The organism is Chelativorans multitrophicus, from assembly GCF_011317445.1.
Lineage (GTDB): Bacteria > Pseudomonadota > Alphaproteobacteria > Rhizobiales > Rhizobiaceae > Chelativorans > Chelativorans multitrophicus.
The window spans coordinates 1,125,855-1,239,612 of sequence record NZ_JAAAPL010000001.1 but is presented as its reverse complement, the minus strand read 5'-3'; the positions used below and the strand labels follow the sequence as shown (position 1 = coordinate 1,239,612).

The 113,758-nt window shown below is 61.5% G+C and carries 108 protein-coding genes and 1 tRNA gene (2 of these 109 only partly in view); 44 read left to right on the top strand and 65 right to left on the bottom strand.

The window, feature by feature from the left end:
* Positions 1-73 carry the final stretch of a threonine ammonia-lyase gene (locus GNP00_RS06015; protein WP_011579656.1) on the top strand. The gene continues 902 nt to the left of window position 1, outside the view, so the window shows 73 of its 975 coding nt (coding positions 903-975); its start codon lies beyond the left edge, outside the window; its stop codon occupies positions 71-73.
* Between the two features lie 3 nt (positions 74-76).
* On the opposite strand, the gene GNP00_RS06010 is transcribed toward GNP00_RS06015, so the two are convergent.
* Positions 77-1,498 (bottom strand): helix-turn-helix domain-containing protein, encoded by a 1,422-nt coding sequence (locus tag GNP00_RS06010; protein WP_041545009.1) that lies wholly within the window; start codon positions 1,496-1,498, stop codon positions 77-79.
* Between the two features lie 244 nt (positions 1,499-1,742).
* Here GNP00_RS06010 and aceA point away from each other — a divergent pair, with 244 nt between their 5' ends.
* Positions 1,743-3,032: an isocitrate lyase gene (gene aceA / locus GNP00_RS06005; protein ID WP_011579658.1), complete on the top strand. Its 1,290-nt coding sequence runs from the start codon at positions 1,743-1,745 to the stop codon at positions 3,030-3,032.
* Between the two features lie 20 nt (positions 3,033-3,052).
* Positions 3,053-3,292, top strand: coding sequence for an SMc00767 family acetate metabolism repressor (locus GNP00_RS06000; protein WP_011579659.1), 240 nt, complete (start codon positions 3,053-3,055; stop codon positions 3,290-3,292).
* Between the two features lie 92 nt (positions 3,293-3,384).
* Here GNP00_RS06000 and GNP00_RS23565 read toward each other — a convergent pair whose 3' ends face one another.
* The 4 genes from GNP00_RS23565 to GNP00_RS05985 form a co-directional block, all read right to left on the bottom strand.
* Positions 3,385-3,510, bottom strand: coding sequence for a hypothetical protein (locus GNP00_RS23565; RefSeq protein WP_281352102.1), 126 nt, complete (start codon positions 3,508-3,510; stop codon positions 3,385-3,387).
* Positions 3,511-3,560: 50 nt separating this feature from the next.
* Positions 3,561-5,960, bottom strand: a complete 2,400-nt coding sequence (locus GNP00_RS05995) for an aldehyde dehydrogenase family protein (protein ID WP_041544422.1) — start codon at positions 5,958-5,960, stop codon at positions 3,561-3,563.
* 11 nt (positions 5,961-5,971) lie between these two features.
* Positions 5,972-6,973, bottom strand: a complete 1,002-nt coding sequence (gene deoC, locus GNP00_RS05990; protein WP_011579661.1) for a deoxyribose-phosphate aldolase — start codon at positions 6,971-6,973, stop codon at positions 5,972-5,974.
* A 96-nt stretch (positions 6,974-7,069) separates the two neighbouring features.
* Positions 7,070-7,981, bottom strand: a complete 912-nt coding sequence (locus tag GNP00_RS05985) for a DMT family transporter (RefSeq protein ID WP_049764613.1) — start codon at positions 7,979-7,981, stop codon at positions 7,070-7,072.
* Between the two features lie 253 nt (positions 7,982-8,234).
* Between GNP00_RS05985 and GNP00_RS05980 the strand changes: the two genes are divergently transcribed.
* Complete coding sequence (locus GNP00_RS05980; protein WP_157038158.1) at positions 8,235-8,729, top strand: gluconokinase; 495 nt, start codon at positions 8,235-8,237, stop codon at positions 8,727-8,729.
* Positions 8,730-8,786: 57 nt separating this feature from the next.
* On the opposite strand, the gene GNP00_RS05975 is transcribed toward GNP00_RS05980, so the two are convergent.
* On the bottom strand, positions 8,787-11,105 hold the full coding sequence (locus GNP00_RS05975) for a Tex family protein (protein WP_011579664.1): 2,319 nt from the start codon (positions 11,103-11,105) through the stop codon (positions 8,787-8,789).
* Between the two features lie 141 nt (positions 11,106-11,246).
* Positions 11,247-12,215, bottom strand: coding sequence for a YihY/virulence factor BrkB family protein (locus GNP00_RS05970; RefSeq protein ID WP_011579665.1), 969 nt, complete (start codon positions 12,213-12,215; stop codon positions 11,247-11,249).
* Positions 12,216-12,442: 227 nt separating this feature from the next.
* Here GNP00_RS05970 and minC point away from each other — a divergent pair, with 227 nt between their 5' ends.
* The 3 genes from minC to minE are packed head-to-tail and all read left to right on the top strand — an operon-like array spanning position 12,443 to position 14,288.
* A complete protein-coding gene (minC, locus tag GNP00_RS05965) occupies positions 12,443-13,177 on the top strand; it encodes a septum site-determining protein MinC (RefSeq protein WP_041545011.1) in 735 nt (244 codons plus the stop codon).
* A 35-nt stretch (positions 13,178-13,212) separates the two neighbouring features.
* Positions 13,213-14,028, top strand: coding sequence for a septum site-determining protein MinD (gene minD, locus GNP00_RS05960; RefSeq protein WP_011579667.1), 816 nt, complete (start codon positions 13,213-13,215; stop codon positions 14,026-14,028).
* Entirely contained in the window at positions 14,025-14,288 is a 264-nt protein-coding gene (minE, locus tag GNP00_RS05955) for a cell division topological specificity factor MinE (RefSeq protein WP_011579668.1), read from the top strand. The genes minD and minE overlap by 4 nt, the downstream gene beginning before the upstream one ends.
* Before the next feature lie 155 nt (positions 14,289-14,443).
* On the opposite strand, the gene yghU is transcribed toward minE, so the two are convergent.
* The 5 genes from yghU to GNP00_RS05930 form a co-directional block, all read right to left on the bottom strand.
* Positions 14,444-15,319, bottom strand: coding sequence for a glutathione-dependent disulfide-bond oxidoreductase (gene yghU / locus GNP00_RS05950; protein ID WP_011579669.1), 876 nt, complete (start codon positions 15,317-15,319; stop codon positions 14,444-14,446).
* Positions 15,320-15,483: 164 nt separating this feature from the next.
* Positions 15,484-16,548 carry an ACR3 family arsenite efflux transporter gene (arsB, locus tag GNP00_RS05945; protein WP_011579670.1) on the bottom strand — a complete coding sequence of 355 codons (1,065 nt, stop codon included), beginning with the start codon at positions 16,546-16,548 and terminating at the stop codon, positions 15,484-15,486.
* 9 nt (positions 16,549-16,557) lie between these two features.
* A complete protein-coding gene (gene arsC, locus GNP00_RS05940) occupies positions 16,558-16,983 on the bottom strand; it encodes an arsenate reductase (glutaredoxin) (protein ID WP_011579671.1) in 426 nt (141 codons plus the stop codon).
* 7 nt (positions 16,984-16,990) lie between these two features.
* Entirely contained in the window at positions 16,991-17,518 is a 528-nt protein-coding gene (locus GNP00_RS05935; RefSeq protein ID WP_011579672.1) for an arsenate reductase ArsC, read from the bottom strand.
* Positions 17,511-17,882, bottom strand: coding sequence for an ArsR/SmtB family transcription factor (locus GNP00_RS05930; RefSeq protein ID WP_011579673.1), 372 nt, complete (start codon positions 17,880-17,882; stop codon positions 17,511-17,513). Before GNP00_RS05930 ends, GNP00_RS05935 begins: the two co-directional genes overlap by 8 nt.
* Before the next feature lie 113 nt (positions 17,883-17,995).
* On the opposite strand from GNP00_RS05930, the gene GNP00_RS05925 reads away from it, so the two are divergent.
* Positions 17,996-19,018 carry an LLM class flavin-dependent oxidoreductase gene (locus tag GNP00_RS05925; RefSeq protein WP_041545012.1) on the top strand — a complete coding sequence of 341 codons (1,023 nt, stop codon included), beginning with the start codon at positions 17,996-17,998 and terminating at the stop codon, positions 19,016-19,018.
* 37 nt (positions 19,019-19,055) lie between these two features.
* On the opposite strand, the gene metH is transcribed toward GNP00_RS05925, so the two are convergent.
* Both metH and GNP00_RS05915 read right to left on the bottom strand, forming a co-directional pair.
* Positions 19,056-22,850: a methionine synthase gene (gene metH / locus GNP00_RS05920; protein ID WP_166015773.1), complete on the bottom strand. Its 3,795-nt coding sequence runs from the start codon at positions 22,848-22,850 to the stop codon at positions 19,056-19,058.
* A gap of 250 nt (positions 22,851-23,100) precedes the next feature.
* Positions 23,101-23,430 carry a hypothetical protein gene (locus GNP00_RS05915; protein ID WP_041544425.1) on the bottom strand — a complete coding sequence of 110 codons (330 nt, stop codon included), beginning with the start codon at positions 23,428-23,430 and terminating at the stop codon, positions 23,101-23,103.
* Positions 23,431-23,606: 176 nt separating this feature from the next.
* Here GNP00_RS05915 and GNP00_RS05910 point away from each other — a divergent pair, with 176 nt between their 5' ends.
* Positions 23,607-24,116 (top strand): ferritin-like domain-containing protein, encoded by a 510-nt coding sequence (locus tag GNP00_RS05910; RefSeq protein WP_011579677.1) that lies wholly within the window; start codon positions 23,607-23,609, stop codon positions 24,114-24,116.
* Between the two features lie 52 nt (positions 24,117-24,168).
* Entirely contained in the window at positions 24,169-24,552 is a 384-nt protein-coding gene (locus GNP00_RS05905; RefSeq protein WP_011579678.1) for an SPW repeat domain-containing protein, read from the top strand.
* Between the two features lie 40 nt (positions 24,553-24,592).
* Here the strand turns inward: GNP00_RS05905 and GNP00_RS05900 are convergent, their stop codons facing one another.
* The gene (locus tag GNP00_RS05900; RefSeq protein ID WP_011579679.1) at positions 24,593-25,309 is read right to left on the bottom strand and encodes an aspartate/glutamate racemase family protein; all 717 of its coding nucleotides are present in this window, start codon (positions 25,307-25,309) and stop codon (positions 24,593-24,595) included.
* 71 nt (positions 25,310-25,380) lie between these two features.
* Positions 25,381-26,736, bottom strand: coding sequence for an NCS1 family transporter (locus GNP00_RS05895; RefSeq protein WP_011579680.1), 1,356 nt, complete (start codon positions 26,734-26,736; stop codon positions 25,381-25,383).
* Between the two features lie 214 nt (positions 26,737-26,950).
* Here GNP00_RS05895 and GNP00_RS05890 point away from each other — a divergent pair, with 214 nt between their 5' ends.
* On the top strand, positions 26,951-27,637 hold the full coding sequence (locus tag GNP00_RS05890) for a GntR family transcriptional regulator (protein WP_011579681.1): 687 nt from the start codon (positions 26,951-26,953) through the stop codon (positions 27,635-27,637).
* 212 nt (positions 27,638-27,849) lie between these two features.
* Positions 27,850-29,301, top strand: coding sequence for an NCS1 family nucleobase:cation symporter-1 (locus tag GNP00_RS05885; RefSeq protein ID WP_011579682.1), 1,452 nt, complete (start codon positions 27,850-27,852; stop codon positions 29,299-29,301).
* Between the two features lie 134 nt (positions 29,302-29,435).
* Here the strand turns inward: GNP00_RS05885 and GNP00_RS05880 are convergent, their stop codons facing one another.
* From GNP00_RS05880 to GNP00_RS05865, 4 genes are all read right to left on the bottom strand, one after another.
* A complete protein-coding gene (locus GNP00_RS05880; protein WP_166015771.1) occupies positions 29,436-30,521 on the bottom strand; it encodes a siderophore-interacting protein in 1,086 nt (361 codons plus the stop codon).
* On the bottom strand, positions 30,518-31,774 hold the full coding sequence (locus GNP00_RS05875) for an MFS transporter (RefSeq protein ID WP_011579684.1): 1,257 nt from the start codon (positions 31,772-31,774) through the stop codon (positions 30,518-30,520). The genes GNP00_RS05880 and GNP00_RS05875 overlap by 4 nt, the downstream gene beginning before the upstream one ends.
* A 4-nt stretch (positions 31,775-31,778) precedes the next feature.
* The gene (locus GNP00_RS05870; RefSeq protein ID WP_011579685.1) at positions 31,779-33,896 is read right to left on the bottom strand and encodes a TonB-dependent siderophore receptor; all 2,118 of its coding nucleotides are present in this window, start codon (positions 33,894-33,896) and stop codon (positions 31,779-31,781) included.
* A 319-nt stretch (positions 33,897-34,215) separates the two neighbouring features.
* Entirely contained in the window at positions 34,216-35,160 is a 945-nt protein-coding gene (locus GNP00_RS05865; protein WP_049764616.1) for a TRAP transporter substrate-binding protein, read from the bottom strand.
* A 209-nt stretch (positions 35,161-35,369) separates the two neighbouring features.
* Here GNP00_RS05865 and GNP00_RS05860 point away from each other — a divergent pair, with 209 nt between their 5' ends.
* Entirely contained in the window at positions 35,370-37,820 is a 2,451-nt protein-coding gene (locus GNP00_RS05860; protein WP_011579687.1) for an ATP-binding protein, read from the top strand.
* A gap of 18 nt (positions 37,821-37,838) precedes the next feature.
* On the opposite strand, the gene GNP00_RS05855 is transcribed toward GNP00_RS05860, so the two are convergent.
* A complete protein-coding gene (locus GNP00_RS05855) occupies positions 37,839-38,489 on the bottom strand; it encodes a response regulator (protein WP_011579688.1) in 651 nt (216 codons plus the stop codon).
* 207 nt (positions 38,490-38,696) lie between these two features.
* On the opposite strand from GNP00_RS05855, the gene GNP00_RS05850 reads away from it, so the two are divergent.
* Entirely contained in the window at positions 38,697-39,182 is a 486-nt protein-coding gene (locus tag GNP00_RS05850) for a DUF6647 family protein (protein ID WP_343034308.1), read from the top strand.
* A gap of 34 nt (positions 39,183-39,216) precedes the next feature.
* Here the strand turns inward: GNP00_RS05850 and GNP00_RS05845 are convergent, their stop codons facing one another.
* The 7 genes from GNP00_RS05845 to GNP00_RS05815 form a co-directional block, all read right to left on the bottom strand.
* Positions 39,217-39,378 (bottom strand): hypothetical protein, encoded by a 162-nt coding sequence (locus GNP00_RS05845; RefSeq protein ID WP_157038006.1) that lies wholly within the window; start codon positions 39,376-39,378, stop codon positions 39,217-39,219.
* Positions 39,375-40,727, bottom strand: coding sequence for an amidase (locus GNP00_RS05840; RefSeq protein ID WP_011579690.1), 1,353 nt, complete (start codon positions 40,725-40,727; stop codon positions 39,375-39,377). Before GNP00_RS05840 ends, GNP00_RS05845 begins: the two co-directional genes overlap by 4 nt.
* The gene (locus GNP00_RS05835; RefSeq protein WP_011579691.1) at positions 40,717-42,138 is read right to left on the bottom strand and encodes a TRAP transporter large permease; all 1,422 of its coding nucleotides are present in this window, start codon (positions 42,136-42,138) and stop codon (positions 40,717-40,719) included. The genes GNP00_RS05840 and GNP00_RS05835 overlap by 11 nt, the downstream gene beginning before the upstream one ends.
* Positions 42,135-42,749, bottom strand: coding sequence for a TRAP transporter small permease subunit (locus GNP00_RS05830; RefSeq protein WP_011579692.1), 615 nt, complete (start codon positions 42,747-42,749; stop codon positions 42,135-42,137). Before GNP00_RS05830 ends, GNP00_RS05835 begins: the two co-directional genes overlap by 4 nt.
* Positions 42,750-42,899: 150 nt before the next feature.
* Positions 42,900-44,042, bottom strand: coding sequence for a TRAP transporter substrate-binding protein (locus GNP00_RS05825; protein ID WP_011579693.1), 1,143 nt, complete (start codon positions 44,040-44,042; stop codon positions 42,900-42,902).
* Positions 44,043-44,412: 370 nt separating this feature from the next.
* Positions 44,413-45,792, bottom strand: a complete 1,380-nt coding sequence (locus GNP00_RS05820; protein ID WP_011579694.1) for an FAD-binding oxidoreductase — start codon at positions 45,790-45,792, stop codon at positions 44,413-44,415.
* Positions 45,793-45,831: 39 nt separating this feature from the next.
* On the bottom strand, positions 45,832-46,512 hold the full coding sequence (locus GNP00_RS05815; RefSeq protein WP_011579695.1) for a hypothetical protein: 681 nt from the start codon (positions 46,510-46,512) through the stop codon (positions 45,832-45,834).
* A 210-nt stretch (positions 46,513-46,722) separates the two neighbouring features.
* On the opposite strand from GNP00_RS05815, the gene GNP00_RS23560 reads away from it, so the two are divergent.
* From GNP00_RS23560 to GNP00_RS05805, 3 genes are read left to right on the top strand one after another with little or no spacing between them, the layout of a single operon-like run.
* Positions 46,723-46,854, top strand: a complete 132-nt coding sequence (locus tag GNP00_RS23560; RefSeq protein WP_281354944.1) for a hypothetical protein — start codon at positions 46,723-46,725, stop codon at positions 46,852-46,854.
* Positions 46,851-47,273, top strand: a complete 423-nt coding sequence (locus GNP00_RS05810; protein ID WP_166015769.1) for a hypothetical protein — start codon at positions 46,851-46,853, stop codon at positions 47,271-47,273. The genes GNP00_RS23560 and GNP00_RS05810 overlap by 4 nt, the downstream gene beginning before the upstream one ends.
* The gene (locus GNP00_RS05805; RefSeq protein WP_011579697.1) at positions 47,270-48,601 is read left to right on the top strand and encodes a GAF domain-containing protein; all 1,332 of its coding nucleotides are present in this window, start codon (positions 47,270-47,272) and stop codon (positions 48,599-48,601) included. The genes GNP00_RS05810 and GNP00_RS05805 overlap by 4 nt, the downstream gene beginning before the upstream one ends.
* Positions 48,602-48,869: 268 nt before the next feature.
* On the opposite strand, the gene GNP00_RS05800 is transcribed toward GNP00_RS05805, so the two are convergent.
* The 10 genes from GNP00_RS05800 to GNP00_RS05755 form a co-directional block, all read right to left on the bottom strand.
* Positions 48,870-48,946 (bottom strand) — tRNA-Arg (locus GNP00_RS05800).
* 214 nt (positions 48,947-49,160) lie between these two features.
* On the bottom strand, positions 49,161-50,687 hold the full coding sequence (locus GNP00_RS05795) for an ATP-binding protein (RefSeq protein ID WP_011579698.1): 1,527 nt from the start codon (positions 50,685-50,687) through the stop codon (positions 49,161-49,163).
* Positions 50,688-50,736: 49 nt separating this feature from the next.
* A complete protein-coding gene (locus GNP00_RS05790) occupies positions 50,737-52,164 on the bottom strand; it encodes a dihydrolipoyl dehydrogenase family protein (protein WP_011579699.1) in 1,428 nt (475 codons plus the stop codon).
* The gene (locus GNP00_RS05785) at positions 52,142-52,897 is read right to left on the bottom strand and encodes a TVP38/TMEM64 family protein (RefSeq protein WP_011579700.1); all 756 of its coding nucleotides are present in this window, start codon (positions 52,895-52,897) and stop codon (positions 52,142-52,144) included. The genes GNP00_RS05790 and GNP00_RS05785 overlap by 23 nt, the downstream gene beginning before the upstream one ends.
* A 221-nt stretch (positions 52,898-53,118) precedes the next feature.
* Entirely contained in the window at positions 53,119-53,502 is a 384-nt protein-coding gene (locus GNP00_RS05780; protein WP_011579701.1) for a DoxX family protein, read from the bottom strand.
* A 115-nt stretch (positions 53,503-53,617) separates the two neighbouring features.
* Positions 53,618-55,009, bottom strand: coding sequence for a class II fumarate hydratase (fumC, locus tag GNP00_RS05775; RefSeq protein ID WP_011579702.1), 1,392 nt, complete (start codon positions 55,007-55,009; stop codon positions 53,618-53,620).
* A gap of 118 nt (positions 55,010-55,127) precedes the next feature.
* Positions 55,128-55,904 (bottom strand): sulfite exporter TauE/SafE family protein, encoded by a 777-nt coding sequence (locus GNP00_RS05770; RefSeq protein ID WP_011579703.1) that lies wholly within the window; start codon positions 55,902-55,904, stop codon positions 55,128-55,130.
* A 221-nt stretch (positions 55,905-56,125) separates the two neighbouring features.
* Positions 56,126-57,760, bottom strand: a complete 1,635-nt coding sequence (gene groL, locus GNP00_RS05765) for a chaperonin GroEL (RefSeq protein ID WP_011579704.1) — start codon at positions 57,758-57,760, stop codon at positions 56,126-56,128.
* A 59-nt stretch (positions 57,761-57,819) separates the two neighbouring features.
* Complete coding sequence (gene groES / locus GNP00_RS05760; RefSeq protein ID WP_011579705.1) at positions 57,820-58,116, bottom strand: co-chaperone GroES; 297 nt, start codon at positions 58,114-58,116, stop codon at positions 57,820-57,822.
* Positions 58,117-58,314: 198 nt separating this feature from the next.
* On the bottom strand, positions 58,315-58,953 hold the full coding sequence (locus tag GNP00_RS05755; protein ID WP_011579706.1) for a DNA-3-methyladenine glycosylase I: 639 nt from the start codon (positions 58,951-58,953) through the stop codon (positions 58,315-58,317).
* Between the two features lie 237 nt (positions 58,954-59,190).
* On the opposite strand from GNP00_RS05755, the gene GNP00_RS05750 reads away from it, so the two are divergent.
* Positions 59,191-59,991 carry a L,D-transpeptidase gene (locus GNP00_RS05750; RefSeq protein ID WP_011579707.1) on the top strand — a complete coding sequence of 267 codons (801 nt, stop codon included), beginning with the start codon at positions 59,191-59,193 and terminating at the stop codon, positions 59,989-59,991.
* A gap of 89 nt (positions 59,992-60,080) precedes the next feature.
* Here the strand turns inward: GNP00_RS05750 and glcF are convergent, their stop codons facing one another.
* From glcF to GNP00_RS05725, 5 genes are all read right to left on the bottom strand, one after another.
* Positions 60,081-61,412 carry a glycolate oxidase subunit GlcF gene (gene glcF, locus GNP00_RS05745; protein ID WP_011579708.1) on the bottom strand — a complete coding sequence of 444 codons (1,332 nt, stop codon included), beginning with the start codon at positions 61,410-61,412 and terminating at the stop codon, positions 60,081-60,083.
* 7 nt (positions 61,413-61,419) lie between these two features.
* Positions 61,420-61,797, bottom strand: a complete 378-nt coding sequence (locus GNP00_RS05740; RefSeq protein ID WP_011579709.1) for a DUF4870 family protein — start codon at positions 61,795-61,797, stop codon at positions 61,420-61,422.
* A gap of 40 nt (positions 61,798-61,837) precedes the next feature.
* On the bottom strand, positions 61,838-63,046 hold the full coding sequence (locus tag GNP00_RS05735; RefSeq protein WP_011579710.1) for an FAD-binding protein: 1,209 nt from the start codon (positions 63,044-63,046) through the stop codon (positions 61,838-61,840).
* 2 nt (positions 63,047-63,048) lie between these two features.
* On the bottom strand, positions 63,049-64,545 hold the full coding sequence (locus tag GNP00_RS05730; RefSeq protein WP_011579711.1) for an FAD-linked oxidase C-terminal domain-containing protein: 1,497 nt from the start codon (positions 64,543-64,545) through the stop codon (positions 63,049-63,051).
* A 117-nt stretch (positions 64,546-64,662) separates the two neighbouring features.
* Positions 64,663-66,018, bottom strand: coding sequence for a DUF3422 family protein (locus GNP00_RS05725; RefSeq protein WP_011579712.1), 1,356 nt, complete (start codon positions 66,016-66,018; stop codon positions 64,663-64,665).
* Between the two features lie 170 nt (positions 66,019-66,188).
* On the opposite strand from GNP00_RS05725, the gene GNP00_RS05720 reads away from it, so the two are divergent.
* From GNP00_RS05720 to GNP00_RS05700, 5 genes are read left to right on the top strand one after another with little or no spacing between them, the layout of a single operon-like run.
* Positions 66,189-67,037, top strand: coding sequence for an FCD domain-containing protein (locus GNP00_RS05720; RefSeq protein WP_041545021.1), 849 nt, complete (start codon positions 66,189-66,191; stop codon positions 67,035-67,037).
* A 4-nt stretch (positions 67,038-67,041) separates the two neighbouring features.
* Positions 67,042-67,821: a (Fe-S)-binding protein gene (locus GNP00_RS05715; RefSeq protein ID WP_011579714.1), complete on the top strand. Its 780-nt coding sequence runs from the start codon at positions 67,042-67,044 to the stop codon at positions 67,819-67,821.
* A complete protein-coding gene (locus GNP00_RS05710) occupies positions 67,821-69,257 on the top strand; it encodes a LutB/LldF family L-lactate oxidation iron-sulfur protein (RefSeq protein ID WP_011579715.1) in 1,437 nt (478 codons plus the stop codon). The genes GNP00_RS05715 and GNP00_RS05710 overlap by 1 nt, the downstream gene beginning before the upstream one ends.
* A complete protein-coding gene (locus tag GNP00_RS05705; protein WP_011579716.1) occupies positions 69,254-69,931 on the top strand; it encodes a LutC/YkgG family protein in 678 nt (225 codons plus the stop codon). The genes GNP00_RS05710 and GNP00_RS05705 overlap by 4 nt, the downstream gene beginning before the upstream one ends.
* A complete protein-coding gene (locus GNP00_RS05700; RefSeq protein WP_011579717.1) occupies positions 69,921-70,664 on the top strand; it encodes a metallophosphoesterase family protein in 744 nt (247 codons plus the stop codon). The genes GNP00_RS05705 and GNP00_RS05700 overlap by 11 nt, the downstream gene beginning before the upstream one ends.
* A 72-nt stretch (positions 70,665-70,736) precedes the next feature.
* On the opposite strand, the gene GNP00_RS23555 is transcribed toward GNP00_RS05700, so the two are convergent.
* Entirely contained in the window at positions 70,737-70,868 is a 132-nt protein-coding gene (locus tag GNP00_RS23555; RefSeq protein WP_281352104.1) for a hypothetical protein, read from the bottom strand.
* Positions 70,869-71,129: 261 nt separating this feature from the next.
* Here GNP00_RS23555 and GNP00_RS05695 point away from each other — a divergent pair, with 261 nt between their 5' ends.
* From GNP00_RS05695 to yihA, 8 genes are all read left to right on the top strand, one after another.
* Entirely contained in the window at positions 71,130-71,771 is a 642-nt protein-coding gene (locus GNP00_RS05695; protein WP_011579718.1) for a hypothetical protein, read from the top strand.
* Positions 71,772-71,803: 32 nt separating this feature from the next.
* Positions 71,804-72,550, top strand: coding sequence for a 16S rRNA (uracil(1498)-N(3))-methyltransferase (locus GNP00_RS05690; protein WP_011579719.1), 747 nt, complete (start codon positions 71,804-71,806; stop codon positions 72,548-72,550).
* An 83-nt stretch (positions 72,551-72,633) separates the two neighbouring features.
* Positions 72,634-74,007 carry a glutamate--cysteine ligase gene (locus GNP00_RS05685; RefSeq protein WP_011579720.1) on the top strand — a complete coding sequence of 458 codons (1,374 nt, stop codon included), beginning with the start codon at positions 72,634-72,636 and terminating at the stop codon, positions 74,005-74,007.
* Positions 74,008-74,248: 241 nt separating this feature from the next.
* Positions 74,249-74,383, top strand: coding sequence for a 50S ribosomal protein L34 (rpmH, locus tag GNP00_RS05680; RefSeq protein WP_011579721.1), 135 nt, complete (start codon positions 74,249-74,251; stop codon positions 74,381-74,383).
* Between the two features lie 21 nt (positions 74,384-74,404).
* Entirely contained in the window at positions 74,405-74,767 is a 363-nt protein-coding gene (rnpA, locus tag GNP00_RS05675) for a ribonuclease P protein component (RefSeq protein ID WP_011579722.1), read from the top strand.
* An 8-nt stretch (positions 74,768-74,775) separates the two neighbouring features.
* Complete coding sequence (gene yidC, locus GNP00_RS05670) at positions 74,776-76,605, top strand: membrane protein insertase YidC (protein WP_011579723.1); 1,830 nt, start codon at positions 74,776-74,778, stop codon at positions 76,603-76,605.
* A gap of 239 nt (positions 76,606-76,844) precedes the next feature.
* Positions 76,845-77,483: a CatB-related O-acetyltransferase gene (locus GNP00_RS05665; RefSeq protein ID WP_011579724.1), complete on the top strand. Its 639-nt coding sequence runs from the start codon at positions 76,845-76,847 to the stop codon at positions 77,481-77,483.
* Complete coding sequence (yihA, locus tag GNP00_RS05660) at positions 77,480-78,157, top strand: ribosome biogenesis GTP-binding protein YihA/YsxC (RefSeq protein ID WP_011579725.1); 678 nt, start codon at positions 77,480-77,482, stop codon at positions 78,155-78,157. Before GNP00_RS05665 ends, yihA begins: the two co-directional genes overlap by 4 nt.
* 22 nt (positions 78,158-78,179) lie before the next feature.
* Here the strand turns inward: yihA and msrB are convergent, their stop codons facing one another.
* A complete protein-coding gene (gene msrB, locus GNP00_RS05655; RefSeq protein ID WP_011579726.1) occupies positions 78,180-78,689 on the bottom strand; it encodes a peptide-methionine (R)-S-oxide reductase MsrB in 510 nt (169 codons plus the stop codon).
* 149 nt (positions 78,690-78,838) lie between these two features.
* On the opposite strand from msrB, the gene argB reads away from it, so the two are divergent.
* Positions 78,839-79,732 carry an acetylglutamate kinase gene (gene argB, locus GNP00_RS05650; RefSeq protein ID WP_041544434.1) on the top strand — a complete coding sequence of 298 codons (894 nt, stop codon included), beginning with the start codon at positions 78,839-78,841 and terminating at the stop codon, positions 79,730-79,732.
* A gap of 13 nt (positions 79,733-79,745) precedes the next feature.
* Here the strand turns inward: argB and GNP00_RS05645 are convergent, their stop codons facing one another.
* Positions 79,746-80,501 carry a GGDEF domain-containing protein gene (locus tag GNP00_RS05645; RefSeq protein ID WP_011579728.1) on the bottom strand — a complete coding sequence of 252 codons (756 nt, stop codon included), beginning with the start codon at positions 80,499-80,501 and terminating at the stop codon, positions 79,746-79,748.
* A 93-nt stretch (positions 80,502-80,594) separates the two neighbouring features.
* Here GNP00_RS05645 and GNP00_RS05640 point away from each other — a divergent pair, with 93 nt between their 5' ends.
* Positions 80,595-81,293 (top strand): pyrimidine 5'-nucleotidase, encoded by a 699-nt coding sequence (locus tag GNP00_RS05640; protein WP_011579729.1) that lies wholly within the window; start codon positions 80,595-80,597, stop codon positions 81,291-81,293.
* Here the strand turns inward: GNP00_RS05640 and GNP00_RS05635 are convergent.
* The 4 genes from GNP00_RS05635 to GNP00_RS05620 all read right to left on the bottom strand — a co-directional run bounded on the left by GNP00_RS05635 (position 81,245) and on the right by GNP00_RS05620 (position 84,028).
* Positions 81,245-81,505 (bottom strand): hypothetical protein, encoded by a 261-nt coding sequence (locus tag GNP00_RS05635; protein WP_157038007.1) that lies wholly within the window; start codon positions 81,503-81,505, stop codon positions 81,245-81,247. The two genes, GNP00_RS05640 and GNP00_RS05635, sit on opposite strands and share 49 nt — an antisense overlap.
* 89 nt (positions 81,506-81,594) lie before the next feature.
* Positions 81,595-82,557 (bottom strand): copper chaperone PCu(A)C domain-containing protein, encoded by a 963-nt coding sequence (locus GNP00_RS05630; protein ID WP_011579731.1) that lies wholly within the window; start codon positions 82,555-82,557, stop codon positions 81,595-81,597.
* A 50-nt stretch (positions 82,558-82,607) separates the two neighbouring features.
* Positions 82,608-83,000 (bottom strand): hypothetical protein, encoded by a 393-nt coding sequence (locus GNP00_RS05625; protein ID WP_011579732.1) that lies wholly within the window; start codon positions 82,998-83,000, stop codon positions 82,608-82,610.
* Positions 83,001-83,176: 176 nt separating this feature from the next.
* Entirely contained in the window at positions 83,177-84,028 is an 852-nt protein-coding gene (locus tag GNP00_RS05620; RefSeq protein WP_011579733.1) for an LOG family protein, read from the bottom strand.
* Positions 84,029-84,190: 162 nt separating this feature from the next.
* On the opposite strand from GNP00_RS05620, the gene dapD reads away from it, so the two are divergent.
* Genes dapD through GNP00_RS05600 form a run of 4 tightly spaced genes read left to right on the top strand, consistent with a single transcriptional unit; the run spans position 84,191 to position 87,263 of the window.
* Positions 84,191-85,045 carry a 2,3,4,5-tetrahydropyridine-2,6-dicarboxylate N-succinyltransferase gene (gene dapD, locus GNP00_RS05615; RefSeq protein WP_011579734.1) on the top strand — a complete coding sequence of 285 codons (855 nt, stop codon included), beginning with the start codon at positions 84,191-84,193 and terminating at the stop codon, positions 85,043-85,045.
* An 8-nt stretch (positions 85,046-85,053) separates the two neighbouring features.
* The gene (locus GNP00_RS05610; RefSeq protein ID WP_011579735.1) at positions 85,054-85,422 is read left to right on the top strand and encodes a DUF805 domain-containing protein; all 369 of its coding nucleotides are present in this window, start codon (positions 85,054-85,056) and stop codon (positions 85,420-85,422) included.
* Between the two features lie 51 nt (positions 85,423-85,473).
* Positions 85,474-86,661, top strand: a complete 1,188-nt coding sequence (dapE, locus tag GNP00_RS05605; protein WP_011579736.1) for a succinyl-diaminopimelate desuccinylase — start codon at positions 85,474-85,476, stop codon at positions 86,659-86,661.
* 47 nt (positions 86,662-86,708) lie between these two features.
* Positions 86,709-87,263, top strand: coding sequence for a hypothetical protein (locus tag GNP00_RS05600; RefSeq protein ID WP_011579737.1), 555 nt, complete (start codon positions 86,709-86,711; stop codon positions 87,261-87,263).
* Positions 87,264-87,300: 37 nt separating this feature from the next.
* On the opposite strand, the gene truA is transcribed toward GNP00_RS05600, so the two are convergent.
* From truA to GNP00_RS05535, 13 genes are all read right to left on the bottom strand, one after another.
* Entirely contained in the window at positions 87,301-88,044 is a 744-nt protein-coding gene (truA, locus tag GNP00_RS05595) for a tRNA pseudouridine(38-40) synthase TruA (RefSeq protein ID WP_166015767.1), read from the bottom strand.
* A gap of 2 nt (positions 88,045-88,046) precedes the next feature.
* On the bottom strand, positions 88,047-88,553 hold the full coding sequence (locus GNP00_RS05590; RefSeq protein ID WP_011579739.1) for a GNAT family N-acetyltransferase: 507 nt from the start codon (positions 88,551-88,553) through the stop codon (positions 88,047-88,049).
* Positions 88,550-89,485 (bottom strand): methionyl-tRNA formyltransferase, encoded by a 936-nt coding sequence (gene fmt, locus GNP00_RS05585; RefSeq protein ID WP_011579740.1) that lies wholly within the window; start codon positions 89,483-89,485, stop codon positions 88,550-88,552. Before fmt ends, GNP00_RS05590 begins: the two co-directional genes overlap by 4 nt.
* Positions 89,486-89,512: 27 nt before the next feature.
* A complete protein-coding gene (def, locus tag GNP00_RS05580; RefSeq protein WP_011579741.1) occupies positions 89,513-90,046 on the bottom strand; it encodes a peptide deformylase in 534 nt (177 codons plus the stop codon).
* Between the two features lie 200 nt (positions 90,047-90,246).
* Positions 90,247-91,512 (bottom strand): NAD(P)/FAD-dependent oxidoreductase, encoded by a 1,266-nt coding sequence (locus tag GNP00_RS05575; protein WP_011579742.1) that lies wholly within the window; start codon positions 91,510-91,512, stop codon positions 90,247-90,249.
* 10 nt (positions 91,513-91,522) lie between these two features.
* A complete protein-coding gene (gene alr, locus GNP00_RS05570) occupies positions 91,523-92,680 on the bottom strand; it encodes an alanine racemase (protein WP_011579743.1) in 1,158 nt (385 codons plus the stop codon).
* Positions 92,681-92,813: 133 nt separating this feature from the next.
* Positions 92,814-94,313: a M81 family metallopeptidase gene (locus GNP00_RS05565; RefSeq protein WP_011579744.1), complete on the bottom strand. Its 1,500-nt coding sequence runs from the start codon at positions 94,311-94,313 to the stop codon at positions 92,814-92,816.
* Positions 94,310-98,125: a hydantoinase B/oxoprolinase family protein gene (locus GNP00_RS05560; RefSeq protein ID WP_246263704.1), complete on the bottom strand. Its 3,816-nt coding sequence runs from the start codon at positions 98,123-98,125 to the stop codon at positions 94,310-94,312. The genes GNP00_RS05565 and GNP00_RS05560 overlap by 4 nt, the downstream gene beginning before the upstream one ends.
* A gap of 29 nt (positions 98,126-98,154) precedes the next feature.
* On the bottom strand, positions 98,155-99,138 hold the full coding sequence (locus tag GNP00_RS05555) for an ABC transporter ATP-binding protein (protein WP_011579746.1): 984 nt from the start codon (positions 99,136-99,138) through the stop codon (positions 98,155-98,157).
* The gene (locus GNP00_RS05550) at positions 99,135-100,103 is read right to left on the bottom strand and encodes an oligopeptide/dipeptide ABC transporter ATP-binding protein (RefSeq protein ID WP_011579747.1); all 969 of its coding nucleotides are present in this window, start codon (positions 100,101-100,103) and stop codon (positions 99,135-99,137) included. The genes GNP00_RS05555 and GNP00_RS05550 overlap by 4 nt, the downstream gene beginning before the upstream one ends.
* 1 nt (position 100,104) lies before the next feature.
* Positions 100,105-100,956, bottom strand: coding sequence for an ABC transporter permease (locus tag GNP00_RS05545; protein ID WP_011579748.1), 852 nt, complete (start codon positions 100,954-100,956; stop codon positions 100,105-100,107).
* Entirely contained in the window at positions 100,953-101,987 is a 1,035-nt protein-coding gene (locus GNP00_RS05540; protein WP_011579749.1) for an ABC transporter permease, read from the bottom strand. Before GNP00_RS05540 ends, GNP00_RS05545 begins: the two co-directional genes overlap by 4 nt.
* 76 nt (positions 101,988-102,063) lie before the next feature.
* Complete coding sequence (locus GNP00_RS05535) at positions 102,064-103,743, bottom strand: ABC transporter substrate-binding protein (protein ID WP_011579750.1); 1,680 nt, start codon at positions 103,741-103,743, stop codon at positions 102,064-102,066.
* Positions 103,744-103,948: 205 nt separating this feature from the next.
* Here GNP00_RS05535 and GNP00_RS05530 point away from each other — a divergent pair, with 205 nt between their 5' ends.
* From GNP00_RS05530 to GNP00_RS05515, 4 genes are all read left to right on the top strand, one after another.
* On the top strand, positions 103,949-104,842 hold the full coding sequence (locus tag GNP00_RS05530; RefSeq protein ID WP_041544439.1) for a LysR family transcriptional regulator: 894 nt from the start codon (positions 103,949-103,951) through the stop codon (positions 104,840-104,842).
* Positions 104,843-105,163: 321 nt separating this feature from the next.
* Entirely contained in the window at positions 105,164-106,018 is an 855-nt protein-coding gene (sseA, locus tag GNP00_RS05525) for a 3-mercaptopyruvate sulfurtransferase (protein ID WP_011579752.1), read from the top strand.
* A 47-nt stretch (positions 106,019-106,065) separates the two neighbouring features.
* The gene (locus GNP00_RS05520) at positions 106,066-108,921 is read left to right on the top strand and encodes an FAD-binding and (Fe-S)-binding domain-containing protein (RefSeq protein ID WP_011579753.1); all 2,856 of its coding nucleotides are present in this window, start codon (positions 106,066-106,068) and stop codon (positions 108,919-108,921) included.
* Positions 108,922-108,962: 41 nt separating this feature from the next.
* Entirely contained in the window at positions 108,963-110,021 is a 1,059-nt protein-coding gene (locus GNP00_RS05515) for a serine hydrolase domain-containing protein (RefSeq protein ID WP_246259194.1), read from the top strand.
* Here the strand turns inward: GNP00_RS05515 and GNP00_RS05510 are convergent.
* Together GNP00_RS05510 and GNP00_RS05505 are read right to left on the bottom strand one after the other, a co-directional pair.
* On the bottom strand, positions 110,008-110,763 hold the full coding sequence (locus tag GNP00_RS05510; protein ID WP_011579755.1) for an IclR family transcriptional regulator: 756 nt from the start codon (positions 110,761-110,763) through the stop codon (positions 110,008-110,010). The two genes, GNP00_RS05515 and GNP00_RS05510, sit on opposite strands and share 14 nt — an antisense overlap.
* A gap of 92 nt (positions 110,764-110,855) precedes the next feature.
* The gene (locus tag GNP00_RS05505; RefSeq protein WP_011579756.1) at positions 110,856-111,794 is read right to left on the bottom strand and encodes a D-isomer specific 2-hydroxyacid dehydrogenase family protein; all 939 of its coding nucleotides are present in this window, start codon (positions 111,792-111,794) and stop codon (positions 110,856-110,858) included.
* A gap of 241 nt (positions 111,795-112,035) precedes the next feature.
* Here GNP00_RS05505 and GNP00_RS05500 point away from each other — a divergent pair, with 241 nt between their 5' ends.
* The 3 genes in view from GNP00_RS05500 to GNP00_RS05490 are tightly spaced (at most 30 nt apart) and all read left to right on the top strand, a layout consistent with a single transcriptional unit that may run on beyond the window.
* Positions 112,036-112,893 carry a sugar phosphate isomerase/epimerase family protein gene (locus tag GNP00_RS05500; RefSeq protein ID WP_011579757.1) on the top strand — a complete coding sequence of 286 codons (858 nt, stop codon included), beginning with the start codon at positions 112,036-112,038 and terminating at the stop codon, positions 112,891-112,893.
* 30 nt (positions 112,894-112,923) lie between these two features.
* Positions 112,924-113,667, top strand: coding sequence for an SDR family NAD(P)-dependent oxidoreductase (locus GNP00_RS05495; RefSeq protein WP_011579758.1), 744 nt, complete (start codon positions 112,924-112,926; stop codon positions 113,665-113,667).
* Positions 113,668-113,688: 21 nt separating this feature from the next.
* On the top strand, positions 113,689-113,758 hold the 5' portion of the coding sequence (locus tag GNP00_RS05490; RefSeq protein ID WP_011579759.1) for a carboxymuconolactone decarboxylase family protein. 269 nt of this gene lie beyond the right edge of the window; only the first 70 of its 339 coding nucleotides appear in the window; its start codon is at positions 113,689-113,691; its stop codon lies beyond the right edge, outside the window.

Genomic DNA, 113,758 nt, shown 5'->3' with positions numbered 1-113,758 from the left:
GGTTATCGCGGTTGCCTCCGGCGGCAATGTGGATGCCGCCTTGTTTCGGCAGGCTCTGGAACGGTTTGCTTAGATCCTACTGGAAATCATAGACACTGAATCCAGTCACCATCTCATCCAGGCCAAGTGGTCGGGTGAGGGGCGGTTCGGCGCGCGCAAGACAGCCTTGCCGCTCGCAAACCCGGCAGGCGGGGCCAATGAGCGTGGCCATGTTCGGATTCCCCGAAAAGCTCGCCCCATAGATGATGCGGTCTTTGTGCACGGCCTCGCAGCCGAGAAGCAGGGCCGTGCGGCGCGGCCGCTCGTGATATGCGGCCTGAGGCCCGTCCACCGTACGGGCGATCGTGAGGAAGGCATCGCCATTCGGCATCGCCACCGCATCGGTCAGTATTTGGCCCGGCTGGGCGAAAGCGGCGTGAATGGCAAGCTTCGGGCAGCCACCGCCGAAACGGCTCTGAGGAAACCCTTGCGCGCCGGCGCGCCGCAGCCTGTTGCCTGCCGCGTCAACCTCCAGCAGGAAAAACGGGACGCCTGCCGCGCCCTCGCGCCCGAGCGTCGTCAGGCGATTGGCCGCTTGCTCGAACGAGACCTGGAATCGCGCCGCCAAGACGCTGATGTCGTAACGTGATTTTTCAGCCGCCGCGAGAAAGGGCTCATACGGCATCATGAGCGCATGGGCGGCATAGCGCCCGAGCTCGAAGCGGGCGAGACGTTTCGCCTCGTCCGAATGCAGTTTGAGCGCGTCGATCTCGATGGCTATCGCGGCGCGCATGCGGATGAGCGAGGCTTCGATGGCGATCTCGCGCAGCTGATCGGCCGGGGAAAGGCGCTCGGAGATGAAGAGCCGCTGCGAATGGCGGTCATAGCGCCGGCGCCAGGTCGGCATCGTCGCCGCTGGCAGGACACGCACGCTGATGCCGTGCTCGCGCACGAACCATGCCTTGAGCACGCCGAGCAAATCACCTCCGGAAGCGAGTAGGCGGTGGAAGGCTTCTGCTTCCTCTTCAAGTGCCGGAAAATGGTTGGACCGGCATTCGAAAACCTCGCGCACCTCGTCCACGGGCAGGCGAGCGGACGAGATGGCAGCCGTTCGGCCTTCCCTGGAAAGCATGTCCGAAAGGTCGGTGAGCCTGCCTGCCTGCTCGCGATAGGCTCGGTAGAGCTTTATCAGCGCCGCTGCTGCATTGGGTGCTGCATCCGCAAAATCCAGAAGCTCGCTCTCGCCGGGCAGTTCGCCCGACAGAAGCGGATCGGAGAAAACCTCCCTGAGATTTGCAAGCGAAGCACCGGCATCCGTCTGCAACTCGTCAGGGTCGACCTTGTAGACCGAAACCAGCTTCAGGATGAGCTGCGCCGTCAGCGGGCGCTGGTTGCGCTCGATGAGGTTGAGATAGGATGGCGAAATGCCCAGGCCCTCCGCCATCCCGGTCTGGGTGAGGCCCTTGGAATGCCGGATGCGCCTGACGCGGGCGCCGGCAAAAACCTTTTGAACGTTCAGCAAGCCCAGTCTCCTTTACAGCAATTTACAAGGCTGTGTTTCATCCCGATAGCTCTTTTACATTTTTTACAATTTTACCGTCTCCGTTGTAACAGGCGAAGACAGCTTCACTCGAAATCCTATAGAACCGCACGACAATTACGTGTCTTTCTAGCCCTTCTGACGTAAATCCCTGTCATAGCAAATGCCGATATGGCTCGTGCAGCCTTCTATTGCACGAATGCAAACCTCTGATGGAGATACTATGACAGATTTTTACACTCTTGTCCCCTCAGCTCCCGCGAGCCGCTTCGATGGCATCGAGCGAACCTATTCGGCTGAGGACGTGCGTCGGCTGCGTGGTTCCGTGACGATCCGGCATACGCTTGCCGAGCAAGGTGCCAACCAGCTTTGGAAGCTGTTGCACGAAGAGAACTTCGTGAACGCGCTGGGTGCGCTTTCCGGCAACCAAGCGATGCAGATGGTGCGCGCAGGGCTGAAGGCGATTTATCTTTCCGGCTGGCAGGTGGCGGCGGATGCCAACACCGCCTCGGCGATGTACCCCGACCAGTCGCTCTACCCGGCCAATGCCGGGCCGGAGCTTGCACGCCGCATCAACCGCACGCTTCAGCGAGCCGATCAGATCGAGGTGGCGGAAGGGAAGGGGCTCTCGGTCGAGACCTGGTTCGCGCCCATCGTGGCCGACGCCGAGGCGGGCTTTGGCGGGCCGCTCAACGCGTTCGAGATCATGAAGGCATATATCGAGGCGGGTGCAGCCGGCGTCCATTTCGAGGATCAGCTTGCCTCGGAAAAGAAGTGCGGCCACCTCGGCGGAAAGGTGCTGATCCCCACCGCGGCTCATATCCGCAACTTGACCGCCGCGCGGCTCGCGGCGGATATCATGGGCGTGCCTTCGCTTATCGTCTGCCGCACGGATGCGGAGGCTGCCAAGCTCATCACCTCCGATATAGACGAGCGCGACCAGCCCTTTGTGGATTATGAGGCGGGGCGCACCGTCGAGGGCTTCTATCAGGTGAAGAACGGGCTAGAGCCCTGCATCGCGCGCGCCGTGGCTTATGCACCCTACAGCGACCTCATCTGGTGCGAGACCTCGAAGCCGGATCTTGAGCAGGCGCGCAAATTCGCCGAGGGCGTGCACAAGCACCATCCGGGCAAGATGCTGGCCTATAACTGCTCCCCGTCGTTTAACTGGAAGAAGAACCTGGACGACGCGACCATCGCGAAATTCCAGCGCGAGTTGGGCGCCATGGGCTACAAATTCCAGTTCATCACACTCGCCGGCTTCCACCAGCTCAATTACGGCATGTTCGAGCTGGCGCGCGGATACCGCGACCGGCAGATGGCCGCCTATGCCGAATTGCAGGAGGCCGAGTTCGCCGCCGAGGCGCGCGGCTACACGGCCACGAAGCATCAGCGCGAGGTGGGCACGGGCTATTTCGATGCCGTGTCCCTGGCGATCACGGGGGGCCAGTCCTCGACGACCGCCATGCACGGCTCCACCGAGCATGATCAATTCACTCAGGCCGCCGAATAGCGGAAGGAATGGAGGCAGGCATGAAGATCTCTGTCAAGGAACGCGTCGAGGCCCAGGCGACTTCGATGGACGATGCCCAGCAGGTGGCGATGCGCCGGGTGGCGAACGACCTTCATCGCCTCAATCAGGCGGTTGTCGAGGCGGTGCAGTCCGGCCTGTCGGTCGAGCTCATCCGCACCGCCCGTCACCACGGCGGCAGCGGCAACTGGGGTGACCTGCTGACGCCGATTATCGTGAGGAATGTGGGCGCGGCCGAGTAGCCACGCCTATGGCGAGGAGACCGCCTCCCGCCCTGCGGGAGGCGAAACTTATTGCCAATAGCTTTGCCTAGACCGCTGCGCCTTTGGACCGTTCAGGCATGGATCCTCGGGTCAAGCCCGAGGATGACGATTGCAGGTGTGTAGCCGCCAATCGCCATGCTGGTGATATGCGGAAACCTCTCCTCCTCGTCATCCTCGGGCTTGACCCGAGGATCCATGCCTGAACATGTCCGCACCACCAGCGGTCAGATATGTGTGCCCGTAGGGTTCACTCCCCGTAGGGCACCCAGATGTTTTTCACCTGCGTTGCCCGGCGCAGGAACTCGCGGCCCTTCGCCTGACGGTCGTCGAGCCAGTCGCGCACCTTGCCGCCGCTCACCCAGGTGGCCTTGAGGTTTCCGCAGGAGGTGCGTTCGATCATGGCGCTGCCTTCCTTGGAGCCGAAATACCACATGGCCGCGACCTCATCATGCTCTGCGAGCGTCTTTGCAAGCACGTCCTTCTCGCCGGTAACGATGTTCACCACACCGCCTGGCACGTCCGACGTATCGAGCACTTGGTAGAGGTTTGTGGCAATTAGCGGGTGGCGCGTGGATGGGATTGCCACCACGCGGTTGCCCATGGCGATTGCCGGCAGCACAAGCGAGATAAAGGCAGCAAGCGGCGCTTCCTCGGGCGCCACTATGCCCATCACGCCCCACGGCTCGTTCATGGCAAGCGTCACATGGCGAGATTTGGTGGCATGCACCGCGCCGTCATATTTGTCGGCCTGGGCGGCGTAGTAGAAGATGCGCCTCAATGCTACGTCGAACTCTGCCGCCGCCGCCTTACCGTTCCGACCGGTGCTTTCAGAGAGAAGTTTGACGAACTCCTCCCGCCGCGCTTCGAGATTTTCCCCGACATAGTAGAGCACCTGCGCGCGGTTATGCGCGGTCACGCCGCCCCACGAGGCGGCCTTTACCGCCGCCTCCACGGCGTTGCGGATGTCCTTGCGGTTGCCGAGCGGCGCCTGGCCGATCACGGCTTCCCCTTTGCCCAGCACGTCATAGGAATAGCCGCCGTCCGGCCGCGCCTGCTTCCCGCCGATATACATTTTCGCCGTGCGGTCGATCCCGGCAATGCTCGCGAAGCGCCGCTTCGCCTCCGCAGCACCGCGCGGCTTCAAAGGCGCGGGTTCTTTCCCGGGCTTCAGCGCCTTTTCGACATCGCTGACGAGATATTCATAGAGCCCTTCGCGAGCGCCCTCGCGGCCGAAACCGCTTTCGCGATAGCCGCCGAAGCCCGCGCCGGCATCCAGCATATTGGTGCAGTTCACCCACACAACGCCAGCTTTTACCTTTGCCGCCGCGTCGAGCGCGACATTGATGTTTTCCGACCAGATGGAGGCGGCGAGCCCGTAACGCGTGTTGTTTGCAAGCGCCACCGCTTCGGCTGGGGTGCGGAATGTCATGGCCACGGCGACAGGCCCGAAGATCTCCACGCCGCAAACCGTCGAAGCTGGGTCCACATCCGTGAAGAAGGCAGGCGGGAAGTAATAGCCCTTTTCCGGCAGCTGCCCCTTTGCCCGCCAGAGCGTGCCGCCCTCCTCCTCGCCCTTTTTCACGAGAGCGGTGATCCGCTGCAATTGCTCTGCCGAGACAATGGCGCCCACATCGATGCCTTTATCGAGGGGGGAGCCGACGCGCAGCGTCTCCATGCGCCGGCGCAGCTTGTCGTAAAAGCGCTCGGCAATCCCTTCCTGCACGATCAGGCGTGAGCCGGCGCAACAGACCTGGCCCTGGTTGAACCAGATGGCGTCCACCACGCCCTCCACCGCGCCGTCGAGGTCGGCGTCCTCGAAGACGATGAAGGGCGATTTGCCGCCAAGCTCCAGCGACAGCTTCTTGCCCGAGCCCGCCGTCCGCTCGCGGATGATGCGGCCGACCTCGGTAGAGCCGGTGAAAGCGATCTTGTCGATGCCTTCATGATCGCAAATGGCAGCGCCCGTGCTCCCGTCACCATGGACAATGTTGACCACGCCCGCGGGCAGGCCGACCTCCAGGCAGATTTCCGCAAAGGCAGCGGCCGTGAGCGGCGTCAACTCTGCGGGCTTGAGCACGACCGTATTTCCCGCGGCGAGCGCCGGGGCGATTTTCCAGGCGAGCATCAGCAGAGGGAAGTTCCACGGGATGATCTGGCCACACACGCCTACCGGGGAAAAGCCCTCGAACTCGCTTTCCACCATCTCCGCCCAGCCGGCATGATGATAGAAGTGGCGGGTGACGAGCGGAATGTCGATGTCGCGCGTTTCGCGGATCGGTTTGCCATTGTCCGTGCTTTCAAGCACGGAGAAGAAGCGCTCGCGCTTCTGTATGTGCCGCGCGATCGCGTAGAGATATCGCGCCCGCTCATGACCTGAAAGCGCCGACCATTTGGGAAAAGCCGCGCGCGCGGCCTTCACCGCCGCGTCCACATCGGCGGCGGTGCCTTGCGCCACGCGAGCAAGCTCGGCTTCGGTCGCGGGATTGATGGAGACGAAGCTTTCCGCGCCTTTCGGGAAGGTAAATTTCCCGCCGATGAAATGGCCGATGCCGGAAGCGCGGGCCTTCAGCCAGGCGACCACGTCCTCATTCGCCTCCGGGGCTGGCCCGTATTCCATCCTGCGCATGATGTCCCTGATCTGTTCCATGGCGTGCTGCCTCAAGCGAGGGGATGCCGATAGGACGCCGAGTAGCGCCCGGTGGCGAAATGTTCGAGTTGCCTTTCGATGTCGCCCAGCATGGAGCTGGCGCCGAGGCGGAAGCGGTCCGGCATGGTCCAGTGCGTGTCCAGTTCCTCCTTCATGAGGATCAGCCAAGCGAGTGCATCCTTGGCGGTGCGCATGCCGCCGGCCGGTTTGAAGCCCACGGTCTCACCGGAAAACGCCTGATAGTCGCGTATGGCGCGCACCATGGTGAGCCCCACGGGCAGAATGGCGTTCACCTCTTCCTTGCCGGTAGAGGTCTTGATGAAGTCGGCGCCAGCCTGCATGGCAACCATCGACGCGCGGTAGACATTCCTGAGCGTGGCAAGGTCGCCGGTGGCGAGAATGGTCTTCAGATGCGCATGGCCGCAGGCCTCGCGCATGGCGCGCACCTCATCATAGAGTGCGGGCCAGTTCTGCGTCAGAACGTGCTCGCGGGTGATTACGATGTCGATCTCGTCAGCACCTTCCTCGACCGCATAGCGGATTTCCGCAAGGCGCTGCGGCAAGGGCGTTAGGCCCGCCGGGAAACCAGTGGCGACGGAGGCGACAGGAATGCCCGAGCCCTGCAATGCCTTCACCGCATGCGGCACCATGGTTGGGTAAACGCAGACCGCGCCCACGGTGATGCGCTCCTCCGAAAGCCCGAGCGCCGCCTGCAATTCATCGGAAAGCGGCTTCTTCGCCTTTGCGCAGAGCCGGCGCACGCGGCCAGCCGTATCATCGCCGGAAAGCGTGGTGAGGTCGATGCAGGTGATGGCCCGCACGAGCCAGGCAGCCTGCCATTCCTTCTTAACCGTGCGGCGCGTCGTCAGGGTCGCTGCGCGCCGTTCGGCGGCGGACAGGTTCACCGCCGCGTCCTCGAACCATTCGGGCTTGAGTGCGGTGCCCCGGTTTCGGCCCTCATGTCCGGCTGTGGGCACTGCTTTGATGGTCGGGTGCTTTTCCGGCAGGACCATGCACGATCCTCCAATGTCGAGCGGTTGCGCAGAACGGTCGTCGCAATGATACGGCCGCTCATCGGGTTTGGATAGACGATGTGAGAGGTTAGGGGCTTAATGCTCCATCACGATAGGCGGCTTGATCTTGCGCTCGCGGAAGAAGATGAACAGGCCACTCGCCACAATGATGCATCCGCCGATAAGGACGGAGGAGCGGGGGATATCGCCGAAAAAGGCCCAGCCGAACACCACTGCCCAGGGCAGCAGCGTGTATTCGAACGGCACGACGACCGTGGCGTCCGCCAGTTTCATGGCGCGGCTGACGCCCATATGGCCCAGCATCGATATCACTCCGAGAAGTCCGAGCAGGAGAAAATCGAGACCGCTCGGCGTCACCCAGCCGAATGGCGCGGTGAAAAGCCCTAAAAGCCCGGCTGCCAGGATCTGCCAAAAAACCAGGGTCGTGTCGGCTGTGCCGCGCAATGCGCGTGATGAAAGCATCATGAAGGCGAAGGCAAAGCTGCCCAGGATTGAGATCACGGCGGGTGGGGTAAGGGCGGCTGCCGAGGGATCAAGTGCGACCACCACGCCGACAAACCCAATGAAAATAGCAGTCCATCTCCGCCAGCCCACCTTCTCTCCCAGGAGCAGAGGCGAAAGCGCTGCCACGTAAATCGGCGCTGCCAACCAGTAGGTCATGACATCCGCCAGCGGAAGATATGCGACTGCGAAGTAGAAGCTGAAAACCTCCCCGGCGGCGAACAGAACGCGAAGGAACTGTAGCCCCGGCCGCTCCAGTTGAATGAGGGGGCGCAAGCCGCCTTTCCAGAGAAAGGGTGCAAGCACGATGAGAGCGACCACGCTGCGCAACAGGAGCACCTGTCCAACCGTATAGGTGGCCACCAGCCACTTTCCCAACGCGTCATTGAGGGAAAAAAGGAGCATGGCCGCAAGCATGACGAAGATGCCGAGCCGCGTCGTGTCATGCTGTTCCGCCAGTGGCCCGGTGCTGGATTGGGTAGTCATGCTGGGGTCTTCCGAATTGCGGGGGGAGCGTTGTAGGCTTTCTTCCATGCCTCTATACGGTCGCCGGCAGGACTGAGAAGGGCGCTGCGAGAAGGATCACTTGGGCCAGTCCGGCCGCCCGGCGGAAAAGCTCGATCCGGTGCACCTTCCGATAGGTTGGAGAAGGCTCCTGCGTTCTCTATGATGCGAATCTAACTCTCTCGGGAGGAGGAGCGGAGGAGCTTTGGAAAACTCGACGCCCCCGGCGGTGATTATGGGTGTGGCAGGAAGCGGGAAAACTGTCATCGGTTCCGCACTCGCCGAAGCGCTTGGTGTTGCCTTTATAGAGGGGGATGACCTTCATCCACCGGAAAATGTCGCCAAGATGGCCAGTGGACAGCCGCTGACCGACGAGGACCGGATAGGCTGGCTTGACGCCGTCGGCCGCGCCATTGCCGAAAACCGCCGCCCGGCGGGCGGCGCGGTTACCGCCTGCTCCGCTCTCAAGCGTTCCTACCGCGACCAGTTGCGGCGCCTTAATCCCTCTCTCGTTTTCATTTACCTGGCGATCAACCCGGATACGGCGCGCATTCGCGTTACGAATCGCAAGGGGCACTTCATGCCGCCGACGCTCGTCGCAAGCCAGTTCGCTGCCCTGGAGCAGCCCGGCGATGATGAGGCCGCCTTCACGCTGAACGGATTGAGCCCCATAGATGAACTGGTCGAGGCGGCCGCTGAGCTTTTAAGAAAGCAAAGTGGCGCAAGCTGAGTGCGCCATTTGCCGCTGGCAGAGGTTGCGCGCGAAAGCCTCCAGCCACGAGAAACGTCACCTGCGCTTGAACGCTTCCGCGAGTGCCGCGCCGAGAGCGCCCTGAGCCGGCCCGCTTTGCCCGCGCGTTCCGCCGCGGTCGTTGCCCGGTTGGGAATTGCGGAGGGGCTTGCCGCTCTCGCGCGGCTGTTGCGGCCTGGAACCTGCATCCCCGTCGCTGCGCATGGAAAGGCTGATGCGGTTGCGCTTGATGTCGACCTCAAGGACGCGGACCTTCACCACATCACCCGCCTTCACCACCTCATGCGCGTCCTTAACAAAGCGGTTTGCGAGCTGCGAAACATGCACCAGCCCGTCCTGATGCACGCCGATATCGACAAAAGCGCCGAAGGCCGCAACATTCGTAACGGTGCCTTCCAGCATCATGCCGGGCTTGAGATCCTTGATGTCGTCGATGCCGTCGGCGAAGGTCGCGGTGCGGAAGGCCGGCCGCGGGTCGCGGCCGGGCTTTTCCAGCTCTGCGATGATGTCGCGGACGGTAGGAAGCCCGAAGCGCTCGTCTGCGAAAACGCGCGGATCGAGTGCTTTCAATGCGCCGCTATCGCCCATGAGTGAACGCACGTCCCGGCCGCAGGCGGCAACGATCCTGCGCGCCAGATGATAAGCCTCCGGGTGCACGGCGGAAGCGTCCAGCGGTTCGGTTCCATTGGTGATGCGCAGGAAGCCCGCGCATTGCTCGAAGGTGCGTTGTCCAAGTCGCGCCACCTTGAGCAGATCCTGGCGGCTTGCATACGGGCCGTTGATGTTGCGGTGCGCGACGATGGCTTCTGCGAGGGAAGCGCCAAGGCCCGAGACGCGGGCAAGCAGGGACGCAGAGGCTGTGTTGAGGTCGACGCCAACGGCATTCACCGCATCCTCCACCACCGCGTCGAGCGAGCGTGCCAGCCGGTATTGGTCGACATCGTGCTGGTATTGCCCGACACCGATCGATTTCGGCTCGATCTTGACGAGTTCGGCGAGGGGATCCTGTAATCGGCGGGCGATCGATACGGCGCCGCGCAGTGACACGTCGAGCTCCGGGAATTCCGCCGCGGCGGTCTCGGAAGCGGAATAGACGGAAGCGCCCGCTTCGGAGACCACCACCTTGATGGGCTTGGGCGGCGGCATGTCGGAGAGCATGTCCGCAACCAGCTTGTCCGTTTCCCGGCTGGCGGTGCCGTTGCCGATGGCAATGAGTTCGACCTGATGCTTGCGAATGAGGGCGGCGAGTTCGGTTTGCGCGCCCCGCACATCATTGCGGGGCGGGAACGGGTAGACGGTCGTGGTCGCCACCAGCTTTCCCGTACCGTCAACGACGGCGACCTTGACACCCGTGCGGATACCCGGATCGAGCCCCATGGTCGGACGCGAGCCTGCGGGCGCAGCAAGCAGCAGGTCTTTCAGATTGCGAGCGAAGACGTGAATTGCCTCTTCTTCCGACCTCTCCCGCAGGTCCCGCATGAGGTCGAGCGACAGATGCAATGAAAGCTTCACGCGCCAGGTCCAGCCCGCGACTTCCATAAGCCACCGGTCGCCCGGAAGCGCGTCGCCGATCCGGTAGGCAGCGGCGACCATGCGAACGACCGGCTTTACCGGCGAGGGGTCGTCGGCGTCGACTTCGATATCGAGCGAAAGCACATCCTCGTTTCGCCCGCGAAGCATGGCCAGTGCCCGGTGGCTGGGCACGCCCGCCCAGCGCTCCACATGGTCGAAATAGTCGGAGAATTTCGCGCCGGCCTCTTCCTTGCCCTCCACCACGCGTGAGCGCAGGAAGGCTTTCTCCTTCATATATGTACGAAGCCGGCCGACAAGGTCGGCGTTCTCCGAAAACTGCTCTGCAAGGATATCGCGCGCGCCTTCAACGGCTGCCTTCACATCCGGCACCTCATCCGTGACGTAGGCTTGCGCCAATTCTCGTGGCACAGCGGCTCGATCCGCCAGGATCGCTTCGGCAAGCGGCCCAAGCCCGCGCTCCCGCGCGATTTCCGCCTTGGTGCGGCGCTTGGGCTTGTAGGGAAGATAAATGTCCTCCAGTTCGGCCTTGGTGCTGGCGGCCGCGATCTTTGCTTCCAGTTCGGGCGTAAGCTTGCCTTGCTCCCGAATCGAGGAGAGGATCGCCTCGCGCCGCTGGTCAAACTCGCGCAGATAGGTCAGGCGCTCGGACAGCAGGCGCAACTGGGTATCGTCCAGCCCCCCGGTCACTTCCTTACGGTAGCGCGCGATGAAGGGAACGGTCGCCCCCTCGTCCAGCAATGCAATCGCCGCCTGGGCCTGCTCGGCCCTGGCCACGATCTCGGCTGCGATGAGGGAAGCGATACGATTGATGTCTGTAGCCATGCCAGTTCCAGAATCGATGAACGGGTCGGGAACATAGTGATATTCCGTTGACCGGGCCAGCGATGCTTATCCACAAATCAGCACCGCACCTCCCGCGACCGCTCAAACATCTAGCGCGTCGTCTTTTGATCGTGAAAGCTTCTAGTCGACGGGATCGCCTACCGTATCGGCGACGACTGCCCCTCGGCGCCCCATCGGTTCTGGTGGTCCGGTCGTGGTGTCGCGGGCGGTCTGATGTTCGATTTCTGCATCGATCTCCGCGCCGACGATAAGCACGACGACGGAAATCCACGTCCACATCATCAGACCGATAATGGCGCCCAGCGAGCCATAGGTGGCGTCATAATCGGCAAAATTCTGCAGATAATAGGAAAACGCGACCGAGGCGGCGAGCCAAACCAATGTCGCAATCACCGCGCCCCAGCTAAGCCATCGCCATTTCGGGCGTTCCCTGCTCGGCCCGAAGCGGTAAAGCATCAGGATGCCGAACATGCTCACCAGCAAAAGAGTGGGCCAACGCGCGAAAGCGATCAGCGTCTCCGCCCACGGCGAAAGCCCCAGAATGGCAAGAACCGCCGGCACGACGCCGACGGCGATGATGAGCATTATCCCAAGGACAAGCGTTGCGAGCGTGAAACTGAGCGAGAGCAGGTTGAGCTTTATGAAGCCCCGCTTCTCCGTCTCGTCATAGGCAACATTCATCGCCTCGAAGAGTGCCTTGATCCCGTTATTGGCGCTCCAGAGGGCAATGGCCAGACCGATCAGAAAGCCGAGCCCGAGCGATTGGCTCCGCTCGCTGACAAGCGCCTGCAATTGTTGCTGCACGATTTCTATGGCGGTGGGAGGCAGCAGGCCCCCGAGATAGGCAATGTGGTCGGCAACGGTGACCGGGTCTGAAACAAGCCCGTACAGGGAAACGAAAGCTGCGAGCGCGGGAAAAAGCGCCAGAAGCAGGTAGAATGTAACGCCTGCCGCGATCAGCGTGATGCGGTCTTCCCCGATCTCGCGAAAGACGCGCCAGCCGATATCCTTCCAGCCGGTTGCCGGGATTTCTGACGGGCTTCGGGCGTCACGTCCCCGGTCAACCTCTTGATTCGTTGCACCTGTCATTGGGCGTCTCGATGTAAACTCTACCCCAATCGAGCCGGGTCGAAATCGTTCCTGCGGGCTGATCCCGGTTAGCGAGGCCAGCTGCCTCGCCGGGCGGCGCGATTTGCCGGTGCCGTCCACAAGAAATCGCGCTTTTTCAGCTCGGATCTTCCGCAATGGGATGCGAGCGCATTAACCATTCGTTAACCTGGGATAGCATAGACCCGAGCAACCAAAAATTAACCAAGATCACCAAAGTGCTAACCGATTCCCGACCGATCCGTCTCAAGGGGCGTTCCTTTCTTGCGCTCACTCTCACGCCTGAGCTGCCGCTGGAGGGGTGGCTGGCGCGGCTGGATGATCTCGCCTCGCGATCTGCCGGCTTTTTCCTGCGCAAGCCCGTCGTGCTTGATGTCGAGGGACTGGAGATAGATCGGGCGCGGCTGAAGGAACTCATCGACGAGCTTGGAAGGCGCGGCGTCCGGATTATGGGACTGGAAGGTGCGCGTGCGTCTCAGTTAGGTGCCGATATGCCGCCTCCAATGGCGGGAGGCCGGCCCGGCCCAGATTTCGAAGCACCGCTTTCGGATCCGGGAGCCAATCCGGAAAAGCCCTTAGCTTCCGTTTCGCCGCCCGAACCGCAACCCGTGAGGACACCTTCCATCATTGTCAATCGGCCCGTGCGCTCCGGGCAATCGGTGATTTTCACGGAAGGGGATGTGACCGTCATCGGATCAGTCGCATCCGGTGCGGAGATCGTGGCGGGCGGTTCGATCCATATCTACGGAGCTTTGCGGGGTCGGGCGCTGGCAGGTTCCATGGGCGATAGCTCTGCTCGCATCTTTTGCCGCAAGCTCGAAGCAGAGCTCCTCGCAATCGATGGTCTCTACAAGACGGCCGATGATATCGAGCCGCAATTCCACGGGCGAGCGGTTCAGCTCTGGCTCGAAGGTGATTCAATCATGGCGGAGGCGCTCGTCTGAGCCGGTTCACCCGGCCAGGAGACCAGGAGAGGGAAATGGGTAAAGTCATTGTTGTTACTTCAGGCAAGGGCGGCGTCGGCAAGACGACGTCGACAGCCGCACTCGGCGCCGCCCTGGCACTCAGGAAGGAGAAGGTCGTCGTTGTGGATTTCGACGTCGGCCTTCGTAACCTCGACCTTGTATTGGGCGCTGAGCGCAGGGTCGTCTACGATTTTGTCAATGTGATTCAGGGCGACGCCAAGCTTGCGCAGGCATTGATCCGGGACAAAAGGCTGGAAACGCTCTTTCTTCTGCCGGCATCCCAGACGCGAGACAAGGACGCCCTCACTGCTGATGGTGTGGAGCGGGTGATCGGCGCGTTGAAGAAGTCCTTTGACTGGATCATCTGCGACAGCCCCGCCGGGATTGAAAGGGGAGCCACACTGGCAATGCGGCACGCCGACATTGCCGTCGTGGTGACGAACCCGGAAGTCTCCTCCGTTCGCGATTCGGATCGCATCATCGGCCTGCTCGATGCAAAGACTGCCAAGGCAGAGCGTGGGGAGCGCATGGAGAAGCATCTCCTTCTCACCCGTTACGATTCCGGCAGAGCCGACCGCGGCGATATGCTCAAAGTTGAAGATGTGCTGGAGATCCTCTCCATCCCCCTGTTGGGCATTATCCCTGAGAGCACGGATGTCCTGAAGGCTTCGAACCTCGGCACGCCTGTCACAATTGCAGACAGCCGCAGTGGCCCGGCGCTGGCGTATCTGGATGCCGCGCGCCGTCTTGCCGGTGAATCTGTGCCTGTCACCGTTCCCGGCGAAAAGCGCGGCTTCTTCGGCAAACTGCTTGGATGGAGGGCAGCATGAAAATCTTCGGTTTCTTCGGCAAGAGGGCTTCGGCCCCGATGGCACGTGAGCGACTTCAGGTTTTGCTCGCCCACGAACGAGCGTCGCTAGGCAAGTCGGATCTGGTGGCCATCCTGCGTGAGGAGATCATCGCCGTTATCGCCAAGCACATCCAGGTGGACAGTGAAAAGGTCAACGTGAAGATGGACCGGGACGAGAAGGTCTCGACCCTGGAAATCGATGTCGAGATCCCGCTCCAGGCCGGGGGGCGAGCAGCGTAGGTGGCGCTGTTCGAGGGCTTTCCCGGCCTCCGTCCTTAACATCGCGTCCGGCCGTCTCCAGATGGAGCAGGCCGAGGCGCTGAATGCCGCAGTGGGGCCTCACGGTTGAGTGATGGTGCGTCGGCCACCCGCCATATCGGGTTTGGGATGCGCAGCTAGCTGGTGAGCTTCAGCTTGTCCTGTGTCTTGGTTTCGAAGTCACTGGCGTCATGGCGTTCGTGAAGCTGAGTGGAAAGCTCTCCACTGATGCGATTGACCATTCGACCGCGCTGGACGGCAGGGCGGCTGAAAATATCGTCCGCCCAGCGCTGCACGTGACTGTATTCGTGAACCGAGAGAAAATCGGCCGCCTCATAGAGCCATCCCTTCACGAGCCCGCCATACCATGGAAAAGCCGCCATATCGGCAATGGTATATTCTTCCCCCGCGAGGAACTTGTTTTCGGCAAAATGCCTGTTGAGCACGTCCAGCAGGCGTTTTGCCTCCATCGTAAACCGGTCGATCGCATATTCGATCTTGGTGGGCGCGTAGACGTAGAAGTGGCCGAAACCGCCCCCGATATAGGGAGCGCTTCCCATCTGCCAGAAGAGCCAGGACAGGCACTCGGCGCGTCTGGCCGGGTCTTGAGGCAGGAAGGCGCCGAATTTCTCGGCCAGGTAAAGCAGGATTGCGCCTGATTCGAAGACGCGTACCGGTTCCGGGCCGGAACGGTCCATCAGGGCAGGGATCTTAGAATTCGGGTTGACGTTTACAAAGCCGCTCCCGAACTGGTCTCCATCACCGATTCTGATCAGCCAGGCGTCATATTCGGCGCCCCTGTGGCCGAGTGCGAGCAGTTCCTCAAGCAGGATGGTGACTTTTTGCCCGTTTGGTGTTGCCTGCGAGTAGAGTTGGAGCGGATGACGGCCGACAGGCAATTCCTTTTCATGGGTTGGTCCGGCGACCGGTCGATTGATATTCGCGAACCGGCCCCCACTTGGCTGATTCCAAACCCAGACCTTCGGCGGCGTATATGTGGGTGAATCCGTCATCGTGTGTTCCAAACTCCTGATCAATGAAGTTCCGGCCGAATGGGCGCGAGCTGATTGCGTATGCCGTCTCGTGGCGATTGCCTCAGGCAATTGCACGGAGCCTTCTTTTGAACGTCTCAGGATAGATACGCAACCCCGGTATGTTGGCCAGCGGAGGGGTCTGATCAATCTCCGGCGCGCGCGTTTTCGGCAATTGGAGCGGCGGACAGGCTGTTCTCATACCAGCCCTTTGAGCGGTTTACGATCCACACCACCGAAAGCATCACCGGAACCTCAATGAGCACGCCGACGACGGTCGCAAGTGCCGCGCCAGACTGGAAGCCGAACAGGCTGATGGCGGCGGCAACCGCAAGCTCGAAGAAATTGGAAGCGCCGATCAGGGCCGAGGGGGCGGCCACGCAATGCTGCTCGCCGGAGATGCGGTTGAGCAGATAAGCCAGGCCGGCATTGAAATAGACCTGGATCAGGATCGGCACGGCAAGAAGGGCGATGACCAGCGGCTGTGCGAGGATCTGACCGCCCTGGAAGCCGAATAGCAGGACGAGTGTGGCGAGAAGCGCGACCAGCGACAATGGCTGAAGCCGGTCGAGGAAACGCTTCAAGGCAGCCTCGCCGCTCGAGGCGAGCAGGCGCCGGCGCATGAGCTGCGCGGCGATCACCGGCACGACGATGTAAAGCGCCACCGAAAGAACGAGCGTATCCCACGGCACCGTGATTGCGGAAAGGCCAAGGAGCAGGCCCACAATCGGCGCGAAGGCGAAGACCATGATCGTGTCGTTGAGGGCCACCTGGCTGAGCGTGAAATGCGGCTCTCCCTTGGTCAGGTTAGACCATACGAAAACCATGGCCGTGCAAGGCGCAGCCGCAAGGATGATGAGCCCCGCGATGTAGCTGTCGATCTGGTCGGCCTGCAGGTAAGGCCGGAAGAGATAGCCGATGAAGAACCAGCCGAGCGCTGCCATCGAGAACGGCTTCACCGCCCAGTTGACGAAGAGTGTCACGCCGATGCCGCGCCAGTGCTCCTTCACCTGGCCGAGCGCGGCGAAGTCTATCTTGACCAGCATGGGCACGATCATCAGCCAGACCAGCGCGGCGACGGGGAGGTTCACCTTGGCGATCTCCGCTGCACCTATCGCCTCGAAAACGCCGGGCATGCCGTGGCCCAGCGCAATGCCCGCGACGATGCACAAGGCGACCCAGAGGGTCAGATAACGTTCGAAGGTGGACATGCGGTTTCCTTATGCAGTCGCGATGCGGCGGCCGTGCTCGTCCACCACGCGCTCGCCGTCTTCCTTGACGAATTCGCCCCGCTGCGGTGGGAGCAGGGCGAGCACTTCTTCCGACGGACGGCAGAGCCGCACGCCCTTGGGGCTCACGACGATCGGCCGGTTGATCAGGACCGGATGGGCCATCATGGCATCGAGCAGTTGTTCGTCCGTCAGGCTTGCATCGCCCAGCCCGAGTTCGGCATAGGGCGTGCCTTTCTGCCGGAGGAGCGCGCGAACCGGGATGCCCATGCGCGCAATCAGCGTCTCGAGCATGACGCGCGAAGGCGGTGTTTTCAGATACTCGACAATATGCGGCTCCACGCCTGCGTTCCTGATCATTGCCAGCGTATTGCGCGAGGTGCCGCAACCGGGATTGTGATAGATGATAATGTCCATCTTCGCCTCAAGCCGCGCTCGGACGCGGCTTCGTTGCGCCCTGCAATTGCCCGATCTCGACAAGCCTGGTGCCGAGCGCCAACTTGTCGATGCTGCCGATAGGCAATGCCGTAAAGATGGAGATCCGGTTCTTGAGGTGGCGGAAAGCGGTGACGAAGGCGGCTTCCTTTTGAATGTCCGGGCCTTCGGCGGCCGCCGGATCCTCTATCCCCCAATGCGCCGTCATCGGCTGGCCGGGCCATACGGGGCAGGCCTCGCCGGCGGCATTGTCGCAGACGGTGAACACGAAATCCATCAACGGGGCGTCGGGCGCGGCGAACTCCTCCCAGTTTTTCGACCTGAAGCCCTCAGCTGGATAGTCGAAGCTCCTGAGCACCTTCAGCGCAAAGGGATTGACGGCTCCCTTGGGACGGCTGCCGGCGGAGAAAGCGCGAAAGCGCCCGCGGCCATCTTTCGTAAGGATGCTCTCTGCCAGGATCGAGCGGGCGGAATTTCCGGTGCAGAGAAACAGGACATTGTAGACGCGTTCAATCATGGGCAGCCTCCTTGGCTGCAGTCATGGCAGGTGGACAACAAGGTGAAAGTTCGGCGATCAGCGGCGCGCATATCTCGGGCCGCCCGCCGCAGCAATCCTTCACCAGGAAGGCAGCGAGCGCTCGCGCGGCGCCAAGCCTTGCGCGGTAGATGATTGACCGGCTTTGGCGTTCGGCACCGATTAGCCCGGCACGCGTCATTACCGCCAGATGCGAGGACATGGTGTTGTGAGGCACCGCCATACGCCGCGCGATCTCGCCAGCCGGCAGGCCATGGGGCTCATGCTCCATCAACAGCCTGAACACGTCCAGGCGCGTCGGTTGCGCAAGCGCGGAGAGAGCGAGAATGGCTTCTTCCGATTCCATATGTCGAGACTAATCGAAATATTGAGCGCGGTCAATCCCGCACGGAGCCCTTTCATCAATAAGCAAACGCCCCGCATTGAATCGTGGCGCTTCCGTGCTACATGCTTTCCGCTATGAAGAAGATTGGCTTTTTGTCCTTCGGACACTGGACACCATCAGCCGGTTCGCAGACTCGGTCGGCGTCCGATGCACTCCTCCAGTCCATCGATCTGGCTGTCGCCGCCGAAGAACTCGGCGCGGATGGAGCATATTTTCGCGTGCACCATTTCGCCCGGCAGCTTGCCTCGCCATTCCCGCTTTTGGCGGCTGTCGGCGCCAGGACCAGCCGTATCGAGATCGGCACCGCGGTCATCGACATGCGGTACGAGAACCCGATGTATATGGCCGAGGATGCTGGGGCTGCCGATCTCATTGCGGGTGGCCGTTTGCAGCTTGGCATCAGCCGTGGATCACCCGAGCAGGTGATCGATGGGTGGAAATATTTCGGTTACGCTCCGCCGGAAGGAAAGAACGATGCCGATATGGCTCGGCGCCACGCGGAGATTTTTCTTGAACTTCTCCGCGGCGAAGGCTTTGCGCAGCCGCACCCGCGCCCGATGTTTCCCAACCCGCCGGGCCTGTTGCGGCTTGAACCGCATTCGGAGGGCCTGCGCGACCGGATCTGGTGGGGTGCTGCCACCAATGCCACCGCTGAATGGGCGGCGCAATTGGGCATGAACCTTCAAAGCTCCACTCTCAAATTCGACGAGACCGGGCAGCCCTTCCACATCCAGCAGGCCGACCAGATTCGAGCTTTCCGCGCCGCCTGGAAAACGGCGGGCCACCAGCGCGAACCGCGGGTCTCCGTCAGCCGCAGCATCTTCGCCTTGATGGACGATCGCGATCGGGCCTATTTCGGGCGCGGAAATCAAGGCGACGATCAGATCGGCTTCATCGACGAGAATACGCGCGCGATTTTCGGGCGGAGCTATGCCGCCGAGCCCGATGTCCTCGTCGAGCAATTATCGAAGGACGAAGCCATCGCCGAGGCCGATACCCTGCTCTTGACGGTCCCCAACCAATTGGGCGTCGAATACAACGCCCATGTGATAGAGGCCATCCTTAAGCACGTCGCCCCAGCCCTGGGTTGGCGCTAACCACCGCAATGATGGACCATGAAAGCTGCGGAATTGACTATTCCGCAGCTTCCGCAAAAGGCGCGGCGGTATAGTTGAGGACGGGGCCGAGCCAGCGCTCCACCTCGGCCGTCTCCATGCCCTTGCGCCGGGCATAGTCCTCGACCTGGTCACGCTCCACCTTGGCAACGCCGAAATAATAGCTCTCCGGGTGCGCCAGATAGAGGCCCGAGACGGACGATCCCGGCCACATGGCGTAGCTTTCCGTAAGCGTCACGCCTGTGTTCTTCTCAGCATCGAGCAAGGCGAAAAGCGTCGTCTTTTCGGTGTGATCGGGCTGGGCGGGGTAGCCGGGGGCAGGGCGTATGCCCTTATAGGGTTCGCCGATCAGCTCCTCTGGCGTGAAGGCTTCGTCCGACGCATAGCCCCAGAACTCCTTGCGCACCCGCTCGTGCATACGTTCGGCGAACGCTTCCGCGAAACGATCGGCCAGCGCCTTGACGAGGATGGAGGAGTAATCGTCATTCGCCCGCTCGAAGCGCTCAGCGATAGCCACTTCCTCGATCCCCGCGGTCACGACGAAGCCGCCGAGATAATCCGGCTTGCCGATACCCTCTGGTGCGATGAAATCCGCAAGGGCCAAATTCGCCTTGCCGTCACGCTTGGTGAGTTGCTGGCGCAACGTGAAGAGCGTCGCCAGCTCCTCATTTCGGCTTTCGTCGGTATAAAGCCGGATGTCATCGCCCACTGAATTGGCCGGCCAGAAGCCGATCGCGGCTCTTGGGGCAAACCATTTCTCGTCGATGATCTTCTTCAGCATCTCCTGCGCGTCATCGAAAAGCTGGCGCGCGGCCGCTCCCTGTTTCTCGTCCTCCAGAATTTTGGGGTAGCGCCCCTTGAGTTCCCATGTCTGGAAAAATGGCGTCCAGTCGATATAGCGGGAAAGCTCCGCCAGATCCCACGTCTCGAACACCTTGGTGCCAAGGAATGTGGGCTTCGGCGGCTGATAGTTGCTCCAGTCGATCCGATAGGCGTTCTGGCGAGCCTTCGCGAGTGGCAGGCGCTGCTTCTCTGCTTCCGAGCGCGCATGCGCCTCGGCCACCTTTTTGTATTCGGCGCGCAGCGTCTCCACATATTCGGCTTTGGTTTCAGGCGACAGGAGGTTCGAAACAGTGCCAACCGCGCGGCTGGCATCTGTGACGTAAATGGCCTGGCCTTGGCTGTAGCGAGGATGAATCTTGACCGCCGTATGCACGCGGCTCGTCGTCGCCCCGCCGATAAGAAGCGGAATGTCGAAGCCCTCGCGCTCCATCTCGGAGGCGACATGCACCATCTCGTCGAGCGACGGCGTGATGAGACCGGAAAGGCCAATGATGTCGACCTTTTCGTCGCGCGCCGTCTGCAGGATCTTGGTTGCGGGCACCATCACGCCGAGATCGATGATCTCATAGTTGTTGCAGGCGAGCACCACGCCGACAATGTTCTTGCCGATATCGTGCACGTCGCCTTTCACCGTCGCCATCAGGATCTTGCCGGCGCTTTCCCGCCCGCCGCCGCCATTGGCGAGCTTTTCGGCTTCCATATAGGGCAGGAGCACAGCCACCGCCTGCTTCATCACGCGGGCCGACTTCACCACCTGCGGCAGGAACATCTTGCCGGCGCCGAAAAGATCGCCCACCACATTCATGCCGGCCATCAACGGTCCTTCGATGACGTGAAGCGGCCTTTCGGCCTTTTGGCGGGCTTCCTCGGTGTCTTCTTCGATAAACTCGGTAATGCCGTTGACGAGCGCATGCTCAAGCCGCTTCTCCACCGGCCATTCGCGCCAGGCGAGATCACGTTCCTTCGCCTCTTTGCCGCCCGTTCCCTTGTAACGCTCGGCTAACTCCAGCAGCCGCTCCGTCGCCGTTCCGCCCGCCTCTGGTTTGCGGTTGAGAACGACATCCTCACAGGCCTCGCGCAGCTCGGGATCGATCGTGTCATAGACAGCGAGCTGGCCGGCATTGACGATGCCCATATCCATGCCGGCGTGAATGGCGTGGTAGAGGAAGACGGCATGCATCGCCTCGCGCACCGGCTCGTTGCCGCGGAACGAGAAGGAAAGATTCGACACCCCGCCCGACACATGCACATGCGGCAGCGTCTTCGTGATCTCGCGCGCCGCTTCGATGAAATCCACGCCGTAGTTGTCGTGCTCCTCGATACCCGTCGCCACCGCGAAAATGTTGGGGTCGAAGATGATGTCTTCCGGCGGGAAACCGACCTTTTCCGTCAAAATCTTATAGGCACGGGTGCATATCTCCACCTTGCGCGCCTTCGTGTCGGCCTGGCCCGTTTCGTCAAAGGCCATCACGACCACTGCCGCGCCATAGGCCCGGCAGAGCCTGGCCTGATGGAGAAATGCTTCCTCTCCCTCTTTCATCGAGATTGAGTTGACGATCGGCTTTCCCTGGACGCATTTCAGCCCTGCCTCGATCACCTCCCATTTGGAGGAATCGATCATCACGGGCACTCGGGCGATATCCGGTTCGGCGGCGATCAGGTTCAGATATTCGACCATCGCCTTCTTCGAATCGATCAGGCCCTCGTCCATATTGACGTCGATGACCTGTGCGCCGTTCGCCACCTGATCGCGCGCAACGTCAAGGGCGGCGGCAAAGTCGCCCGCGGTGATCAGCTTGCGGAACCTGGCAGAGCCGGTGACATTCGTCCGTTCACCGATATTCACGAACGGAATATCCTTGGACAGCGTGAACGGCTCTAGACCGGAAAGCCGCATCAGCCGCGGAGGCTTCGGCAATTCCCGCGGCTTGTGTTTCGCGGCAGCCTCCGCGATGGCGCGAATGTGCTCGGGCGTCGAGCCGCAGCAGCCGCCGACGATATTGACAAGCCCTTCGCGCGCAAACTCTTCGATCTGCGCCGCCATTGCCTCGGGACTCTCGTCATATTGCCCGAATTCATTCGGCAGGCCGGCATTGGGATAGGCGCAGGTGAATGTGTCGGCGGCGCTTGAAAGTTCCGCAAGATGCGGACGCATCGCGGCAGCGCCCAGCGCGCAATTGAGCCCGATGGTGAAGGGATTGGCGTGGCGCACCGAATGCCAGAAGGCCGTCGGCGTCTGGCCCGAAAGCGTACGGCCGGATAGGTCGGTAATTGTGCCGGAGATCATCACCGGCAGCCGAACGCCTTTTTCTATGAAGACTTCCTCCGCCGCGAAGACAGCAGCCTTGGCGTTCAGCGTGTCGAAGATGGTTTCGATGAGAATGATGTCGACGCCGCCGTCGATCAGTCCCCGGATCTGCTCGCCATAGGCGATCCTGAGATCGTCGAAGGTGATCGCGCGGTAGCCGGGATTGTTCACGTCCGGTGAGATCGAGGCGGTACGGTTGGTCGGCCCGAGCGCGCCCGCCACGAAGCGGCGCTTGCCATCCTCCTGCTCAGCCCGCTTTACGGCGCGCCGCGCCAATCGCGCGCCGTCACGGTTCAGCTCGTACACCATCTCCTCCATGCCGTAATCCGCCTGCGCGATGCGCGTGGAGGAGAAGGTGTTCGTCTCGATGATATCCGCGCCGGCGATCGCGTATTGATAATGAATTTCTTCGATCGCCTTCGGTTGCGTCAGGATCAGGAGGTCGTTGTTGCCCTGCTGATGGCAGGCACAGCCGCCGAAACGGTCGCCGCGAAAGTGTGACTCGTCAAAGCCAAGCCCCTGGATCTGGGTGCCCATGGCGCCGTCGAGCACGAGAATCCGCTCGCGCGCAGCCGCCTTAAGCGCGGCACTGATTTCCGATCCGTCCGGCTTGGCAGCGATGTCGCCAAAAAGTTCAGCAAGTGGAGTATTCGTCTGCGACATTAAATCGATACCTCTGAATGTCACTCATTGCTCACATAAAGATATCTTTATGTCAATATGTGGCGCAGCGCGACTGCTGAACAACCTTTCGTATTCCGGGGTGGCCGAGGAGGCGCTTCGGCGGACCTTATGGCATGGCGATGGTTGTCTTGCTACCGGGCCCTTTCGTCGCGCGCTGCTGCTCAAACTCCTCCAGAAAGGAGTATCTGGACGGCGGATTATTGTCGAAAGGCTTCGAGGGATGTCGCGCTCAGCAAATCCTTGGGCTCAATCCCTTTCGTGCGAGGAGAATGGATCGCAGATTCCTCCACCTCTGCTCCGGCAGAGTTGCCGCGTCGAACGCGCCTTCGTCTGAAACACGCATGAGCTGATCGATTTCCCGGTCATGCAGGTTCCCAACGACTTGCTGCTCCCATTGTCGTAGAGCGTCCCTCGTCACCGTGCCTTCGTCCAATCGCCTTCCAAGATCCTCCAGCAGAGCCAGGAGTTGTCCATATCCGGCGGCCGCCGTCTTTTCGTCCGGAGCGATATGCAAATCGAGCCGCCGCGACGCATTTGATGGCACGCTGTGCTGCTTCATCTGACGGTCTCCTGACGCTTGGCCACTGCTTGTCCGGCGCGGCGTCAAAATGATGCCGCCTTTCGGCTCAGTCAGGTCAAAACGATCCCGTTCCTTCGGAAGTTCCGGATCGTCGAGGCCTCCGGAACATTCCGATGGCCGGCAAGTTGGATTGCCGTTTAGCGAGGAGCTTCGACGTGACACATCCGAAAGATCACCTGCTGTCCTGGCTGCGGGACGCACACGCAGCCGAAGAACAAGCCATAACGATGCTCAGCAACCTTTCGCGGCGCATCGAAAACTATCCGGAGTTAAAGGCGCGCATCGAACAGCATATCACCGAAACCCGGCGGCAGTCTGAGCGGGTGCGGGAGTGCTTGCAGCGTCATGGAAGCGATGCCTCCACCTTGAAGGATACGGGTACTAAACTGATGGGCCTCGGCCAGGCGCTCAGCGGTATCTTCACCGGTGATGAGGTGATGAAGGGCATTCTGGCGAGCTACACCTTCGAGCACATGGAGATCGCCAGCTACAAGATGCTCGCCGCCGCCGCCCGCCGGCTAGGGGACCCTGAAACGGCGCGCGTCTGCGAGGAGATACTTCAGGAAGAGCTGGCAATGGCCAAGTGGCTGGAAGACCGGCTGGAGCAGCTCACCGACAAGTTCCTCGATTTGACGGCAGAAGGATCCGCCACCGCCAAGCACTGAGACACGCAAGGCATGCATGGCAATTGTGGCGCGGGCGAATCGGAGCATTTGAATGCAGATTGTCCCGACCTACGCGCACGGCATTATCGATTATTTGACGGGCATTCTGCTTATCCTGGCGCCCTTCCTCTTTGGGTTTGCCACGGGTGGGCCGGAGCAGTGGGTTCCGCTGCTCCTGGGCATCACCGTTATTCTTTACAGCCTTTTGACCGACTATGAGGTTGGGGCGGTGCGGTTGATCCCGGTACGCGTTCACCTGGCGATCGATATGGTCGGCGGCGCGTTTCTGCTCGCCTCACCCTGGCTCTTTGGCTTTGCTGATAAGGTCTTCTGGCCGCACGTCCTGGTGGGGGCGGCAAGTATCATCATACCGATCCTCACCGTTCGCACGCCGCGACCAAGACCCGCAGGAGTACTGCGGGGTACGGAACGCTAGTAAGCCGGGCATCACGGATCGGGCCCCGTCAGGACGAGCGCTATCGCCTTCCGGTGTAGGCTTTCGGGATCGGATAAGCCAGGTCTCCGCGTTTGCTTGTGCCGAGGCCGCAACCGACAAGCGCCTCGACGAATTTCACGGCTACGGTGACGCCGTCGATCACCGGAACCTGAAGTTCGCGCTCAATAGCCTTGGCAAGATCGGTCATGCCGGCGCAGCCGAGCACGATGGCGCCGGCCTCGTCCTCATCGATGGCGCGTTTGCACTCCTGCGTGATGATGCGGCGCGCGTCGGAACGCTCGTCCTCCAGCGCCAGAACCTCGAGCTCGCAGGCGCGGATATTGCGGCAGAACTGTGCCATCCCGTAGGCCTGCGCCAGATGATGGGCAATTATCTTCGTTCGCCCAAGCGTTGTCACCACCGAGAACCCGGTGGAAAGGAAGCTCGCCGCATGCATTGCCGCCTCGGCGATGCCGAGGACCGGCCCGGAAGCCACCTCGCGCGCGGCGAGCAGGCCGGGATCGCCGAAGCAGGCGATGACGTAACCGTCAACGCCCTCCGCCTCACCCTTGCGCACCTCCTCAAGCATCGCAGCGGCGGCGATTGCCTCGTCATAATGTCCCTCGATCGAGACCGGGCCATATTCCGGGTTCACCGCGTCGATTTCCGTGCCCGGCCCGGCGACGGCGCGGGCGGCCGCGCCGATCTTCGCCGTCATGCTGGCGGTGGTGTTGGGATTGATCACCCTGATGCGCATGGGTGGGGTCTCCGATAGTCGTTCACATAATGGCGCCCGGCAGGCATGCCCCGCCGGAGCGCCGGTTCGGGTCAGGCGCGGAAGCGCTGCGCAGGCCCCCAGTACTGCATCAGCAGCCAGTAGATCACGCCGGCGGGGATGAGGCTCGCGTACCACGAGACAGCGGAGAAGGTCAGCGCGACGACTGCGCCGATCAGCGAGGCGATGATCGCCGCCCAGTTGACGCCGCTATAGGGACCGGTCTCATCGTACAATTTCCCGACATCCAGCGTGCGTTTGCGCAGCAGGTAATAATCGACCACCATGACCGCGAAGATCGGGCCGAGGAAGGCGGAGTAAGTCTGCACGAAGATCTGCAGGCCGGCCGCGCTTTCGTCCTTGACCAGCTCCCACGGAAAGGTGGCGAAGGCCAGAAAGCCGACGATAACGGTCGAGAGCTTGAAGGGCAGTTTGAAGATGTCCATCAGCACATAGGTTGGCGGGATGACATTGTTGAGAACATTGGTGGTGACCTGCGCGAAGGCGATGAAGAGCAGCGTCACGATCAAAAGTGGTTTGTTGTCGACCGCGTTGGCGAAGACCTGGATCGGGTCCGTGACGCCGGTGGCGCCGGAGACCATCAGCCCGATCAGCCCCATGAACAGTGTCACCGGCAGGATCGACATCGAATAGATGGTGACGAGCAGGCTCGGCGAGGAGCCGTGCGTGTGCTCGCGCGCGTAATCGCTGACGTTCAGGATCATCGTCGAGTAGATGCCCAGAAAGAGCATCGTTGCGCCCCAGAAGGGCAGGCCCCAGGTTCCCTCGATATTGACGAGGTTGGCGGTGATTTCGGCGCCGTAGCGGTTGATCACGCTGAAGAACATGTAAAACAGCGAAAAGAGGATGAAGACCGCGCCGATATTCTCCAGCCATTTGATGCCTTGGAAACCGAGCACCGAAAGGCCGATTTGCAATAGCTGGAAGATGATGAACCAGGCGACGAGATTGTCGAAGCCGAACATGGTCGCGGTAACTGCATTCAGCGCGCCCGCACCGATCCAGCTCTGGAAGCCGTACCATACGATGGCCGGCACGGCGCGAACGATGCCGGGAAATCCCGTGCCGGTGAAACCGAAGGCGCTGCGCGCCTGCACCATGAAGGGGATGCCGTATTTATAGCCGGCGGCACCGTTGATGGTCAGCGCGACGCCGATAACGAGGCAGCCGATAGCGATGGCGATGGTGGCCTGCAGCAGGTTGAGCGTGCCGACGATCGAGGAGCCCATCGTGAAGGTGCCGATCGAGACGCAACCACCCATCCATGCGAGCAGGTAGGATGTGGGCCCCATGATTCGGGTCTGCTGCGGAGCGAGCGATTCCTCGCCGATATTCTTGCTGTGGGCGCCGATTTGAGGCGGCGCCACAAATTCCCGGGTATTTGCCATTTGATTACCTCCCATTCCCACCGGAGACATTCGTCCGGGGCTGGCACTGTCCTCCATCCAGCCATCGGCACTCCAGCAGAGAGATCGCGCATGTCAGCGATCGCCTCAGATTGTTGACAGAACGGGATCAGATTGTCAACAATCCTGCTTTACAGGGTAGGCTTGTTCACATTACGCCCGTATTGCGCGTTTTGCACCATTCGCGAGGAGGTCGATGCTGAAGTCGAAATCGAATGCGCCGTCCCCGACAGAGGCAATATACGAGCGCCTTTGGGATGCGATCGCCGAGCGTAATCTCCGCCCCGGTACCCGGCTGAAGGAAGAGCAGCTCGCGGAAATCTTCGCGGTGAGCCGGGCGCGGGTCCGGTCCGCACTCGCCGCCCTCGAACGTGACGGCCTAGTGAGATTGGTTCCCAATCGTGGGGCCTTTGTTGCCGAGCCGACGATTAGAGAGGCCCGGGACATCTTCTTCGCGCGCGCCACAATTGAAAGTAAGCTCGTCGAGCGGCTGTGCGCTCACGCAAGCACCGGTGCGATCAACCGCCTGAAGGCGCATGTCGCCGAGGAGCGTGCCGCCGCGGAGCGTTGCGACAGAGCTGCTGCAGTCCGGCTCTCTGGCGGCTTCCATCTTCTTATCGCCGAACTTGCGGGTTCTCCCTATCTTTTCGAGGTGTTGCGGGACCTGGTTTCCCGTACTTCACTCATAACCGCCATGTATCAGCCTCGCGGTGAAAAGGATTGTGGGCCCGATGAGCACGAGGACATCGTTTCCAAGATCGCGTGTGGTGACGTGGAGGCGGCCAAGCTTGCCATGGACCACCACCTGGACCATATCGAGCGCCAGCTGAACCTCGCGCAAAGTGACGAAGGCCCGCGTCACCTGCGGGAGATATTATCCTGATCTAACCTCAGCGCGCGCTCCAATGCCCCTTTGGATTTTGAAGATGCACTGCGATTTTCGCGTTTTCCAGAAAGGTGTTTTGTGTGTTTCGCACATTTCGATATTGTAGATACGGCGTAACCTCTCGGGAAAAATAATAAAAACGCCAGCAATGGTTTTTGTGTCTGTCGTACCATTGCGGTGTCCTGAGGGCTCAACAATGGGAGAGGGTGATGGCAATTTCATCCGGCAAGCACGCCCAGGATGGCGCGCTTTATAATACGGACTTGGCCCCGCTGCCGCCGGAGAGGCGCAAATGGGGCGCTTTTGAAATCTTCAACGTATGGAATAACGATATACAGAGCCTATTCGGCTATTCGTTAGCCGCCTCGCTCTTCATTACATACGGGCTCAATGGCTGGGCGGTCTTCGCCGCGATCATCGTCGCCGGCTTTTTTGTGATGTTCCTGGTCAACCTCACCGGCAAACCATCGGTCAAGTATGGGGTCCCTTACCCCGTCATGGCCAGGGCCAGCATGGGGGTCTATGGTGCGCGCTTTCCGGCCCTGATCCGCGGCATTGTCGCGATTTTCTGGTACGGCGTGCAGACCTATTTCGCCTCGACCGCAGTAGCACTGCTGTTGAATACCATGCTCGGCATCCGAGGCGGGGCCGAATTCCTGGGCCTGACGGCCGTAGGCTGGCTCTCCTATTTCATCGTCTGCGCGTTCCAGGTCATGCTTTTCGCGCGCGGCATCGACTGGGTCGGAAAGTTTCTGAACTGGGCCGGTCCCACCGTCTATGCGGTGATGATCGCTCTTTGTCTCGTCATCTGGTGGAAAGCGGGCAACGGCATCTTCAGCGAGCTCGGCGCGATCTTCGAGGGCGGTGAGGCATCCGATCAGCGGGGCTCGGTGGCCGCGTTTTTCGCTATCGTGGGAACGATGATCGCCTATTTCGCGGCGGTCGTGATAAATTTCGGAGACTTCTCGCGTTTCGTCAAAACCGAGTCGGCGATGAAGATCGGCAATTTCTGGGGCCTGCCGATCTCCCTGGCGTTCTTTTCCTTCATCGCGCTCTTCGTTACGGCCGGCACCGTGGTGTTGTTCGGCGAGAGGCTCATCAATCCCGCCGATATCGTCGACCGTGTCGATAATGTGCTGCTTACGCTCATTGCCGCCCTTACATTTTTCGCGGCGACCGTCGGTATCAACCTCGTTGCCAACTTCATTCCTCCGGCCTACGACATCGCCAATCTCAATCCGGAGAAAATTTCCGCGAAGATGGGCGGCGTTATCACGGCAATCGTCGCATTCTTCATCGGCGCGCTCTGGGTGCCGGTGATCTCCACTATCGGCATCACCGCCTTCGTCGACACGCTTGGAGCATTCCTTGCGCCGCTTTACGGCATTCTCGTCGCCGACTACTACATCGTTCGTCGCAAGAATATTTCCGTAGACGATTTGTTCTCGTCCGATCCTTCAGGGCCTTATTTCTACACCGGTGGCTGGAACCAGAAGGCTATCATCGCCTTCGCTATTCCGGCCGTCTTTTCGGTGGCCACGGTATGGATCCCCGCACTTTCGCAGCTGTCGGGTTACGGCTGGGTGATCGGCGCGATACTGGGTGGTGCTGTGCATGTCGGCCTGATGCACAGCAAAATGCCGGCTCCGAGAACGATCTGATCGGCTCTGGTTAAGCCGAGCTATTCTCCCGGCGGTGGCGATCGTGCGCCACCGCTTCGCGATGGCGGCGGGCGGATAACTGGGCTCGCCGCTTTTGCTCGTTTCTCGAGATCGAGATGCGGCATCAAACGGGTTTAGTCGGAGTTTTCGACTTCTCCGGCCATTCCATGCCGCCAGTAGGCCGCGATGAGGCTGTTCCGGCGCGGCAGGCCGCGCTCCATATGCAGATGGGCGCGAATCTCCCGGGCCGCGGCATGTTCACAGCCCGCCCATACGAACACCGACGCATCGGCAGCGAAATCGAGTGCCCTGATTGCATCGGCAAGCAATTTGGTCGTGCCAGCCGGCCTGCCTTCGCGTGAAAGCCAGCGCAGATCGAGTTCCGCTTTCGTTTGGAGTTCCTGGCGTTCGGCATGATCAGCGATTTCCACGAGAGCGACAACCTTCTTGCCGGCCGGCATCTCCTCCAGCATGCGCCCGATTGCCGGAAGCGCCGTTTCGTCTCCTGCAAGCAGGTACCAGTCAGCCTCGCGCAGCCCGCCGCCGCCGGGACCGGTCATGCCGACCACATCGCCTGGCCTTGCCTCGCGGGCAAAATTGGCGCCGGGTGTTTCGTTGCCCTCATGAAGAACGAAATCGACATCGATCTCACCCGCCGCGATGTCGATCCGCCTGATCGTATAGACGCGGTGGATAGGGCGGGGACCCTCTGGCCAGGCCTGGCGGCCATCCTTGCCCATCACAGGCCAGACCGGTTTCACATCCGTCTCCGGCGAAAGCAGCAGGCGGACATGCATGCCGCCATGGGAGAAGCGGTCAAGATCGCGGCCGGCAAGCGTGAGCCTGCGCATGCGCGGCGTGATCTGCCGGGCGCGCAGAACGCGCATCTCGCGGAAATAAGGCAGCGGCGCGCCGGGTATGACGCCGCCTTTCCAGACGATTTCCGGCGCCTCGGCGGGCGCGAACTCACAGACATGTTCCGCCACGCCCCATTGAAGATAGGCGAGGGAGGTTGGGTCTGCGGCTGCGACGCGGAACCGGACATGTCCATCGCAGGCAAGCGCTTCGGCCTCGCCGATATCGAACGCGACGGTCCATCTCTCGTCAGTTCCGGAAACGGTGCCATGCTCGACGAAGTGGTCGCGCAACCTTGCCATGACTTCGAGCGGACTGGCCACCGAGATGGCGGTTTCGGCGCGCAGCGGTAGCCTCGCGTTCATGGGCTTTCTCCAGAAGGTATGAACGCGGCTACGTCGCGCACGGCGCCCTGGCCGGAGACGAGGGCGATAGCCGGGATGGTTGCGATGGCTATCAGCCCCGCGCCAGCAAAGAAGACGCTGTATCCGAGATGCTGTGCCGCGTAGCCGGCGGCGATGCCACCGGCCATGCTCACCAGTGCGTCCATCGACTGAAATAGGGTGAAATCGATGCCGCCTTGCCGCGGGTCGGACCAGTGCATGAACTGAGCGTATAAAGCGACAAAGCCGAGCGCCATGATCCCGGAGGAACTGGCAACTGCGACGGCAGCGAGCGCAGAGGTCGGGATCGCGGGGTAAAGGTCTCGCGCGGCAAAGAAGAAGAGTGCCGCCGCCTGCAGCCCCAGAGCGATCACCAGCACCGTGCGTGCGCCAAACGCCCTGACCAATGCCCCTCCGACCAGCGCTGCCGCAAGCCCGACGAACATGCTGCCGGCGCTGTTCACGAGGCCCACCGTTGCAAGGTCCAGCCCGGCGTCGATGAGGAATGGCCCTACCATCATCATGGCCGTCTTTTGGGCCAGCACGTAGAGCGCGGCTGCCAGCAGGCCACGGCGGATCTCAGGGCGGCGCAAAGCAGACGCCAGCGAGGGTATGTGGGAACGCCGCTCGACGGTGGCTTCAGTGCGCCAGCGCAGGAAAAAGGGCACGCCGAGTATCGCTAGAAGGGCGGCTATTGCCCAGACGCCGAGAGACCAGCCATAGCTGGCAACGAGGACGAGAAACAGCCCGCCGCCAATGGCCGAGCCCAGATAGGCCCCGCCTACCTGGGCTGCGTTGGCCCAGCCATGCTGCTCGCGCGGCAAACTTTCCACGGCATAGCCGTCACATGCGATGTCGACAGTGGCGGCGGCAAGCGCAATGATTGTCAGGCAGGCGAGCACCGGGCCGAGCGACGCAACGCCAAGCAGCCCGACGACACCGAGCCCGACAATGGAGAGGCCTCCGCCAAATATCACGATCACGCCGGAACGGTTGCGGCCGACCGGAGGAAGCCTGAAACGTTCCACCATTGGCGCCCAGAGAAACTTCAGCGCCCAGGGCAGCGCGATCAGCGATAGCAAGCCTACGCTGTCGAGGCCCAATCCCCGGTCGCGCAGGACCGCGGGCAGACCGGCCCAGGTGAGGCCGCCTATAACGCTCTGAGCAACATATAGCCCTCCCACCGCCAGCACGACGGCGGTTGCGGACTGCGAGACGGCAGCGCTTCGGATCATTCACTCAGAACCGGTAGCGCAGGCTGCCGAAGACCGAGCGGCCTTCATCCCAGTAGCAGTTGCCGGCTGTACAGATCGGCTTTCGCTCGTCGAACAGGTTCTTGGCGTTGACCTGCAGCATCAGGCCTTCGAGCCTAGGATTGCTGGCGCCGAAATCGTAAGACAGGGAAGCATCGACAAAGACACGGTCGTCGTTCTTGAATGAATTCAGATCGTCGCCATAGCTCTCACCGACATACCGTACACCTGCACCGAGCCCCAGACCTGCAAGCGCGCCGCCCTGGAACGTGTAGCGGCCCCACAGCGACAAAATGTGGTTGGGCGTGGCGGAGAGTTCGTTACCCTCCGTTCCTTCCACGCCCCGCTCGATTTTCATGCGCATATAGGTGTAGGAAGCGATGAGCCCGAGGCCGTTATCGAAGGAAGCGGCGGCCTCAAGCTCCAGGCCGCGTGCGTTCAGGTCGAGCTGACGCTGGATCTGGTTGCCGGCAGCGTCAAAGGTGCCGTCGTAGACGACCCCGTCCGTCTGGTCGATGTCGAAATAGGCAAGGCCCAGCGTCATGTCCCGGTCGGGCACCTCGTATTTGACGCCCACCTCGATCTGCCTGCCCTCCGTCGGCCGCGCCACCCGCCTCTGATCCGTCCCGTAGTCGTAGACGAAGCCGAGATTCGGCGAGAATGACGTCGAATAGTTCGCATAGGGAATGATGCCCCAATCGGTCCGGTAAGACACGCCGAGACGGCCTGAAAACGCCTCGTCTCGCTGATCGGATTCGGTCAGCAAGTAGTCAGTGCTGTGGCTGTCTACCCAGTCGTAGCGACCGCTGGCGAACAGGGTCAGGGCGTTCCACTGCATCTGGTCGTGCAGGTAGATGCCGACATTATGCATGGTCTGGCTGCCGGAGAAGGAAAGCGGCATCGCCGCGATATCTTCGACAGAGGTATAGGAAACTCCGTTAAATGCCTCGTAGTCGGACCATCCATAGTCGAGCCCGGCGACCGCCACGTGGCTGACCGGCCCCGTGTCGAACGTGAACTGTGCCATATTGTCCACGACGAAGTTCCTCATGTCCTCCTTGTAGTGCCCCCAATAGCGGGCGAGGATGTCGGGATTGGCCGGGTCGGCGGGGTAGTGGCCGCTATACTCCAGATCGGCGTCGACGGCGTTGAAACGCAGGTTCTGCCGTAGCGTGAGCACATCGTTGAAGTGGTGCTCGAACTCGTAGCCGATGCGGCCCTGCACACCGGTGAAATCGTTCCAGCCCGGATCGCCCTCATAGATGTTCGACACCTGACCATAGGAGGGATTGTAGAAGAAGGCAGTGCCGCCGGCGACGGCGCGGGAGACCTCGCCCAGAACGGTGAGGCGGGTGCCCTCGTCCGGCTTCCAGGTGATGGCAGGCGCGAGATAGAGCTTATCGTCGGGATAACCCGGCAGCGCGGTCTCCGACAATCGGCCAAGTCCGGTGAGGCGGTAAAGGACAGAGCCGTCCTCATTGGCCGGTCCCGAAAAATCGAAGGCCGTCTGATACCTGCTGTTGCCGCCGAACAAAAATTCGACCTCGCGAAACCGTTCGTCTTTCGGCCGCTTGGTGACCAGGTTGACGATGCCGCCCGGGCCGCTGATCCCGTAAAGCGAGGACGCTGGCCCCTTGAGAACCGTTAGTCCTTCAATGCCGTAAGGCTCCGTCTTAAACCAGGCGGACGGGCCGTTATACTGGCGCAGGCCATCTCGAAACAGGCCGTTGTAGTAGGCTGGGAAGCCGCGCAGATAGAAAGCGTCGTATCGGCTGTCAAAGCCGAAAATATTTGGATTGGCGCTCGCCGTGTAGGCAAGAGTCTCGTTGAGCGTCCGTGGCTTCTGGTCCTCGATTTGGTCCTGCGTCACCACGGAGATCGCCTGAGGGATTTCGGCAATCGGTGTGTCGACCTTGGTGCCGATCCGGTCCTGCTTGGCGACATAGCCGTCCTGGATGAGGATATCGTCGCTTTCGGCCTCGATTTCCAGACGCTCAAGAAGTGTCGGTGCTTCCTGCGCGAGCGCCTGCGATCCAGACCAGGAAAATGCACTTGCCGCCAATAAAGTCAGGTTGACGGAACAATAGAACGAACGGGCCGGCACAACACACTCCTCGCTGCTAACCAAGAGACTTTTTTGGTTGCTTCGCCCGATGCTTGGAGCGTGGCTGCCTGAGGCCAGCGCTATAAAACATGATTATCAATGTCAACTTAAATCGCAGCGACCTGCGGTCATTCAGTGCCGTCTTGCCACGGGCCGAAACGCCAAGCGCACCTCATATTGCGAAAGGGGCATTCTCAAGCGGCGGAAAGCGCCGACATCAATGAAAATCTAAAAGGCGTTTGAGCCGGTTGAGATGATCTGCCGTGCACGCGACCTAAGGCGATTTCCCTCGCCTTCGACAAGCGGCGTGTTGCACCGATCACCCGAAGTCGCGTATTTTGAAGTAGGCGCCTTCGGCAATGTCGCCCCAAGGGCGAATAAGGGCTCTGAAATCAGAGTAGCTCTGGTAAATCGCTCGGGAAAGCTCATCACCAGAGCTGCTTTCGTTGATGACGTTTTGGCTGACGGCGGCGAAGGTCTTCAGAATCGCATCGTTGAATTTGCCGATCTTGACGGCGCCTTCAGCAGTGAGCTTACGCAGCGCCAACGCGTTATTGGTGTTGAATTCCGCCAGTGATCGGGTGAATTCGTCAGCCGCTGCTGCCTCGATTAGCCGGCGGTCGCCTCCGTCGAAACTCTCCCACACTTGTTTATTGATACCCAGAGTCAAGGCGGCGCCCGGCTCGTGCCAGCCAGGATAATAATACCAACTCGCCACCTTGTGCAGGCCGATAGAAGTATCAAGCCATGGCCCTGTCCACTCGCACGCATCAATGGCCCCCGACTGCAGGGCAGGCACGATATCGGCACCCGGCAGAAGCACGACCACTGCGCCAAGGCGGCGCAGCACCTCCGCTCCATAGCCTGCCATCCGGTATCGTAGGCCCCTGATCTCGTCGAAGGAGGTGATCTCCTTGAGGAACCAGCCTCCCATCTGCATGCCAGTGCTGCAGCAGACGAGAGGCTTTATATTGAATTGACCAGCAAGTTCGTCCCACAGCTTCTGGCCGCCACCGTACTGCACCCATGCGAAAAATTCATTCGCAGTGAAACCGAACGGTACCGTCGAAAAAAAATGGAGCGCTGGCGACTTCTGTTCGAAATAGCCGATGTGGGAGTGGAACATGTCCGCCACGCCCGCCTGTACCGCATCGAAGGTCTCGAACGGACGCACCACCGCCCCAGAGGGTGAAACCTCGATACTGATGCGGCCGTGCGATGCATCGGCTATCGTCCGGGCCAACCGCCGCGCGCTGGGCAGCATACCGGGCCCTTCGGGCCAGTCAGTCACCATCCTTAGCCGTCGGGCACCCCGCGAGATTGCCGGCGCCGGTACTCCGAACGTCGCGCCCGCGACTGCTCCTGCTGCCGCCAGAACATCCCTGCGTCGCATCGAAGGCCTCCATTTTGCTGCAACGCTTCTTTCAGCCTTGTGCTAATTTTAGCACGAAAACGCGCGAGAGTGGTTTGGCTGTGACCACGTTGGAAGCCGCAGAGGCGAAGAGTTTGCCGCGCCATGATCGGCTCGGTGTGCGCGCGCGGCTGTTGCTCGCCTTCTTTGCAATCGCAGCCTTCGCGGTTTTAGCCGCCGCGGCGGGAATGTACGCTTTCCGCGAGGTCGGCTCACGACTTGAGGTCATCGATACGCGTGTCCCGCCCACACTCTCGGCGCTCGAACTCTCGCGCTCGGCCGAGCGCATCATCGCCGCGGCGCCAGCTCTACTTTCGGCAAGCGGGCGGGCGCAGCGAGACGAAGTGAAAGCCGAGCTCGCAGCCGAGGTCGGGCGTTTGAACGCGACGCTCGCCCGGCTGAAGCGCGATAGCGCGGGACTGCCGCTGCTTTCGGAAGTCGAGAGGACCGTTTCCTCCCTGGCCGCCAATCTGGCGGCTCTCGATGAGCTGGTTGCCCGCCGGCTCGTGATAAACGAGCGCATAGGGCTTTTGAGAAGCCGGGTTTTCCAGATCGAGGGAGAAACGCAGAGATTGCTCGCACCTTGGCTGGAGGTCGTGGGCAGGGAATCCGCGATGCTGGTCGAGGCAGGCAAGGGCGATCCGACAAGCCAGGCCGGCGGCCCTGAACGGCTCTCGTTCTTGATCGAGTTGCAGCGGCTGATGCGAACTGCGCAGGCGCGCGCATCCGCTGCCGCCGACATGCTCATCGAAGCCTCCACCACAAATGAGCCAGCCCGGCTGCCGGTGCTCGAATTCCAGCTCGGACTTGCTTTCGATGATCTCGCCGAGATCTCCAAACAGTTCGATCCCAGGCTGCGGCCGCTCTTTCTGGAAGAAATAGCGAAACTGCGCGGACTCGCCCAGGGAGATGAAGCGATCGCCCAGGCTCGCAGCGAGGAACTCATGCTTGTCGAACAGGGCGAGGACCTGCTCGCCGAGACCGCCAGGCTATCCTCGCAGCTTGGTGCTGCGATTGACCGGCTCGGCGATGCGGCCAAGGCAGACATCGGTATGGCGATCCAGGATGCGCTCCTGGTGCAGAGGCAAAGCGCGAGCGCCCTCGTCCTTCTGGTAGCGCTGAGCCTACTGACCTCGGTGCTGATCGTATGGCTCTATGTGGGAAAAAACATTGTACGCCGCCTTACCGCGCTAAGTGACGGCATGCTCGCCATCATCCGCGGCAGGCTCGAGACACCTGTAGTCGCGGAGGGGAGTGACGAAATCGCGGCTATGGCCCGAGCAGTCGAGGTCTTCCGTCAGAACACGCTGGAGCGCGACAAGCTGCTGTCCGAGAAAGCGCGAGCGGCCGATCTCCTCGAGCAGGAAGTAAGGCAACGCACGGCCGAACTGGAGACGGCCAACACGTTCAAGTCGCGCTTTCTCGCCGCCGCAAGCCATGATCTGCGCCAGCCCCTCCACGCGCTGAACCTTTTCATCGCCCAACTGCGCAATGAGGCTGACCCGGTCGAGCGCGCGAGATTGGTCGGTCGTATCGATGTCGCGGTGGGATCGGTCAACGAGCTCCTCGAAGCTCTGCTCGACATGTCGAAACTGGAGGCAGGCGTGCTTGAGCCGGAGTTCACCGAGTTCCCTGTCAATCACCTCTTCAAGCGCATCGAGACGACCTTTGTAGACGCCGCATGCGAGAAGGGGCTTCGACTGATCATCGTCCCAAGCCATGCCTGGGTGCGCAGTGACTTCGTCCTGCTGGAACGCGTTTTGTTCAACCTTGTGTCGAATGCTGTCCGCTGTACGTCGCGCGGTGGCGTGTTGATCGGCGGGCGCTTTAGGAGTGGCCAGTTGCGGATAGATGTTTGCGACACAGGTCCAGGTATTCCGGCCGATCAGCAGCAGGCGGTGTTTGGCGAATTCTACCGGTTGGCCAAGGGGGATAGCAGCGCCGGGCTGGGGCTCGGCCTTGCCATTGTCGACCGGCTCGGGCGTCTGCTGGACCATAGGGTCGAGCTGAGTTCGCGGCTGAATCGCGGCTCGCGTTTCTCTGTTTCCGTCCCGCTTGCGGCCAGGCAGCACGGCCTGATCGAAGCATCCGTCACGGATGTGATTTCTGACCCCGCGGCAGGAAAACTGGTGGTGGTCATCGATGATGATCCGCTCGTGCTCGAAGGTATGGGCGGGATCCTGCGAAGCTGGGGGTGCCGCGTAGTGGCGGCCCCTTCCGGCACGGCCGCGCTCTCGCAGCTTGCGATTGACCGGCATCGGCCGGATCTTATCGTTGCCGATTATCGGCTTGCCGATGGCAGGACGGGGATCCAGGCGATCAGGCATCTGCGCGAAGGATACGGAGCTGCCATTCCAGCGTTTCTCATCAGCGGCGACACGGCTCCCGAACGGCTGCGCGATGCTCGTGAGGAAGGCTACCAGCTCTTGCACAAACCGGTGACGCCGATGCGGCTGAGGGCCATGCTGAACCAACTCCTGAGGGCAGGAAACGCAACGACGATGGTGCACTAGAACCAGGCGGCTATCCGGCTATCTTACGTCGCCGTGCCCGAGAGCGCTGGCCGCGATCACCGCCTCGGTGCGGTTTGAGACCTTCAGCGCCTTTAGTATGCAGGTGACGTGGTTCTTCACGGTGGGCTCGGCAATGTCGAGCTCGCGGCAGATCGCTTTGTTGCTCTTACCCTGCATCATGAGCGCAAGCACTTCCAGCTGGCGTTCGGTAAGTCCAAGCTTTGACAGGGAGGGCGAAAGCTCCGGCCGTGCAGTGGCTGGCGGAGGCTGTGGCCGGCCGAGAACTTCCGGCGGAACATAAATGCCGCCCGAGAAGACCAGTTTCAGCGCGCTCAGCATGACCTCGCGCTGGGCCGACTTGGGGATGAAACCGACAACGCCAAGCTCGAAAGCCCTGGTAATCGCGTCGCGGTCGTCACTGGCCGATAGAATAACCACGGCCATGGCGGGATGGCGCTCGCGAATTCGGCTGAGTGTGTCAAAGCCATTGCCGTCTGGCAGGGTGAGGTCGAGCAGGACCAGGTCGAGATCCGGATTGGCCTCGATGGAGTGCATGGCCTGCCGGGCGTCCGCAGCTTCGATAATCGCCGCGCGGTCCCACACCTCGCGCAGGACGCTCCGCAGCGCATCCCGGATCAGCACATGATCGTCGACGAGAAGAACCTTCATCGGCGGCGGCTCGTTTCATTCGATCCCACCATACTTCAGGACCAGGACCAAAGCACGCCCCGATGAAACGTCACCGCGAGATTTTCCGTTGCACGACAATGGAATAGGCCTTCCGCGCTCGCCGCCGAGACCTTGGTCGCAGGACTGCCGCATGATTCACGAATGGCAGAGGGTCCGCCATCCTTTCGCTGAGACCGGCAACCACCGCTGCGGTCATGGAGGCAAGCGATGCAGGATCTGCTTACGGTTATGGCAATCTGGCTTTCAGTCAATTTCGGCCTGCCGGCAATCGATGAAAAGCCTCGTATCGAATTTGTCTCGGCGGCCAGGATGGCTGAGGTGCGCCGCGAGCGGCTGGCGGCAGAGCGCTCGCATGGGGTGGTTGAGATCGGGCAAGGCACGTCGCCCGACACGGGCCACGAATTTCACGCAATCTATGACGATGTCAGCCGCACGATCTATCTGCCTTCAGACTGGACACCCGCCTCGTCGGCCCATGTCTCAATGCTGCTGCATGAGATGGTCCATCATCTCCAGAACGCCGGCGCACTGAAATACGAGTGCTCCGAGGCGCGCGAACGCCCCGCCTATCAAGCCCAGGCGCGGTGGCTGGAGCTGTTCGGCAAAAAGCTGGAGGAAGAATTCAAGATCGATCCGATGACCATTCTGGTGCGAACGAGCTGCATGTATTGAGCCATCGCACCCAGGCGCATCGGGGCGGCGCTGATCATCGCCGCCGGAAGAGCTGGCGCCAGAAGTCGAAGGTCGCCAACAGGAAGCAGAGAACGGCGAGCACGATCAGGTCGGGGCTCGGAACGAAGATCGGCACCACAGCCAGAAACAGCGCCAGGACAGCAAGGGCGACTGCTGCAAGTATTTTGTCCGTCATCCGATTACCTCATCCTGAAGCCGGCGCACCAGCCATCGTGCGGTGCGAAGAAGCCGCGCATCCTGCCCCGGAGCGCCGACGAGCTGGACGCCGACGGGAAGCCCATTCGGGCCGTTGAGAAGCGGAAGGCTCAAAGAAGGCAGGCCGCAGAAGGTCCAAAGGGTGCAGAAGACGGGATCGCCCGTAGCTTCTCCCACGGGAGCCTCGCCTGGAGCCGCCGGCGTGATGATCGCATCGAAACGCTCGAAAATCGGGGTCAGCGTTTCTCGCAGCACAGGCGCCATGTCGCGCGCCGCCAGATAGTCCGGGGCCGCGATGGCGCGGCCTTCCGCGACGATTGCGCGAAGCTTTTCCGAACATAGGTCCGGCATATGCTCGACGTGGTGCCCAAGATTGCGCGCCATCTCTGCGGACATGACCGTCTGGTGCCAGCCGAAGGCGCCGGCGAAGTGCTCGCTCAGGTCTACCTGATCGATCCCGCTTCCGAGCGCTTCCACGAGCTCGGTGAAAGCAGCCTTCGTTGGCTCCTCGGCGCGCTCCCAGGCGGGAGTCCTGACGAAGGCCAGGGCAGGGGTGACCGGCGGATCGCTGAGCGCCGTGGCGGACAGCGGACCGGGACTTTCGCGCGCATCCGGATCCCGCCCGTCGGCGCCCATGAGGATCTCGGCGAAGGCCGCGTCCTCAAGGCTGCGCGCGAAGACACCCATGTGATCGAGGCTCGGCGCCAGCCGGAGCACACCCGTACGAGGGATAGCGCCGAAGGACGGCTTCAGGCCCACCACGCCGCAGAACGAAGCGGGGCGGATCACCGAACCGTTGGTCTGGCTGCCGATCGCGAGCGGCACCATGCCTGCGGCAACAGCCGCTGCCGAGCCGCTGGAGGAGCCACCCGGCGTGCGCGCCGGGTCGTGCGGGTTGCGGGTTTTTCCGGGCTGGTAGTAGGCGAACTCGGTGGTCACGGTTTTGCCGAGGATCACGGCTCCCGCGGCGCGAAGCCGGCGCACGAGCGTTGAGTCCTCGAAGGGCATCCTCCCGGCATCGATCGGCGAGCCGTTGCCGGTCGGCATACCTCGAACGTCGATAATATCCTTGATGCCGACGGGCACCCCGTGCAGGGCCCCGAGCGGTTGGCCCAGCCTGCGGCGGCGGTCGCGGTCTTCGGCTTCGCGTAAGGCCTTGCCGCGGTCGAGGAAGGCCCAGGCCTGCACACGCTCCTCTTCGGCGTCGATGCGCTCCAGGCATGCCGTTACCAGCTCCGCCGAGGACAGCGCTCCCTCGGCGATGCGCCAGGCCGCCTCGCGCGCTCCGAGCGCGGTGGGTTCCGCAGTGGAGATGCGCTTAGCGGCCATAGACCAGCTCCGGCAGGGTGTAGACGGTGCCGGGGAAGATGTAGACGATGATCATGGAAAGAATGACCATCACCAGGAACGGCATGCACCCCGCGAAAATCTGCGTCAGCCTCACCTGCGGTGGGGCGATGCCCTTGAGGTAATAGGCGGACATCGCCATGGGCGGGGTGAGGAATGATGTCTGCAGGTTCAGCGCCACGAGGATGCCGAAGAACAGCGGGTCGACGTCGAAATGCGCAAGCAGCGGCAGGAAGATCGGCACGAAGATGATGATGATCTCCGACCATTCCAGCGGCCAGCCAAGGAGGAAGATGATGATCTGCGCCAGGATCAGGAACATGATCGGCGACATATCGAGGCCGGTGACGAAGTCCCGGATCAGGCCTTCTCCGCCGAGATATGAGAAAACCGAGGAGAACACCCAGGAGCCGACGAAGAGCCAGCAGACCATGGCCGTGGTCTTCATGGTGAGATAGACGGATTCGCGCAGCCGCTGCCAAGTGAGGGCGCGATAGGCGACCGCCAGGATGAGACCGCCGAGCGCGCCCGCGGAAGCAGCTTCCGTCGGCGTCGCCAGCCCGAAGAGGATAGAGCCGAGCACGGCGAGGATGAGGAAGGCCAACGGCAGGAACGAAGTGACGATCATGAACAGCAGCGTGCCGATCGGCGTATCGCCCACATCTTCCTTGCTTGGTTTGGGCGCTACGGAGGGCTGAAGAATCGCGCGCCCGATCACGTAGACCAAGTAGAGCCCGGCGAGCAGCAGGCCGGGCAGAAGAGCGCCCGCATAGAGCCGCACGATCGAGACGCCGGAAGCCGCGGCGTAGACAATCAGCATGATCGACGGCGGAATGAGGATGCCGAGCGTGCCGCCGGCGCAGATCACGCCGGAGGCGAAGCTCGTGTCGTAGCGCGCCTTCAGCATCGCTGGAAAGGCGAGCAGTCCCATCAGGGTCACCACCGCGCCGACGATACCGGTGGCGGTGGCGAAAAGCGTGCAGGTAATCAGCGCGGCTACGGCCATGGCCCCGGGCACGCGCCGCGCGGCGATGTAGAGCGTGGAAAAGAGCTTGTCGACGATGTTGGCGCGCTCGACGACGTAGCCCATGAACAGGAAAAGCGGGACGGCGGTCAGCACCTCGTTCGCCATGACCGAGTAGGTCTGGTTCACGAACAGGTCGAAGATGCGGTTGTTGAAGAAGCCATCGATCCAGGTCTGGATCAGCGTCCAGCTATCGGCGCCGTCCTCCACCGCACGGTTATAGGAGCGCCACATCCGGCTCGCGTCGAAATAGGCATAGTAGCCGAAGCCCACACCTAGGGCCATCAGCGTGAAGGCGATGGGGAAGCCGAGGAAGATGCAGAGGATGAAGATCCCGAGCATCATGATAGCGATCTGCGGGTCGGTCATTTTTCTGGCTTCCTTCCCGCGGCGATCATAGCGGCATCTTCGCCGTGGCCCGCCGCCACCTGCCTTATGAGCTGATCTTCCAATTCCACTGCGTCCTCCTCGTGCGGAAGCCATTCGCCCGTGCGGATGCATAAGATGCACCGGCAGACCTGTGCGATGCCCTGGATGAACAGGAGAATGCCGGCGGCGACGATCACCGTCTTGAAATGGAAGATCGGGATGCCGGCCGGCGAGTTGGTGCTGACTTCGAGATAGCGCCAGCCGCGCCCCGCATATTTCCAGCCGGCGAAGACGAGCGCCAGAACGCCGGGAAAGAAAAAAAGAAAGTAGAGAACCAGCTCGACGGTCGCCTGGGTTCTCGGCCGCCAGAGGCGGTAGAGGAAGTCTCCGCGCACATGGGCGTTGCGCGAAAGCGTGTAGGCGCCACCCATCATGAAAAGGGTGCCGTAGAGCATGTATGACATGTCGAAAGCCCAGGCGGTGGGCGCGTTGAAGAGATAGCGAACCGCAACCTCATAGCCCATGCCGAAGGCCATCATCAGGATCAGCCACGCGAAGGCGCGGCCGAACCAGCCCGTGATGCGGTCAATGAAGTGGATAAGATTCGTCATCGTGAGATGTCACTCACCAAAGGCGGGTTGATGGCTGGCGCGGTCGCCATGCGCAGGATTGCGAACTGCTTTGCGCCAGTTGTTGCGGGCGTCCGCCCGCGCTCTCGCCACCGCAGGGGGTGACGGAACACGGGCGCGTCCGGAACGGCGTCAGGTCTTCAGCTTGCCTGGGAAATAATGCTCGTAGGCAAGCGTGAGGTCGGGTGCGCTCATTAACTCGTAGAACACGGTGCGCTCGACCCACTGGCGCTGGCTATCCATGCATCGCTTCATGAAGTCGTCCTGCTCCAGCTCGGGAATGAGCTCGTCCCAGGCCTTGAGCTGAGCATCCAGGATCTCCTGCGAAGTGCGGTGTACCGTGACCCCATGCTCATCCTGCAGCGCCTGCAGGTCCTTCGAGTATTGATCGAGGGCAAGCGCGGTATTCGCCGAGGTGATCGCCTCGACCCCGTATTTGAGGATCGCCTGCAAGTCCGGATCCAGATCGTCGAAGAAGTCCTTGTTGAACAGGAACTCGAAGGACTCGGAAGCTTGGTGATAGGAGGCCAGGAAATAGTTCTTCGCCACATCCTGCGCGCCGAAGCGCAGGTCGGAGGATGGGTTGTTGAATTCGAACGCGTCGATCACCCCGCGCTCCATGGCCGGGACGATTTCGCCGCCGGGAAGCTGGGCGACGCTCATGCCGAGCTTCTGCATCAGGTCGGCGGCAAGCCCCACCGTCCGGTATTTGAAGCCCTGCAGGTCCTGCACCGTGGTGACCGGGTTCTTGAACCAGCCGAAGGGCTGAGCCGGCATCGGGAAACCATAGAAGCCATAGATGTTGAGGCCCATGATCTCCTGGGTGAGCTCGGCATAGAGCTCCTTGCCGCCACCTTGGTAGAACCAGCCGAGCATGTTGAGTGCGCTGCCGCCCCAAACCGGGCCCGTGCCGAAAAGCGATGCTGCTTTATGTTTGCCGTACCAGTAGACAGGCACCGTATGGGCTGCGTCGAGCACCCCGTCATTGACGGCGTCGAGCACCTGGAACGCGCCGACCACTGCGCCTGCCGGCAGAAGGTCGATCTGGATTCGTCCGTTCGACATCTCGTGGACGCGCTCGACATATTGGCGGGCGAAATCCATCCAGATGTCGCCGGAAGGCCAGGATGTCTGCATCTTTACGACAACCGGGCTCTGCGCCCGTACCGCAGGTGCAGCAAGGCTTACCGCAGCACCTCCAGCGGCGAGCAGGCTACCCTTGAGGAACGTCCGACGGGGTGTCGGAGCGGAATGAAACTCTATGGAGTTGGTCATCAATTTTCCTCCCATTCAAGTCTTGCGATGCTGGTGCACGGCCAACATCCGCCGACAGTCGGGCAGGGAACCCCAGCCGACCCTCCGCCGATGGGACCTCAGCATCGATACTGGCGAGTATTCCCTGGATTAATCCACAGAACGAATCCAGGTCCTCACGAACACTCGCCATACCTAAGCACGCGGAAAGCTTATTCGAAAAACGTACAGTTGGGAAAGAGCCTTGACCTTATTCTCTCGTATAACACGTGATGTTGATGACCCGTATCCAATCCATTCAGCCGGGGGGCTCCTTTCAGTCGTCTCGGCGGCATATGATCGAGCCCAAATTGGAGGGCGTCCAGTCCTCCTGCGGGAGGACTGGGTGCCTTCAACCGGCTCTTTTGAGCGGTTCCACGTCCGGTTCGGGGCGATGGAACAGGCCGGCCTGATCGTATTTGCGCTGCAGGTGCCGCAACCGTTCTAATGCCTCAGGCGAGAACGAACGGTGCGACCGGCCGGCGATATCGAGATCGGCCTCGCCGATATAGTGGCCGAGGGAGATCGGCGCGATCTTTTCGCTTGTCGCCCGCACCCAGGAGAGAGCCGCCTGGTCCTGGGCATCGTCTTGCCAGATCGCATAAGTGCAGCCGAAGGCCGGGCCAACCATGGAAAAGGCGGCGTCCGGCATGGTGCCGTCCGGCGGCGGCAACACGACACCGAGCGCGAAGGATTCCGCCGAAGGAGCAGCCTCTATCGCTTCCGCCATGATCGCCATCTGCAGGGCCGGATCGGCCGACCAGTTGGTGTCGGCCGCGTAGCGCCGCCCTTCCAGGAAAAATTGCCCCATGATCAGGTAAAGGACCTCGAAAGGCGTCTCCATCCCGAGTTGGATGTCGAGCGCGCTTTCCGGTGCGCCGGCCGCTATTTTTTCGAGCGTGGCCTGTGCCTCCTCTTCCGTATACGCAAAAATGGTCGCAACCGCCGAGACCGTCTTTGTCGCCTTGCCGGCAAGAGGCGGCGGTGCTGAGGAGAGCACGGCCGTGAACTCGACATTGCGCGGCACGGTTCGCATCGTCCGGCTCATCCAGCGCTCCACCGCATCCACCTCGCCTATCGGGTAGACCCACACGCTGGTGCGGATCGCTCGTGGCAGTTCGTGCAGGCGCAGCCTGTATTCGGTCACGACGCCGAAGAACTCCGGGCCCGCTCCGCGCGCAGCCCAGAAAATATCGGCATTCTCCGCCTCGCTCGCGGTCACCAGTGAACCGTCGGCCAGCACCACCTTGACGCTTTCCACATTGTGGCAGGCGATGCCCCAGGCACCGGCGTTCCAGCCGAACCCGCCGCCGAGCAGATAGCCCGACAAAGGCACGCTGGCGCAGTGACCGGTGGGAAAAGCGAGACCGTATTCGGCCGCCGCCGCGGCGAGCCTGCCATTGGTAACCGCAGGCTGCGCACGCGCGGTGCCGGCTACGGCATCGATTTCCAGCGCATTCATCGCCGATAGGTCGATAACCACGCAATCCTGCAGTGCGATGGTGGAGAAGTGGTGGCCGCCACCGCGCGCGGAGACGCGCATTCCGTTGGCGGCGGCGAATTTCACCGCCGTCTGCACGTCGCCGGCGTCCATCGCTTTGACGACAACTTCAGGAAAGCGGTCCGGTTTGCGGGCGTTCCACAACAATCCCGTGCGGACGGCCTCGTATTCGGCGCTTTCACGGGTCGTCACCGCCCCGCGAACCGCCTTTCTCAATTCATCGATATGCATGTTGCTGTCCTCCTTTTTCGCGGCTCGCGGGAATGCGGCTCAGTGACTGTGCTTGATCTCATGGTGCTCGCACGTCACACGCGGATTGAACTGGGCGAAGATGCCATTCGGGTTTTCGCGGTAAAGCCAGACATGCCGGTCATGATGAGGCTCGAAATTATGTGCCTCGTCGATGGCCGTCGCTGGATCGTCGATCATGGTGTCGTATGGCAGTCCGTGGAACGATGGCGGGCCGTCATTGCCTGCCTCGCTCCAAGCCTTGGCGAAAACGAGATTCTCGACCGCGACGAGTTCGAGCGAGCCGTCAGCCTGCGGCTCATAAATGAGGACCGCCGGATTGACGAAATCCGTGTGCGTCCCGACGCCGTCGACGCGCGGGTTGGGCGGGGCGGAGATGCCGAGCAGGTCCGGGCGGAAAAAGTGGATGCCCATGCCGCCAAGCGACTTCGGCAGGCCCATCATTTCAGCGGTCTCGCACATGTTGCCGGGGTCGCGGAGGTAACCTTCTGCGAGAGCTATGTTTACATCGCGGAAGCGCTCCGTGGCCTTGCGGATCTCGGCGAGGCTCGGCTCTCCGGGCATGGGTTTGGACGAGGCGTCGATACGCACCGCATCGTCGGTGAGGGTGGCGGCAACAGGGGTGGCGTGAATGTTACAGGCGAAAGCGGCGGTAGCCGTCAGCAAAGCCGCGGCGGACACGACCAAGATCGTGGGTTTCATCGTTCTGATCCTCTGTTCGGTCTGGAAAATCGTACGCCGCGGCTGTTTCGTGACGCCCGGCGTCGATGGCTGGTGAAATAATCCAGGGCGGTCGCGTACGCTCGCTAAATGGTCCTGCAAGAAATCGTAAAAGAATGCTAAAATAGGCGGAGGGGCATTTTCTTACGTCCATTAAGGCCAACCACTCGACGGAGCGATAGCAGGCGAGCCATGCCACGTGCATCCCAGCCTCATACGCCGGATATCGATCTGGCCGCCCGCCGCGCCTACGCGGCAGAGGGCGGCACTTCTGGCGTGCTGACCCCGAGCTCGCGGCTTTTTGTCAGAGCGGCCTCAGCGTGATCGTCGCGGTGTGCCGCCCGGCCGAAGCGCCGGTCGCCGGCCTGGGATGCGGCTGCCTCATTCTGCCCGAGGATCGGATGCGGCTCCTGCTGCCGCGACCGGGCAACGAGGCGCTGCTGGCGATGGTGGAGCGCGGGGCCGGCATTGCCGTCACATTCAGTCAGCCCGTTACCCACCGTTCGATCCAGGTGAAGGGATCGCGAGCCGTCGTCACTATGCCGGACGAAGGGGACAGGCTGGAAGCAGTGCGGCAGAGCCAGGGCATGCGCTGGGAGCTGGTCGAGGTCGGTTATCCTCCGGCCTTTGCGGAGGCGTTTTGCAGCGTCGACCCCGATACTGTCGTTGCAGTGGATTTTACCCTCGAAGCCGCCTTCGTGCAGACGCCTGGCCCCGGCGCGGGTGCGGAGCTGAACCCATGACCCCGTTGAAGCTTCCGGCCATCCGCAACTGCCTCGAGGGGATCGTCCCGTCTGTGCTCGCCACTGCTGATGCCAGCGGCACCCCGAACGTATCGTTGATATCCCAGGTTCAGTATGTCGATCCCGAGCACGTCGCGTTATCCTACCAGTTCTTCAACAAGACCCGCCGCAATCTCCTGACGACGAAACGCGCCTCTGTGGCGGTCGTGGATCCCGACACCAACGCTCAGTACAGGCTGACGCTCGAATACCTCGAAACGCAGACGAGCGGGCCCCTTTTTGAGGCCATGCGCGCCAAGCTTGCCGGCATTGCCTCGCACAGCGGCATGCAGGGGGTCTTCCGTCTGCTCGGTTCGGATGTCTTCCGGGTTCAGGAGATCGAGGCGCTGCCCAGCACGACCATGCCGCAGCCGATCGGCCTCAACCTTCTGTCGGCCGCGCGCCGCGCCTGCGAGCAGATTGCAACTTGCGACGAGTTGGGGGAGCTGTTTGACGCGGTGCTGGCGGGCCTGCAGCAGCATTTCGGCATCGAGCACTCCATGGTGATGATGCTCGACCGTACCACGGACCGGCTCTACACCGTCGCCTCGCGTGGTTATCCGGTCTCCGGCATAGGATCGGAGGTCGGGTTGGGTGAAGGCGTCATCGGCGTAGCGGCTGCGCAATGCGTGCCGATCCGCATCGGCCGCATGGCGTCGGAATATTCCTACGGCACCGCAATTCGCGATACTGCGCGCGCGGCCGGGCTCCACTTGGAAGGCAATACGGCCATTCCCTATCCGGGGCTGAAGGCCCCCCAGAGCCAGATCGCAATGCCGATCCTCCACGATGGCAGCGCAATCGGAGTCCTCTTCGCCGAAAGCGCCGAGCCCAACCAGTTTGGCTATGAGGAGGAGGACGCCCTGTCGCTGGTCGCAAGCCACCTTTCGGCGTTGAGCCTCCTGTTGCAGCAGGAGGAAGCATTCGAGAAGGCCCCCTCGCGGGTTGCGCCGGGCGAAGTCACCGGCCGTGAAATACGTATTCGCCACTACCGCGCTGACAATACCGTGTTTGTCGGCAACGATTACCTCATCAAAGGTGTCGCCGGCGCGATCCTGTGGAAGATCGCACAGGAGCGCGCCGAGGGCGGCCGCATCGAATTCACCAATCGTGAGTTGCGCCTGGACCCGGCGCTGCGCTTGCCGGAATATGCTGAAAATCTTGAAGCACGACTGGTCCTGCTGCAGCGCCGTCTGTGCGAGCGCGACGCCGGCATCGCCATCGAAAAGTGCGGCCGCGGCCGGTTCCGATTTCTGGCTGAAGGCCGCCTTGTCCTGGAGGAGATATAAGCCTCCAAGTATGGGAATGGCGACGAGGCAGAGATCTGCCAAAAGGCATAGGTTCAAATCCGGACTGGGATAGCGATCCACCCGACTCGACTCAGGGGAGGACCAGCGGCGATGGCGCCTGGCTGATCCGGCGTATCCTCCGGGTCACCAAATCCAAGCCAAGGGATAGAACTTCAAGAGCGTATAGCTCTCAGGCGACGACAGGCTGACGACAGAAAGAAGGCCAGGGCTAACTCCCGCCTTATTGAGCTAAATGCTTGGAAAAGAATGGCGCGCCCGAAAGGATTCGAACCTCTGACCCCCAGATTCGTAGTCTGGTGCTCTATCCAGCTGAGCTACGGGCGCCTACTGCCAACCGAACCATCGTAGGGGTGAACCCCGACGGTTGAACGCCGCCTACCTAACGACTGAGAGAGGCAAAAGCAAGCGCTCAAATGCGATTTTTCCAATGCCCAGATCAGCACACCTACCCAGAACGGACGGCTGCCAGCGAAACATTCTCCAGCCAAGATGGCGGAGCCGTATCCGCAGGCGGAAGGCCGATGCGGGTTGCCGCGGATTACTGCTGCCGCGGTGCCGTTGGGCCATTCTCTGTGGCGGCATTTTTGCTTTCCGTGCTCTCCCGATGGAAGTCCTCAGGGGTCGGACCAGGAATGGTAATACAGAAGATCGTACGCCCGTTTCCGCTTTCCATAAGCTCGATCTCTCCGCCATGCGCGCGTATGAGCTCCTGCGCGATGGCAAGCCCGAGGCCTGTGCCGCCGGTCCGAGCCGAGCCGCGGAAGGCTGTGAACAGGTTTTCACGCGCTTTTGGCGGAAGCCCCGGCCCGGTATCAGCGACAAAAATTCGCGCCAGTCCTTCCCCTTGGCGCCCCGAGATTGTGAGGCGCCGTACGAGCGCCGAATCCGCTTCGCCCGTCATGGCCTGAACGGCGTTTCGGCAGAGGTTGGAAAGCACCCTGAAAAGCTGGTCGGCATCCGCTTCGATCTCGAATAGCGGATCGATTTCATTGACGAATTCGATTCCGCTCCCCGGATCGATCGCAAGGCTTGCGTGCACATCCTCAACAAGTGGAGCAAGACGCAGCCGGCGGCGCGAGGGTGGCGCCTCCTGCGCCCGGCCATAGGCGATCACTCCCTGGGAATACGCCACTGCCCGGTCAAGCATGCGCACGAGTTTTGGAGCCAGAGATTGCACCGTTGGATCGGCGCTGAGGGCCAAGCGATCCGAAATGAGCTGCGCAGACGCCAGCATGTTGCGCATGTCGTGATTGATTTTGGAGACCGCCATGCCCAATTCCGCAAGCCGTTTGCGCTCACCAAGCGTCCGGTGCAGTGCCTTCTGCATCTCTGCCAATTCCCGCTCCGCGATGCCGATTTCGTCGCTGCGGCTTTCCGGCTCGATGATGTTTTCGGCATTATCCGGCGCCGCACCGAAGGCGAGCACCGAGCGGGTCATGGCGCGGACTGGTCCGATCATGATGCGGTCGATTGCGTAAAAAACGAGTGTGGCGGTGAAAAGCGAAATGAGAAATGAAATGGCCGCCACATTGCGCGCGTAAATCAGCATTGCCGCCCGCAGCTGACGATCCGGTAAGATGACTTCGTATTGCGCTGTGCTCTGTCCTACATGGCCGTAGACGCGCAAGATGCGGCCGCCACCAAAGAACAGGGTACCGAAAGCCTTCCGAACGGCGCTTAAAGCATCGAACCGGTCAAGATCGATATGCGCGTCGACGGCCGGCGGCATATGCGACACGACCAGGAGGCGGGACGTGTTCCCGTCGCGCACCGCGATGGCGCTCACGCCCGCCGTCATGAGAACGTCGTTGCTAGCCTCCCGGCTGAGATTGCCCGCCTCTCCATCGAGGAGGACACGGCCGACGATCGCTGCCTCGCGCAGCCGCTGCTCCATCCACTGCCGGCCGAAATTGGCGACCGACGGGATAAAGATCAGCACCTCCGCCGCCATGACAAAGAGGATGGTCAGGAAAAGCAATTTCGTCGAGAGACCGCGGGTCAGTGGCACGGCCCGACTCGCGTCTAATTCGGTCTTGGTTCCTTCCTGACGCTTCTCCTCGGCCATTCCTGTTCCGCTGCTGCACAGGTGGTGGTTCCCACAATGATCACCCTACTTAGCCAAATAGCCGCAAAAAGCCTAATATTCCACGCACGGATGAGCTGCGCGCCGCTTCGGCGAAATAAGAGAGGGCGGCACGCTTTCCGATTTCTCCAAGCGTGGGGTAGGGCGCAACATATTGCGAAATATCGTGCACCCTCATGCGTCGAGAGAGTGCGAGGGACCAGAAATGCATCATTTCACCGGCGCCTCGGCCTAGAATCGAGACGCCGAGAATGCGTCCGCGCCGACCCACGATGAGCTTGATGAAACCGTCCGTGTGTCCTTCGGCATGCGCCCGATCGTTTTCGGAAAATGAGGAGCGCAGCACCTTCACCTGCAAGCCTCTCCTCCGGGCTTCGTTTTCCGTCAGTCCGATTTGGGCGAGTTCGGGGTCGGTGAATGTCACCCTGGGAATGTGTTCGTGATTCGCCTTTACAGGCAGGCGGAAAAGAATGGCGCGGATAACCAGCCCCGCATGATAATTCGCGACATGCGTGAACTGCGGGCCGCCAGCCACATCGCCAATGGCGAAAATGCGTCGGTTGGTTGTCCTGAGCTTAGGGGAAATCGTGATACCGCCCGGCCCATAGGCAACGCCCGCATTTTCAAGTGCCAGAGCCTCGACATTCGGTCTGCGCCCGGTGGCGATCAGTAAGTGCGAGCCGTCGATGCTGTGTGCGCCCTTCTCATCCGCCACATGAACCCGTATGCCGGTTCCTTTGTAGCGCTCCACGCGCTCGGCGCGCGCATGTTCCAGTATCGCGACTCCTTCCTTCAAAAGAGCCTGCTTGACCCCAAGGGCCAGTTCAGGGTCTTCCTTGCCGAGCACGGTATCGGCCTCGAGCACCGTAACATCTGCGCCAAGCCGGCGGTGCGCCTGCGCCCGCTCCATGCCTATGGGGCCTCCTCCGACGATGATCAGGTGTGCCGGACTTTGCTTCAGCCCGAAAGTCGTCTCGTTCGTGAGAAAGGGAACATCAGAAAGCCCAGGGATCGGAGGAATGGCAGGTGAGGAGCCGGTTGCGATTACGAAACGACGGGCGCGGATTTCACTGCCTCCGGCCACGACGGTCCGTGGGTCCTTGAAATGGCCTTGGGCTGAAATGACCTCAACGCCGAGCGCTGTGAAGCGCTCTTTCGAATCGTTGGGCGCAATCGCAGCGATTGCCTGCTCGATATGGCCAGCCACGCGGGCGAAGTCGATTGAAGGTTCCACAGCAGCAATTCCCAAACTCCCTCCGTGGGATAGCCGGTGCGCCTGTCTGGCGGACGCGATCAGCGCTTTGGAAGGAACGCAGCCATAGTTGAGGCAATCTCCGCCCATCTTCCCCCGCTCGATAAGAACGACGGAAGCACCAAGGGACGCTGCCGCGGCCGCGACGGTCAATCCGCCCGAGCCTGCGCCGATCACGCAAATGTCAGGTTTGAGGATGGTGGTCATTTCCCGCCATTGGCACTTCGCCCCTCCCGGTGGCCTTGCTTTTCAACCTTCGTTTTACGACGACCGCAAGGGCTGCGACCACCGCAAGCCCGCCGAGGGACAGGGTAAGTTCCCTCGTAACGAGATCATGCAATTCGATCTTCTCCCCGGCTGCGGACGCGGCAATCAGAATGCTTTCGAGCCCTTGGCCCAGATAGGCATAGGCGTAAGTGGCAGGAATGATGCCGAGCATGGTGGCGCCGACGAAGGTGCTCAAGCGAACCTGAAAAAAGGCCGGGACGATATTGACCAGCCAGAACGGAAAAATCGGGGCTAGCCGCAGCACGAGAAGATAGCCGAACGCGTCTTCCTCGAAGCCCTTGGCGAATTGCGCTGCCCGTCCTCCCGCATATTTGCGAAGCAGCCCGCCGAAGGCCGTGCGGGCTGCGAGGAACAGAATGGTGGCTCCCAGGGTGGCGCCGATCAGCACCAGTGTGCCGCCCAAGAGCCACCCGAAGAGGAACCCCGCGGCCATCGTCAGCAACGCAGCGGCCGGAAGAGCGACGGCGGCGGCGATCGCATAGGCAAGGGTGAAGCTGGCAGACGATAGAATGGGATGCGCTTCGATCCTCATCTTGATCGCCGCGCGGCTTTCCAGAAGCGCATGAAAGCTCAGATGTTCATGCCAGCCAAGAGCATAGCCAACCGCGAGTACCAGGACGATAAGCCCGAGAGGCACGAAGCGCCACGGCATTCAGCTTCCTCCCAGGCATCCAGCCAAGCAAAACTCATGATGGTTCCGGCTGTAAATGGCCTTTTCGCTTCAAAGCGGCAATCCGCTTTCGCCTGAATCAGCGCGTTTTGACGAATGGGACGGCCCTATTCACCCAAATGTGAGTTTTTTCGCCTGGTTGCCCGCATAACAAGAGGCCCGCCGTAAAGCGGCGGACCTCCCTCTTTTATTATCTGCCCGTTTCAGGCGCTGCGTCCGTCCAGCGAAAGTCGCCCGGCCCCGCGCGAGGCAAGCGCCAGGAACCCGCCGATGATGGCGAGGTTCTTCAATGCCATCAGGAGCTGCATCTGGTCGCCCAGGTTCATGTGAGCCACCAGGGTGGCGGCAGTCGTGAACACTGCCAGAACAAGGGCCGCGATCCGGGTCTTGTAGCCGACAAGGACGGCAATGCCGCCGAGAAGCTCGATAAGCCCGACCACAATGGCGGTGACGGTCGGAAGGGGGAGGCCAAGGCTCCCGAAATAACCGGCGGTGCCGGCGATTGCCGTGAGCTTCCCAAAGCCGGAGAAGATGAAGATCACCGCGAGCAGGATGCGGCCAAGAAGAGCAAGTGCATTGTCTGACATGATGGTGTTAACCCGTTAGCGAGAAAGCGAACCGGCTAGATAAGGTCAACACGCGGCCGGGACTACCGCCTGGCCGTTGACACTGTGTTTCCAGAGAGATGCTTTGCGTGGCGGGCTATCCCGGTGAGATCATGTTTTCCGGCCGCACGATGCGGTCGTATTCCTCTTCCGTCACAAGGCCGGTCCTCAGCGCTTCCTCGCGCAGCGTCGTTCCGTTCTTGTGTGCCGTCTTGGCGATCTTGGCCGCGTTGTCGTAGCCGATCACGGGCGCCAGGGCCGTCACCAGCATGAGCGAGCGCTGCATCAACTCCGCAATGCGCACTTCGTCCGCCTCTATGCCCTTGACGCAATTGTCGGCGAAGGAGCGCATCGCGTCGGAAAGCAGGCGAATTGACTGCAGCACGGCGTTTGCGATTACAGGCTTGAAGACATTGAGCTCGAAATGCCCCTGACTGGCGGCGATCGAGACCGTGGTCTGATTGCCCATGATCTGCGTGGCCACCATGGTAAGAGCTTCCGCCTGGGTCGGGTTCACCTTGCCGGGCATGATCGAGGATCCGGGTTCGTTTTCGGGAAGCTTGAGTTCGCCCAGCCCGGAGCGCGGACCGGAACCCAGGAAGCGGATATCATTCGCGATCTTGAAGAGATCGCCGGCAAGCGCGTTGAGCGTGCCGTGCAGGGCGTTCAGCGCTCCGTGGCTCGCCAAGGCCTCGAATTTGTTTTCAGCAGTGCGGAAGGGCAGGCCGGTGATGGCTGCGACGCGATCCGCAAAGGCCCTGTCGAAACCCTTGGGCGCATTCAAGCCAGTGCCAACGGCAGTGCCTCCCTGGGCCAGCGCATGCACGTCATGCAGCGCATCCTCGATACGCTTTCGCCCGAGCCTCAGCGCTGCCACATAGCCGGAAAATTCCTGGCCGAGTGTGAGAGGCGTCGCGTCCTGCGTATGGGTGCGGCCGATCTTGACGATATCGCCGAAAGCCCGTTCCTTTTCCTCCAGCGTGGCGGTCAGGTGGTCCAGCGCCGGCAACAGCTCTTCCGCCGCCTCGCGGGCGGCCGCGATGTGCATGGCGGTGGGGAAGCTGTCATTCGACGACTGGCTCATATTGACGTGATCGTTTGGATGGATGGGCTTTTTTGAACCCATCTCACCGCCGAGCATTTCGATTGCCCGATTGGAGATCACCTCATTGGCGTTCATGTTCGACTGTGTGCCGGAACCGGTCTGCCAGACGGCGAGCGGGAAGTGCGCGTCCAGTTTCCCGTCCACCACCTCGCGTGCCGCCGCAACGATCGCTTCGCCAAGCTTGGGATCAAGCTTTCCAAGGTTCGTATTCACCTCCGCGGCGGCAAGCTTGACGATGCCAAAGGCGCGCACCAGTGGAACAGGCATCTTTTCCACGCCGATGCGGAAATTGGTCAAAGAGCGCTGGGTCTGCGCGCCCCAGTAACGATCGGCGGCGACGTCGATCGGGCCAAAAGTATCGGTTTCGGTGCGGGTCTTCGTCATTGAAATGTTGCTCCCATCAGTCCTGGGGCCATATGCGCCAAAGGCACTTCTTTTGCAAACCCCGCGGCGACTTCTCCAGCCTGTTGGATCGATTAAAATCGAAAGATTGCCGCCGCCCTCACACCAGCTTCAGAAGCTGCGCAGTCTGCCATGTCGCCAGGAGCACGATCAGGCAGCCGATCGTACGCAGGAGGATGCGCTCCTTGATCGACTTCAAGATCCATCCGGCGAAGGGAGCTGCTACCATTCCGCCGACGATCAGCCCACCAATGGCGGCTGCGTGCTCCACATACGTACCTGCCGCCTCCCAGTGCCCGGTCAAAAGGGAAAAAAGAAAACTGAGAGAGACCGCCGTCGCGACCAGAAACTCGGTCGCATTCACCGTCCCGATGACGTAGCGGGGTGGAGCCCCGGCTCCGAGAAGGCCGGTGGTGACGATAGGTCCCCATCCGCCGCCTCCGGCCGCATCCAGAAAGCCGCCCACAGCTCCAAGGGGAGCGACCACCTTCGCCGGTACAGGGTTGGACGGAATCTTGCGGAACGACCTGAAGATGAGCCAGCCGCCGACCAGCGCAAGATAGGTGGTTATAAAGGGCTTCACCGCATTGCCTTCAAAGGAGGTGAGCACATAAGCGCCTATGCACCCGCCAAGAATTCCGAACGGCGCAAGCCGGACGAAGAGCCGCCAGTCGATGTTGCGATGGTAAAGATGAGCCGAGCCGGAAGCTGCGGTGGTAAATAGCTCAGCCGCATGGACTGAAGCGGATGCATAGGCAGGTGGAACGCCGAAGCTCAGGAGCACTGTCGAGCAGATTACGCCGTAGGCCATCCCCAACGCGCCGTCCACGATCTGGGCTGCGAAACCGACTGCCGCAAATAAAATAAAGTCTTGCAAAGGCGACCCCTCTGGTAATGCGCCGCAAAACTAGACGGAGCAGGCACCTCACGTAAGGCTCTGATTTTCCCCCGGACAACTCAACCGCGAAATCCTTTTTCAATCCGGCAGGTCTAACAGGAAGACCCGCCCTCGGGAATATAAGGATCGCAGGGTGCACCCGCGAAATAAAAAAGGGCGGCATTTCTGCCGCCCTTTCGGAAATCCGAGGTCTCGACCTCTTAGAAATCCATGCCGCCCATGCCGCCGCCTGGCATCGCCGGGGCCGGCGAGTCCTTCTTCGGCAGCTCGGCGATCATGGCCTCGGTGGTGATCAGCAGGCCGGCGACCGAAGCCGCGTCCTGAAGAGCGGTGCGGACCACTTTCATCGGGTCCACGATGCCCATGCCGATCATGTCGCCATATTCGCCCGTCTGGGCATTGTAACCGAACGTGACGGCGTTGTTGTCGAGAATCTTGCCGACGACGATCGAAGCCTCGGCGCCCGCATTCGAAGCGATCTGGCGGGCAGGAGCCTGGATTGCGCGGCGAACGATGTTCACGCCGGCCTCCTGGTCGGCATTCTCGCCCTTGGCCTTGATTTCGCTGGAGGCGCGCAGAAGTGCGGTGCCGCCGCCCGGAACAATGCCTTCCTCGACGGCCGCGCGGGTGGCGTTTAGCGCATCGTCCACGCGGTCCTTCTTCTCCTTCACCTCTACCTCGGTCGCACCGCCGACGCGGATCACCGCGACGCCGCCGGCGAGCTTGGCCAGGCGCTCCTGCAGCTTCTCGCGGTCGTAATCGGAGGTGGTCTCCTCGATCTGCGACTTGATCTGGGCAACGCGGCCTTCGATCTCGCTTTTCTGGCCGGCACCGTCAACGATGGTGGTCGTCTCCTTGGCGATGGAAACGCGCTTGGCACGGCCCAGCATGTCGAGCGTGACGTTCTCGAGCTTGATGCCGAGATCTTCGGAGATCACCTGGCCGCCCGTGAGGACCGCGATGTCTTCGAGCATGGCTTTGCGGCGGTCGCCGAAGCCCGGTGCCTTCACGGCTGCGATCTTCAGGCCGCCACGCAGCTTGTTGACCACCAGCGTGGCGAGAGCCTCGCCCTCGACGTCCTCGGCGATGATAAGCAGCGGCCTGCCCGACTGCACCACAGCTTCGAGCACAGGCAGCATGGCCTGGAGGTTGGAGAGCTTCTTCTCGTGCAGGAGGATGTAAACGTCCTCGAGCTCCGCCACCATCTTCTCCGGGTTGGTGATGAAGTACGGAGAGAGATAGCCGCGGTCGAACTGCATGCCCTCGACCACTTCAAGCTCGGTCTCGGCGGTCTTGGCTTCCTCGACAGTAATCACGCCCTCATTGCCGACCTTCTGCATGGCCTCGGCAATCATCTGGCCGATTTCCTTCTCGCCATTGGCGGAAATCGTGCCGACCTGGGCAACCTCTTCGGAGGTCTTGATCTTCTTGGCCGCCTTGGCCAGGTAATCGACGACTTCGGCAACGGCCAGATCAACGCCGCGCTTCAGGTCCATCGGGTTCATGCCGGCGGCAACGGCCTTTGCGCCTTCCTGTACGATCGCCTGGGCGAGAACGGTGGCCGTCGTGGTGCCGTCGCCGGCGATGTCGTTGGTCTTCGACGCCACTTCGCGCACCATCTGGGCGCCCATATTCTCGAACTTGTCCTCAAGCTCGATTTCCTTGGCGACGGTCACGCCGTCCTTCGTGATGCGCGGGGCGCCGAAGGACTTGTCGAGCACGACGTTGCGGCCCTTCGGGCCGAGCGTCACCTTCACCGCGTCGGCAAGGATGTTGACGCCGCGAAGCATACGCTCGCGGGCATCACGGGAAAATTTTACGTCTTTTGCAGCCATATTGGTCACTCCTGGCTTCGGGCGAAGCCCTGGTTAGGTTCAGCAAATAGCGGCTTTGCTCAGCCGATGATGCCCATGATGTCGGACTCCTTCATGATCAGGAGATCCTGGCCGTTCAGCTTCACTTCCGTGCCCGACCACTTGCCGAAGAGCACGCGGTCGCCCGCCTTGACGTCAAGCGGAACAAGCTTGCCGCTCTCGTCGCGCGCGCCGGGACCGACCGCGATGACTTCACCTTCCTGCGGCTTCTCTTTCGCGGTGTCGGGGATGATGATCCCGCCGGCCGTCTTCTCCTCGGATTCGACCCGGCGAACGACCACACGGTCATGAAGCGGGCGAAAATTCGTGCTGGCCATGTTACTCAACCCTTGATTCGGATAATGAATTAGGCTTCCCTCCGCCCAGATGGTCGGAGAATTGAATTTAGCACTCGCTGTAGGAGAGTGCTAACAGAGCCGAGATAGTCAGGATAGGTGTCAGAGTCAAGCGAGTTGCGGCTTGGATCAACTTCGGCACCGCATGGCCGATTTATCGTTTCGGCCGTTATCCCGAATTTAGACCGGCCTTTGAAAGCGCCTGCGGTCCTTTTCGATTTCCTCGCGGAAGTGGCATCCTTCGATGTGATCGTTGACGAGGCCCATAGCCTGCATGAAGGCGTAGATGGTGGTCGGGCCGACAAAAGTCCACCCGCGCTTTTTGAGATCTTTTGAAATGCGGGTCGAAGCCTCGGTCTTGCCGAGGGTCCGGAGCGTTGCGTAGTCGAGCTCTTGCGGCCGCTCCTCAGGTCCAGGCTCGTGTCGCCAGAAATAGCGGGAGAGTGATCCCTCTTTTTCGCAAAGCTCGATGGCTCGGCGTGCGTTGTTGATCGTGGAACGGATCTTTCCGCCGTGCCGAATGATGCCCGCATTCTTCAGAAGGCGATCGACATCCTCGTCCGTGAAGCGCGCCACGCGCTCCAAGTCGAAATCTTCGAAAGCTTCGCGGAAGTTCTCTCTTTTCCGCAGGATCGTAAGCCATGAAAGGCCTGACTGAAAACCTTCAAGACACAGCTTTTCGAAGAGCCTGCGATCGTCGCTGACCGGCCTTCCCCATTCATGATCATGGTAAGCCATGTAGTCAGGCAGGTTCGCATGCCAGAAGCAGCGTGTCTTCCCGTCATCTCCCACGATCAGGCCGGTCTTCTCTTCAATCATCGAAACTCACCGCATTTTTTTAAGGGGATTAAGGATTTGTTCACCGGATTTTTGAACCGGGCGATAACCACATCGATCAGTTTTCCCGACATATCGCACTTTATGTGGTCCGATTCATCATTCGCTTGCGTTTCCTGCTGCAGCATCCTGACAGGAACCGCCTCAAAGCGTTTGAACAGCCGCCATATCTGGCGGGAGTGACAGCAAGCAATCTGATGACCAGGTGAGAAAGGGCCGATGAAGTTCGTTCTGTATGTAGCCGGACTTGCCGCCATTTTTCTTCTTCCCAATGGCGCCGATGCTCAGACCCGTTACGCTGAGCCACCTCCCGTCCTTGTCAGTCCTGACCTTTCCGCACCCTGGGTGATGCAGCTTCGCAATCCGCCGGCACGAGCGAGGCCTGCCGAAAGGCAGCGTCAGGTCTACCGGGTTCCGCCCTATCCGCGGGAACTTCGGTCCAGCGCACGGCAGGCCGAGCGCCGGTATGTGCTGCGCCCGCAGCCTCATCATCAGCCCCGAGCGCGGGCGGTCCGCACGGCTGCTGCGGCCGCAGCACCAAGGGCGGTGCGGCCGGATGAGATGGATCCGAAATTCCTGCCCCAGGAAGTCCGGTATGATGGTCCGCAAGCGCCGGGCACCATCGTGGTCGATACCAAGGAGCGCTTCCTTTACCTCGTGCTGAAGGACGGTCAGGCGCGGCGCTATGGCGTCGGTGTCGGTAAGGACGGTTTCGGCTGGACGGGCACTCATAAGGTCACAGCCAAGCGCGAGTGGCCCGATTGGCGCCCGCCCGCGGAAATGATCGCCCGGGAAAGGAAAAATGGGAAAATCTTGCCGACCCTCGTCAAGGGCGGCCCGCAAAACCCGCTCGGTGCCCGCGCGCTGTATCTCGGCTCGACGCTCTACCGCATACACGGCACCAACGCGCCGTGGACGATTGGCCAGGCCGTCTCGTCGGGCTGCATCCGGATGCGCAACGAAGATGTGATAGATTTGTATGAACGTGTTTCCGTCGGCACCAAGGTCGTGGTAATCTGATTCTCAGATGCGGGGGACGAGCCGGCCGGAGGGGTCTTGCCGGTATTGTCTTCGAAAAGGCAGCGCTTCAGCGATGAAGCGCTGCTTTTTTATGCGGCCACGGCGGCCTGCCCAGCTTTTTGTTCCGCCTCCGGAAGACCTCCAGGTTTCGGGCCGCCATAGGCCCAGTCCAGCAGCTCGACCGTATGCACGATTGGCAATGCTGAGCCCGAGGCGATTTGCGTGATGCAGCCGATATTGCCCGCGGCAACCGCCACCGCGCCGGTGGCCTCGATGTTCTCCACCTTCCGGTCGCGCAGCCGCCGCGATATGTCCGGCTGCAGGATGTTGTAAGTGCCGGCTGAGCCGCAGCACAGATGTCCCTCACGCGGCTCCTTCACGATAAAGCCCGCGCGGGTGAGCAGTGCCTTGGGCTGTCGCGTGATCTTTTGGCCATGCTGCAGCGAGCAGGCGGAATGATAGGCGATGGTCAGCCCCGGCGGGATTTCCGGCTCAGGCAGGTCGAATGTGGCGAGGTACTCCGTAACATCCTTCGCGAGCGCGGAGACCTGCCGGGCCTTTTCGGCATAGGCCGGGTCGAGCCGAAGCATGTGCCCATAATCCTTGATGGTCGTCCCGCAGCCTGAAGCCGTGATGATGATGGCATCGAGCCCGCCGCCGTTGATGACACGCATCCACGCGTCAACATTGCGCCGCGCGAAGGCAAGCGCCTCTTCCTCGCGGCCCATATGGTGCACCAGCGCGCCGCAGCAGCCTTCCCCCTCGGGCCGCACCACCTCGACACCCAACCGCGAAAGGAGCCGCGAGGTAGCGGCGTTGATTCCTGGATCGAGCACGGATTGCGCGCATCCGGCGAGCAGTGCGACCCGGCCCTGCGGCCGCCCCTCCGGTTTGAGGGCGGCAGAGGCCTCGGCCGCGGGCGTTTGCTGCGGCGCAAGTTCCAGCATTGAGGCCACCGGTTTCAGGCCGGGTATGGCGCGGAAAAGCGGCGCGAAGGGGCGCCCTATTCTTGCCAGCCTCAGCGCGAGCCGGAATCGGCCGGGATAGGGGAGCACGCGGGCGAGCATCGCGCGCATCAGCCGGTCCAACAATGGCCGGCGATAGGTCTTCTCGATATATGTCCGCGCGTGGTCGACCAGATGCATGTAGTTCACGCCCGAGGGGCAGGTGGTCATGCAGGAAAGGCAGGAGAGGCAGCGGTCGATATGGGTCACGGTCTCGCGATCGGCGGGCCGTCCATTCTCCAGCATCTCCTTGATGAGATAGATGCGCCCGCGCGGTGAATCGAGCTCGTTGCCGAGCTCCACATATGTGGGGCAGGTGGCGGTGCAGAACCCGCAGTGGACGCATTTGCGCAGGATCGTCTCCGATTCCGCGGTATGCGGGTCGGCAAGCTGCTCGGGCGTGAAGTTTGTCTGCATCTTCTGTCTAAAGCATCCAGCTTTGAGGATTTTTGATCGGCTCTCCGCGTCCCACCAGTTGCAGGCCGACAACGGCGCGCACGACGATCCACACGGCGACGGCCAGGAGCAGAAGGAAACCGATCCCAACGACCATCAGCACCATTGAGATAAGGGCGTAGAGGATGCCAATCCAGAAGGTGCGGATCGCCCAGGTATAATGCGTCTCTATCCAGGCCTCGGATTTGCCGCGGTTCATATAAGCGAGCACGATCCCCACAAGAGCCGATATGCCGATGACGAAGCTGACGAGATAGAGAATATAGATCACCTGTATGTTCGTTGGTCCCGGCTCGAGCCAGCGGTCGGTTTTGCGCGGCGGTGTGGGCTGGTTCGTTTCAGTCATGGTTCCCTCCAGGCTTGACGGCTATCAGTCTATCACGCGCTTAGTTTGCGGCCATCCGGCCCGGATTGAGGATGTTTTGCGGGTCGAACTGCTCTTTCAGCCGCGACGCGAGCGCTGCAAGCGCTGGTGGTTGAGGATGGAAGACAGGAACGGCGGATCTCAAAGCCGGCGCTGCACGTATAAGTGTGGCATGTCCGCCGCCAAAATGGGCGATCAATTTGCGCAGGATCTCCGCCTCCGGGTCGGCTTCCATGCGCAGCCACACAAGGCCGCCCTGCCAGTCGTAATAGGCATTGGCTCCGGCCGCCCTGCGGAACGCGTCCACCAGCCTATGCCCCTCTGTCGGGGCTATGGAAACACGCCAGACCGGCGCCGGCGTGTTGTCGGCGAAGGGTTTGCAGTCGCGGATTTCGCGCCACAGGGCGCGCGATTGGAGGGGCTCCTGAACCTCCGCCTGTCCGTGCGGCCGCATCAGCCTTGCGACAAGGTCGATGCGATAATCGACCGATGGGCCCACCCCCTCGACGCGCAGCACGGTCCTTGGCTGACTGGAAAACGTGCCGCCGAGAAACCGACCGACCACGGTCACCGGCAAATGCGCAGCGCCTGAAACTTCGGCGCTGCTACCCATCGCCTCCGCCATGGCGGAGGCCGCCTGGGCATCGTCGAGGCCCATGATTGCGACAGTCTTCTCCGTTTCCGGGGCTGGAAGCACCTTGAAGGTGACATCCGTCACCACCGCGAGCGTGCCCCAGGAGCCGGCGAGCGCCTTGGACAAATCGTATCCGGTGACATTCTTGACCACGCGCCCGCCGGACTTGAAGGCCTCGCCTCGTCCGGAAACGGCATGCACCCCGAGCACATGGTCGCGGGCGGCACCGGCCTTGATCCGGCGCGGGCCGGACAGATTGGTCGCAAGCGCGCCGCCAACCGTTCCACGCCCGGAAGGACCGCCGAGCAACGGGCCGTAATCCATCGGCTCGAACGCGAACTGCTGATTATTCCTTGCCAGCAGATCCCTGAGTTCCGCGAGCGGCGTGCCAGCCTTCGCTGAAAGAACAAGTTCCTCCGGCTCGTAGAGCGTGACGCCGGTGAGATGGGAGAGGTCCAGCGTGTGCTCTGCCTGCGCAGGCCTGCCGATGCCGCGCTTGGACCCGTGTCCCAGCACTTCGAGCGGCGATTCCTCGCCTGCTGCCCAGCGCACGATGTTCAGCACTTCCTGCGCACTGCCGGGGGTAAAACTGGCCACCCTTAAAACCTTTCCAGATCCGGAAAGGGCATCTGCCCGCGATGGATGTGCATGCGGCCAAGCTCGGCGCAGCGGTGAAGCTGCGGAAACACTTTGCCGGGGTTGAGCAGATGGTTCGGGTCGAAGGCACATTTGACCCGGATCTGCTGGTTCAGGTCCTCCTCGGAGAACATTTCCGGCATCAGGTCGCGCTTTTCCACTCCCACGCCATGCTCGCCGGTGAGCACGCCGCCCACTTGCACGCAAAGGCGCAGGATGTCCGCGCCGAAGCCTTCCGCCCTCTCCAGCTCGCCGGGCTTGTTCGCATCGTAAAGGATCAGCGGGTGCAGATTGCCGTCGCCCGCGTGAAAGACGTTGGCGACGCCCAGCCCATACTTTTCCGAAAGCTCGCGCATGCCTGAAAGCACGCGTGGTAATTCCTTACGTGGGATGGTCCCGTCCATGCAGTAATAGTCGGGCGAAATGCGGCCCACAGCGGGGAAGGCTGCCTTCCTTCCTGCCCAGAAGGAAAGCCGCTCTTCGTCCGAATTGGAGACGCGGTTCGTCGTGCAGCCGTTTTTCCGTGCGATGGCGTCGACGCTCTCGATCAGATGATGCACCTCCGCTTGCGGCCCATCCAGTTCCACGATGAGCAGGGCCTCGACATCGAGCGGATAGCCGGCATTGACGAAGGACTCGGCTGCATGAATCGCCGGCCGGTCCATCATTTCCATGCCGCCCGGAATGATGCCGGCGCCGATAATGTCGGCAACGCATTGGCCGGCCTGCTCGCTGGAGGGAAAGCCAATCAGCAATGCCCGCGCCGTCTCCGGCTTCTTGAGAATGCGAACCGTGACTTCGGTGACGACCCCCAACAGGCCTTCCGATCCCGTCATCAGGCCCATCAGATCATAGCCGTCGGAATCGAGATGCTTGCCGCCCAGCCGGATCACGTCTCCATTCATCAGAACCATCTGGATGCCGAGAATGTTGTTGGCGGTAAGCCCGTATTTCAGGCAATGCACCCCGCCCGAATTCTCCGCCACATTGCCGCCGATGGAGCAGGCGATCTGCGAGGAGGGGTCGGGCGCATAGTAGAAGCCTTCATGCTCGACAGCATGGGTGATGCCCAGATTGGTGACGCCAGGCTGAGTCACTACGGCCCTGTTGGCGAAGTCGATCTCGAGTATGCGGTTGAAGCGGCTCATGACGAGCAGCACGGCATCCTGCAGCGGCAGCGCGCCGCCCGAAAGCGATGTGCCTGAGCCGCGCGGCACAACGCGAATATTGCGTTCATCGCAATATTTCAGGATGCGGGAGACCTGCGCCACTGTTTCCGGCAGCACCACGACGAGCGGCAGCTGGCGATAGGCCGTGAGCCCGTCGCTTTCGAATGCGCGCATCGCGCTCTCGGCTTCCACAACGCCTTCGCCCGGCACGATAATGCGCATGTCCGCCACGATCTCGTCCCGCTTCGCAAGCGTCGCCATGTCAGGCTTGGGGAGTAGGGCTCCGGACATGCAATCTCCTTCACTGGTCTAATCTATTTACCAGTTAATTTTTCGCTCCGCAAATGGCGGCGCTTGAGTCAATCCGCCCAAGGCTCAAAAAACGAGCGAGTTATGGCGTGCTGACGCTTATCCGCTGCGCCTGTCCACTTGAACGTGCCTGCGCCTGATTCGGCGCACCAGCAGCCACATCACGAGCACTGCGACCGGTACTGCGGCGGCGGTGATCGCCTCCGGGGAGAAGCCGGGAAAGAGGTGCACGCCCTTCACCAGATAGGATATCAGGCCCACCACATAGTAGGAGATCGCGGCGACGGACAGGCCTTCCACCGTTTGTTGAAGGCGCAACTGCATTTCCGCGCGGCGGTTCATTGAGGCAAGCAGATCGCGGTTCTGCTTTTCCATCTCCACATCGACCCAGCTTCGCAAGAGGGTTGCCGCTCGCGTGAGCTTGCGCGAGAGGTTGGCCTGCCTTTCCTCGACTGATCGACAGGTGCGCATTGCTGGCGCCAGGCGGCGCTGCAGGAAGGTGGCCCAGGTTTCGTATCCGGAAACGGGCGCTTCATTCAGCATCTCCAACCGCTCCTGAACGATGCCGTCATAGGCTCGGCTTGCGCCGAAGCGATAAAGGCTCGCTGCGGCTTCTGCCTCCAGCTCGGCGGCAAGTTCGGTAAGCTCCGAAAGCAGTGCCTGGCTGTTGTGATTGTCGCGATTGCGCATTTTATCGGTCAGGATCGCGAGCCGGTCCTCCATCCGCCGAAGGCGCGGAGAGAGCGATTGGGCGAGTGGAAGGCCGAGCATGGCCAGCGTTCGATAGGTTTCGATATCGATCAGGCGCTGCGTCAGCGCGCCGATGCGGGCCGGCGGCAGATCCCGTTCCAGGATCAATATGCGCGTTAGCCCGTCTCCATCCTGCCGGAAGTCCGTGGCCACGGCGGCGCGTCCGCCTTCTACGATGGAGTAGCCGAGGCTCGTCGGGTCGAAGCTGCCGATCAGCTTCTCGGTCGCCTGCGACCACTTGCGGATTTCCACCCGCGTTCCGGAAATAATCGTCCCTGGAGGGTTAAAGCCGTTGCCGAAAGGCGATTCCTGCAACGGTTTGCCGCTGCGCGGCGAGATCGGGCAGTCCCACTGATAACTGGAGAACTCGGTGTGCCGCTCCCACCTCAGCGTGCCCTGACCCCACCGCATCGCATGGTGCCTTGCATGCGTGTCCGGCGGGACAACGCCAAGCCGCCGCGATAGTTCGGCGATAACCGCCTGGTCCCCGGCGAAATCGCCTTCTGTCATGAAGGAGAGCTGGATGATGAGGCGCGGCGCTTCGAGCAAGGGGTGCGGCCGCGCATGGACTTCACCGAGCGCGCTGGCACGCCCCGGATGCGCGGGGAAGCCCAGAACCCTTCCGGTCAACAGCCCTCCAAGCGGAGATTCGGCGCGCTCCTCATTTTTTATGATCTTCAGCTCTTCCGCGCGCTCGTCGCTCATGACAACTTCTGTTGCTCGTAGAGATCCGGGGGAAGTATGCTCCCGTCGCCCCGGAAAGCGCAATGCGCTGATCTGAAGCAGATCGTTGTTCCTGCATTGGACAAATAAGTTGACCAGTTGTACGCGGCGCCTTACCCTACGCAAGAACGCTGGTGAAGCGGCAGGGGCCTGTGACGAACGTTTTTTCCAGGATAGAGCATACCCGCACGGCAGACTCCGTCGTGTACCAGATCGAGGCATTGATCCTCGAGGGTGTGCTGCGCGATGGCGATCGCCTCCCCGGTGAGCGCGAATTGGCGACCCAGATGGATGTGTCGCGGCCGATCCTGCGTGATGCGCTCAAGGTCTTGGAGGGGCGCGGGCTTCTGGCGACGCGGCCCGGCGGCGGCACGCATGTGGCCAATGTGGTGGGCGAGGTGTTCGCGAAACCCATGCGCGAGCTTATAGCTAGCCATCCCAAGGCCACGGCCGATTATCTGGAATACCGGCGGGAGATCGAAGCCGTGGCGGCGGAACTGGCGGCAACGCGCGCGACGGAGGCCGACAAGGCGCTGCTTTCCAGAATCGTGACGCGCATGGAGGAGGCGCATGCCTCTCGCGATCCCGCGATAGAAGCCGAAATCGATGTTGAATTCCACAACGCGGTAGGTGAGTGCGCGCACAACTTCATCCTGCTTCATACGCTGCGCTCCTGTTATCGCCTGTTGGCGGAAGGCGTGTTCTACAGCCGTGCCCGCATTTACCACCTGCCGGGCGCGCGCGAGGAACTGCTCGTGCAGCACCGCGCGATTTTCACGGCCATCCACGAGGGTGACCCGGCCGCCGCGCGAAAGGCGGCGGTGGACCATATTTCCTATGTTCAGAAGGCGAGCGCGGAAGCCGAGCTCACCGATGAAAGAGAGCGTGTAGCCGGCCTTCGCCTGCTCCATCGGTCCGACGCGCAGGCTCTTGCCCGGCAAACCGGACCGAAAACCTCCCGCACAAAGCGCTCGGCCGCTGCTGACCGTGAGATAGGGTGATCTATTGCAAGAAGATGTGAAGAAGAAGAACCCCCGCGTGGGCCTGTTTGTGACCTGCCTTGTCGATCTCTTCCGGCCGACGGTGGGGTTCGCATCCGTCAAACTCCTGGAGGATGCAGGCTGCGAGGTGGAGGTGCCGATGGCACAGACCTGCTGCGGCCAGCCCGCGTACAATTCCGGCGACCGTTCCGACACGATCGAGATTGCCAAAAACACGATCGAGACCTTTGAAGGGTACGACTATGTCGTGGCGCCTTCCGGCTCCTGCGCGGGCATGTTGAAGAAGCATTATCCCGGTCTCTTCAAGGGGGATGCTCATTGGGAGGCACGCGCTGCGGCCTTTTCGGCTCGGGTGCACGAGCTGGTGAGCTTTTTGGTCGATGTCATGGGCGTGAAGGATGTCGCAGTCGCCCACGCAGGCAGCGTCACCTATCACGATTCCTGCTCGGGCCTGCGCGAGCTCGGCATACGCGAGCAGCCGCGCCGGCTTCTCTCCTCTATCGCCGGGCTTAAGCTCCAGGAGATGCGGGACGCGGACACCTGCTGCGGTTTCGGCGGCACCTTCTGCGTCAAATATCCGGACATTTCCAACAGGATCGTCGAGGAAAAGACGGCGAATATCAGGGCAACCGGAGCCGAAACGCTGCTTGCGGGCGATCTCGGCTGCCTCATGAACATGGCGGGAAAGCTTCAGCGTCAGGGCGCCGACGTGAAGGTGCGCCATGTGGCCGAGGTGCTCGCCGGCATGGTGGATGGGCCGGCAATCGGGAAGGATAAGCGCTGATGCAGATTACGTCACCGGCCTTCAAGGAAAATTCGCGTCAGGCGCTTTCGGATGCGCAGCTACAGAAGGCGCTCGGCAATGTGCGCTCCGGCTTCATCGACAAGCGCCAGAACTCAATCGACGCATTGCCGGAATTCGACGCCCTGCGCGATTCCGCCCGTGCGATCAAGGACCATACGCTGGCCCATCTCGACCTCTATCTCGAATCATATGAGGAGAAGGTGAAGAAGGCGGGCGGCTATGTACACTGGGCCGAGACCGCGGCGGACGCCCGCAACATCATCCTCGAGATCTGCCGTTCCGCCGGCGCTCGTACGGTGACCAAGGGCAAGTCCATGATCACCGAGGAGATCGGGCTCAACGAATTTTTGGAGAAGGAAGGCGTCCGTCCGGTCGAAACGGATCTGGGGGAATATATTATCCAGCTTCGCGGCGAGCATCCGAGCCACATCATCGCTCCCGCCGTGCATCTTACCCAAGAGCAGGTCGAGGCCGACTTCCGCCGCGTTCATGATCATCTTCCGGTCGCCCGCGACCTGTCCGAGCCGGAATCGCTCCTGGCTGAGGCGCGGCGCGTGCTCCGCTATCGATATTTCCAGGCGGATGTCGGCATCACCGGCGCCAATTTCCTGGTGGCGGAGACCGGCAGTTCCATCATCGTCACCAATGAAGGCAACGGCGACCTCACGCAGATCCTGCCGCGCGTGCATGTCGTCGTGGCGTCGATCGAGAAGATCTTGCCGACATTGGAGGATGTGGGGCAGATCCTTCGCGTGCTTGCCCGTTCGGCCACGGGACAGGACATGAGCGTCTACACCACCGTCTCCACAGGCCCACGGCGCCCGGGCGATCCGGATGGGCCGGAGGAGTACCATGTGGTACTGGTCGACAATGGCCGGTCTTCGATGCTTGGAACGGAGTTTCAGGACATGCTGCGCTGCATTCGCTGCGGCGCCTGCATGAACCATTGCCCGGTCTATCACGCGGTCGGCGGACATGCCTATGGCTGGGTGTATCCGGGGCCCATGGGCGCGGTTCTCACGCCATCGCTCGTCGGCGTGGAAAAAGCGGGGCATCTGCCCAACGCCTCCACCTTTTGCGGCCGCTGCGAATCCGTCTGCCCCATGCGAATCCCGCTGCCCAAGATGATGCGCCACTGGCGAGAGCGCGAATTCTCGCGCGGCCTCAATCCCGCCACGCAGCGCTATGGGCTGCGCGCCTGGGCGATGGTCGCCAAGCGGCCGAAGCTTTACCGGTTCGCAACGTCCATAGGCATTCCCCTGCTGTCGTTCTTCAAAGGCCGGAAAGGCAGTTTCCATTACCTGCCGCTTGCCGGCGGCTGGACCCGCCACCGCGAGTTGCCGGCGCCTGAAGGCCGCACCTTTATGCAGCAGTGGCGCGATCGCGATGTGCGGAAGCAGGAGGCAGTTGCATGAGCGGGAGGGAGGCAATTCTGAACAAGGTACGTGCTGCCATAGGGGCATCCCCCGACGATACGGCGCGCGCCAGGATTGTGAAGAAAAGGCTAGCGAAGCCGCCATTGGGCGTGATCCCCGCGCGCGGCCAGTTGCCCGAAAAGGATCGCATCGCGCTCTTCTGCCAAATGGCGGCGAAGGTCTCCGCCAGTGTCGAGCGGGTGAAGAAGCCAGGCGATGTGCCGAAGGCTGTCGCCGCCTATCTGCGCTCCAGGAATTTGCCTGCCTCCGTTCGCATGGGGGTGGATGAGCGGCTCGAAGCAATGTCCTGGAAGTCTCTGAAGTCGCTGGAGGTAAAGCATGGGCCCGCGGACGCTGACGACGAGGTTGGCGTCAGCCATGCCGTGGCGGGCGTGGCGGAAACCGGCACGGTCGTCCTGCACTCCGGCGCAGCCAATCCGACCACTGTGAATTTCCTCCCGGAGCACCATATCGTGGTGGTGGACGCAAAGGATATCGCCGGAGATCTGGAGACCGCTTTTGCCGGAATCCGGCAAACATTCGGGAAGGGCATGATGCCGCGCACCGTGAACCTTGTTACGGGACCGTCCCGTTCGGGCGACATACAGCAGAAATTGCTGCTCGGCGCTCACGGGCCGCGGGCGCTGCATCTCATTGTGGTCGATGGCGGCTGATGGGACTCATTTCGATGTTGCGCAAACGCCCCCGGGAATGCGCATCTACGCAGTGGGGGACATCCATGGCCGCCACGATCTCATGGCCGAGATGCATCGCCGCATCATGGCCGAGATCATTGAGGAAAAACCCGCGGACTGGCGGATAATCTATCTGGGCGATTATGTTGACCGCGGTCCCGCCTCGCGGCAGGTGCTTGAACTCCTCTCCCGCTCGATAAAGGCCGATTCCCGGGTCATGGCGCTTGCCGGGAACCACGATCTCGGCTTCCTCGCTTTTTTGGCGCAGCCGCGCGCGCAGGGTCTCTTCGCAAACAATGGCGGCGACGCGACTGCGCGGTCCTACGGGGTCGAACTGAGCTTTACCTCACGCGAGGCGCTTTTGCGCGGCCATGCGGCATTGATGGAAGCCATGCCGCAGGAGCACCTGGATTGCCTGCAGGGACTGAAGCTTTCCGCAAGCTTCGGCGACTTCTTCTTTTGTCACGCGGGCATCAGGCCGGGTGTTCCGCTCGACGCCCAAAGCGCCGAGGACCTGATCTGGATCCGCGAACGCTTCCGCCACGATCCTACCCTGCACCCAAAGATCGTGGTGCACGGCCACACGCCGATGCCCGAGCCTGAAATCATGCCGAACCGGGTGAATTTGGACACGGGAGCCTGGTACTCAGGCCGGCTGACCGCGATGATGTTCGAAGGAAGCCGGAAACGGCTTCTGGAGGTGGCCGGTTAGGGCACAGTCCCGAAGCCGGCAGACGCTTTGGGCAATATCGTGCGGATAAAGATCGTAAGGACCCATCGCCCTTTAACGGGCAAAGTCGCTGATGCCGTAGCCGTCCGTCGTATAGTAGCTTCCAGAGGCAGTCGCGGCATAAATGCCTGCTCCACTCGCCATAACCGCGGTGAGCAACATCAGCGAAAGGATTGTAGCGCGCATGAGGCTCATCTCATTTCCGATCCAGTTAATGTAAAAAGCCCAGGTTACCAATTGGTTCCCCCTCCGGGCTCAGCTTGGTGGGGTGAAAAATCTCGGCGCGCCAGATGAGCTTTCGCCCGAAAACTTGCAATAGGCTGCTTATGGTTACATCACAGATTCCTGTGGGTGTTGCTCTTTTGCAGCGGTCATGTTCGGCCGGCGAGGATGGGATTGATCACCACCCGCGATGCGTTCCAATGTAGCCTCAGGCCGAGGACGAAAATGCCCCTGCAAAACCGTGTAACGCCTTTGGGAACAGTCGAAGCTGTAGCCGCGCGGGGGCTGTTCACCGGCAATCGCGGCGTCATCCACGATCCAGAAACCAGAACCCTTCTGAGGCGGCGCTGGTCCACGAGAGCATGGATCATCTGCGAGTGCGATTTCCGGGGGCGCCGCCGCGATGTAATGGGCCGTAACAGCCGGTACGGCACAGCCGGCTGGACAGAACTCTTCTTCCTTGACGAGGTGACGGCGCTCGCGGCGGGTCACCGCCCCTGCTTCTACTGCCGGCGCAAGCGCGCGGAGGCGTTTGCGCGGGCATTTGCCGAAGGGCAGAGGAAAGAGCGGATTTCCGCATGTGAGATGGACACGCTCCTCCACGGGAAGCGCCGGGCATCCGGTGGAAGGCCCATCCCGGTTTCCGAGGGCGGCGCGCCGCTTCCCGACGGAGCCATGTTCGAAGCCCACGGGCAGGCCTTTGCTTTACGCGGCGGCAAGCTTCTGCCTTGGGGCTTCAATGGCTATGCCGAACCTCGTGCGCCACGGGATGCCGGCCCGGAATACACCTTGATCACGCCGCTTGCGACAGTGGCGGCTTTGCGGGCGGGCTATCGCCCGGTCTGGCATTCCTCTGCCGGCTCTTGACCAGGCAAAGGCTTCAGAGGCATCAAGCGCCCATGCGGGCGAATTACAAAATGCAGCGGCTCTACTTGCCGGAGGACCTTTCAAAAGGGGCGGAGGTCGAGACCACGCGCGAGCAGGCCCATTATCTTGGCAACGTCCTGCGTATGCGCGGAGGGGCCGAACTGCTCGTTTTCAATGGCCGACATGGCGAGTGGTTGGCCGAGGTGAAGGAGATTTCGAAGAAATCGGCTTTGCTTGCCGTCCGCGAGCTTACGCGCGAACAGACGCCGCAGCCGGATATTCTTTATTGCTTTGCCCCGCTTAAGCAGGGCCGGCTGGACTACATGGTTCAAAAGGCCGTGGAGATGGGGGCAGGGATACTGCAGCCGGTCATCACCCAGCACACGCAGATACCGAAGCTTGGCACGGACCGCCTTCAAGCAAATGTGATCGAGGCGGCCGAGCAGTGCGGCATCCTATCCATTCCGCTGGTACGGGAGCCGGTGAAGCTTGATGTTTTGCTTTCCCGTTGGGAGGAGGGGCGGCGCCTCGTCTTCTGCGATGAGGATGCGCCGGGCCAGAACCCGTTTCCACGCCTATCCGCCCTGGCAGGCGAGAGACTCGGGCTTCTCGTCGGGCCGGAGGGCGGCTTTTCCGACTCTGAACGCCGCACCCTCCGAAGTCTTGCCTTTGTCGTGCCGATTCCCCTCGGCCCCCGGATTCTGAGGGCGGACACGGCGGCGGTGGCGGCGCTCGCCATCCTCCAGGCGGCTGCCGGCGACTGGCGCGACGAGGCTTGAGCCATCCTTCAGAACTTTTCGCTTGCCTGCCGTTTCGGTCTTCGCCAATGAGGCGGGGCTTCGCATAGTCTGCCGAGGAGAAAATGGCGAGAGACACGACAGACAACAGGCCGATCGAGACGGTCGACGACCTCGTCTCCTATATCGCCGCCGGCTCCAAGCCGAAGAGCTCCTGGCGAATCGGCACCGAGCACGAGAAGTTTCCCTTCTATGTCGATGGTAACCGCCCAGTTCCCTATGAGGGCAATCGCGGCATCCGCGCCCTGCTCGAAGGCATGCAGAGGATCCTCGGCTGGAATCCGATCCTGGACGATGGCCGCATCATCGGCCTCGTGGAGCCTACGGGCCAGGGTGCGATCTCGCTGGAGCCGGGCGGCCAATTCGAACTGTCCGGCGCACCGCTCGAAACCATCCATCAGACCTGCCGCGAGGGCAACGCTCATTTGGCGCAGCTGCGGGAAATCGCAGAGCCGCTAGGCATCCGGTTCCTGGGTCTCGGAGGCAGCCCCAAATGGACGCTTGCCGAGACGCCGCGCATGCCCAAGTCGCGCTACGAGATCATGACGAACTACATGCCCAAGGTCGGCAGCCACGGGCTGGACATGATGTATCGCACCTGCACGATACAGGTGAATCTCGACTTCTCGTCGGAAGCCGATATGCGCCGTAAAATGCAAATTGGCATGCGCCTGCAGCCATTGGCCACCGCGCTTTTCGCCAATTCTCCCTTTACCGATGGCGCGGTCAACGGCTATCAATCCTGGCGCGGGGAAATCTGGCGCGACACGGATGATCAGCGCTCCGGCCTCTTGCCTTTCGTCTTCTCGGACCAGTTCGGCTTTGCCGATTATGTCGAATGGGCGCTCGATGTTCCCATGTACTTCGTTATTCGAGATGGGCGCTATCACGACTGCACCCATGTCACTTTCCGCCAGTTCATGTCTGGCGCGCTTCGGAACACGGTGCCTGACGGCATGCCCACCATGGGCGACTGGACGAACCATCTCTCCACTTTGTTTCCTGATGTGCGCCTGAAGCGCTATCTGGAAATGCGCGGTGCGGATGGCGGTCCATGGCGGCGCATCTGCGCCTTGCCCGCCTTCTGGGTCGGGCTGCTCTATGACGACGCGGCGCTTGATGCGGCCGAGGATCTCACCAAGTTATGGACCTTCGAGGACGTTCAGGCGCTGCGCGATGCGGTGCCGGTCGACGGTCTGTCGGCCACCTTCCGCAACCATCATCTTATCGAGACCGCCCGCGAGGTTCTTGCGATCTCCCGCATGGGGCTTGGCAATCGCGGGTTCAAGAACCGCGAAGGCTTTGATGAGACGGGCTTTCTGAGCCCGCTGGACGAAGTCGTGGCACGCGGAACCACCAGCGCGCAGGAGATGGTCACCGCCTACCATACGCGCTGGGGCGGATCGATCGAGCCGGTCTTCCTTGAACACGCTTATTGAGCGAATAGGGGGTAGCGAGCGGGAATAGGGGCGCCGGGCGGGCTTGTCGCAGTCCCTACTTGCTATTTGCCGCGCCCTATTCGCGTCTGCCTTCGTTGACTTTCTCGGCCTCTCTTCATATAAGCCCGGCACGTTCGGGCTGGCCGCCCGGCGCGCTCTCGTGCGTCCCTGTGCGGTCACTATGCTCCTGTTCGTGATATCGACAGAATGAAGAAGGGCCGCACGCCGCGGTATTAAATAAATGAAGCGCACTTATCAGCCCTCGAAACTTGTCCGCAAGCGCCGCCACGGCTTTCGCGCGCGCATGGCGACCAAAGGCGGCCGCGGCGTGATCGCTGCCCGCCGCAACCGTGGCCGCAAGCGGCTGTCCGCCTGAGGTCCGGTGGGGCCGGGGGCGGTGTCTGGCCGAGCGCAGAGGCAGCACCCGGGGCGGCTCACCAAGCGCGCCGAATTTCTGGCGGTCCAGCGCGGCTTAAAGTTGCGTGGACGGCTTTTTCTGCTCGAACTGCTGGCGCGCGGGGATGACGATCCGCCGCGCGTGGGCATTACGGTGACCAAAAAGGTCGGCAACGCGGTCGAGCGAAACCGCATTCGCCGCCGGCTGCGCGAAGCGGTTCGCGTGCATGCGGCCGATGACATGGCGACCGGCACTGACTATGTGATCGTCGGAAGGCGCGAAATCTTGGACGCGCCGTTCGGAGCGCTGAAGGACGAGCTTTCCCGGCGCATCCGCGGGAACAAACCCGCTCGCACGGGCTAAGGAAACTGATGGAAAACAATCGCAATCTCCTCATCACAATCGCGCTGTCGGTGGTTATCCTGACGCTTTGGCAGGTGTTCTACGTCAACCCGCGCGTCGATGCCCAGCGCGAGGCCGCCCAGATCGAGGCGCAGCGCGCGCAGGAGACTGAGGAGAAACTGGGCACGCAGGGCGCGGATATTCCTGCCCCCGGTGCCACCCCAGGCAGCACGGCGGTCCCCGGTTCCGCAATTCCGCGAACGCAGGTCACCCGCCAGGAGGCACTTGCCGGTGCTGAGCGTGTGACGATCGATACTCCCCGTCTTGCAGGCACCATCAACCTGGCGGGCGCACGTTTGGACGACCTGCTGCTCAAGGATTACAGGGTCACCGTTGACAAGGACTCGCCCAATATCGATTTGCTGGGCCCCGCAGGCCTTCCCGAGGGATATTTTGTCGAGGTGGGTTATACCGGCAATGCGTCGACCGGTGCGGTTCCCGGTCCTGATACCGTCTGGCAGCTGCAGGAGGGCTCGACGCTCTCGCCCGGAAGCCCGGTCACACTGAGCTTCACGAACGACCGCGGCCTCACCTTCCTGCGCACCTTCGCGGTGGACGAAAATTATCTCTTCACGATTACCGATACGATCCGGAACGCGGCCGGCGAGCCGGTCGAGATCCGCAATTACGGCCGCACCACGCGCTTCGGCCAGCCGAAGACGGCCGGCATTTACATCCTGCATGAAGGCTTCATCGGCGTTCTTGGCGAGGAAGGTCTTCGCGAAGTGGATTATTCGACGGCCCAGGAGGATGGGCAGGTTCTGCCCGGCAAGTCCGCCGATGGCTGGCTGGGCATCACCGACAAGTACTGGGCCGTGACCATGGTCCCGCGCGCGCAAAAGGATTTCGAGCCGCGCTTTGCCTATTTCTCGGACGGCCGGGAGCGCTACCAGGCGGATTACCTGACCGATCCGGTCACGGTCGCGCCGGGCGGCGAGGCCAAGATCGAGACGCTCGTCTTCGCCGGGGCAAAGGAGGTGCATGTCGTCGATGCCTATGAGACGCAGCACAACATCCGCCAATTCGAGCTTCTGATCGACTGGGGCTGGTTCTACTTCATCACCAAGCCCATGTTCTACCTGATCGACTGGCTCTTCAGGCTGCTCGGCAATTTCGGTGTCGCCATCCTGGCCACCACCGTCTTCGTCAAGCTCGTCTTCTTCCCGCTCGCCAACAAGTCCTACAAATCCATGGCGAACATGAAGAAGGTTCAGCCGGCGCTGCTCGAGATCCGCGAGAAATATGCGGACGACAAGATGAAGCAGCAGCAGGCGATGATGGAGCTCTACAAGAAGGAGAAGATCAACCCGCTCGCGGGCTGCTGGCCGATCCTTATCCAGATCCCGGTCTTTTTCGCGCTCTACAAGGTGCTTTACGTGACGATCGAGATGCGTCACGCGCCCTTCTTCGGCTGGATTCAGGACCTGTCGGCGCCGGACCCGACGACGATCTTCAACCTCTTTGGATTGCTGCCTTTCGATCCGTCGCAGGTTCCTGTCTTTGGACCGTTCCTGATGCTGGGCGTCTGGCCGATCATCATGGGCATCACCATGTTCCTGCAAATGCGCATGAACCCGACGCCGCCGGATCCAACGCAGGCCATGATCTTCAACTGGATGCCGGTAATCTTCACCTTCATGCTGGCGACCTTCCCAGCCGGCCTGGTGATCTACTGGGCATGGAACAACCTGCTCTCCATCATCCAGCAGGGCGTGATCATGAAGCGCCAGGGCGCCAAGATCGAGCTGTGGGACAATATGGTGAACCTGTTCCGGCGAAAGCCGAAACCGGCGGAATAAAAGATCGGCGAGGCCCGCTTCATTCGGCGGGCCTTCCTTTTCGCACAGGCTTGCCTTTGCGGATTTCCCCTTGTCCGCCCGTGTTGTATAAAAGGGCGCAAGTCATTGGGTTGTCGATAAAATGATCACCTGAGGGGGACCGTATTCCTCGCACGTCGTCCGGGACAAGGTCCATCCCGGTGCTCCTTGGGGCGAGCGCGCAAACGCCGCTTTCCATCTGGCGATCACGGAGAATTCCCATGCATGGACCCAAACCCGAACTCAAGCACCCTATCCAGATGCATCCCCGCGTCGGCTTCCTCAAGCCGCTGGTCGATGCGCCCAACGTCGAGATCGGCGAATACACCTACTATGACGACCCGGAAGGGCCGGACCAGTTCGTCGAGAAATGCGTGCTGCACCACTACGAATTCATCGGCGACAGGCTGATCATCGGCCGCTTCTGCGCCATAGCGGAAGGCGCGCGCTTCATTATGAACGGTGCCAACCACATGCTCTCTGGTTTCTCGACCTATCCCTTCAACATCTTCGGCCAAGGCTGGGAGGAAGGTTTTGATCAGGAGAGCTGGCGCCGTGAGGTTCGTGGCGACACGGTGGTGGGCAACGACGTGTGGATCGGCTTCGACGCGGTCATCATGCCGGGTGTGAAGATTGGGGACGGCGCTATCGTCGGTGGGCGGGCGGTTGTCACGCACGACGTTCCCGCCTATGCGGTCGTCGCGGGGAATCCGGCCAAGGTGATGAAGATGCGTTTTGACCCGACGACGATAAGGCGCCTGCAGGCGATCGCCTGGTGGAATTGGCCGGCGGACAAGATCACGCGCAATCTCGATGCCCTTCGCGGCCACGACCTCAAGCGTCTGGAGGCGGCCGAGTGACCACGGGCGCGGATGCAGCCACAGAGCGGCAAGACAAACCGGGCGGCAAGCTTTTTATCCGCCCGTGGATCTTCATCCGCGGCGTGCCGGCGATGAAGTTCCTGCCGCCCGAAGGGCCACCCGAGGTGGCCTTCGCCGGCCGCTCGAATGTCGGCAAGTCCTCACTCATCAACGGCCTCGTGGGGCGGAAGGGCCTTGCCCGTACCTCCAATACGCCTGGCCGCACCCAGGAGCTCAACTATTTCGTGCCGGAAGGCTATAGCGGAGAGGCGGGGGACCTTCCGCCCATGGCGCTCGTAGACATGCCGGGCTACGGCTTCGCCAAGGCCCCGAAAGCCCAGGTCGACGCGTGGACGAAGCTGGTCTTCGATTACCTGCGCGGGCGGGTGACGCTGAAGCGCGTCTATCTTCTCATCGATGCACGTCACGGAATAAAGAAGATCGACGAGGAGGTGATGGATCTCCTCGATTCCGCAGCGGTTTCCTATCAGATCGTATTGACCAAGGCGGATAAGATCAAATCGCCGGCTGTGACAAAGCTGGTGGCCGAAACCGGCCAGAAGATTGTCAAGCGGCCGGCCGCTTTTCCCGAAGTGATTGCCACCTCGTCGGAAAAGGGGGAAGGGCTGGAGGAATTGCGCGCCGCAATCGTGCACGCTGTGACGGCTGGCTAAAGTTTCCGTCGGTCGCCGCGCGTCACCCGCTTTGCGTCTCTGCCGGCCTGAAGGCGAGCGCCAACCCATTTAGGCAATGGCGCTTTCCGGTGGGCGGCGGACCATCCTCGAAGATGTGGCCGAGATGCCCGCCGCAGCGCCGGCAATGGCACTCGGTTCGTGTCATGAAGAAGGAATTGTCCTCCTTCGTGCCGATGGCATTGGGCAGAGATTCCCAGAAGCTCGGCCAGCCCGTGCCGGACTCGTATTTCGCCGCGGACGAATACACCGGCAGGTCGCAGCCGGCGCAATGGAACATGCCGGCCCGTTTCTCCTCGTTCAACGGGCTGCTGAACGCGGGCTCAGTATCCTCTTCCCGCAATACGGCATATTGCTGCGGCGTTAGGATCCTGCGCCATTCCTCCTCGGTCTTCGTGATCTCGAATTCCTCCGCGGAGGCGTCCGCGCCGGGGCGGCCGCGCAGGACGAATGCACCGCCCCCGAGGGCGACGATCGCACCGGCGCTGCCCAAGAGAAAATTGCGACGTCTCATCGTTTCTCCTCCGTCTCTCCTGAGAGTAGGGGAGGCGAAGCCAGGCGGCAAATCAAGGGCGCGTGAGCGGTCGGCGTCACTTCGTCATTTGCGCTCGTGATTGAATGCGATATGAGACGTGCGGTCCTATCGAAGCCCGGGCGAAGAGCATGACGGAAATCACCGAAACCGCTGAGGCGCAGGCCGCCCTCCTTTCGGCGGCGCTGCCTTACATGCAGCGTTACGAGAACAAGACCGTGGTCATCAAATATGGTGGCCATGCAATGGGCGACATCGCGCTCGGCCGCGCCTTCGCCCGCGACGTGGCGCTGCTGAAGCAGTCCGGCGTGAATCCGATCGTCGTCCATGGAGGCGGCCCGCAGATCGGCGACATGCTGAAGCGGATGGGCATCGAATCCAAATTCGAGGGCGGCCTGCGCGTCACCGACCAGAAAACGGTCGAGATCGTCGAAATGGTGCTAGCGGGCTCCATCAACAAGGAGATCGTGGCCCTCATCAACGCCGAGGGCGAATGGGCGATCGGTCTCTGCGGCAAGGACGGCAACATGGTCTTCGCCGAGAAAGCGCGGAAAACCGTGGTGGATCCGGATTCCAATATCGAGCGCGTGCTCGATCTCGGGTTTGTCGGCGAGCCGGTGGAGGTGGACCGTACGCTGCTCGATCTGCTCGCCCGCTCCGAAATGATCCCGGTGCTTGCGCCTGTCGCGCCAGGCCGCGACGGCTACACCTACAACATCAACGCCGACACATTTGCCGGCGCCATTGCCGGCGCGGTCAAGGCGAGCCGTCTGCTTTTCCTTACCGACGTGCCGGGCGTGCTCGATCGCGACAAGAAGCTGATCAATGAACTGACGGTTTCGCAGGCCCGCGCGCTCATCAAGGACGGAACCATCTCCGGCGGCATGATCCCGAAGGTGGAGACCTGCATCGAAGCCATTCAGCGGGGCGTTGAAGGCGTGGTCATCCTCAACGGCAAGACGGCCCATTCGGTGCTTTTGGAACTGTTCACGGAGCACGGGGCGGGAACGCTGATCGTCCCATGAAGGTGAACCGGCGTTACGCCGCGGCGCGTGAGCCGGCCACCACTGTGTTACGGCCGCGCCGCTTGGCCTGATAGAGCCGCTGGTCGGCCTCGCCCATGATCTCGGAAAAGCCCGCCCCGGTGCGCGCCGCCACCACGCCGATGCTGACGGTGAGTGGAATGGGTTCTGTTCCATCCGGCGCGAAGTGCGTTTTCTCGACCGCCGCGCGGATTTCTTCGGCAAGCTTTCGCGCCTCGATGAGGCTGCAAGAGAAGGCGAAGACGCCGAACTCTTCTCCGCCGAGGCGTCCGATCGCATGCATCTGCCCGCTGGCGCCGCGAATGGCTCCGGCGATTTCGATGAGCGCGAGATCTCCCGCCAGATGCCCGAACGTATCGTTGATCTGCTTGAATCTATCGGCATCGATCAGGATGAGGCAGCCGCGGCCCTCGCTCACGCGGGTCTCTTCGACCGAGGCTATGAAGGCGCTGCGGTTCAATAGTCCCGTCATATCGTCTAGCCGCGCGCGTTCCGCCAGTTTTTGATGCATGGCCGCAAGCTCGTTATGAGCAGCTTCCAGCGCCTTGTGCGCTTCTGCGATCTTGAGCTTCTGGCTGTATGTAAAGGCGCTTGCGGGGAAGGCGATGACGAGCGGGCAAACCACGCACATCGCGGCCGCGAAAAAATCCAGGTCGCTGCCCACGGCCTTTAGCGCCGCCCAGCAGATGGCCAGGGAGACGGCGATGGAAATGAACGAGGCCACCGAAGCGTGGTAGAAGACCCTCTTCATCACGGAATCCGCATGACCTTCGGCAACCGAATTTCGTGTTGTTCGCTTATTGAGGGTTTGGAACCCCGCCGCGAAACCTGCCATAAAGAGGCCATGACAAACCGCCCCGATCCCGCCCGATTCGCCCATGTCACCGATTGGGTCTTTGATCTAGACAATACTCTCTACCCGCGCCACAGCAACCTGTTCTCGCAAATCGACCTGAAGATGACGGCATATGTGTCCAAGCTTCTTCATATGCCGAGCGACGAGGCGCGCAAGCTGCAAAAGGAGCTTTACCGGGAATACGGGACTACACTGCGTGGATTGATGGAACGTTATTCGGTCGACCCGGACGATTTTCTCGAACAGGTGCATGACATAGACTATTCCTGGATCAAGCCGGATCCCTTGCTCGGAGAGGCGATCCGCTCACTGCCTGGCCGGAAATTCATTTTCACCAACGGCAATCGGGGCCATGCGGAGCGCGCGGCGCGGCAATTGGGTGTTCTTGAGCATTTCGAGGATATTTTCGACATCGTCGCGGCAGGGCTAAGGCCGAAGCCGGCCAAGGAGAGCTACGATCTCTTCCTCGCGCTTTATACCGTGATGGGTCCCAATTCAGTGATGTTCGAGGACCTTGCGCGAAACCTGACCGTGCCCAAGGAGCGCGGCATGACGACGGTGCTCATCGTGCCAAGTAACCTGGAGCCCACCTACTCGGAGATATGGGAGCAAGATCTGGGCCATGCGGATCACGTAGACTATGTCACCGATGATTTGACCGGTTTTCTAACCGCTATCCGGTCCTGACCCTTTGGGCCGGGCCGCCCGTCGCTTATGATGGAGCGCCGCCAGTCCATCGGTTCTTCCGTGTTGGTTTTCTCAGATGCGCCTGAAAGATCGTCGACGCCGAGTTCGCGCTTGAGCCGCTCGGCGGGGCTTTCCTCGTGTTTGGTCGGATGGCCGAGATCGAGACTTTGCTGCTCGTTCATAAGGTCGTCGTCGGGAACGCTACGGGGCATCGAAAGCTCCTTTTTCATTCTCAACGCATGAGCGGTCATGGCCGTTCCCGAAGCGAAGGGGCCGGCAAGCGCCGGCCCCTTGCCTCAGGTTAGTGCTGGTGCGCCCCACCGCCGCCGCGGCCGGTGCTGGCCGGAAGAACGGGAAGGCTCAGCTCCACCCTGCCGGCTTTCTCGAATTCGAGCGTGACGGGCACCTCGGCGCCTTCGGCGAAGGGTGTTTCGACATCGAAGAACATGAGATGGAGACCGCCGGGCTTGAGCGATACGCTTTCGCCGGCCGGGACTTCGAGCCCGCCTTCGACGGGCCGCATTTCCATGACCTCGCCTTTCATCTCCATCATATGAATCTCGACCTTGCCGGCCGCGGGCGAGGTGACGGCGAGGAGCCTGTCGGGCTCGGCGCCCTCGTTGCGGATGGTCATATAGGCCCCGCCGGTGGGCTGGCCGGGCAGCATGGCGCGAGCCCAGGGCTCGGAGATCCGGACGTCTCCGGCAGAGATTGCGGCCGCGCCGTGATGATGTCCTTCCGCCGCGCTTTCGGCCGCGGCGATTGTCACGAAGGGTGCCGGATACTCGAGCGCATGAGGGTCCTGCCCTGGCGCTGGCTCCTCCACCCAGGCGTTTTTACCGCCCGAGGGACAGGTCTGGACGGTCTTGAAATAGAGGCGCTGACCGGCTTCGACATTCGCCAGCCTGCCGCGCACCGCGAACTCGTCATAATGCTCGTCGGCGAGGCTGCCGCCGGACCAGGTGATCGCCACCGGCCCCGAGGAGACCTCGTTTCCGTGGAGATCATAGGCTCTGGCATAATTGCCCTCTTCGATCGCGATCGACCAGCCGGGCTTCGGCACGGGCTTTGCATCGATGAAGCCTTCCGGAAGCTCGACTCGAACGGAAATGGTCGGCTCGCCGCCGCAGCCATGGGGAATGCTGAGAACGGCCTTGTAAGTGCCGGGAGCGGCCTGCTGCTGCTCCAGCGAGACATGGGCCGTGGCCAGGGATGGGAATATGGCAAGAGCTGCCGCCGAAATGGCGAGATTGAAATAGCGCATGAGAAATCCTTTCCAAATTGCGTGGGGAACGAACGGCCGGTGCCGTAACCTCACGCGGAAAGGGGAGGGGCGCGGATCGAGGGAGGGGAGGTTTCGCCCGGAGAACCGGGGAGAGAGATCAGCCCCGGACTGAGCTTCCGGCCCGAAAGCGGCAGTGAAAAGGTGAGAGCCGGGATCTGCCCTGGAGCGGCGAGGCTCACGGCGCCGGCGCAGAGATGTCCCGTGGGGCAGAGCGGGCAATCCGGCCCCTGCCTTTGGTGATCCGCGGGAGCACCCGAGGAATGATCGCCGATACAGAGGATGCGCAGGTCGGCAAATGCCGCGTTCTCCGCCGCAATGACCGGCTGCAGCATGCTGATGAGGATCGCCAGCGCGCCGACCAGGGCGAACAGGCCGCGGTCGCGCCTCAACGTCTCGAACCAGCTTGGCTGCGATCCTTGCATGGATGGACCCTACAGCGCCATGCGCCCTTCGGGGCGTTGTAAAATATCGAATATATGCATTTGATGCTTTCCGAAAACCGATTTCGGTCTTCGGGCCCATGCTCTAGCCGATCGGATCCGATCTCGCCAGCAATTCCTCCTGCGACATGCCGGCGCGCGATTTGATTCGGGGACGGTCAGGAGTCTTCTGCGAGATCGTAGAAATCCGCGATATGTCCCCAGGCCTCCTCTGCGGTTTCGGCATAGCTGATGAGCTCCGCGTCGCCGGGGGAAATGGTGCCTTGCTCGGCGAGGAAGGGGAGGTTGATGGCTTGCTCCCAGAACTCCTGGCCGAAGAGGATGACCGGAACGCGCTCCATGCGGCCTGTCTGGATCAGCGTCAGCGCCTCGAACAATTCATCCATTGTGCCGAACCCGCCGGGGAAGACGGCGATGGCTTTCGCGCGCATCATGAAATGCATTTTGCGGATCGCGAAATAGTGGAAGTTGAAGCAGAGCTCCGGCGTCACATAGGCATTGGGCGCCTGCTCGTGGGGCAGGACGATGTTGAGGCCGATCGTGGGCGCGCCGCAATCGACCGCGCCGCGATTGCCGGCCTCCATGACGCCTGGACCGCCGCCGGTCACCACCACATATTCGCGGAACTGGGACTTCGCCGATTGCTCCGAGCACAGGCGCGCGAATTTGCGCGCCTCGGCATAATAATGGCTGTTTTTCTCCAGGTTCTGCTTCTGGGTTTCGTTCTTGGCCGCCCAGGCCTCGCCGCCCGGCTCCGGAATGCGCGCTCCACCAAAGAGGATGACGGTCGACCGGATTCCACGTTCGGCAAGCGCCATTTCCGGCTTCAGAAGTTCAAGCTGCAGGCGCACGGGCCTGAGCTCTCGCCGTGTCATGAACCGCTCGTCATCCCAGGCAAGCCGGTAGGTTTCCGAACGCGTCTGCGGCGTGTCCGGCACGCTTCGTGCCCGTTGCAGATCTTCGTCCGAGTGTGGAAGCGGCGTCCAGCCTGATTTATCGTGCGGGTTCATATCCCCATCCTGTCATTCTGCGCACCCCATCGCGCTTGCTGCGATTGACCCACCCCGGCGCTTCGCATAGGTTCCGCGCCGGTGCCGGTCCGGCACATCCCAATGGTTGTTCTAGCCTATTGGGCAGCTCTTAACACCTCATGTAGCGGAGGCATTTCGCTGATGAAGACTTCCGACATCGCCGCGCTCGAACAGACGGTCGAAAAGGCTTTCGAAAACCGTGATTCAGTCAATACGGAAACGCGCGGCGAAATCCGCGAAGCCGTAGAGGCCGCGCTCGACCTGCTCGACAGCGGCGGCATGCGCGTCGCCCAACGCGGGGAGGACGGTCAGTGGACTGTGAACCAGTGGCTAAAGAAGGCGGTTCTCCTCTCCTTCCGCTTGAATCCGATGCAGATCATCAAGGGCGGCCCGGGCGATGCGGTCTGGTGGGACAAGGTCTCTTCGAAATTCGACGGCTGGAGCTCGAACGAGTTCGAAAAAGCCGGGTTTCGCGCCGTGCCGAACTGCATCGTGCGCCGCTCGGCCTATATCGCGCCGGGCGCAGTGCTGATGCCTTCATTCGTCAATCTGGGAGCCTATGTGGGCCGCAACACCATGGTCGACACCTGGGCGACCGTCGGCTCCTGTGCGCAGATCGGTGAGAACGTTCACCTTTCGGGCGGCGTGGGCATCGGCGGCGTTCTGGAGCCCATGCAGGCTGGACCGACCATCATCGAGGACAACTGCTTTATCGGCGCGCGCTCGGAAGTGGTGGAAGGCTGCATCGTGCGCGAGGGCTCGGTTCTCGGCATGGGCGTCTTTATCGGCAAGTCCACCAAGATCGTCGACCGGGAGACCGGCCAGATCTTCTATGGCGAGGTGCCGCCCTATTCGGTGGTGGTGGCGGGCACGATGCCCGGCAAGACCATGGCCAATGGCGAGCCTGGGCCAAACCTCTACTGCGCCGTGATCGTCAAGCGCGTGGACGAGAAGACGCGGTCGAAAACCTCAATCAACGATCTCCTTAGGGATTGAGGCCGAGGGTGGACCGCAACCAGCTCATTTGGCTGTTCTTCGGCTTCTCCGGCCGGTTGAGCCGAGCGCCCTATTTCCTGGCGGGACTTCTGCTCGCCATCTTCCAGGCCTTTCCGCTTTATCAGCTGACGATTGCGTCAGAGGAAAGTGGCGCCACCAATGTATGGGCAACGGTGTTCTGGGGCGTCTTCTTCGTGTCCGTCTGGTCCTATGTGGCCTTGGGAGTAAAGCGCCTCCACGACTTCGGGAAGCCGGGGATCCTGGCACTGGCGCTGTTCATACCGTTGGTCTCGATCATCACTTTCGTGATCCTGTGCCTTTACCCCGGCGATGCCTCGGCCAATCAATTTGGAGAGCGGACCAATGCGCCGCAATGAAGTCCCTTACGGCGGTGACAGAACGGTCCTCTTCAAGTATCCATCCCGGTCATGACGCTCCCAACCGATCCCGCCCAGAATCTCGCCTCCCTCATTCGTTGCCGGTCGGTTACCCCGGTGGAGGGCGGAGCGCTGACCGCGCTTGAAGCGATGCTTCGCCCGCTCGGGGCTCGCGTGGATCGGCCCGTCTTCTCGGAGGAGGGCGAAGCGGATGTGGAGAACCTCTATGCCCGGATCGGCAAAGACGGCCCGCATCTGATGTTTGCAGGGCACACGGATGTGGTGCCGCCCGGTGACGAGGACGCCTGGACGCATCCGCCCTTTGCCGCCGAAATCGCCGGCGGCGAGATGTTCGGCCGCGGTGCCGTCGATATGAAGGGCGGGATCGCCTGCTTCGTCGCCGCACTCGCCCGTCATCTCGAAGTCAGTGGCACCCCGAAAGGCTCCGTCTCATTCCTGATCACGGGGGACGAGGAGGGTCCGTCGGTCAACGGCTCGGTGAAGCTGCTCGAATGGGCGGCGGCGCGCGGAGAGCGTTGGGATGCCGCATTGGTCGGTGAGCCCACGAATGTGGAAACGCTCGGCGACATGGTGAAGATCGGCCGGCGCGGCTCCCTATCGGGCCGGATCACCCTTTTCGGCAGGCAGGGACACGTAGCCTACCCGCATCTGGCGGATAATCCGTCACGGGGGCTGGTCGCTTTGTTGGAAGCTCTGATGGAGCCCGCGTTCGATCAGGGCACTGCCGATTTTCCGCCTACGAATCTGGAAATCACCACGATCGATGTGGGCAATCCTTCGGTGAATGTCATTCCCGCCCGCGCGACGGCCGCCTTCAACGTTCGCTTCAACGACACCTGGTCGGTGGAAACGCTGCAGGCGGAAATTCATAACCGGCTCGACCGTGCCGCGGCGGAAAATCGGTTGCGACCGGGCCGCACCGAGCCTGTCTCCTTCGAGCTGGAGTGGCGCGACCGGCCGAGCCCCGTATTCCTGACCCGTGACGACAAGCTTGTTGCGACGCTCGCCGCCTCGATAGAAGCCGTGACGGGCCGCAAGCCGCAGCTCTCCACGACCGGAGGCACATCGGACGCGCGTTTTATCAAGGACTATTGTCCTGTAATTGAATTCGGCCTTGTCGGGCAAACCATGCACATGGTGGATGAGAAGGTTCCGCTCTCCGATCTGGAGACGCTGACACGAATCTATCAGCGCTTTCTCGAGAACTGGTTCTCCTGATGCCCTCCGGCGCGGAAATCCAACAATATTTCACCGGAGTCTGGCAGATGATGATGGGCCGAGCCGACGGCCTGAAGATGCTCGATCTTTCGGCGGACGGCTTTTGGAATTCCTTCTTTGCGATTCTCGTCGCTCTGCCGCCGCTCATCGTCGGCTGGGTGGGATTCGTCAATGGAGTTCCGGACGCCTATGCGATCTCCGTCGGCGAGAGGTTCGGCCTGGTCGTCCGCCTTTTCGTAACGGATATCGGTGCCTGGGTGCTGCCGCTCGCGCTCCTTGCCGCCTTTGCGAAGCCGGCAGGAGTTGCGGACCGGTTCGTGCATTATGTGGTGGCCAGCAACTGGGCCTCGGCGCTCTTTGCCTGGGTCATGCTCGTGCCGGGGCTGTTGCGCCTTTTCGTTCCCGACGCGGCCGAGCTCGCCAATGGGATTTCGCTGATCCTTTTCCTCGCCACATTGGCGCTTTCCTGGCGGCTTACCGTGGTCGCGCTGGGGAAGGGGGCGGCCACCGGAACCTCCGTCTTCTTCGGCATGCTGGTTGCTTCCTTTATGGCGCTCTTCGCGCTCCAGTCGATTTTGCGCCTGGATTTCGCCGGCGGGTGATCGTGGATCGCAGCTTGAGGCCGCCTGCGCGCTCCGCTCAGTAATCGACCCTGACGAGATAGAGCCCTTGCGGCGGCGCGACTGGCCCGCAGGCCGCACGGTCGCGCGCTTGAAGGGCCGCCTGCGCGTAGTCGGCCGTCCAGCCGCCTTCGCCGACCTTCTTGAGCGTGCCAACCAGCGACCGCACCTGGTTGTGCAGGAACGAGCGCGCCGAGGCATGGATCTCGATCTCGTCCCCGACCCGCGTGACATCGAGACGGTCCAGCGTCTTTACCGGGCTTTTCGCCTGGCACTGGACGGAGCGGAACGTGGTGAAATCGTGCTTTCCCACGAGCCGCTGTGCGGCCTCGTGCATGGCGGCTGCATCGAGCCTCCGGGCCACATGCCATGCGCGCCCGCGCTCCAGGGCTAGAGGCGAGCGCCGGTTGGCGATGCGGTAAAGATAATGCCGCGCCTTCGCGGAGAAGCGGGCGTCGAAGTCCTCCGCCACCGCCTCAGCGCGCAGGATCGAAACGGCTTCCCCCGCGAGAGTGAGATGCGCGTTGAGAGCATCCCGCACCTTGTCCGACTTCCATTCGCGCGAAAGATCGAAATGGGCGACCTGGCCGAGCGCGTGCACACCGGCATCCGTGCGGCCCGCGCCGCGGATGGTTACCTCCTCGCCGGAAAAGGCGGCAATCGCCTTTTCAATCGCTTCCTGAACGCTGTGCTGACCCGCCTGACGCTGCCAGCCGGCATAGGGGCCGCCGTCATATTCGATATCGATGCGAAAGCGATGCATTCTCAGCCGATATCCGCGAAGGCTTGAGGATAATCGAGCCGTCCGGCTGCAGGGGCAGCATCGTCCCACGCACGCGCCTGGAGATATTCACCCTGATAGATGGTTTCAAATCCGGCCGCGCGTTCGCGGCTATAGCCGAAGCGGCCGTAATAGGCAGGCTCCCCGTGAACGAGCGAAAGTTTCTCTCCTTGCGCCTCCAGACGGGCATGCGCATCCTCCACCAGGCCGCTTCCGATGCCTTCGTGCTGGTGCCCGGGATGGACCGCCAAAGGCGCCAAGGCGACAGCCGCAAAACGCTCGCCCGCGTTATGCACCCACAGCCGCGAGAAGAGGATATGGCCGCGGATTTCCCCGTCGCGCTCGGCCACGAGCGAAAGCACGACCTCGCCCGACGAGCGCAATTCGTCCACAAGCCTTGCTTCAGCCTCGCCGCCAAAGGCGTTGACGAGGAGGAGACGGATCGCGGTCTCGTCTCCGACTTCTTCCGGACGGATAATCACTGCGCTCATGTGAGCCTCGTTCCTCTGCCAAGCTTGGAGCCGCGCTGGAAATCCGCCGCTGACACCGGCTTGCCGCCGGCCCTCTGGAGCTCCAAGAGCCGCACCGCGCCTTGGCCGCAGGCTATGGCAAGCCCCTCGTCGATAACTTCGCCCGGCGCGCCGCTCCCCTCAGAGAGCGTTGAGCGCAGAAGCTTTACGCGTTCCGCCTTGTCGCCCGCCGGCATCTCGCACCAGGCGCCGGGCAATGGCGATAGCCCGCGGATGTGATTATGCACCTCCTCTGCCGGCCGCGACCAGTCGACGCGCGTCTCCTCCTTGATGATCTTTTTCGCGTAGGTGACCCCTGTCGCGGGCTGCGGCGTAAGCGCAAGTTCGCCCTGCTCTAGCGCCGCTATGGCAGCCACCATGAGGCCCGCGCCGGCTAATTTCATGACATCGTGCAATTCGCCAGCGGTCATATCCGGCCCGATGGCAATCTTCTCCGTCATCGCGATGGGGCCGGTGTCCAGCCCCTCGTCCATCTTCATCACCATCATCCCGGTCTCCCGGTCGCCGGCCATGATGGCACGCTGGATGGGTGCCGCGCCCCGCCAGCGCGGCAGGAGCGAGGCATGGCCGTTGAAGGCGCCGAGGCGCGTGCCCTCAAGGATCGCTCTGGGTAGAAGCAGCCCATAGGCGACCACGACCGCGGCATCGGCCTCAAGCTCCCGGAAAACCTGCTGTTCCTCCTCGCTTTTGAGGGATTGCGGCGTGCGTACGTAAAGATCCAGCTCTTCGGCGGCCTGATGCACTGGAGATCTGGTCAGCTCCAGCCCGCGCCGGCCGGCGGGGCGTGGCGGCTGGGTGTAAATGGCCGTGATCTCGTGTCCAGCGCCCGCCAATGCACGCAGTGTGGGCACGGAAAATTCCGGCGTTCCCATAAAGACGAGGCGTAAGGTCATGGCGCCTCCCCGGCGGCGGTGACGTGCTCAGCCCACCATTCGCGCAGGCGGGGGACGGTCCTTGGCAAGCTTCCTGAATTTGCGCACCACCATGTCGCGCTTGAGCTTCGACAGATAGTCAATGAAGAGCACGCCGTTAAGGTGGTCGATCTCGTGCTGTAGGCAAGTTGCGAGGATGCCTTTGGCTTCCACGATCTGCTCCTTGCCGTCGAGGTCTACGTATTTCACCGTCACCTCGGCCGGACGCTCCACCTCCGCGTAATAGTCGGGAATGGAAAGGCAGCCTTCCTCGTGGAAGCTCGGCACATCGGAGCGCGATACGATCTCCGGATTGATGAAAACCTGTGGATTTTTGGGCTCGTCCTTCTCCGCCACGTCCAGCACCAGCATGCGCAAAGGCTCTCCCACCTGGATGGCGGCAAGCCCGATCCCCGGCGCGTCATACATGGTCTCGAGCATGTCGCCGGCGAATTTACGCAAGCTTTCGTCCACGCGCTCGACGGGTTTTGAAACCTGGCGCAGAAGCGGATCGGGAAGAGTGACGAGCGGTCGAATAGCCATGGCTGTCAGGTAATGGCTTGGCGTGAGAGCGTCAATATGGAACGGCAGCGGCCATGACGGCTGATCGCCCTTTCGGCGGCAGCCTTTGGCATACACAGATTCCGGTGCTCACCGAAAAAGAACTAGACCGTGTCGCCACCATTGCCGATGGCGCGTTAGGGATACATCCACCGACCATAAGCGGGAGGTTACGCTCACAATCAGTGCCTCCGCCTGGCGAACCTGCCTGGGTTAAAATCAGACACATCGATTGATGGCGGTCGATCGCCCACCAGATCGGCTATGATACGGGCCGTTTTTGGCGCGGCCGTAAGTCCGATATGCCCGTGTCCGAAAGCATGAATAATATCACCGCACGCATGAGAGCGCCCGATCGCCGGCAAAGAATCGGGCAGGCTCGGCCGAGAGCCCATCCACCGGGAGGCACACTTCCTGTCATCCGGAAGTCCGGGCAGCATTCCGCGGCCAAGTTCATGAAGGGCGGATGCGAATTTCCAATTTGGCGGCCGCCCGTTGCCCGCGAACTCGGCTAGGCCTGCAATTCGGATCCCGCCATTCATTGGCGTCGCGACGAACCGTAAATCAGCGTCCATGATTGAGTGGTTTAGCCGTAGGTCCGTCGGTACGAACGTGTGATAGCCGCGCTCCGCCTGGAGCGGCAGGTGTTCTCCCAAAAATCGGGCAAGAACTCCGGATCCGATCCCGGCGGCAATGACGGCCCGCTCGCATGGCAGCGTCGTATGCGGTGTTTCGATGCCAGTCAGGGACGATCCCGTTATGGCGAAACCCGTAGCTTGAAGATGCCGGAATGAGCCGCCGATCGACAGAAACGCTTTCAGAAATCCGTCGAGTAGAGCCTTTGGGTCGACGGTAAATCCATTGTCCGGAAATCGGATCGCAAAGCGATAGTCGCCTGATAGCGCTGGCTCGATCTGGGCAAGTTCCTCTCTTCTTACTTCAAGGAACGGTATCCCGTTCTCCCGCCGGAGGCGCCAAGCCAGATCGTTTGGGTTGAAAGCATCTTCGCGACGATAGGCCAGCAGGTGACCGGACCTGCGCACGAGGTGCTCTAGCCCAAAGGCACGCACCAGCGGCTCAAGATTGCTTACAGACGAGCCGATCAGGCGTGACAATGCAGCTGCATTTCGATCGGGCTGCTGACCTCGGGTCGCGGCCAAGAAGTGATACAGCCATGGTGCCAGTCGCGGGAGATGGCTCCAACGGATAGACAGGGGACCAGATGGATCGGCGAGCCACTTTGGAATTTTCCCAAGCACCCCCGGCAGCGCGAGCGGCACGATTGAGGAGGAGTTAAAACAGCCTGCATTCCCAAAGGAAGCTCCCGTCCCAGGCTCCGCCGGGTCGATAAGAGTGACGTGATGGCCCTCGCTTTGCAACACGAGTGCGGAGGTCACGCCGATGATGCCGGCTCCGATCACTACGACTTTCCGGCGCGTTGCACTCATCACCGTTACCTCATTCTGCTGTATCATCTGCCAGCAGGGGGGATCCGCTGCGTGTGCTCTGCGCCGGTGATATATTGGGGCGGATATAGCGGCGGTGAAACCTTCTCCCCAGCCGCGTTAGCACCTCGTAGCCGATGCTTCCCGCCAGCCTGCCAATTTCATCAACCGTCTGCGATGGGCAGATAAACTCCACGAGATCTCCTTCCCGCGGCGGATTGGAGCATCCAGTCACATCGAGGATAATGCTGTCCATCGACACTCGGCCAATGAATGGAAGTCGTTGGCCGCGATAGTACGCTGCTCCGCTCGCTTGGCAGGGCCAGCCATCCGCGTAGCCCAGTGCGATGGTGGCTAGCATTGATAGGCGGCGAGCACGCGCCGCGTGGCCATAGCCGATTCCAGTTCCCGCTCTTGCCTGGCGCACCTGCAGGACGCGGGCCGCGACTTTGACGACCTGACACATCGGATTGGGTTGGTAAGGCGTAGGATTGATCCCGTACAGGGCAGCACCCGGCCGGATCATGGAAAAATGGAATCCTTTGCCGAGGAATGTTCCCGATGAGTTCGCAATAGAAGCCGGCGCTTGAGGAAGCATTCGTCGGAGCCGTTGGAACCTGGACCTTTGCGATTCATTAGCGGAATGCCCGGGTTCGTCGGCGCATGCGAGGTGGCTCATGACGAGTTCGATATGAATGCCTCTCAGCAGGGTAGTATCTGCCGCGATGCCCGATACATCGCTAGGCGATAGTCCCAAGCGTGACATTCCAGTATCCAGTTGAAGCGCGACTGGAATGGGCCCACGCTTCGTCGCCGCATGCTTACGCCACGCCTGAAGTTCGTTGATCGTACCGACCACCGGCGTCAGCGCAGCTTGCCCGAACTCTTCTTGTGTGTCCGGCGGCGTTCCATTGAGAACAAATATTCTGGAGCCGGAACCCAGTGTGCGCCGGAGTGACAACCCTTCCTCAAGATGCGCGACGAAAAAGGTCCTGCATCCGGCATCCTGCAGGGCAGTAGCGACTTCCGCAGCGCCTAGCCCATACGCATCGGCCTTTACGACCGCAGCGCACTCTGCGCCAGCGGCCCTACCGGCCAGCAGCAACCAGTTCGCGGTGACGGCCTCGAGATCGACCGTCAGGAAAGCCCCCGCTCGCTTGGCCGCTGTCATGCCTAGTACAACGCTGAGCCGGCGGAAACGTAGCTGCACATCCGTTTAGAGAGGATGGAAGCTGACTGCACCCGTATTGCTCCGAAAATGCTCAATCCTTGCGGCACAAGTTGCCGACCTATGCCGCTCATTGTCATTCCCCGGAATCGTTCGGTGCCAGCCGCACTTGCGGCCTGAGGTTCTTAAACGGCAGTTCCGCCGGATCGGCGATTACTGGTCCCGGGGCTTTGGCGATTATGATTTCTTCCGCTAACGGCGCGAAATCCGCCCGAAAATGCACAGAGGATTTCAGCGCGATAATCTTGCACGCGTAAGGGTCGAGATCGAAGTGCCGTATCAGGCTGAGATCGTAGGGTTGCGTCTTCCGGCTCGTCACGACGACACGCAGGCCAGGGGCAATCGATATCAGCGCGCTGGGACCGAGGTCGGCTTGATTTCCACCGGCAACCTTGCCGGTCATCGTGAACCGGCCATCGGTTAGCTTCTCGATTGTTGCGGATACTTCAAGCGGATTGCCATCCGATTTACCGCCGAGCAGCAAATCCACTCGCGCGCCGACGCCTGCCAAGTGGCATTGTTTCGCCGACTCCTCATCGTTAATCAGGCAGAACACAGCTGAAGTCGCGTTCTGACGGACCATCTCCGCCAGCAAGCCGACCGTATCCCCGTGGCCGCCACCGCCGGGATTGTCTTGTACATCGGCGATTACGACGGGTTTCGCTGTCTGGGCAGCGGCCTTGATGGCAGACTTCACGGCCTCTTCGACTGGCAGGCCGGTGTAGCGGAACTGCGGTTCACGCGATTCAACTGCTCGGGACAGTTCTTCCGCAGCAGCGCTTGCCGCCCGCGGGTCTGGACCAAAGGCGACAACGGATGGCCCACAATCGGGGAAGTCCGCATAGGGAAACCCGAAGCAAAAGGCGAGTTCCTTAACGCCAAGACTGGCCGCGATACGGATTCGATCGCCCATGATATCTTGCATCGGAGCGGTGGTGGTGCATTCGGCCGTCAATGGAATAAGGAAATCGATTTGCCGGAAGACTTTCGCCCATCCGCCGGGGGCCGCCGCGCGTTCGAGCATGAGATCTACCGCAAGCGATCCGCACTCGCGTTTGTCGATATGCGGGTAGGTGCGATAAGGTACAAGCAGATCCACGCTATCGATCATCAAACGCGTGACATTGGCATGCGGATCAAGCGTTGCTACGAGCGGCCTGTCGCCCAGGACAAGACGCATACGGCGTAGCAGCTCGCCATCGGCATCAGGATAGCGAGGGGTCATTGCCGCGCCATGCAAGTCAAGAAACAGAGCGTCCGGCGGATCATCCTTCATCAGCCGCGCAAGCTGATTGCAAAGAGCTGCGGCGATCCTTTCGAACGCGGCATCTTCGATCGGGCCGGCCGGCATGGCGAGGCACCACTCCAACGGCGCGATCTGAATATCGAGCGCTTCGGCACGGTCGATGAAGCCTGCCGCCGCGGTCGTCGTCCCCTTCAGCACATCGATCATCGTTTCGGGGCCTGACCAGGGCGGGAAGCCTGCCGGTTTTAGAAAATCCTCCAGGCGCGTGGTGCGGGTCACGAAGGAGTGGCTCTCATGCTGGAAACCGCCAACCGCAACACGCCGGATCATGCGACCGCCCTCCCTTTTGGCTGTTGGACGGTGCAATCCTTTCCAGGCGCCTGCCGCGAGCTCGTGTAGCCTTCATGAATGTCGCGCGCGGCAAGTTGAGGATCACGGTCAGCCGGCTGGCCATAGCCGGCCCCGCCCCCCACGAGTATCTCCACCAGCTCGGCCTCGCTGGTGAGGCGTATCGCCTTACCGGAAAGATACTCCTCCGACTTTCCGTCGGCGGTGTGTAGGAAGGCCCTCATCTTTCCACCGCTCCCGCCGCCGAGAAGCCCGGCGGAGGAAACATACGATCCTTCAGGGTAGACGTTGACGTAGAATGGCTGCTCACCGGCCGTCCGTCTGAGCTTGATACGCTGTCCCAGTCCTCCCCGGTACTGGCCAGCACCGCCCGAATCCCTGACGAGGATCTTCTCCTCGACCAGCACGGGTAGCCTGGCCTCAACCATCTCGATCGAGGTCGCCGCCGCGCTGGTGGGCCAAATCATTCCCGACTTGCCGTCCTGACGGGCCGAGGCGCCTTGGCCGCCACCCAGGAACAGATGGTCGTTCATCAGCTCGCCGTCGTCACGTTTCCCATAAAGGTCTATCAGGGTCGGCAGCGCAGTATAGGCCTGCACCTTGTGAGGGATGGCCTCGCAAAGCGTGCGGAAGATCGCGCCCACGAACTGCCACATCGTCAACCGCCGCAGCGCCACGGCCGCCGGACGCGTGCAGTTCAGCAGGGATCCCTCGGGAGCGCGTACGGTGAAGGGTTTGTAGCACCCCGCGGACGCACGGATTTTCGGCGAAAAGATGCACTTCAGGGCGAATAGGGTCTCTGCCCTGGTCACAGTCATGGTGCAGTTGGCGCCGCCGTACTCCAGTTGTTCCGGGCAACCCTCGAAATCGACCTCGATACTATCTTCGTGGACGTCGATCTTAATGGGGATCGTCAGGTCCCTGTCGGACACGCTGAACTTGACTTCAGAGCTGTACGTTCCGTTCGGCACCGCGCGAATCTCCGCCCGCACGGCGTCCTCTGCCTTCTGCTGGATCACGTCCACCAGAGGCGCGAGTGTGGTGAACCCATACTCGGACATGAATTCGGACAGTCGCGCCGCCCCCAGCGCGTTGGCGGTCACCAACGCCTCGATATCGCCGACAACCTGCTGCGCATGACGCACGTTCTGCGTCACGATCCTCACCAGGTCGTCGTTGCGCACCCCCGCCGCGTAGAGTTTCATCGGTGGGATCTGCAGCCCTTCGTCATAGATCTCGCGGGCCCTCGGCCGGTCCTTGGTGCCGCCGATATCCGTCACATGGCCAATCGAACCCAGGAACGCGACGATCCTTCCGCCGTGAAAGACCGGCGTGACGATCGCAATATCGAAGAGGTGGCCGGCACAATTCCAAGGATCATTCGTGATCAGGACGTCGCCGGGCTTTAGGGTCTCCTTGGGATAGACTTCCAGCAAGGACTTGACCGTCGTCATCAGGGAGATGTTGAAAACCGGCATCGCCCGCGGTGAATGTGCCAGCGAATTGCCGTTCTCATCCAGGATTTCGCATGCGAAGTCCTGCGATTCTCCTATGATCAGCGAAAAAGCCATTCTGATGACGGTCTGCCAGCATTCTTCCGAAATGGTGACCAGCCGGCTCCAGAGTATCTCAAGGCTTGCCGCGTCTTCGCGCAACCAGGCAGCAACCGCGTCGGGATCCTGGGCGGCGGGGCGCCGCATGGACTTATCTTTTTCAAGCGCCACCGATACGACCATGTTGCCGAACGTATCGACCTCCACGACGTCGCCGGGAGCGATGACGGTCGTGGCTTCCGCCTCCTCGATGATCGCCGGTCCTACGATACGTTGTCCGGTCTGCAGCGCGCCGCGCTTGAAGACCGGCGTCTGTCGATATTCCCGAAACTCTGGAAACCAGACCGGGCGGGCGGTTTGCCCGGCCTCATCCGAGGCAGCTTTCGCAAGGTGTGTGCGCCCCAGAGGCCGCTCCGGTCCCTTGACGGTGACGCGCAGGCTCAGGATCTCGAGGTTGAGGCTTATCGGCGCGCGGCCGTAGAGCCGCGAATAGGTGGCTGCGAACGCGTCGGCAAGCCGGGGAACCTGCGCAACGTCCAGATCGCCCTCCGGCAGCATGATCCGGATGTTATGGATTTGGCCCAGGATTCGAATTTCCGCCTCCCGGATGATGGTGACCTGCTCGGACGTCAGGCCCGCCGTCTGCAACAGCTCGATCCCCTCGGCTTCCAATTCCCGCAAGGCCCGATTGACGAAGGGCCAGTCGGCCTTCGATAGCGCAATCGGCATGGAGCGCACGGCCTCATGTGCGACTGCGCCGGACAGGAAGCCGAGCGCGGAGGCTGCGCCGCAAGCGGGGGGAATGATCACGCGCTCGATGCCGATCGCCTTGGCGACACGAACCGCATGGGCCGGACCGGCGCCGCCGAACGCCATCAGCGCAAAATCGCGCGGATCGCGGCCTTTTTCGACCACATGGACCCTGGCCGCTCCCGCCATGTTCTCGCAAACCACGTTGTAAACGTCCCAGGCCGCCTCCGCGCTGCTGCGCGGAGTGGCGCTTGAAATCGTTTGAAATGCCCGTTCGGCCGCTGCGACATCAAGCTTCATGGAGCCGCCAAGGAAGCTGTCGGCGCCGAGATAGCCAAGCAGAAGATTGGCGTCTGAAACGGTCGGATCACCCCCGCCGCGTCCGTAGCAGGCGGGACCAGGCGTGGCGCCCGCGCTCTGCGGCCCGACCTTCAGCAGCCCGAGTTCGTCGAAGCCCGCAATGCTGCCGCCTCCGGCGCCGATCTCGATTAGATCCACAACGGGGCTGCGGATGGGAATGCCGCTGCCCTTCGTGAAACGATGCTCGCGCGCAGCCTCCAGCATCGGGGCAATGTCGGGCCGCCCATTTTGAATCAGGCAGGCTTTTGCCGTGGTGCCGCCCATGTCGAAGGCGATAAGGTCGCCATGACCGATCTGGGCACCAAAATGCGCGGCCGCGAGCGCGCCGCCCGCTGGGCCTGACTCCAGGAGCCGGACGGGCAGGCGCTTCGCCATGTCCACCGAGGCGAGATAACCGGAAGACTGCATCATGAGGAATTGGCCGGAGAAACCGGCCTCCTGCAGCCTGTCGACAAGCTTTTCGAGATAGGGAGCGACGGCGGGCTGCGCATAAGCATTGGCGACTGTCGTTGTCGTCCGTTCATACTCGCGGATTTCCGCGCCGACCTCGCTGGATGTCGTCACATAGAGCCCGGGGAAAGCGGCACGGATACGCTCGGCCGCCAGCTTCTCATGCTGTGGATTGCGGTAGGCGTGAAGAAACACGATCGCGATGGATTCGACACCATCTTCCACCGCTCGCGCGGTAGCCGCTTCGACTTCATCCAGATCGATCGGACGCACCACATGGCCATCCGCTCCGATCCGTTCCGAAATCTCTATTCGCCGGCTCCGCGGGACCATTGCCTCGGGGAAGCGCAGGAAAATGTCATGGATGTCGTATCGCTGCTCCGTGCCAGTCTCCAGAATGTCGCGAAATCCTCGCGTGGTGAGAAGAGCGGTCCGCGCGCCTTTCCGCTCGATCACCAGGTTGGTGACGATGGTGGAGCCATGCACGATCTCGGCGATCTCGCTAAAGTCGCTACCGGCGCGCTGTAGCAGATCACGAATTCCGTCGAGCGCGTTACCGGCCGGATCGTCCGCCATGGACAGACGCTTGTGAAGCGAGACCTCGCCCGTGACCGTGTTCAGCAGGACAAAATCGGTGAAGGTTCCTCCGATATCGAACGCGCAGCGAAATTTCTTTGGCATAGTCGTGACTTTCTGCATGGTGATTACGCTCAGACGGAGCAATCGATCGGGACACCGACGGTGTCGATGACGTTGGGCACGGCACAGCGATGCCGATGGGTGGGAGACACCTCGACCATTGGCGGCACCGCGCCGCGGCATTCCTCGGTGGCGAAGGGGCATCGTGGAAGGAAGCCGCAGTCGTTCGGTCCGCCATCGGGAAAGACGGGAGAACTGGCCCAGGGCCATGCGGGTTTGGCAGCCTCGTCTTCCTCGCTGATCGTCGGCACGGAACTGAGAAGGTTGGTCGTGTAGCGATGCCGGGGGCGACCGAATATCTCGTCGACCTGTCCCATTTCGACGATGCGTCCGCCATACATCACCGCCACGCGGCTGCAGAACGTCCGGACGACGCCGAGATCATGCGTGATGAAGATATAGGTCAAGCCAAGCCGCTGCTGCAGGCTGGCCAGGAGATCGAGCACGTGCGCCTGAACCGAAACGTCCAGCGCGGAGGTCGGCTCGTCCAGAACCAGAAGCTTGGGATTGGTCGCGATCGCCCGTGCAATCGCGACCCGCTGCCGCTGACCTCCCGACAAGGAGGCGGGGGACCGCGTCCGGAAATCGGACGGCAATTGAACCATCTGAAGGAGCTCTTCCACCCGGTCACGCCGCTCGTGGCGCGTGCCGACACCATGTACGATCAGCGGGAGCTCGATCGCGCTGCCGATGCTGCGGCGTGGGTTCAGTGCGGAATAGGGGTTTTGCTGCACCAGGCTGATCTGTTGGCGCTGCGCCGCGGTTCGGTCGGGTCGGAGCTCGACGCCGTCAAAGGTCACGGAACCGGCATCGGCACCGAGGGCGCCTACAATGATATTGGCCAGGGTAGACTTGCCCGATCCGGACTCGCCCACGATGGCAAGAGTCTCGAATTCCGGCACGGAAAGGCTAACGCAATCGAGGGCATGGACCTTGTGCCCACCAACGGGGAAGGTCTTCTGGAGATCGCGAATTTCAAGCAACGGTATGGTCATGGCGCCGCCACCTCGTCCAGCAAGACGCATGCAGCGCGGTGTTGCCCCGCTCCACGCAAACCGATAGTCCCGTTCATGCAATTCGGGCGCGAAAATTTGCAGCGGGGCGCAAAAGCGCAGCCATTGATGTCGCTTCTCGCGGAAGGCACGCTTCCAGGTATGCCTTTCGGCCCGATCCTGGCGGAGAGCCTCGGAACTGCATTGATCAGCGCTTGAGTGTAAGGGTGCTGGGGCGAGCGGAAGACGTCCGCGGTCCGTCCTTCCTCAACGATGGATCCGGCATACATGATGTAGATGCGGTCGGCGAAGCTGCGTACCACACCGAGATTGTGGGAGATCAGAAGCACCGATGAATTCTGGCGCTCGGTCAGGTCCCGCATGATCTTGAGGGTCTGGTTCTGGACAGTGACATCGAGCGCGGTGCCGGGTTCGTCGGCTAGGATCAGACGCGGATGGTTGGCCAGCGCCATGGCGATCATAACGCGCTGGTTAAGTCCTCCGCTCAGTTCAAACGCATAGCTGTCAAGGACACGCTCGGGGTCCGTGATGGAAACTTGCCGGAGCGCTTCGTTCATCCGCTCAGACGGATCTCCCTTTGCGGGATCTGCGGCGCCGCGAGCCAGCACAGCCGCGAACTGTTCCCGCACCCGAAACATCGGGTTGAGCGCGGCGGTGGGGTCCTGAAAGATCATCGTGATGTCGCGGCCGCGAAGCCGATCCGAACGGTGGCTGTTCAGGATCTCGGTATTCTCAAACAGGATGCTTCCGGAGGAGCGTGCGGTGCGGTGCGGCAGCAGGCCAAGGATCGCCCGTGCCGTAACGGATTTGCCGCTTCCGGATTCCCCGACCACGGCGACCCGTTCGCCGGCACCGATGTGAAGGCTCACGTCGCGAACGGCGTGTATCGTGCCCTCAACACTGCGGAAGTCGACGGAAAGCGATTTGATTTCAATTATATTCGCCACGTCATTGCTCCGCGTCGAATAGGTCTTGAAGCCCATCCCCAACGAGATTGAAGCCGATCACGAGAATGAAGATCGCGAACCCCGCGCTGATGGACAGCCACCAGTATTCGGGTAGATAGCTCGCGCCTTCGGCAACCATCGTGCCCAGATCCGGCTGGGGCGGAGGGGCGCCAAGCCCCACGAAACTCAGGCTTGCACCGAGCAGCACGACAAGGCCCATGTCTATGCTGGCCTTGGTCAGCAGGGAGGGAATGCAGTTGGGCAGGATTTCCAGCAATGCGATCCGCGCCTTTGATGCACCGACGAGCTCTGCCGAAAGAACGAAGCCTTCGCGACGGATCGACCAGACGAGATTTCCCACCAAGCGCGCGTACCACGGCCACCAGACGACGGAGACAGCCATCATCGCGACGATCTGCGAGGGGCGGAATAGGCCGATGATCGCCATCGCCAGCAACAGCGAAGGGAGCGAAAGGAAAATGTCGATGACATACATCAGCACGGTTCGCGTCGCCGGGCTTCCATATCCCGCAAGAAGCCCCACGAACGTGCCGAAGCTCACCGCGATGGACAGGACGATGACGGCGAGCAGAAGCGAACTCCTAAAGCCGAAGAGAATGCGCGAAAAAATATCTCGCCCTATCAGGTCGGTGCCTAGGAGGTGCACGCTGCTTGGAGGCTGTCCCATATTTGCGAAGTCGACAAACGTACCGGCGTGCTCGGGAAAAGGGGTGATGTAAGGCGCCAGGACTGCGGCCACGACAACGACGAGAACCGTTGCAGCGCCGATAAGGGAGGCGGGATTGCGCGAATACCGGCGCAGGGCAATGGGGATGGCGAGGCGAGTCGTCATTTGGATCTCCGCGCCCGCAGTTTCGGGTTCACGTAGATGATCACGGCATCGACCAGCGCGTTGATGAGGATGAAAGCCAGGCAAATCACCAGCACGACGGCCGCCACAGCATTGAGATCCTTGCGCAAAACCGCCTCGACCCCGTATTTTGCCATGCCCGGCCACCCGAAAACCGTTTCGACGAGAAAGGCGTTGCCGAGAAGGACGGCGATGTTCATCCCCACGAGGGTCAGCGTCGGCACAAGCGAAGGCCGCATCGCCCAGCGATATGCGATCTGCCGCTCGGAAAACCCGTATGCTCTCGCGAACTCGATAAACGGCCTGGAATAAGTATTGATCATGTTCGTCCTTGTCAGGCGGATCGTCTGCGCCAAGCCGGGCAGGGACAGTGCGAAGGCTGGAAGGATTATGTGCGACAGTGCATCGCCGGCGACCGACCATTGTCCGCGCAGCATCGCATCGACGATCAGCAGTCCCGTAATTGGCGGCGGCTTGGGCACCCCGGTGCTGAGCTGACCGATTGCCGGCAGGAGATCCAGCCAGTAGGAAAACACCAGCATCAGAAGAATGGCCCAGACGAAGTTTGGCATTGCCACGGAGCAAAGGGCGGCCATTCGCGAAAGATTGTCGGGCCAGCGGTCACGATAGCGTGCGCTGACCGCACCAAGCCACAGCCCTCCGATGATCATGATCAGACCGGCCACCAAGACCAGTTCGACCGTGGCAGGCAACGTTGCCGCCAGGTCTGAACTGACTGCCCGGTTTGTGAAAATAGACACACCGAAATCGAGGCGAAGGGCGTTGGTTACAAAGTTATAGTATTGGATGAGCAATGGCTCATCGAGACCCATGTCCAGCCGCAACTGGGCGACCTGCTCGCTTGAAGCGGAAGGGCCGAGCGCCAGCCGTGCCGGGTCCCCCGGAATGGCACGAGCCAATACAAACACAAGTATGGAGACGCCTGTCAGCACCACGATCGCGTGGCCCGACCGACCGGCGATAAAGCGATACCTGCGCAGGATAGACAACATGGATGAGAACTTCCGGAGTTCTTACTAACCGCTAGCGGGCGCACGATTGCGGGCGCCCGACGCGGTGCTTGATGAATCAGGCGCGAGAAATGTCCATCATACGGAACTGGTAGTTTCCGCCCCAGACGGGGATGCTCTGATTAAGATCTTCCAAAGCCGGAGCTTTGAGACGCTTATTCATTGCGACCACGTTTATTCGGTCATAGGCAAATATTGCAGGATACAGATCGGATATTTTCTTTGCCAACTCCTGATAATGCTTTGTCCGCGCCGTCGGATCTAGAATTTCGCGGCCACGCTCCAAAGCCTCGTCGATTTCCGGGTTTTGCAGCCATTGCATGGAGTTGTATGTGCCTGCGGCCGAGGAGTGGTAGGTGGGCCAGAACAACGAGTCGATATCGGGCGTGGTTAGCCCGACATAGAGCATACAGACGTTAGGCGTCGTTTCCGCGGTCGTGATCATTTTCTGGTACTGCGCCCAAGGTGCCGGAGACAACTCCACCTTTATCCCCACTTCAGCCATGCTGCTCTGAAAGAGCAGCGCATATTTTTGGACCTGGGCAAACTCACTTGCCCACAACACGGTCAATGGTGGTGCACCGTCGCCGGCATATTTCGACCGCGCCAGCGCAGCTTTCGCGCCTTCAAGGTCACGCTTCATGATCGGCACGTCCTGGCTGTAGCCCATGGCACCTTGCGGGATAGGACCTCTCGCGGGAATACCGGAGCTTACGCCTGCGATATCCAGCAAGCTGTAGAGAGCCTCATAGTTGAATCCTAGGCTAACGGCGCGGCGGAACTCCAGATCGTCAGTCGGTGCCTTCATCATGTTCAGCTTGAACTGCATCATATCGGTGCCGCGATCTTGGCCGAGTTTCACGCCATCCAATCTCGCCAGTGAGGCCAGGATCTCCGGTGGAAGGCTGACCCTTGTCAGTTCAAGCTCGCCCCGGCTTGCGATTGTGCGAACCGTCGCCGGGTCGATGCTGTAGAGGGTCCGTACCTCGCTTGGAACATCTTCAGCCAATTTGAGGTGGTAGGACGGATACAGGGTGAGGACTGTTTCCTGCTGAGGGTTGTGCTGCGCGAGCGTGTAAGGCCCGGACCCTGCGTCGGCTTGCCCCAGAAACGCCTGCCCATAATCCTTCATGTCGCCATACTGGCCGTCGGCTAAATTAGCCCGGATCAGCGCGCTGTTGACGATCGCCAAGCGGGTAAGGCTGCTGAGGAACGGCGAATAAGGCTCCCGTAGCCGGAAGACGACTTCATAATCGCCGGAACTCTCGACGCTTTCGACAAAGTCGAATAGCGCGGAAAACCCGCGTTTCATTGTCTTGATGCGATTGAGTGAGAAGACGACGTCAGCCGCAGTCAGCTTGGCTCCGTCGTGAAACACCACGTCGTTCCGGAGCGTGAAGGTGTATGCCCGACCGTCTTCGGACGTCGACCATGACTCCGCCAGGGCCGGCAGGATCTGTCCGCCCTGGGCGGGACGGACAAGAAAATCGTACAGGTTAAACATCAAGATCGAGCCCGGAATGTCCGTGGCCCGATGAGGATCAGGATCGCCAACCGTACCGGTTAGTCGCAGTAGCCTTCCGTCTTCCGCTGCTTGCACCTGGAATGGAATCCCAGTGGCTGCAACAGATGCAGCAATACCAAGCCCTCTCAAGAACTGGCGGCGGCTCGATCCTGCATTAAGCGAGTTGCCAGAGCCCAGTGCATTTCTTTGATGCGTCATGGCTTCGTTCCCCATTTAGAGTTTCCTCCCGTCCCAACTTGCCGAGGCAGAGGTTTTGGCGCCACGACCGCAACACAAGGCGGCGCTGTCGGTCGGGTAGGCATTGTCACTCTAACGAGGCACCCAATCATTTCGCAAACGACAAAAAATGTGGCCTTGTGATCAGGAATTTGAATAGATGACAGCGTCTGAGTTGGTTTCTTGCTTAGGAAGCGGGCGAATGAACACACGGTTTTTGGAGACGTTTGTGTGGGTGGCGCGCTTGCGGAGTTTTAGCGCAGCGGCAGAACGGCTTAACAGTACCCAAGCGGCAATCTCGAACCGAATTCGCGCTCTAGAGGCAGAACTCGGGGTGAAGTTGCTGGACCGAAACTCCCGCTCCGTAACGTTGACGCGGGAGGGGCGTGTTGCTTTCGCCAAGGCCCAACGGATCGTAAATTTGGCGTCAGCCTTTGTACTTGACGTGAGCCACCCGGACGCCATCCAGGGCAGCGTTTCGATCGGCATCATAGATACCATCATCCACACTTGGTTTCCGGATTTTGCCAAGTTGATGCGCGAAGCGTTCCCCATGTTGAAATTGAGTTTAACGGTCGATGCAACGCCCAAGCTTTACCAACAGCTTCAACACGGGGAACTTGACTTGGCGTTCGGTGTCGGGAGCGCCGCAAGCGACGGGTTTTATGCGGTCGAACTTGGAACCTTTGATTGCGTGTGGGTCGGCAGTCCGGCTAGTCGTTTTTCCTCCCCGCCTACCTCAATAGCGGATATCGAGGACTGCCCGATTGTGAGTTATTCCGTGGGATCGGTTCCAGACCAATCGTTGAGAGCGCTCCTCGGTAGACACGCCATTCCGTTAGAGAACCGGGTCTTCAATACCAACTCACTTCCGACAATCATCCATCTTGTGCGCGAAGGGGTTGGGATTGCCTACCTTCCCGAATGCATCATTCGTCCCCTGATCAGCTCTAAAGAGCTAATCCTACTACCGATCGGCGAGAAGCTGGCGCCAATGACCTATCACGCGATCTATGCCGGGCATCATGAGGATCCGCTTCCAGAACGAGTGGCGGCGATCGCTCGCGTCGCCAGCAGCAACTATCTCAATGGTTAGTTCCACGCCTTGATAGACCCCTTGCGTCTAATCGCGATCGAAGGCGGATTCGGCTGCCGTACCAGGCCTAATCCGGCCGATTCATCAGTATGTTGCTGCTGCCTGAGCGCTTCAACCAGCGAAAGCGCAAGATGCAGTATCGAATATTTTTTGTTGCTATATAAGCAATATGCGAGAAACCTATTGCATCCAATAGTCAGGTTTGATATCCAAATAGCTAAACATGCGAGCAAAAATTTGCAATATATGCAAAATTGTGCTCGGCCGACGGTCGCGCCAGTCATCTTGAAAATGGTTTGCGCATTGAACAGGAGGTCTTCATTGCAGCGGCAGCAGAACGGTTCACTTGTCACAACGGAATGGCTTGCCGCTCATCTCGACGATCCCGATCTGGTCCTGCTTGACGCATCCTTCAAGCTTCCCGGCGTGGCGCCCACGGCTGAGGAGGATTTTTCCGAACGCCACATTCCCGGCGCCCAATTTTTCGATGTTGATGCGATCGCCGATCACAAGAACCCGCTCCCGCACATGCTTCCGCCTCCGGAGGTCTTTGCCGAGCACTCCTCCGCCTTCGGCATCTCGAATGGACACACGGTGATCATCTACGACACGCCGGGGCTGATGTCGGCAGGCCGCGCCTGGTGGATGTTCCGCACCTTCGGCCATGTGAATGTCGCCATTCTGGATGGCGGGCTCAAAAAATGGCTGGCGGAGGGCCGGCCCGTCACTCACGAAGTGAGGTCTCGCACGCGCGCAAATTTTGTGGCCCGCTTTAACCCTGCGAAGATACGCGACAAAGCGCAGCTGCTCGCCAATCTTTCCACCGGAGCGGAGCAAGTGATTGACGCGCGCTCCGCCGCCCGCTTCCACGCGGAAGAGAAGGAAGCGCGTCCCGGACTTCGGTCCGGCCATATTCCCGGAAGTCTCAATCTTCCCTTCAATCTGATGACCGACCCGGCGACTGGCGAAATGAAATCGCCGCAGGCGCTTCGCGCGGCCTTTCTGCAGGCGGGGCTCGACTTCTCCCGTCCAGCCGTTGCGTCCTGCGGCTCCGGCGTAACGGCATGCGCGCTGGTTTTCGCGCTCCATCTCCTGGGCAAGGAGGATGTAGCCGTCTATGACGGCGCGTGGGCCGAATGGGGACTGCCCGGCTCCACACCGGTTGAGCCCGCATGAATGCGCAAAGCCCGCAAACGGCAAGGGCAGCGGCATTTGAGGCCTTCATGGCTGCCATTCGGCAGGTTCTGCCTGCCGAACGCATTCTCCTCGACCGGTTTTCCCGGATTGCACATGGCACCGACGCCAGCTGCTACAAGCTCGTTCCGGACGCCGTCCTGCTGGTGAATGCCGAGGAAGAAGTTGCGCATGTCTGCCGCGCGGCAAGCGAGAACCGCGTGCCCATCACCTTTCGCGCCGCTGGCACCAGCCTTTCGGGGCAAGCGGTCACGAGCTCCGTCCTTGTAAAGCTGGACCACAATGGGTGGCGCAGTTTTGTTTTTGCGCCGGAAACGAAGCTCGTGAAGGTCGGTCCCGGCATGGTGGGCGGCCACGTCAATGCGCGGCTCGCCCGCTTCGGTCGAAAAATCGGCCCCGATCCGGCATCCATCGGTGCCGCCATGATGGGCGGCATCGCCGCCAACAATTCGAGTGGCATATGCTGCGGCGTCGAACAGAATGCTTATCGCACACTTCACTCCATGCGCATCGTGCTCGCCGACGGCACCTCCTTAAATACGGCCGATCCCGAAAGCCGCGCCGCATTCGCCAAGAGCCATGGCGCGATGCTCGATGCGCTGTCCGCGCTTGCCCGCGAAGTTCAGGAGGACGCCGAACTCGTCGCGCTCATTCGGCGGAAATACGCCATCAAGAACACGACCGGCTATTCGATAAACGCGCTCGTCGACTATGCTGATCCGATCGACATCCTGCAGCACCTCCTGATCGGCTCTGAGGGAACCCTGGCCTTCATGAGCGAGCTTACGCTGGCAACCGTGCCCGATCCAAAGCAGAAGTCAGCGGCACTGATCCTTTTCCGTGACATGCGTGATGCCTGTGCAGCGGCTGCCCGCCTCAAGTCCACCCCCGTCTCGGCTGTCGAACTGATGGATTATGCCTCGCTGCAATCTGTCATCGGCAAGCCCGGCATTCCGCAGTCGTTCGCAAACCTGCCGCAGCAGGTATGCGCGCTCCTGGTCGACCTGCGCGCTGACGACAGCATCCAGCTTCAAGGGCAGGAAAAGGCGGTCGGAGAGGCGCTCCGGGGATTCGATCTGCTCACGCCCATCTCATTCGCGCAGGACGCATCGACCTATGCGAATTATTGGAACGTGCGCAAGGGATTGCTACCGTCAGTCGGCGGCATGAGGCCAACGGGAACCACCGTGATCGTGGAGGATGTCGCGGTTCCCACCGAACATCTCGCAGACGCAGCCATCGCGCTGCGCTGCCTGCTCGATGGCCACGGTTATGCTGATGCCATCGTCTTCGGGCATGCGCTGGACGGAAATTTACATTTCGTCTTTCCACAATCTTTCGAAACGCCGGAGCAGATTGCCCGCTATGCCGCCCTCATGGAGGACGTAACCCGGCTTGTTGCCGTGCGGTTCTCCGGCTCGCTCAAGGCGGAACATGGCACCGGCCGCAATATGGCGCCCTTCGTCGAGCTGGAATGGGGGACGCGCGCATATGAACTGATGCGCCGCATCAAGGCGATTTTCGATCCGAAGGGTGTGCTCAACCCAGGTGTCGTGATTTGCGACGATCCCGGCATACATCTTCGCGATTTGAAGCAACTGCCGTCCGTGAACCCCGTGATCGACAAATGCATTGAATGCGGGTTTTGCGAGCCGGTTTGTCCTTCGCGCGCCCTTTCTCTCACGCCCCGCCAGCGCATCGCCGCGACGCGCGCCATGGCGGGAAGGGAAGGGGAGACCGGTCCCTTTGCGGCGTCCTACGCCTATCAGGCGGTGGAAACCTGCGCCGGAGACGGCCTGTGCGCGCGCAACTGTCCGGTGGGCATCGACACGGGCGAGATGATGCGCCTCCAGCGCGCAAGGAAACACGGTGCGGTAGCAAAATTTGTGGCGCGGCAGGTGCGGAAACATCTCCCGCTCGTCATGAGCTGCGCGCGGGGTGCCTTGCGTTTTGCGGATATGGCGCATGCCCTGCTTGGCCCGTCGGCGCTGGAAAGGCTTGCGCGGATGCTCCGTATCGTCACAGGGGGCCTTGTGCCGCCCTGGACGCGGTTCATGCCGCGGCCGGCCGCGGCTCCCCCGCGGATCGGGAAAGCACCCTCGTCCTCGCGCCCGAGGGTCGTGCTCTTTGCCAGCTGCGTGAGTTCGGTGATGGGGCCGGCAAGAGGCGCTCCACACCGTGAGGAGCTTTGGCATGTGATGAAGCTCCTTTTGGAGCGTGCTGGCTACGAGGTCGACTTGGTGGGCGCCACAAAGGCTGGCTGCTGCGGCATGCCTTTCCGCGGCAAAGGCTTCTTCGAAGAAGCCGCGGGAAGCGTTGCCCGTCTCAAAGCCGTGCTTGTGGAGGCCAGTCGTGGCGGCGCCGATCCGATCATCTGCGATACGAGCCCCTGCGCGGCCACCCTGCTTTCCTCCCATGAAGGAGGTGGCCTGCGGATACTGGATACCGGTGAAGGCTTGGAACAGATGGTATTGCCCAAGCTGAAGCTTCATCAAAAGGCGGAAAAGGTCGCGCTTCATGTCGCCTGCAGCACACGCAAGCTCGGCAAGGACACGCAGCTCGTTCGCCTGGCGGCCGCCTGTGCCGAGCAACTCGTGATCCCCGAGGAAATCGAATGCTGCGGCTTTGCGGGCGACAAGGGCTTCAACAGGCCCGAACTCAATACCAGTGCGCTGCGGCTCCTCCGTGAGCAGATTCCGGACGATTGCAATGCGGGTTACTCCACCAGCCGGACCTGCGAGATCGGGTTGTCGGCTCATTCGGGTCGTCACTACCAATCCATCGCTTATCTGCTGGAATGGTGCAGCCGGCCGGAAGAACAGCGCGATGCGCAAGCCGACGAAACGGCCCCCCTGCACGTTGATCTTTTTGAGCCCCGCCCGTGACGCCGTTGACTTCACCTGTGAAGGATCTTCCCATCAGGAAAATGGCTGCCCTCGATCAGGCGATCGCGGAGATTTCCGCATGGGAGACTTCCGTGCCGACCGACCTGAAGGCTTTCAAGCTGCGGGAGAATGCGGAAACCTTCGCGGAAGGTGAACATGCGGCGATTATCGGGCCGATGCCGGATCGCGGCCCCGCAACGGGCGTTGTTTTATATCGGGGGACTCTGGCGGGTTCATGGGGAACGCCCCAACGTCCCGACATCGCCTTCAGCGTGACTAAAGCTGCGCTCGCGACAATGGCTGGTCTTGCGCTGGGAGAAGGGCTGATCCCCGCGCTCGACAGTCGTGTCAGCGAGGTCGTGCCGCTTCAGGAATTTGCCGAAAATCCCAACAAGGACATTACCTGGCGGCACCTGCTTACTTTCACCAGCGAATGGCGGGGCAAGCTCTGGGGCATTCCCGACAGCATCGATTGGAACCGTGCCGTGCCGTCGCGGCCCGGCGCGCCGGCCAAGGGCAGTCACCGCCGCCTGCGCGATCCGGGCGAATATTGGGAGTTCAACGATGTGCGCGTCAATGTGCTGGCGCTCGCGCTCACCCATCTTTGGCGGGAGCCGCTTCCGGACGTGTTCAAGCGTCAAGTGATGGACCCCATCGGAGCGAGCGGGCAATGGCGATGGGGCGGCTATGACAACGCTTTCGCCGCGATTGGTGGCCGGCGTGTGCCGGTTGTGGCCGGCGGGGCCCATTGGGGCGGAGGCTTGGTTATTTCCGCCCTCGACCTCGCCCGGCTTGGATTGCTTTATGTGCGGCGCGGCAGATGCGACGGCCAGGCGATATTTCCCACCTTGTGGCTGGACCTCGTATCGAGCCCAACGGCCCTCAATCCGGATTTCGGCATGATGTGGTGGAACAATTTCCGTGGATCGATTGCCAGCCTGTCGCGCCGGGCCATCTGGTGCTCAGGTATCGCCAATCTGCTGCTGGTGGATCCCGACGAGGATCTGGTGCTGGTCATCCGCTGGCACGATGCGGCGCGCCGGGACCGGATGATCGAGAAGATCGTTCAAGCCCTGGCCGCGGGATCTACGGCGCCGTGAAGGCGTCGGCGACATTCTTGGTGATTCTCGCCGCCGCTTCGATATCTTCGCTTGCAAGCCGAACGCTCGGGGCGGCTACGCTCAAGGCGCCCAGCACCTTGCCCCCGCGGTCGCGGAGAGGCGCAGCGACACAACGCACGCCAAGATGGAACTCCTCATCGTCCCAGGCATAGCCTCTCTCCGCTATAGCTGCGATCTCAGTGGCATAGAGCGCCGGGTCGGCAATCGTCCTCGGCGTATAGGCAGGCAGTTCCCTCGGCACGGATATTCCATGCATCGCGACAAACAGCTTGCCGATGGCCGTACAGTACAAGGGAGCCAGCGTGGGAATGGGCCGGTCCACCTTCAGTTCGCTCGCAGGCACTTCCTTGTCCAGATAAAGCACTTGCCCGTCGACGAGGACTCCCAGATAGACTGCTTCCTGGACCTGTTCGGAGAGGCGCGCGAGCAGCGGGCGAGCGCTCGCCCTGATACCGACGGACAGAACGGCGTGCTCCTGCGCCGCAAGCTTTGGGCCGATGCGGTAACGGCGCCCCGGCATGCGCTCGGCGTAACCTGTCTGCGCAAGCGTCTGCAGGATGCGGGACGCTACGCCCTTGTCGATGGAAAGGCGCGCCGCCAGATCGGTGGTGCGCAACTCCCCCTCCCCACGAAGAATGTCGAGCGCGGCCAGTCCCTTGGACAGGGAGCGCACGGGAGCAGCCTGGAACTCGGCCGGACCTGCATCTGTGGTCACATCCATCGCACTTGGTCCCCGAGGGTTCACTTCTCCGCGCCTTACGGTTTCATTTCGCAGATGAGGCTGCCCGCTGACAATACCCATTCTCCCGCTCATCAATAACCCCTCCCGGGCGGGACAACGCCGGAGAGCTCCCTACCGGCGAGAAAATCCGCGAGATTGGCGACAAGCAGCCGGGAAAGCCGCTCTTCATTGTCTTCCGTCATGCCGGAGACATGGGGTGTAAGCCGAACCTTCGGATGGGTATAGAGCGGGTGTCCGTCTGGCAGCGGCTCGGGAGCCGTGACATCCAGCGTCGCGGCCGAAAGTAAGCCCGAATCAAAGGCGTGGATCAGGGCCTCGTTATCCAGCAGTTGCCCGCGTGCAACATTGATCAGGTGCAGTCCAGGCTTGGCGCTCTGCAACCGCTCCGCGTTTATGATTCCGTGTGTGTCGGCGGTGAGCGGCATGGCCAGCACCAGATGGTCGCTGCGGCGCATCAGGTCGTCCATGTCCGCTGCCGCTTGCACGCCATCCATCTCGAAGCGATTGGTGCGGCTCAATGCAACCACATCCATGTGCAACACCATTGCCGTGCGCGCCACATCCGCGCCAATGGCACCGAAGCCAGCGATGCCCACCGTCTTTCCGGCAACGGATCCCAGGATCTTATGTCTCCATTGCCCGGCGCCGCGTATGCGCTCGTCCCAGAAGCGCTTCTCATGGGCATAGATGGCGCCGATCACATATTCGGCGATCGCCGGGGACTGAACACCGCGCCCGCGTGTGACCAGGGGCACGGCATGGATCCATTCCGGAAAGGTATCGACGCCCGCGGAGGCCACCTGAATCCAGCGCAGGTTGAATGGCCAACCCTCCGGCGCCACGGAGGGAGCGTTGCGCCATTGAGTCTGATAGGTGAAAAGAGCGTCGGCGTCGGCCGGGACCAGCCACGGTTGTTCTTCCAGCGGAACGAGCCGGCACCCGGACACCGCCCCCAGCGCTTCATTCTGCGCAGGCACAAGGCTGCTGGCAATTGTGAAGGGCTTCGACATCGGGCCTCCTTTCTCATGTATCGCCCCGGACGGCCAGACCGGCGCATCCCGCCAATGTCCGATTTCCGGCACCCAGGAGCGATTCGCCATATATTCGCATTGATTTGCGTAATTTGCAAAACATTTGAGAAATTGCGCATGATATTTGACATATAGAGAATTATTGCTAAACATACGGCAATGTTGTTGCTCATGTAGCAAACATACGGACAAAGTGCCAGGACGATTGGGAGGAATTGCATTGGACCGCATTGCAGGAGCTATCGCGGCAAAGCGCCATCCGTTGACGCTCGCTCATCTGTCGATGATCGATGCCGATCCGATTACGCTGGTGAAGGCAGCCGAGGCGGGCGGATTCGATGGCATCGGCCTGCGTGTGCTTCCGCCCAAGGGGACGGTGCTTGCCGGCGAAATCGTGGGGCATCCCGCTGTCGTGACGGAGGTCCGGGGAATGCTCCGCGATTCCGGTTTGGCTCTCTATGACGCCGAATCCTTCAGCCTTCGTCCGGAGACCGACATTCGCGCCGATTATGAGCCGGCTCTGGCGACGGTTGCCGAACTCGAAGGGCGGGCCGTTCTGACCTCCGTCGTGGACCCAGATCCGGCACGCGCCTTCGAAAAATACTGCGAATTGTGCGATCTTGGCGCCATCTACGGCCTGAAGGTCGGGCTCGAATACATCTCTTTCCGCGATCTGCGCACATTGGCGGAGGCGCTCGCCTACGTAGAGCGCTCTGGAAAGAGCAATGCGGGTGTCATTGTCGATGCGCTGCATCATAGCCGCGTGGGCGGCTCGCCCGACGAGCTTGCGACGGTAAACCCCGCATGCCTGGCTTATGCGCAGATATGCGATGCTGTTGCCGAAATCCCTGCCGGAAATGACGGATTGCTTGCCGAAGCGCGCACGGGCCGGCTGCTGCCGGGTGACGGAAGCCTGTGGCTCAAGGATTGGGTCATCGCCCTTCCCCCGATGCTCCCCATAAGCGTGGAAGCCCCCGTTGCCGCGCTCGCCGGGATGACACCGGTCGAGCGGGGCCGCGTCATAGGCGAGAAGGCGCGGGGCTTTCTCGCGGACTGTGACCAACCCGTGGCGTTTTGAGCGGTTCGTCCGCCAACTGGAGAAGCTGCTATGAATCTCATCGACCTGAAGGGGCGAAAGGCGATTATCACCGGAGGATCGGGTGGCATCGGGCTGGCCGTGGCGCGGCGCATGATCGCCTCGGGGGCCGAAGTCGCGCTCTGGGACCTTGCATCCGAGAGTCTCCGGCAAGCCAAAGCGGAACTGGACAACGTCGCAACCGTCAGCGTGGACGTCACCAGCGAAAGCGACGTCGAGCGTGCGACGCAGGAGACGGCGGCCAAGCTGGGAGGCATCGACATTCTGGTCAACGCGGCGGGGATCGGCGGGGTGCGCAGCACCGTGGCGCAATATCCGGTCGAGGCCTGGCGCAAGATCATAGAGGTGAACCTGACTGGCACGTTCCTATGCTGCCGTTCGGTCGTGCGCGAAATGGAAAAGACCGGCTACGGGCGCATCGTGAACATTTCCTCGATCGCCGGAAAGGAGGGGAACCCCTTCGGTTCAGCCTACTCGGCTGCCAAGGCTGCAGTGATCTCGCTGACGAAATCACTCGCCAAGGAACTGCTCGCGACGGAGATCCGCGTCAATTGCGTGACGCCCGCCGCCGTCGAGACGGAGCTGTTCCAAAAGATGTCGCCGGAATCCCAGAGCGCCTCGCGTGAGCGCATTCCGCTGGGGCGGCTTGGCCGTCCCGAGGAAATCGCAGCGATGATTGTCTGGATGTGCTCCGAGGAGTGCTCCTTCACCACCGGCGCCGTCTTCGACCTGTCGGGCGGCCGCGCGACCTACTGATTTTCACATAAGGAGAATGAGATGATCGATTGGAAGAATTATCGGGCCGAAGTGAAGGAACGGGTGGGCGAGATGCGCACGCTGGTTCCGG

Coding starts and splice junctions, on each gene's coding strand:
- aceA (WP_011579658.1), top strand. CDS start 1,743: ATGACAGATTTTTACACTCTTGTCCCCTCAGCTCCCGCGAGCCGCTTC.
- GNP00_RS06000 (WP_011579659.1), top strand. CDS start 3,053: ATGAAGATCTCTGTCAAGGAACGCGTCGAGGCCCAGGCGACTTCGATG.
- GNP00_RS23565 (WP_281352102.1), bottom strand. CDS start 3,510: ATGGATCCTCGGGTCAAGCCCGAGGATGACGAGGAGGAGAGGTTTCCG.
- GNP00_RS05995 (WP_041544422.1), bottom strand. CDS start 5,960: ATGGAACAGATCAGGGACATCATGCGCAGGATGGAATACGGGCCAGCC.
- deoC (WP_011579661.1), bottom strand. CDS start 6,973: ATGGTCCTGCCGGAAAAGCACCCGACCATCAAAGCAGTGCCCACAGCC.
- GNP00_RS05985 (WP_049764613.1), bottom strand. CDS start 7,981: ATGACTACCCAATCCAGCACCGGGCCACTGGCGGAACAGCATGACACG.
- GNP00_RS05980 (WP_157038158.1), top strand. CDS start 8,235: ATGGGTGTGGCAGGAAGCGGGAAAACTGTCATCGGTTCCGCACTCGCC.
- GNP00_RS05975 (WP_011579664.1), bottom strand. CDS start 11,105: ATGGCTACAGACATCAATCGTATCGCTTCCCTCATCGCAGCCGAGATC.
- GNP00_RS05970 (WP_011579665.1), bottom strand. CDS start 12,215: ATGACAGGTGCAACGAATCAAGAGGTTGACCGGGGACGTGACGCCCGA.
- minD (WP_011579667.1), top strand. CDS start 13,213: ATGGGTAAAGTCATTGTTGTTACTTCAGGCAAGGGCGGCGTCGGCAAG.
- minE (WP_011579668.1), top strand. CDS start 14,025: ATGAAAATCTTCGGTTTCTTCGGCAAGAGGGCTTCGGCCCCGATGGCA.
- yghU (WP_011579669.1), bottom strand. CDS start 15,319: ATGACGGATTCACCCACATATACGCCGCCGAAGGTCTGGGTTTGGAAT.
- arsB (WP_011579670.1), bottom strand. CDS start 16,548: ATGTCCACCTTCGAACGTTATCTGACCCTCTGGGTCGCCTTGTGCATC.
- arsC (WP_011579671.1), bottom strand. CDS start 16,983: ATGGACATTATCATCTATCACAATCCCGGTTGCGGCACCTCGCGCAAT.
- GNP00_RS05935 (WP_011579672.1), bottom strand. CDS start 17,518: ATGATTGAACGCGTCTACAATGTCCTGTTTCTCTGCACCGGAAATTCC.
- GNP00_RS05930 (WP_011579673.1), bottom strand. CDS start 17,882: ATGGAATCGGAAGAAGCCATTCTCGCTCTCTCCGCGCTTGCGCAACCG.
- GNP00_RS05925 (WP_041545012.1), top strand. CDS start 17,996: ATGAAGAAGATTGGCTTTTTGTCCTTCGGACACTGGACACCATCAGCC.
- metH (WP_166015773.1), bottom strand. CDS start 22,850: ATGTCGCAGACGAATACTCCACTTGCTGAACTTTTTGGCGACATCGCT.
- GNP00_RS05915 (WP_041544425.1), bottom strand. CDS start 23,430: ATGAAGCAGCACAGCGTGCCATCAAATGCGTCGCGGCGGCTCGATTTG.
- GNP00_RS05905 (WP_011579678.1), top strand. CDS start 24,169: ATGCAGATTGTCCCGACCTACGCGCACGGCATTATCGATTATTTGACG.
- GNP00_RS05900 (WP_011579679.1), bottom strand. CDS start 25,309: ATGCGCATCAGGGTGATCAATCCCAACACCACCGCCAGCATGACGGCG.
- GNP00_RS05895 (WP_011579680.1), bottom strand. CDS start 26,736: ATGGCAAATACCCGGGAATTTGTGGCGCCGCCTCAAATCGGCGCCCAC.
- GNP00_RS05890 (WP_011579681.1), top strand. CDS start 26,951: ATGCTGAAGTCGAAATCGAATGCGCCGTCCCCGACAGAGGCAATATAC.
- GNP00_RS05885 (WP_011579682.1), top strand. CDS start 27,850: ATGGCAATTTCATCCGGCAAGCACGCCCAGGATGGCGCGCTTTATAAT.
- GNP00_RS05880 (WP_166015771.1), bottom strand. CDS start 30,521: ATGAACGCGAGGCTACCGCTGCGCGCCGAAACCGCCATCTCGGTGGCC.
- GNP00_RS05875 (WP_011579684.1), bottom strand. CDS start 31,774: ATGATCCGAAGCGCTGCCGTCTCGCAGTCCGCAACCGCCGTCGTGCTG.
- GNP00_RS05865 (WP_049764616.1), bottom strand. CDS start 35,160: ATGCTGCCCAGCGCGCGGCGGTTGGCCCGGACGATAGCCGATGCATCG.
- GNP00_RS05855 (WP_011579688.1), bottom strand. CDS start 38,489: ATGAAGGTTCTTCTCGTCGACGATCATGTGCTGATCCGGGATGCGCTG.
- GNP00_RS05845 (WP_157038006.1), bottom strand. CDS start 39,378: ATGACGGACAAAATACTTGCAGCAGTCGCCCTTGCTGTCCTGGCGCTG.
- GNP00_RS05840 (WP_011579690.1), bottom strand. CDS start 40,727: ATGGCCGCTAAGCGCATCTCCACTGCGGAACCCACCGCGCTCGGAGCG.
- GNP00_RS05835 (WP_011579691.1), bottom strand. CDS start 42,138: ATGACCGACCCGCAGATCGCTATCATGATGCTCGGGATCTTCATCCTC.
- GNP00_RS05830 (WP_011579692.1), bottom strand. CDS start 42,749: ATGACGAATCTTATCCACTTCATTGACCGCATCACGGGCTGGTTCGGC.
- GNP00_RS05825 (WP_011579693.1), bottom strand. CDS start 44,042: ATGACCAACTCCATAGAGTTTCATTCCGCTCCGACACCCCGTCGGACG.
- GNP00_RS05820 (WP_011579694.1), bottom strand. CDS start 45,792: ATGCATATCGATGAATTGAGAAAGGCGGTTCGCGGGGCGGTGACGACC.
- GNP00_RS05815 (WP_011579695.1), bottom strand. CDS start 46,512: ATGAAACCCACGATCTTGGTCGTGTCCGCCGCGGCTTTGCTGACGGCT.
- GNP00_RS23560 (WP_281354944.1), top strand. CDS start 46,723: ATGCCACGTGCATCCCAGCCTCATACGCCGGATATCGATCTGGCCGCC.
- GNP00_RS05805 (WP_011579697.1), top strand. CDS start 47,270: ATGACCCCGTTGAAGCTTCCGGCCATCCGCAACTGCCTCGAGGGGATC.
- GNP00_RS05795 (WP_011579698.1), bottom strand. CDS start 50,687: ATGGCCGAGGAGAAGCGTCAGGAAGGAACCAAGACCGAATTAGACGCG.
- GNP00_RS05790 (WP_011579699.1), bottom strand. CDS start 52,164: ATGACCACCATCCTCAAACCTGACATTTGCGTGATCGGCGCAGGCTCG.
- GNP00_RS05785 (WP_011579700.1), bottom strand. CDS start 52,897: ATGCCGTGGCGCTTCGTGCCTCTCGGGCTTATCGTCCTGGTACTCGCG.
- GNP00_RS05780 (WP_011579701.1), bottom strand. CDS start 53,502: ATGTCAGACAATGCACTTGCTCTTCTTGGCCGCATCCTGCTCGCGGTG.
- fumC (WP_011579702.1), bottom strand. CDS start 55,009: ATGACGAAGACCCGCACCGAAACCGATACTTTTGGCCCGATCGACGTC.
- groL (WP_011579704.1), bottom strand. CDS start 57,760: ATGGCTGCAAAAGACGTAAAATTTTCCCGTGATGCCCGCGAGCGTATG.
- groES (WP_011579705.1), bottom strand. CDS start 58,116: ATGGCCAGCACGAATTTTCGCCCGCTTCATGACCGTGTGGTCGTTCGC.
- GNP00_RS05755 (WP_011579706.1), bottom strand. CDS start 58,953: ATGATTGAAGAGAAGACCGGCCTGATCGTGGGAGATGACGGGAAGACA.
- GNP00_RS05750 (WP_011579707.1), top strand. CDS start 59,191: ATGAAGTTCGTTCTGTATGTAGCCGGACTTGCCGCCATTTTTCTTCTT.
- glcF (WP_011579708.1), bottom strand. CDS start 61,412: ATGCAGACAAACTTCACGCCCGAGCAGCTTGCCGACCCGCATACCGCG.
- GNP00_RS05740 (WP_011579709.1), bottom strand. CDS start 61,797: ATGACTGAAACGAACCAGCCCACACCGCCGCGCAAAACCGACCGCTGG.
- GNP00_RS05730 (WP_011579711.1), bottom strand. CDS start 64,545: ATGTCCGGAGCCCTACTCCCCAAGCCTGACATGGCGACGCTTGCGAAG.
- GNP00_RS05725 (WP_011579712.1), bottom strand. CDS start 66,018: ATGAGCGACGAGCGCGCGGAAGAGCTGAAGATCATAAAAAATGAGGAG.
- GNP00_RS05710 (WP_011579715.1), top strand. CDS start 67,821: ATGCAGATTACGTCACCGGCCTTCAAGGAAAATTCGCGTCAGGCGCTT.
- GNP00_RS05705 (WP_011579716.1), top strand. CDS start 69,254: ATGAGCGGGAGGGAGGCAATTCTGAACAAGGTACGTGCTGCCATAGGG.
- GNP00_RS05700 (WP_011579717.1), top strand. CDS start 69,921: ATGGCGGCTGATGGGACTCATTTCGATGTTGCGCAAACGCCCCCGGGA.
- GNP00_RS23555 (WP_281352104.1), bottom strand. CDS start 70,868: ATGCGCGCTACAATCCTTTCGCTGATGTTGCTCACCGCGGTTATGGCG.
- GNP00_RS05695 (WP_011579718.1), top strand. CDS start 71,130: ATGCCCCTGCAAAACCGTGTAACGCCTTTGGGAACAGTCGAAGCTGTA.
- GNP00_RS05690 (WP_011579719.1), top strand. CDS start 71,804: ATGCGGGCGAATTACAAAATGCAGCGGCTCTACTTGCCGGAGGACCTT.
- GNP00_RS05685 (WP_011579720.1), top strand. CDS start 72,634: ATGGCGAGAGACACGACAGACAACAGGCCGATCGAGACGGTCGACGAC.
- rpmH (WP_011579721.1), top strand. CDS start 74,249: ATGAAGCGCACTTATCAGCCCTCGAAACTTGTCCGCAAGCGCCGCCAC.
- yidC (WP_011579723.1), top strand. CDS start 74,776: ATGGAAAACAATCGCAATCTCCTCATCACAATCGCGCTGTCGGTGGTT.
- GNP00_RS05665 (WP_011579724.1), top strand. CDS start 76,845: ATGCATGGACCCAAACCCGAACTCAAGCACCCTATCCAGATGCATCCC.
- msrB (WP_011579726.1), bottom strand. CDS start 78,689: ATGAGACGTCGCAATTTTCTCTTGGGCAGCGCCGGTGCGATCGTCGCC.
- argB (WP_041544434.1), top strand. CDS start 78,839: ATGACGGAAATCACCGAAACCGCTGAGGCGCAGGCCGCCCTCCTTTCG.
- GNP00_RS05645 (WP_011579728.1), bottom strand. CDS start 80,501: ATGAAGAGGGTCTTCTACCACGCTTCGGTGGCCTCGTTCATTTCCATC.
- GNP00_RS05640 (WP_011579729.1), top strand. CDS start 80,595: ATGACAAACCGCCCCGATCCCGCCCGATTCGCCCATGTCACCGATTGG.
- GNP00_RS05635 (WP_157038007.1), bottom strand. CDS start 81,505: ATGCCCCGTAGCGTTCCCGACGACGACCTTATGAACGAGCAGCAAAGT.
- GNP00_RS05630 (WP_011579731.1), bottom strand. CDS start 82,557: ATGCGCTATTTCAATCTCGCCATTTCGGCGGCAGCTCTTGCCATATTC.
- GNP00_RS05625 (WP_011579732.1), bottom strand. CDS start 83,000: ATGCAAGGATCGCAGCCAAGCTGGTTCGAGACGTTGAGGCGCGACCGC.
- GNP00_RS05620 (WP_011579733.1), bottom strand. CDS start 84,028: ATGAACCCGCACGATAAATCAGGCTGGACGCCGCTTCCACACTCGGAC.
- dapD (WP_011579734.1), top strand. CDS start 84,191: ATGAAGACTTCCGACATCGCCGCGCTCGAACAGACGGTCGAAAAGGCT.
- dapE (WP_011579736.1), top strand. CDS start 85,474: ATGACGCTCCCAACCGATCCCGCCCAGAATCTCGCCTCCCTCATTCGT.
- GNP00_RS05600 (WP_011579737.1), top strand. CDS start 86,709: ATGATGATGGGCCGAGCCGACGGCCTGAAGATGCTCGATCTTTCGGCG.
- truA (WP_166015767.1), bottom strand. CDS start 88,044: ATGCATCGCTTTCGCATCGATATCGAATATGACGGCGGCCCCTATGCC.
- GNP00_RS05590 (WP_011579739.1), bottom strand. CDS start 88,553: ATGAGCGCAGTGATTATCCGTCCGGAAGAAGTCGGAGACGAGACCGCG.
- fmt (WP_011579740.1), bottom strand. CDS start 89,485: ATGACCTTACGCCTCGTCTTTATGGGAACGCCGGAATTTTCCGTGCCC.
- def (WP_011579741.1), bottom strand. CDS start 90,046: ATGGCTATTCGACCGCTCGTCACTCTTCCCGATCCGCTTCTGCGCCAG.
- GNP00_RS05575 (WP_011579742.1), bottom strand. CDS start 91,512: ATGAGTGCAACGCGCCGGAAAGTCGTAGTGATCGGAGCCGGCATCATC.
- alr (WP_011579743.1), bottom strand. CDS start 92,680: ATGACAGCGGCCAAGCGAGCGGGGGCTTTCCTGACGGTCGATCTCGAG.
- GNP00_RS05565 (WP_011579744.1), bottom strand. CDS start 94,313: ATGATCCGGCGTGTTGCGGTTGGCGGTTTCCAGCATGAGAGCCACTCC.
- GNP00_RS05560 (WP_246263704.1), bottom strand. CDS start 98,125: ATGCCAAAGAAATTTCGCTGCGCGTTCGATATCGGAGGAACCTTCACC.
- GNP00_RS05555 (WP_011579746.1), bottom strand. CDS start 99,138: ATGACCATACCGTTGCTTGAAATTCGCGATCTCCAGAAGACCTTCCCC.
- GNP00_RS05545 (WP_011579748.1), bottom strand. CDS start 100,956: ATGACGACTCGCCTCGCCATCCCCATTGCCCTGCGCCGGTATTCGCGC.
- GNP00_RS05540 (WP_011579749.1), bottom strand. CDS start 101,987: ATGTTGTCTATCCTGCGCAGGTATCGCTTTATCGCCGGTCGGTCGGGC.
- GNP00_RS05535 (WP_011579750.1), bottom strand. CDS start 103,743: ATGGGGAACGAAGCCATGACGCATCAAAGAAATGCACTGGGCTCTGGC.
- GNP00_RS05530 (WP_041544439.1), top strand. CDS start 103,949: ATGAACACACGGTTTTTGGAGACGTTTGTGTGGGTGGCGCGCTTGCGG.
- GNP00_RS05520 (WP_011579753.1), top strand. CDS start 106,066: ATGGCTGCCATTCGGCAGGTTCTGCCTGCCGAACGCATTCTCCTCGAC.
- GNP00_RS05515 (WP_246259194.1), top strand. CDS start 108,963: ATGGCTGCCCTCGATCAGGCGATCGCGGAGATTTCCGCATGGGAGACT.
- GNP00_RS05510 (WP_011579755.1), bottom strand. CDS start 110,763: ATGGATGTGACCACAGATGCAGGTCCGGCCGAGTTCCAGGCTGCTCCC.
- GNP00_RS05505 (WP_011579756.1), bottom strand. CDS start 111,794: ATGTCGAAGCCCTTCACAATTGCCAGCAGCCTTGTGCCTGCGCAGAAT.
- GNP00_RS05495 (WP_011579758.1), top strand. CDS start 112,924: ATGAATCTCATCGACCTGAAGGGGCGAAAGGCGATTATCACCGGAGGA.